Raw genomic sequence first — 113,019 nt, forward strand, 5'->3', positions numbered from 1 at the left:
GCGGGCGGTAGCACGGCTGCGGTGCAAGAAGCGGATTATTCTGGGTTGCTTCAAAGAGACTGGCTTGTATTAGCTAACCATGCAGAGCTCAGTAAATAGATTTGCAATCTTCTCGGATATTTCTAGTGCCAATGTGTCTCCGGGAAGATATGGCAATCCACCAACCACGGTTAGAAACTCATTCGCCGCACTCTTTCGGTCGATTTCGCCGTTTGCGGCGAAACTTGCATAACGGAAGCCGCACTCGTGTTTTGCATCTTCTGGCGATAGTGTCCAGCATTTCTGCGCAACAAGCTTGATGTTTGATTTGATCTGTACCGCTGCATTTGCGGCTGTGTACATTCCGAATAGCGTGCGCAGTAGCGACTTTATAATGTCTGCGGGGAGATATTCGATTCCTGCATTGATGTGCTGTGCATCGCCAGCGGTTAGATTGGTGTTGCGAATGCTGTTTAAGAACCGTTTTACCTCTATAGCCGGACCTTCCGGATCTTTCGCAATCACCTCTTTAATGCAGGTTTCCAACCACGACACTAATTGAAACCCTGTTAGCTCGTTCTGATTTGGATGGGCCGCACTTGCCCAGTTGCGCATATCTCTAATGTAGTCAAGATGCTTATAACCAATATCAGAGAGGATGCCCGTCAAGTGACAACCCCGCACGAGTTCCCATTCTTCAATTTTTGATAAATCAGACTCGCCTTTTAGTTTTGTCCGCCTAGCTGGGTCAGTAACAACACTATCGTAAAAATATTCGAGATCAAATCTTGCAACCTTGGTTCTTAGGTTTACAACTGTTTCATCCCAAATGAAATTCAGGGCTGCATCAAACAAACCAGCGCCGCAGGCTGCAATGAATTTAGATAGGTAAAGAGAGTTTTGCCTACGACTACCATCAATAGCGAAAATTACATCAGGCAGGTTATTGATTACACGCTGTCGTTCCGGAACTGCCACCAGAACTTTGTCCGTAGGGAGCCCAAGTTCATTCAAGTAACTTGTCAGTGCCGTAGTGAAATGATCTACACCAGTGCTGACTTCATTCTTTGTGCTAACTATGAGTTCGTTGGCCAAGGATGGCTCCTATGGGAGTGAGATATAACTACATGTAGGCGGCCGATCGGCCGCATAAACACGCTCGCGGTCGCGGGATATTCACCGAAAAATAGCGGTCGATCAATCGCTTGACAAGACCACGCCCGGTCGTTCGCACACGCATTAGCCGGGCGGATCGCCGCACCATATTTTTAGTACGGCGATCCGTCCGCCTAACACCTATTCCAACACCTCATAAAGCACTTCACATTCAACACGTTATCGACCTGCACGATTTGTTATGCGGACCGCATTTGCCGGCGCTCACCCCGTGATCGTCGCGGCCGGCAGGACGGTCATGCCGACTCCGGATCAACCACCTTCAAGTTGTTGCCTCGATGAGTTATGCCGGAAAGGCACCCTCACCCCTGCCCCTCTCCCAGAGGGAAAGGGGCTTTGTGTCTCCGCGTCGGTGCCGCTCTCCCTCACTCAGCCCCCTCCCCCACCTCTCCGTCAGCAAACGCGAAGCGCACGCCGAGGGCTTCGCGGCGGCCGCGGACCGGGAGTTGTTCGGCGATTGACCAGCGCAGGCCGGCACCGCCGAGCGCCTGCGGGCCGGCCTGCGTGCACACGGCCTCGCTCGCGGCGATCTGCGCGCCGCGCGCCTTGGCGATTTCCATCAGGCGGCTGGCGACGTTGACGGTGTCGCCGCTGGCGGTGATGTGCTCCTGCTGTTCGCTGCCGAGGCGCGAGAACACCACGGTGCCGGCGTGCACGCCGCAGCGCGAGCCGAGCGCGGTGGCGGGCAGTTCGGCCGGGGCGACGGTGGCGAGCCAGCCGCCGAGCGTGCCGATCAGCGCCTGCGCCAGTGCCAGCGCGCGCGCGGCGTCGTCGGGCGCGGGGTCGGGAAAGCCGAACACGATCATCGCGCCGTCGCCCATGAAGGTGGCGACGAAGCCGCCGCGCGCCGAGGCCTCGCGGTGCACCAGGCCGTGGAAGGCGCGCAGCGCAGCATGCGTGCGCGCCGGGCCGAGGCGTTCGCTGAGGCCGGTGAAGCCGGCGAGGTCGACGAACACCACCGCCGCGGGGCGCTCGACCGGCTCGGCGAGGAAGTCCGGGTCGGCGGCGAGGCGTTTGGCGACGAGTTGCGACTGCAGCCGGCCGAGCGCGTCGCGGGTGCGTTCGAGCCGCTGCCGCTCGCGCCGCTCCAGCCACACGCGGCCGGTGGCGTGCAGCGCGAGCGCCGGCAGCGCGCCGGCCAGCGGCAGCGCCACCGCGAGCCACACCCCGGCGCCGGCGAGCGCGAAGTAGGCGGCGAGGCACCAGCCGGCGAGCAGCGCGCCGGCCAGCAGCAGCCCGGCGGCGAAGCCCGGCAGCGCGCTGGCGCCGACCACGAGCACCGGCAGCGCGACCGCGGCGGCGGCGTCGACGCGGCGCACCGCCTGCGTGCGCCGCAGCGCATCGCCGGCGAGCAGGTTGCCGACGCCGGTGGCGAGCACCTCGATGCCCGGCAGCGCGGCGTCGAACGGGGTCGGGAAGCGGTCGCCGCTGCCGATCACCGTGGCGCCGACCAGCACGACGCGCCCGGCCAGGCCCGCCGCCACCGCGGGATCGTGCAGCACCTGCTGCGCGCCGACGGTGCGCACGCTGCCGCGCGGGCCGTAGAAGTGCAGTGCCAGGTGCGCGCCGAGGTCGAGCGGCACCGGCCGGCCGTCGAGGCGCAGGTGGTCGGCGTCGAAGCCGACCGTCGCCGCGCCGCTGCTCGCGGCGGCCAGCACCAGCGAGGGCAGCACGCCGCCCGGCAGCGCCAGCAGCAGCGGTACGTGGCGCGGCGTGCCGCCGGCGTCGGTGGCGAGGTTGACGTGCGCCGGGTGCGCCACCGCCCGCAGCGCCGGCAGCGGCAGCAGCAGGTCGCGCGCCTGCGGCAGCACCGCGGCGGTGGTGGCGGACGGCGCGAAGGTGGTCGCGGCGGCGGCGAGGATGCCCGGCGCGCGGCCGAGTGCCGCGGCGAGCGCGGCATCGTCGGCCTCGGGGCCGGGGTCGACCAGCAGCAGATCGAGCGCGAGCGCGCGCGGGCCGGCGGCGGCGATGCGTTCGACCAGTTGCGCGAGGGTGGCGCGCGGCAGCGGGTAGCGCCCGGCGGCGGCGACGCTCGCCTCGTCGATCGCGACGATGACGAGTTCGTCGGGCGCGGCGTGCGGGCCGGCGAGTTCGCTGCGCAGGTCGAGCGTCAGCGCCTCCAGGCGGTCGAGCGCGCTCGCCGCGCCGGCGAGGTGGCGCGCGCCGAGCCAGCCGCCCCAGGCCGCGCCGGCGCAGGCGCAGACCAGGGCCAGCCGCATGGCCGCGGAAAGGCGCACCGCGGCGCCCGGCTAGCGGCCGAAGCGGCGCAGCAGCGCCTGCACGCGCGCGGCCTTCCACACCCCGGCGGCGAGCGGTGGCTCGCCGGCGCGCACCGTGGTGCCCTCATTGGGGCCGAGTTCGACGCCGGCGTCGGCGCCGCCTTCGCGTGCGCGCACCGCGACGCGCCCGCTGAGCACCAGCACGTCGGTGGCGCCGGCGGCGGCATCGACCGCCCACGCGGTGCCGCGCACCGCGGCGATCGCCTGCGGCGTGCGGATCTCGAACGGCCGCGGCGAGGCCGGCGTGAACTCCAGCAGCACCGCGCCGCGGCTGAGTTCGGCGGCGTCGGCGCGGCCGTCGCCGTCGGCGTCGCGCACCTCGACCTCGGCACCGGCGGCGGTCTCGACGGCGAGGTCCGGCCCGCAGACGAGCCGCGCGTGGCCGGCGCCGGCGTCGCGCCGCTCCAGGCGGCACAGGCCGTCGTCGGCGAGTGCCGCGGTGGCGACGAACGCGGCGGCGAGCAGCAGGCCGCGCGCGGCGGACGGGAGCGATGGGGTGCGGCTGTTCAACGCGGTTCTCCGCGGCCGGCGGGGCGGCCCGCGGCCCCGCGCAGCACGCCGGAGGGGAAAGGAAGGCGGGCGCGCTTCAGCGTAGGCGCTGCCGGCGGCGCTTTCCAAGCCGCCACGCGGGGAGGCTAGTCGATCAGCCCCTCGGCGCGCGCCACGCGGGTCAGGGCCTCTTCCATCAGCGCGCGCGCCTGCGCGGTGGTGGCGTGCAGGTAGGCGTGCAGCACGGCGTCGTCGGGGTTGCGGTGCTCGCACGCGGCGCTGTAGTCCTCGAAGGCGGCGAGGCTGTTGACCAGGTCGACCAGGTGGTGCGGGCACTCGCAGGCGAGGCTCGGGGTGGTGGCGGCGATGCGTTCGAGCGCGTCGGTGTCGTAGCGGCGCGCCGGCACGCCGCCGGCCGGCAGGCCCAGGTCGGGCGCCGGGCGCCCGGCCGGCAGCAGCGGCGCGCGCGCGCCGGCGCGGCAGGCCAGGCGCAGCTCGGCCATGCCGACCGGTGCGCGCAGCGGGGTGATGCTGGCGGTGTCGAGCCCGCGCACCGCGCCGCGGCTGCCGAAGCCGTACACCACCACGGCGTGGTGCGCGCCGCAGTGGCGGCGCAGCGCCTCGACCGCGGCGGCGGTGGCGGCGTCGACCAGCGGGTATTCGAGCACCAGCACCTGCGGCGCGAGCGCCGGCACCTCGGCCGCGAAGCGCGCCGGCTCGCGCAGGTTGGCGACCACGCTGAGCCCGACCAGTTCGGCACCGAGGCGGGCGACGCGCGCCGGCAGCGCGTTGCCGAGCACCGCCACGCGCACCGGCGCGGCCTGCCGCCCGGCCGGCTCGGCGACGGCGGCGTCGGGGCGCTCGACCAGTTCGAGCCGCTCCTGCAGTTGCGCGAGCGTGAGGCCGGCGACGGTGCCGATCGCGTGGCCGGCGTCGACCAGGCGCTTGATGATCGCCAGCCGGGCGATGTCGTCGCGGTCGTAGAGGCGGTTGCGCCCCTCCGAGCGGTTGGGGTCGACCACCGCGTAGCGGCGCTCCCACATGCGCAGGGTGACGGTGGCGATGCCGGTCAGGCGCGACACGGTGCCGATGCGGTAGAGCTGCTCGGCCGCCGGCGGCGCGGACTCGTCGGCAGGGCTGTTCATGGTGGCAGGACCTCGGGGCAGGGAGCGCCGGCCGCGCGGGCGCGGCTCAGCGGCTGAAGCGGTAGTGGCTGACGCCCCACTCGGCGCCGTCGGCGTAGCCGAACAGCTCGGCGCAGGCCATGAAGAACACGCGCCAGCGGTGCAGCCAGCGTCGCGCGTCGGCCGCGCCGTAGACCTCGCGGAACAGCGCGAGGACGGGCTCGCGCGCGGCGTCGAGCCGGGCGAGCCAGGCCTCGGCGGTGCGCCGGTAGTGGTGGCCGTCCACCGACCAGGCCTGCTCCACCTGCAGAGGCCCGCGCAGGCCCGGCAGCAGGTCGGCGGCGGGCATGATGCCACCGGTGAAGAAGTGCCGCGCCATCCAGTCGTCGCTGCCGGCGTCCTCGAACGGGTAGGTGTAGCAGCGGTGGCTGAACACGTGCACGAACAGCTTGCCGCCGGGCGCGAGCCAGCCGCCGATGCGTTCGAGCAGTGCGCGGTGGTTGCGCAGGTGCTCGAACATCTCCACCGACACCACGCGCTCGAAGCGCCGGTCGAGGCTGAAGTCGTTGATGTCGGCGGTGAGCACCTGCACGTTGCGCAGGCCGCGCGCGGCGCAGCGCGCCTCGATGTAGCGCCGCTGCGACGGGGCGTTCGACACCGCGACGATCTGCGCGCGCGGGTAGTGCTCGGCCATCCACAGCGTCAGCGAACCCCAGCCGCAGCCGAGTTCGAGGATGCGCTGGCCGTCGTCGAGCCCGGCGCGCGCGCAGCTCAGCGCGAGCATCGCGGCCTCGGCGGCGGCGAGCGTGTCGACGCCCGCCGGCCAGTGGGCGCACGAGTACTTCAGGTGCGGGCCGAGCACGTGCGCGAAGAACGCCGCCGGCACCTCGTAGTGCTGGGCGTTGGCGGTCGCGGTGGCGATCGCGATCGGGCCTGCGGCGAGCGCGGCGACGAACTGCGCGCGCGCCGGTTGCTGCCGCGCTTCGCTCGCCAGGCGCCCGGCGAGCAGCCGGCGGATGCCGGCGCGGGTGACGACGTCGGGCAGCAGCCCGCGCTCCATCAGTTCGATTGCGGTGGTGTTCACGGTGGCGGCTCCGGTGGCAGGGGCGGCGTCAGGCGTCGCGGCGGGGGGTGGATCGCGGAAACCACGGGACGAAGCGGCTGGTTTCGCGCTGGTAGGCGCGGTAGTCCTCGCCGCGGCTGGCGAGCGCCTGGCGCTCGGTGTGCGGGATGCCGGTCACGCCGAGCAGCGTGGCGAGCATCAGCGCCGGGCCGAGCAGTGCGAGCCAGACGCCCGGCCCGCCCCAGGCGAGCAGCGGGTAGGTGAACCAGTGCAGCCATTCGCAGAAGTAGTTGGGATGGCGCGAGTAGCGCCACAGCCCGGCGCGGCAGCTGCGCCCGCGCTGGGCCGGGTCGGCGCGCCAGGCGGCGAGCTGGCGGTCGGCGAGGCTCTCGCCGGTGACCGCGAGCGCCCACAGCGCGACCGCGGCGGCGAGTGCGGCGGCCGGCGGCCGGCCGGGGCTCTGCGCCACCGCCAGGAACGGCAGCGCGAACACCGCGGCGGCGAGCGCCTGCGCCTGGAAGTAGGCGAAGAAGCCGAGGCCTGCGCGCGCGCCGAACCACGCGCGCAGGCGCCGGTAGCGGCCGTCCTCGGGCTTGCCGAGCACGCGGTCGCGCAGCAGGTGCAGCGCGAGCCGCGCCGCCCAGGCACCGCCGAGCAGCGCCAGCGCGAGCCGGCGCGCCCCATCGCCGCTGCCGAGCGCGGCGTGGAGCAGCGCGAGCGCGCCCATCACCGCGGCCCAGACGGCATCGACCGCGCTCGCGTCGTGCGTGCGCTGCTGCCACGCCCAGGCGAGCAGCAGCGCCAGCGCCGCGAGCCCCCAGCCGAGCAGGAACAACGCGCCGTCGCTCACCCGTCCCTCCCCGCGCGCGCCGCGGCGCACTTCCGGCCGCGGCGGCGGTCGGTATGGCAGACCACGTCGGGAGAGCTCGCCATGCGCATCGTCATCATCGTCTGCGGAGTCCTGCTCGGGCTGCTCATGGCCGGCATCATCAGCGCCGCCGGCCAGGCCAACGTGCTGACGTCGCTGGTGGCGATGGCGCGCGACCCGTGGGGGCTGGTGACGCTGCTCGACCTCGGCGTCGGCCTGATGTTCGTCGCGGCGTGGATCGCGCTCGTCGAACCGAGCCCCCTGCGCGCGGCGGCGTGGATCGCCGCGCTGTTCGTGCTCGGCAACGTCGTCACGCTGCTGTACCTGATCTGCCACACGCCGCGGGCGCGCTCGCTGCGCGAGCTGGTGCTGCCGGCCGCCGCCAGCCGGCGCTGAACGCCCGCGGGGGCGGCGGGCCGCGCGGCGCGCATGCTCAGAGCCTCAGCTCGCGGCGGTTGTCGGGCTTGCCGAGCAGCAGCTGCACCACGCCGATGTAGCGCTCGGCGAAGCCGCCCTCGCAGTAGGCGAGGTAGAACTCCCACATCCGCGTGAAGCTGTCGGGGAAGCCGAGCGCACGCACCCGCTCGATGTTGGCGTCGAAGCGGCCGCGCCAGTGGCGCAGCGTGGTGGCGTAGTGCGGGCCGAAGTCCTCGAGGTGCAGCGCGCGCAGGTCGGTGACGCGCGCGACGGTGTCGGCGATGGCCCGCACCGAGGGCAGGAAGCCGCCGGGGAAGATGTAGCGCTGGATGAAGTCCACCGAGCGCCGCGCGCGCTCGTACTCCTGGTCGCGGATGGTGATGGCCTGCAGCAGCATCAGGCCGTCGGGCGCGAGCAGCTTCGAGCAGGCGCGGAAGTAGGTGTCGAGGTAGCGGTGGCCGACCGCCTCGATCATCTCGATCGACACCAGCTTGTCGAAGCGCCCGCGCAGGTCGCGGTAGTCCTCGCAGAGCACCGTCACGCGGTCGTCGAGCCCGGCCGCGTGCACGCGTTCGCGGGCGAGCGCGTACTGCTCGCGCGAGATCGTCGTGGTGGTGACGCGGCAGCCGTGGCGCGCCGCGGCGTGCAGCGCGAAGCCGCCCCAGCCGCTGCCGATCTCCAGCACGTGGTCGGCCGGCGTCAGCGCGAGCTTGCGGCAGATGCGCTCGTTCTTGGCGGTGGAGGCCTCGGCAAGCGTCATCTGCGGGTGCTCGAACACCGCGCACGAGTACATCATCGTCTCGTCGAGGAACAGCCGGTAGAAGTCGTTGCCGAGGTCGTAGTGCGCGGCGACGTTGGCGCGCGCGCCGTCGCGGCTGTTGGGCCTGAGCGCGTGCCAGGCCTTCAGCGCCGGCAGCGCCACCCGCGCCAGGCCGCGCTCCAGGCCGTCGAGCACCGCCTTGTTGAGCACGAACAGGCGCACCACCGCGACCAGGTCGTCGGTGCTCCAGTAGCCGGCCATGTACGCCTCGCCGACGCCGACCGTGCCGCGCAGCGCGACCAGCGTGTACAGGCGCGGGTCGTGCACCCGCACCGTGGCGTGCGGCCCCTCCCCGTCCGGATCGCCGAAGACGTGCCGCCCGGCGTGGTCGAGCACCGTCAGGCCGCCGCGCGCGAGGCCGCGGATGCGGCCGAACACGGCGTGGCGCAGCAGGCGGTCGACCAGTGCCGGGGTGGCCGGCGAGCGGGGTTCGGGCAGCACGGTGTGGTTCATCGCGGCGGCTCCTCGACGGGGGTGGAACGGGCGGGGTGATCGAACAGCGGCACGCGCTTCAGCCACAGCCGCAGCGCCTGCCAGTGGATGGCGGCGACCACCGTCAGCGTCATCAGCGGAAAGCGCAGCAGCGCGCGGGCCAGGCTGCGCGAGCCGATCGGCTCGCGCAGCAGGTTCAGCGTGGCGTCGAAGAGCTTGTCGGCACCGCGGTGGACGTCCATGTGCACGCCGAGGCGCGCACCGGGCTCATGGCAACGCCAGGCGTAGTCGAGGTCCATCGGCAGGAACGGCGACACGTGCAGGCGCTTGGCGAAGCGCTGCGGCGCCCGCGCGAGTGGACGCCCGCCGGGGTCGAGCACGTAGCAGTGGCGCTCGCCCCAGGGGAGGTTGGTGACCTCGGCCACCAGTGCCTCGACGCGCTCGCCGGCGGCGTCGAAGCAGTAATAGATGCTGATCGGGTTGAAGCAGTGGCCGGCGTAGCGCAGGTGCGTCAGCAGCCGCACCGGGCCGGCGGGGCGGCGCCCGGTCTCGCGCTCGACCAGCTCGCGCACGCAGGCGTCGAGCGGGCGCGCCGGGTCGCCGAAGTGATCGGCGCGGCTGAACCACGCCGGCGCCGGCCGCCGCGCCGACCACAGCCAGCGCCCGGCGAACACGCGGTCGAGCTCGCCGAGGTCGAGGTAGACCATGAACAGGCGGTAGCGGAAGGCGTGCGCGCGCGGCGCGAAGCGGCGGTGGCGCACCGTGCCGACGTACAGCGCGCTCGCCAGCGGGGCCGTGGCCGGCGCGTTCATGCCGCCACCCGCGTGCGGGTGAAGTCGGCGACCACGTCGAGCGCGCTGCGCACGCCGTCCTCGTGGAAGCCGTAGCCCCAGTAGGCGCCGCAGTACCAGGTGCGCTGGCGGCCGCTGATCTCGTGCCGGCGCGCCTGCGCGGCGATCGCCGCCGGGGTGAACACCGGGTGGTGGTAGGTGTAGCGCGCGATCACCTCGCGCGGGTCGATGTGCCGCGTGCGGTTCAGGGTGACGCAGAAGCGCCTGGGCGCGTCGAGCCCCTGCAGGGCGTTCATGTCATAGGTGACCGGCACGCCGTCCTGGGGTTCGGCGAGCAGGTGGTAATTCCACGCCGCCTGCGCGCGCGGCCGGCTCGGCAGCAGGCGCGCATCGGTGTGCAGCACCACGTCGTTCGCCTGGTAGGGGATCGCGCCGAGGATCTCGCGCTCGGCCGCGCTGGCGTCGCCGAGCAGGCGCAGCGCCTGGTCGCTGTGGCAGGCGAAGACCACCGCGTCGAAGGTCTCGGCCGGCGCGCCGAGCGGCTTGACCTCCACCCCGCCGCTGCGCCGGGTGACCCGCGCCACCGGGCAGCCGAGGCGGATGCGCCCGGCGAACGGCGCGACCAGCCGGCGCACGTACTCGCGCGAGCCGCCGGTCACGGTGCGCCACTGCGGCCGCCGGCTCACCGACAGCAGGCCGTGGTTGCGGAAGAAGCTGACGAAGTTGCGCGCCGGCATGCGTTCGAGCGTCGCGGTGCCGGCCGACCAGATCGCCGCCGCCATCGGCAGCAGGTAGTGCTCGCGCAGGCCGCGCCCGTAGCCGCCGGCGGCGAGCAGTTCGCCGAGCGTGGGGCCGGGCGCCGGGCCGTCGAGCACCGCCGGCGCCTCGCGGTTGAAGCGCAGGATGTCGAGCAGCATGCGGTAGAAGGCCGGGCGCAAGAGGTTGCGCCGCTGCGCGAACAACGTGTTGAGGTTGCTGCCGCCGTACTCGAGCCCGGTGCGCTCGCAGCTCACGCTGAAGCTCATCGTGGTCGGCCGCGAGGCCACGCCCAGTTCATCCAGCAGCGCGATGAAGTGCGGGTAGGTCCGGTCGTTGAAGACGATGAAGCCGGTGTCGACGGCGTAGTCGCGCCCACCGCAGCGCACGTCGACGGTGTGGGTGTGGCCGCCGATCCAGTCGGCGGCCTCGAACACCGTCAGCGCATGCTCGCGGTGCAGGCGGTGGGCGACGGTGAGGCCGGAGATGCCGCTGCCGATGATGGCGATGTTCATGGCGCCCCCTTCACAGCCCCGACTTGATGCGGCGGATCACGGCGCCGAGCACGGGCACGCGCTCGTAGATGAAGGCGCCCATGTCGAAGTAGTCGTGGTGGCGATACACGCGCTCGCCGAAGCCGAGGTGGCTCGCGCCGTCGAGCACGAGCGTCTCGCCGGGGCGAAAGCGCCGGTGGCGCAGGTGCATGGTCCACAGCACCACCGCCGTGCCGCCCTGCACCACGGTGTCGGTGTAGTCGAAGCGGCAGGCCTCGACGCCGGCGTAGAGCCGCCGGTAGTAGGCGCGCAGCGCGTCGAACCCGCGCAGCGCGTGCACCGGATCGCGGAAGTCGACGTCGGCGGCGTAGACCGCGTCGAGCCGGTCGAGGTTGTCGGCGTTCAGTTCGTTGAACGTCGCCTTGAAGCGTTCGAGGGTCGGATTCATCGCGCATCCCGTTACCGCGACGGCGCCCATGGCCGGCCGTCATGGGTACAAATATAATACGCAATGATAAATTTATCTACACAAAAACTATACGTCGACCTAGACTGAGGCTCACCACCCCGCTATGGAGACCGCCACCGTGACCGCCATCGCCCTGATCACCGGTGCCTCGGGCGGCCTCGGCCGTGCCGTGGCGCAACGCCTGCGCAGCGAGGGCTGGCGCCTCGCACTGGTCGGCCGCGACGCCCGGCGGCTCGCCGGCAGCGCGGCCGGCGACCACCTGATCGTCGCCGACGTCTCCACCGCCAGCGGCGCCCGCGAGGCCCTCGCGCGCTGCCGCGACGAGCTCGGCGTGCCGACCGCGCTCGCGCACTGCGCGGGCTCGATCCTGCTGGCACCGGCGCACCGCACCCATGCCGAGCAGTACCGCGCGGTGATGGCCGCGAACCTCGACAGCGCCTTCTTCACGCTCGCCGCCTGGGCCGAGGCACTGCGCGAGGCGCGCACGCCGGGCGCGGCAGTGCTGGTGTCGTCGGTCGTCGCACGCACCGGCGTCGGCAACCACGCGGCGGTCGCCGCTGCCAAGGCCGGAATCGAGGGGCTGGTGCGTGCCGCGGCGGCCGACTACGCCAGCGCCGGCCTGCGCATCAACGCGGTCGCCCCGGGCCTGATGGACACCCCGGCGACCGCGGCGATCGTCGGCAACGAGGTCACGCGCGCCGCCGCGGCGCGGCAGTACCCCTTCCCGCGCGTCGGTGCGGCGGATGAACTTGCCGAACTGATGGCCTGGCTGCTGTCGCCGCGTGCCGCCTGGATCACCGGGCAGGTCTGGGCCTACGACGGCGGCTTCACGGCGATCCGCCCGGTCGTGCGCTGACGCCGGGCCGGCGTTTCAGTAGGTGCGGTTCGGCGCCGCAGCACCCGCGATGCGCCAGACGCGCTCCTCCGCCGGGTACTCGTCGGACCCGGCCGGATAGGCGCGCGACAGGAGCCCCACGCCCGCGGACTGGACGGTGCGGCGGTGGTGCCACGCCAGTTCGGCGAGGAACTCGCGCGCCGTCCCTGCGGCGTACCCGTCCACCATGAGCTGCGGCGCCACGCGATCCGGTACACAGTCGCGCTCCGCGCCGGCCGCGGCAGCGGCGGACATCACCAGCACGGCCCCCAGCACCCACGCCATCGTCGACTTGATTTCACGGTTCATCGTGCCCCCCACTTTCTGCATCAACCGCGTTCGACCACTCCACTTTAACCTTTACAAAATATGTACATCAAACTTGTACAGGACAGTAAGACGAAAAATCACTGTAAATCCCCCTTTGTCATCGCTACGAAATCTATATAGCACTTCATCGGTCCCGATTACAGGCAGCCCTGTCCCCGCACCCTGTGACCCACCCTCCCGGAGGGCGCAAGGCTTGGGCATGCCAGCGAAAACCGCTACCTTTGCCGGTGCTTCACCGTGGCCGTCACCGAGGAAACCGCATGAGCCTCCGGTCCCCCCTTCCCGTCGCCCGACTGCTCGGCTGCGCGCTGCTGTGCGCAGCCGTCGTGGCGAGGGCCGACGTCACGCTGCTGCTGAACACGCGCAGCGCCGGCATCGACGGTACCGAGACCATCTTCGTGGCCGGTGAACGGCTGCGCCTCGAAACCCGCCAGGGCGACGAGCACTCGGCGATGATCTTCGACGCCACCAGCGACACGCTGACCATGCTCGATGACGAGGAGCGCGTGTACCTCGACTTCAACCGCGAGTCGGCCGAGCAGCTCGACCGCGTCCGCGACCAGCAGGTCGCGGCGCTGCAGAAGCAGTTCGAGGCGCAGCTCGCGACCCTGCCGGCCGAGGAGCGCGCCGCGCTGGAGCGCAGCCTGCACGCCGACGCGCGCCCCGGCAGCGCGCAGCGCCGCGTCGAGCGCCAGAGGCAGACGCGCACCGTCGCCGGCTTCGGCTGCCAGGTGATCGAGGTCTACGTCGAGGACGACCGCGAGCAGACGCACTGCGTCAGCGGCCGCGAGACGCTCGGGCTGTCCGAGGCCGAGTACGGCACGCTGATGCGCATGCTCGCCGCGCTCGAACGCATGGCCGGGCAGGACGCCGACGCCACGCTCGACCTCGGTGGCTTTCCGGTGCAGACGCTCGAATTCGCCGAGGGCGACGAGATCCTCACGCAGCTCAAGAGCATCCAGCGCGGCCCGGTGGCGCCGGATCGCTTCCGCGTGCCCGCCGGCTACCGCAGGCAGGAACCGCTGCCGATCCACTGAACTGCGCCGGCACCCGGAAGCCGGCGCCGGACCACACCCACGCGATGTACATCAACTACTTCGGCTTCACGCGCCCGCCCTTCGGCGACCCCGAACCCGGCGACTTCGAACCGGTGGGCGCGCAGGCCACGGCGCTCGAAACGCTGCGCGTGAGCCTCGACGACCAGGTGCGCCTGCTGGTGCTCACCGGCCCCTCGGGCACCGGCAAGACCAGCCTGCTGCGCCGGCTGATCGCCGAACAGGCCGGGCGGCGCCACTGCATCCTGTTCTGGAACGCGCACCTCGGCTTCGACGACCTGCTCAACTACCTGTGCGACGACCTCGACCTGCGCGCCCCCGGCACCTCGCGTGCCGAGCGGCTGAAGGCCCTGCGGATCGCGCTGGTGCGCGAGATCGCCGCCGGCAAGAGCCTGCTGCTGCTGCTCGACGACGCCCAGAACCTCCCCGACGAGACCCTCGAGGGCCTCGCCACGCTGCTCGACATCACCGAGGTCGGCCGCCATCCGGTGCAGGTGGTGCTGTGCGGCCAGCCGACGCTGGGCGAACGGCTCGAAGCCACGCCGCTCGGCGTCGCCCCGCGCCACCTGCGCCTGCGCACGCTGGCGCCGGACGAATGCCGCACCTTCATCGAGCGGCGCGTGCTCGCCGCCGGCCACCCCGGTGGCGTGTTCGACGCCGGCGCGATCGCCAAGATCACCGAACTCGCCCACGGCGTGCCGCGCCTGCTCAACCGCATCTGCAACCAGTCGCTGCTGCTCGCCTACCTCGGCTCGGAGCACGTGGTCACCGCCGCGCTGGTACGCGACGTCGCCGCCGACACGCCGGCCACCGAGGCGCCACGCTTCGGCGCGCCGCCACCGCCGATCGAGCCGATGCCGGCGCGGCCGGCGCTGGAAGCCGCCGAACTGCCGGCGATGCACGCCCCCGAGCACGCCGGGCACGTCGCGCACGCGGCGGTCGACGAGCCACCACCCGCGCCGCTCCCCGAGGTGCACGCCGATCCGGCCGAGATCGGCCACCGTCCGCTGCCGGTGCGCCGGCGCACCGGCGTGTACCTGAGCTTCGGCATCGGCCTGCTCGCCGCGGCGACGCTCGCGGCGTTCCGCCTCGGCTGGCTGCCGCCGGCGCTCGACGCGCCGCTGCGCGAACTGCTCGCCGCCGTCGGCGGCCCGGCACGCGGCGTGCCCGCGGCCGCGCCCGCTCACGGTGCGGCCACGGCGGGCAGCGCGCCAACGCCGGCCCCCGCAGCGGCTCCCGCGCGGCCCGTGGCCGCTGCAGCCATCGCGCCGCCGGCGAACGCCACGGCCGCCGCGTCTGCGGTCACCGCGACCCCACCGGCACCACCGGCTGCATCGCCCCACGTGCCGGCCGGACAACCCGCCGTCGTCGCGGACACCGCTCCGACCGCCCCCCCCGCCGGTACCGAGACGACCGCCGAGCGGCCCGCCGCCGCTGTGGCCACACCGGCTGCAGCCACCGCCGAAACCGCACCTGCACGACCTGCCACGGCGCCGCCGCCGGTCGCAGCGCCCGCGGTCACCGCGACCGACACGCCGGCGCCGACCGCCGCACCCGCGGCCACCCCGACGATCACGGTGATCGCGACGGCACCGGCCGCCGCCGCGACGCCGGACACCCCCGAGACCTCGCCCGCGCTCGCCAGCGCGGTGCGCGCGCTGCTCGCGCAGGCACGCAACCAGATGGCCACGCTGCGCTACACCCAGCCGCCGGGGGACAACGCGATGCAGACCTACCGCGAGGTGCTCGCGCTCGCCCCCGGCAACGACGAGGCCGAGGCCGGGCTCGCGCAGATCCGCGGCAAGTTCCAGCAGTGGGCGGCAAGCGCGCGCGCCCGCGGCGAGACCGAACGGGCGATCCGCTACCTCGGCATCGCCGCGTCGATCGCCCCCGAGGACGCCGCGCTGCGCCAGCAGCTCGACGAACTGCGCGCGCGCGGCGGCGAGGCCGCACGCCCCTGAGCGCCCCCACCCGGCGCGGCGTGCCCATCGCGGTTGACGCCGCTGCCGCGGGCGGGTAGCGTCCCCTCGCCCCGGGCAGCCGCCCGTCATCCCCGACCCGACGCCATCCCGATGCTCCGCCTGCTGCGTGTGTGCCTCGCCCTGGTGCTGACGCTCGCCGTGCCGCTGCACGCGATCGCCGCGCTCGCGCCGGTGCTGCAGCCGCACGCGCACGCCGCAGGCATGCCGGAGCACGCCCACCTCGCCCACCTGCACGCGGACGGCGTCAAGCTCCACTCGATCGCCGGCGAGGCCGACGGCGTGCCCCCCGGCACCGTGCTCGACGAGCACGACACCGGCCTCTGTGCCGCACCCGCGGCCCCCCTCGCCGCCGGCCCCGAGCTCGCCCACGACCTCGGCAACGAAGCCCCTGCCGCGCGCCCGGTGCACGCGAGCACCCACGTCCCCGAGCAACCCGTCCGCCCACCGCGGGCCTGACCCCTCGCACGCCGCAGACCGTCGCGCCGGCCCCCGGCCGCCGCGCCTGCGCGCGCCCGCCGCGCGCCTCATCCGATTCCCTGCGAGGGTGTCATGCCATTCCGAATCGCCATCGCCCTGGTGGCCGGCCTCGTCGTGCCGCGTGCCGACGCCGCCGACCTCGGGGCCCTGCTGGAGCGCGCCTGGACGCGCGATCCGCAAGCCCGCGCACTGGATGCGCGCCGCGAAGCCGCCGCCGCGCGCGGCGAACTCGCTGCCGGCTGGCTGGCCGGCCCGCCCAGCCTCGACCTCACCTTGCAAAGCGACCAGCCGACCGGTGACCGCGGTGCCCGCGAACTCGACCTCGGCGTCGAACTGCCGTTGTGGTGGTCCGGCGAACGCGCCGCGCGCGCGGCACTCGCCGAGCGCGAAGGCGACGGCGTCGAGCGCCGCGAGCGGGCGCTGCGCCTGGCCCTCGCCGGGCGGCTGCGCGAGGCCGCGTGGGCGCTGGCGCTCGCCGAGGCCGAGTTGGCGCTCGCCGAGCGCCAGGCGCGCGCCGCCGCGCAACTCACCGGCGAGGTCGAGCGCCGCGTCGCGGTCGGCGAACTCGCCGAGACCGACGCCCTGCTCGCCCGCGACGAGGCGCTGGCCGCGCGGCAGACGGTGCTGGAGCGCCAGGCGACGCGCCGCGAGGCCCTCGACGCCTGGCGCGCGCTGACCGGGGCCGACGCGTTGCCCGCGCGGCTCGACGAGCCGCCGGCCACCGCCGTCGTCGAGGACCACCCCGAGCGCCTCGCCGCACGCGCCGCCGCCGACCTCGCCGAGGCCAGGGTGCGCGTTGCCGGGCGCACGCCCGACGAGCGCCCCAGGCTCGTGATCGGCGGCAAGCGCGAGCGCGGCGCGCACGGCGAGGACTGGGACGACAGCGTCAGCATCGGCGTGTCGATCCCGCTCGGCGGCGAGCGCCTGCGCCGCGCCGAGGTCGCCGACGCCCGCGCCGAACTGCTCGATGCCGCCGCCGGCCAGGCACTCGCCGAGGAGCGCATCCCGCGCGAGGCCGATGCCGCGCGCGCCGCGCTCACGCTCGAGGAGACCCGCCTCGCCCAGGCCCGCGAGCGCCACGCGCTCGTCGGTCGCCGCCTCGCGCTGACGCAGAAGAGCTTCACGCTGGGCCAGACCGACCTGCCGACGCTGCTGCGCGTACGCGCCGACGCCGCCGCGGCCGAGGCCGCCGCCGCCCAGCAGAAACTGCGTGCCGGCCGCGCCCGCGCGCGCCTGAACCAGGCCCTGGGGGTGCTGCCATGATCCGCCTCCTCGCCTGTCTCCTCGCGCTGCTGCCGGCGCCCGCCTTCGCCCACGGCGGCGAAGACCACGGCGACGGCAAGGCCAGCGCCGCCGCGGCGGTCGTCGCCGCGCCGCGCTTCGAGACCGCCAGCGGCGACTTCCAGCTCGTCGGCATCCTCGACGCCGACGGCCACGGGCTGACGCTGTATCTCGACCGCTACGCCAGCAACGAGCCGGTCGCCGGCGCCCGCCTGGCGCTCGAAGCCGACGGCCGGCCGCTCGCCGTGGTCGACACCGGCGACGGCGTCTACCGCGTCGACGACGCCAACCTGGCCGCGCCGGGCAGCCGCGAGATCATCGCGAGCATCGACGCCGATGGCGTGCAGGACGTGCTGCTCGGCAAGCTCGCGGTCGTCGCTCCCGCGGCTACCGCACCGGCCGCCGGCGCCGGTGCGGTAGCCGGCTGGTGGTCGGTGCTCGGCGCCGCTGCCGCGGGGCTCGTCGTCGGGCTGCTGCTCGGCCGCCTGCGCGCGCCCGGGGGCGCCGCGGCGCTGGCCGGTGCCGCGCTCGTCGCCACGGCCGCATGGCAAGCGGCGCCCGCCTTCGCCCACGGCGGCGAGGACCACGGCGACGGCCAGGCCGTCGCCGCGCCCGCCGGCGCCGGCGATGCCCCGAGCCGCCTGGCCGACGCCAGCCTGTTCGTGCCGAAGCCGGCGCAGCGCCTGCTCGGCCTGCGCACGCGGCTCACTGCGAGTGGCGACACGCCGCGCACGCAGGTGCTGCCCGGCCACCTGCTCGCCGATCCCAACCGCAGCGGCCGCGTGCAGGCGACGCAGGAAGGCCGCATCGAACCGGTCGACGGCGCCTTCCCGCACATCGGCCAGCACGTCGAAGCCGGCGAGGTGCTGGCCTGGCTGGTGCCGCTGGCCGCGCGCCTCGAAACCAGCGAGCGCCAGGCCCAGCTCGCCGAACTCGACAGCCAGATCCGCCTTGCCGAACGCCGCCTCGCCCGGCTGCAGCCGCTCGCCGGCAGCGTCGCCGCCGGCGAGATCGACGCCGCGCGCACCGAGCTCGCCGGCCTGCGCGAGCGGCGCACGGCGATGGGCAGCGGGCTCGCCGCGCGCGAGGCGCTGCGCGCACCGGTCGCCGGCGTGATCAGCCACACCGCACTGGTCGCCGGGCAGCTCGCCGAGGCGCGCGAGACGCTGGTCGAGATCGTCGACCCGGCGGCGTGGTGGGCCGAGGCACGGGTGTTCGACGCCACGCTGCCGACGCGCATCGAGCGCGCCTTCGCCGAGACGCAGGACGGCCGGGCGTTCGCGCTCGAGCTGCGCGGCGTCGGCTTCCAGCGCCGTTCGCAGGGCCTGCCGATGCAGTTCCGCGTGGTCGATGCGCTCGCCGCGCCCGCGGCTGCCGACGCCCGGGGGACGGCGCAGCGGCTCGCCGGCCTCAGCGCCGGCGAGCCGCTGCGCATCCTGGTGCAGAGCCGCGAGCAGGTGCGTGGCGTGCGGCTGCCGCGCGACGCGGTGACGCGCGGCGCCAACGGCGAGCCGGTGGTGTTCGTGCAGACGGCGGCCGAGCGCTTCGTGCCGGTGCGGGTGCGCTTCGAGGCGGTCGACGGCGTCGACGTCGTCGTCACCTCCGGGCTCGCCGGCGGCGAGCGCGTGGTCACCGTGGGCGCGGCGCTGCTCGCGCAAGTGCGTTGAGGGTCGCGGCATGTTCGAACGCCTGATCAACGCCAGCCTCGCGCACCGCCTGATCGCGCTCGCGGCGGCGCTGCTGCTGCTCGTCTACGGCGCGCTGAGCGCACGCCAACTGCCGGTCGACGTGTTCCCCGACCTCAACCGCCCCACCGTGACGCTGATGACCGAAGCCGAGGGCATGGCGCCCGAGGAGGTCGAGCAACTGATCACCTTCCCGCTGGAGACGGCGATGAACGGGCTGCCCGGTGTCGGCCGGGTGCGCTCGGTGTCGGGGGTGGGGCTGTCGATCCTCTACGTCGAGTTCGCCTGGGGCACCGACCTCTACCGCAACCGCCAGCAGGTCGCCGAGCGCATGGCGGCGGTGGCGGCGCAACTGCCCGCGGGGGTGACCCCGCAGATGGGCCCGGTGACCTCGATCATGGGCGAGATCATGCTGATCGCGCTGCGCGCCGAGGGCGACGCGGTCACGCCGATGCAACTGCGCGAGACCGCCGACTGGGTGCTGCGGCCGCGGCTGCTGACCATCCCCGGCGTCGCGCAGGTGATCCCGATCGGCGGCGAGGTGCGCCAGTTCCAGGTCACCCCCGACGTCACCGCGATGGAAGACCTGGAGGTGTCGCTCGAAGCCCTCGAAGGCGCGCTGAAGGGCTTCGGCACCAACCTCAGCGGCGGCTTCATCGACCAGGGCAGCCGCGAGTACCTGATCCGCGCGCTCGGCCGTACCACCCGGCTCGAAGACCTGGCCGGGCTGGTGGTGGCGGTGCGCGACGGCCGGCCGGTGTACCTGCAGCAGCTCGCGCGGGTCGAGCTCGCCGCGCGCGTCAAGCGCGGCGATGCCGGCTTCGGCGGCCAGCCCGCGGTGATCCTGTCGGTGCAGAAGCAGCCCGCGGCCGACACCGTCAGGCTCACCGCCGCGATCGAGAGCGCGCTCGCCGAGCTCACGCGCACGCTGCCCGCGGGCGTGAAACCCGAGCGGCTGTTCCGCCAGGCGAACTTCATCGACGCCTCGGTCGGCAACGTGGTCGAGGCGCTGCGCGACGGCGCGATCATGGTCGCGGTGGTGCTGTTCGCCTTCCTGCTCAACCTGCGCACGACGCTGATCTCGCTGACGGCGATCCCGCTGTCGCTGCTGATGGCGGTGCTGGTGTTCGAGGCCTTCGGGCTTTCGATCAACACGATGACGCTCGGCGGGCTCGCGATCGCGATCGGCGAGCTGGTCGACGACGCCGTGGTCGGCGTCGAGAACGTGCTGCGGCGCCTGCGCGAGAACGCGCAGCACGCGCACCCGCGCCCGCCGCTCGCGGTGATCGCGCAGGCGACGCTGGAGGTGCGCTCGGCGATCTTCTACGCGACGCTGATCATCGTGCTGGTGTTCGTGCCGCTGTTCGCGCTGTCGGGCATCGAGGGGCGGCTGTTCACCCCGCTCGGCATCGCCTACATGGTGTCGATGCTGGCGAGCATGGTCGTCTCGGTCACCGTGACGCCGGTGCTGTGCTTCTACCTGCTGCCCGGCGCGAAGCTGATGGCGCACGGCGACAGCCCCCTGGTCACCTGGCTCAAGCGCATCGATGCGCGGCTGCTGGCGTGGTCGTTCCGCCACGCGCGCGGGCTGCTCGCCAGCGCCGTGCTGCTGGTCGCGCTCGCCGGCGGGCTGCTGCTGGCGCTGCCGCGCGCCTTCCTGCCCGCCTTCAACGAGGGCACGCTGACCGTCAGCCTGCTGCTCAATCCCGGCACCTCGCTCGCCGAGTCCAACCGCGTCGGCGCCCTCGCCGAGCGGCTGCTCCTGGCGGTGCCCGAGGTCACCGGGGTCGGCCGCCGCACCGGCCGCGCCGAACTCGACGAGCACGCCGAGGGCGTGCATTCGAGCGAGATCGACGTCGACCTCGAACCCTCGGCGCGCCCGCGCGAGGCGGTGATCGCCGACATCCGCGGCCGCCTCGCACTGCTGCCGGCGGCGGTCAACGTCGGCCAGCCGATCTCGCATCGCCTCGACCACCTGCTGTCGGGGGTGCGCGCGCAGATCGCGCTGAAGGTGTTCGGCGACGATCTCGACACCCTGCGCGACCTGGCCAGCGGGCTGGAGGCGAAGCTCAAGGCCATCCCCGGGCTGGTCGACGTGCAGATCGAGAAGCAGGTGCTGATCCCGCAGGTGCAGGTGCGGCTCGACTACGAGCGAGCGCGCGCCTACGGCGTGACCCCGGCCGCGGTCGGCGAGGCGCTGGAGACGCTCGCCAACGGCCGCGTGGTGACGCAACTGATCGAACGCGACCGGCGCTTCGACGTGGTGCTGCGCCTGGCCGAGGCCGAGCGCAGCGTCGAGCGCCTGGCCGAGCTGCTGGTGGAGACGCCGGGCGGCTGGATCCCGCTGCGGCTGGTCGCCGACGTCGCCGAGGACCTCGGGCCCAACCAGGTCAGCCGCGACGACGGCCGCCGCCGCATCGTGATCTCGGCCAACGGCGACGGCCGCGACATGGCGGCGATCGTCGCCGACATCCGCGCGCTGCTGGCGGCGACGCCGCTGCCCGAGGGTTACTTCACCGCGCTCGAAGGCCAGTTCCAGGCACAGGAGGAGGCCGCGGCGCTGATCGCACTGCTGGCGCTGGTGTCGTGCGCGCTGATCTTCCTGGTGCTGTACAGCCGCTACCGCTCGGTGACCTTCTCGGTGCTGATCATGGTCAACATCCCGCTGGCGATGATCGGCGGCGTCGCCGGGCTGTGGCTCGCCGGGCAGGTGCTGTCGGTGGCGAGCCTGGTCGGCTTCATCACGCTGGCCGGCATCAGCACGCGCAACGGCATCCTCAAGGTCAGTCACTACCTGAACCTGATGCTGCACGAGAACGAGGACTTCTCCACCGCGATGATCGTGCGCGGCAGCCTCGAACGGCTGACGCCGGTGCTGATGACGGCGCTGGTCGCCGCCTTCGGCCTGGTGCCGCTGCTGCTCGCCGCCGACGCCCCCGGCAAGGAGATCCTGCACCCGGTGGCGGTGGTGATCTTCGGCGGCCTGATCAGCTCGACGCTGCTCGACACCCTGCTGACCCCGGTGCTGTTCTGGCTGTTCGGCGAAAAACCGGCGCGGCGGCTGATCGCGCAGGCCGGCGACGAAAGCTTCTGAATCCCCCCTCGACCACGGGAGACACCCCGACCATGCGCAAGACCCTGCCAGCCCTCGCCCTGCTGCTCGCGGCCGCCGCCGCCCACGCCGATGCCGACCTGAAAGCCGTGTCGAAGCACGGCGGCACGATGATCGAAACGGCGGACGGCACGATCCTCGAAGTCACCGGCGACACCGTGTACCTCTACGAGCACGGCGGCACGCCGCTCGCCGCCACCGGCGCCAGCGGCCGCATCGTCGCCAGCGGCGGCGCGGCGATCGCCCTCGAAGCCGCCGGCGACAACCGCCTGAAGCTCGCGCAGGCGCTGCCGCCGGGCGCCCGCGCCGTGATCTCGATCAAGCTGCCGGGCCGCGCGCCGATCCAGACTCGTCTGGAAGGCCATTGAGTGTTCGCCATCCCACGCCCCCACACCTGCGCCCCCGCGGCGCAGGCCCGTCCCGGCCCCGCACCCGAGGTGACGATGAAACCCCGCCCGTCTTCGCTCACAGCCTTCGCCGCAGCCGCGCTCGGCGCGGCCTGCGCGCTCCCCGCCGGCGCCGCGCCGGACATGGCCGAGCATTGCCGGCAGATGCCCGGGATGGCCGGCTGCGAAGCCTTCCGCCTGCCCGCCGCGGCGGCGCCGGCCGCCGCGGATGCCCCGGCGATGCAGTTGCCGGGCGCCGGGCTGCCGGCGAAGCCGGCACAGCCGACGCCGGTGGTCGAGCTCAAGGACGGCGACACCTACCGGCTGCGCGCCGAGGTGGTGACGCGCACGGTCGCCGGCGCGCCGCTGCGCCTGTACGCCTACAACGGTTCGGTGCCGGGGCCGCTCCTCAAGGTGCGCCAAGGCAGCCGCGTGGCGATCGAGTTCGAGAACGCGATCGACCAGGACACCACGGTGCACTGGCACGGCCTGCGCATCGACTACCGGATGGACGGCGTGCCCGGCGTCGGCCAGCCGCCGGTGCCGCCGGGGGGACGCTTCCGCTACGAGCTGAGCTTCCCCGACGAAGGCATGTACTGGTACCACCCGCACATCCGCGAGGACTTCCAGCAGGACGCCGGACTCTACGGCAACCTCTGGGTGCTGCCCGCCGACGCGCGCGCCTACGGCCCGGTCGACCGCGAGCTCGCGCTGATCGTCGACGACGTGCTGATCGAGGACGGCCGCCAGGTGCCGTTCGGCCGCGACGCCGCCACGCATGCGCTGATGGGCCGCTTCGGCAACGTCATGCTGGTCAACGGCGACACCGACGTCCGCCTGCAGGCGCGGGTCGGCGAGACGCTGCGCCTGTACCTGACCAACGCCGCCAACGCGCGCACCTTCGCGCTGAGCTTCCCCGGCGCGCGGATGAAGCGCGTCGGTGGCGACGGCGGCCGCTACGAGCGCGACGCCGTCGTCGACACGGTGACGCTCGCCCCCAGCGAACGCGCGATCGTCGAACTCGGCTTCGACCACGCCGGCCGCGTGCCGCTGCTGCACACCACCCCCGCGCGGCGCTACGAGCTCGGCCGCATCGAGGTCGCCGCCGCCGATGCCGCACCCGGCGCCACCGAACTGCGCGAGAACGCCGACGTGCAGGCGGCGATCGCCGCGCTGGTCGAGCGCTTCGGCGACGCGCCACCCGCGCACGTGCTGTCGATGCACGTCGAGCGCGCCGGCGCCGCGGCCGGCCACGCCATGGACCACGCGGCGATGGGCCACGGCGGCCCGGCGCCGATCGAGTGGGAGGACGCGATGGGTGCGGCCAACGCCGCCGCGACCTCGGCCGACACCCGCTGGGTGCTGCGCGACGAGGCCGGCGGCGCCGAGAACATGGACGTGCGCTGGACCTTCAGGCGCGGCGAGCCGGTGAAGATCCGCCTGCGCAACCCGGCCGGCGGGCTGCACCCGATGCAGCACCCGATCCATTTCCACGGCCAGCGCTTCGTCGTGCTCGCGGTCGACGGCAAGCCCGTCGACAACCACGTGTGGAAGGACACGGTGCTGGTGCCGGCGGGTTCGGCGGTCGACATCGTGCTCGACCCGAGCAACCCGGGCGAATGGATGGCGCACTGCCACATCGCCGAACACCTGAGCTCGGGGATGATGATCGGCTTCCGCGTCGAGTAGCCGACAGCCCCGCGCGTCCGGCAGGGATGCCGGACGGTACTGCCACAGGAGACATCCGAACCCACCGCCCGGGAAAGCGGGCGGCCCCGAACCGCCCGAACGCTACGAGAGGTCTCGCTCATGAACGCAGTCACCCGGTTTTCCCACGCGCTCCTCGTCGTCGGCCTGGCCGCGAGCCTGAACGCCGGCGCGCAGCAGGCGCCGCAGGACCCGCATCACCCCGATCAGGCCGCGACGCCGGCGGCACCCGCCACCCCCGCACCGGCCCCGGACCCGCTGCTCCAGCAGATGCAGCAGCGCATGGAGAAGATGCAGGTCCTGATCGACCAGCTCGAAAAAACCCAGGACCCGGCCGAACGCCGCCGCCTGCTGGACGAGCACCGGCGGGAGATGCGCGAAGGCATGCGCACGATGCGCGAGCTGGCGGGCCGGCCCGGCATGCCGATGGGGGGTATGGGCATGATGGGCCCCGGCGGGATGGCGCCGCCGCCCGCCGCAGCACCGGGCGGTGCCCAGGCCCCCGCTGGCGCTCAGGCGCCGGGCGCCGGCTCGGGCGGCATGATGGGAGGCGGCATGATGGGCGGTGGCATGGGCGGCGGGATGATGATGGACCCGTGCGGGATGATGGGCGGCGCCATGCTGCAGCGCCAGCAATGGATGGAGCAGCGCATGGACATGATGCAGCGCATGCTGGAGCAGGTGATCGAGCGCGAGCCGACACAGCCGGGCCCGCCCAAGCCGTGAGCCGGCCCGCGATGCGCCCGCTCGCCGCGCTCGCGGCGGCGGCGGCCTTGCTCGGGCTCGCCGACGCGACGGCCGGCACGGTCTACACCGCCGACGAGCGCGGCGCCTCGATCAGCGCGATCGACACCGGCAGCGGTGAGGTGCGCACCGCCCCGCTGCCGGTCGCACCGCACAACGTGCAGATCGCTCCCGACGGCAGGCGTCTGTTGCTGACCGGCATGCCGACCGCCCCCCACGGCGGCCACGCCGGGCACGCCGCGGGCGGTCGCCTGCTGCTGCTCGACGCGGACTCGCTCGCGGTCGGCGCGGACATCGTCCTGGGCGGCCATCCGGGCCACGTCGTCACCGATGCGGTCGGCGGCACCGCGTATGTCACCGACGCCGCCGCCGACCGCGTGCTGCTGGTCGACCTCGCGGCGCGGCGGGTGGACGGCGCGATCCCGACCGGTGCCTACCCGCACGGCCTGCGCGTGAGCCCCGACGGCCGCGAGCTGTACGTCGCCGACGTCAAGGGCGGCACGGTCACGGTGATCGATCTCGCGACCCGGACGCGCGTCGCCAGCATCCCGGTCGGCAAGGCGCCGGTGCAGGTCGGCTTCGCGCCCGATGGCCGCAAGGCCTACGTGTCGCTGCGCGACGACGATGCGGTCGCCGAGATCGACACCGCCACGCGCGCGGTCACCGCCAGGATCGGGGTCGGCCGCAAGCCGATCCAGGTCCACGCCACGCCCGACGGACGCAAGCTGTACGTGGCCAATCAGGGCACCGCGGCGCAGCCCGACGACCGCGTTTCGGTGATCGACCTCGGCGCGTGGCGGGTCGTCGCGACGCTGAACTCGGGCCGCGGCGCGCACGGCGTGGTCGCCGCCGCCGGGCGCGCCTGGATCAGCAACGTCGAAGACAGCAGCGTCGCCGAGATCGACACCGCGAGCGATCGCGTGCTGAAGCGCTACCCGGTCGGCCGGGGGCCGAACGGCATCACCTACCGGCCCTGAAACCCCACGCGGCGCTGCCCCCGGTGCCCCGTCGGCACCGGGGGCAGCGCCCCATCCATCGAGCCCCCGTGCGCGGCTCGTCGCAGGAGTCCGATCATGAATCCACAACGTACCGATCCCCCCATACGCCCCCCGTCACCCTCACGCTCGAACGCGGTGCTGCTCGGTTTTCTGGTGATCATCGGCTTCTTCCTGATCGCCGAGCACCGCGCCCACCTGCTCGGCATCCTGCCCTGGCTGCTGCTGCTCGCCTGCCCCCTGATGCACCTGTTCATGCACCACGGCCACGGCGGTGCGCATGCATCGCACCATGACGCGGTGCACGACAAGGCGAAGACGCCGGAGACGGAGGACAAGCCATGAACCACGCCGACGCGCCGGCCTACGGGCTGTGGACCCTGGTCGTCATCAACTCGCTGGTGTTCATCCTGTTCGCCTTCAGTTTCACCAAGCCGAAGACGGCGCGCGACTGGCGCTCGCTGGGAGCCTTCTCGGCCTTCATCGTCGCGCTGTTCACCGAGATGTACGGCTTCCCACTGACGATCTACCTGCTGTCGGGCTGGCTCACCAGCCGCTTTCCCGGCGTCGATTTCAGCTCGCACGATGGCGGGCACCTGCTGGAGATGGCGTTCGGCTGGCGCGGCAACCCGCACTTCGGCCCCTTCCACCTGCTGAGCGCGGTGTTCATCGCCGGCGGCTTCTGGCTGCTGGCGGCGGCCTGGCAGGTGCTGTACGCGGCCCAGCGCCAGCACCGGCTCGCGACGACGGGGCCGTACCGTCACCTGCGCCACCCGCAGTACGCCGGCTTCGTGCTGATCATGTCCGGCTTCCTGCTGCAGTGGCCGACGCTGCCGACGTTGGTGATGTTCCCGATCCTGGTGTTCGTCTACGTGCGCCTGGCGCGGCGCGAGGAAGCCGATGCCCTGGCCGCCTTCGGCGCCGACTACACCGCCTACGCCGCCAGGACGCCGGCCTTCATCCCCGACGCTGCGGCGCTGTGGAACGCCCGCAAAACACCGCGACGGCCCTGAGTCCGGATGACGATGTTCCGTCGACCCCGATGAGCGGGGCGGAACGCCCGCCCTTCCCGATGGCCCCCTCGCGCCAGGAGACCGACATGGTCCGCGATCCCGTCTGTGGCATGAACGTCGATCCCGAGCAGAGCCCGCACCGCCTGGAGTGGAACGGTCGCACCTGGCACTTCTGCTCCGCCGGCTGTCGCGCGACATTTGCGGCCGAACCGGAGCGCTACGCACCGGCGGTGCCGGGCAGCGACGCGCCTCCGCCGGCCGGCGATGCGGCGGCGCACCCCCACGCCGCACCCGCGGACATGTCGTCGCCTGCCGCCCAGCCCGTGCAGCACCGTCCGGTTGCGCCGCCAGCGGGGGTCGATCCGATGGCGCTCGAATACACCTGCCCGATGCATCCCGAAGTGGTGCAGCTCGGCCCGGGTACCTGCCCGATCTGCGGCATGGCGCTGGAGCCACGCCACGCGTCGCTCGCCGGCGAGGAGCCGGAGAACCCCGAGCTGCGGGACATGACGCGGCGCTTTCGCGGCTCGCTACCGCTCGCTGCCGTGCTGGTGCTCGGCGTGATGTCCGAACTGCTCCCCGGTGCGTCAGTGGCGACGCTGCTCGGCATGCAGCGCTGGACCTGGCTGCAGGGCCTGCTGGCGACGCCGGTGGTGCTGTGGGGCGGCTGGCCGTTCTTCGTGCGCGGCGTGCAGTCGGTGAAACGCCGCGCGCTGAACATGTTCACGCTGATCGGGCTCGGCGTCGCCGTGGCCTACGGCTACAGCGTGATCGCGACCGTCCTGCCGCAGCACTTCCCGGCCGGCATGCGCGTGCACGACGGCATGGTGCCGGTGTACTTCGAGGCGGCCGCCGTGATCACCGTGCTGGTGCTGCTCGGCCAGGTGCTCGAACTGCGCGCACGCAGCCAGACCGGCGCGGCGATCCGCGCGCTGCTCGGGCTGGCGCCGAAGACCGCGCGGCGGATCGCGGCCGACGGCAGCGAGGCCGACGTGCCGCTCGAACACATCGCCGTCGGCGACCGCCTGCGCGTGCGCCCGGGCGAGAAGATCCCGGTCGACGGCGTGGTGCTCGACGGCGCGAGCGCCGTCGACGAAGCGATGATCACCGGCGAGCCGATCCCGGTCGAGAAGACCGCCGGCAGCGCCGTCACCGGCGCCACGCTGAACGGCACCGGCGGTCTGGTGATCGAGGCCCGCCGCGTCGGTGCCGACACGCTGCTCGCGCAGATCGTGCGGCTGGTCGGCGAGGCGCAGCGCTCGCGCGCGCCGATCCAGCGCCTGGCCGACCAGGTCTCGGCCTGGTTCGTGCCAGCGGTGGTGGCGATCGCGGTGCTCACCGCGCTCGTCTGGGGCCTGTTCGGGCCGCAGCCGCGCCTCGCGCACGCGGTGATCAACGCCGTCGCGGTGCTGATCATCGCCTGCCCCTGCGCGCTCGGGCTGGCGACGCCGATGTCGATCATGGTCGGCACCGGGCGCGGCGCGCTGGCCGGCGTGCTGATCCGCAACGCCGAGGCGCTGGAGACGCTGGAGCGGGTCGATACCCTGGTCGTCGACAAGACCGGCACGCTGACCGAGGGCAGACCGCGGCTGAGCTCGGTGATTCCCTTCGGGGACGTCGGCGAGGGCGAACTGCTGCGCCTGGCAGCATCGCTCGAGCGCGGCAGCGAGCACCCGCTGGCGGCGGCGATCGTCGCCGGCGCCGAGGCGCGGGGCCTGCCGCTCGAGGCCGCGAGCGACTTCCGCTCCATCACCGGCCAGGGGGTGACGGGCAAGGTCGCCGGCCGGCACGTCGCGCTCGGCAATCGCGCCCTGTTCGAGGCCCGGGGCGTGGCGCTCGCCGATCTGCCGCCGCGGGCCGAACAACTGCGCATCGACGGCCAGACCGTGATGTTCGTCGCGCTCGACGGCGCGCCCGCCGGCCTGATCGGCGTCGCCGATCCGATCAAGGACTCCACCCCGGACGCCATCGGCCAGCTACACGCCGCCGGCATCCGCGTGGTGATGCTGACCGGCGACAGCCACACGACCGCGCAGGCGGTGGCCGGCAGGCTCGGCATCGACGAGGTGATCGCCGAGGTGCTGCCCGCGCAGAAGGCCGCGGCCGTGAAGCAGTTGCAGGCCGCCGGGCGCGTCGTCGCGATGGCCGGCGACGGGGTCAACGACGCGCCGGCGCTGGCCCAGGCCCAGGTCGGCATCGCGATGGGTACGGGCACCGACGTGGCGATGGAGTCCGCCGGCGTGACGCTGGTCAAGGGCGACCTGCGCGGCATCGTGCGTGCGCGCCGGCTGTCGCACGCGACGATGCGCAACATCCGCCAGAACCTCTTCTTCGCCTTCGTCTACAACGCGCTCGGCGTCCCCCTCGCCGCGGGCGTGCTGTACCCGGCCTTCGGCCTGCTGCTGTCGCCGATGATCGCGAGCGCCGCGATGGCGCTCAGCTCGGTGTCGGTGATCGGCAACGCGGGACGGCTGCGGCGCCTGCAACTGCCGTGAACGCCGCCACGGCCGGGCAGCGGGACGCGGATGGCGCCCGTCGACCGGTACGGGCGAGGTGTGCGGGCCGGCGCGCCGCCGCCGCTCAGGACGCCGGCGTCTCGCGCAGCAGCCGGCGCAGCAGCGCGAGCCCGGGCTTGCGCGGGCTCGCCAGCAGGCTGCGCTCGAGTGCGTCGAGCGTCGCGAACAGGCGGCGCAGGTCGTGGCCGCAGCTGTCGAGCAGGTGCGCGGCGACCGTCTCGGGCAGGCGCAGGCCGCGCCGCTCGGCGCGTGCCAGCAGCATCGCGCGGCGCAGCGCCGCATCGGCCGGGCGCAGTTCGAACACGTGGGCCGCGGCGAAGCGTTCGCCGAGCGCGGGTGCCGCCGCGACGAGTGCGGCGGGCGGCACGCCGGCGCTGACGACGAGGCCGCCGCCGAGCGCCTGCACGCCCGCGCACAGCGTCGCGAGCGCACGCTCCCAGCGCCGCTCGCCGAGGATCGCGTCGAGGTCGTCGATGCAGACGATGCCGAGGCGCTCCATCCCCTCCAGCGCCTGCGGCGGCAGGCCCGGCTCGCCGCGCATCGACAGGCACACGGCGGCCTGCTGGCGCTCGCCGGCCGCCTGGCACACCGCCTGCAGGAGGTGCGTCCTGCCGCTGCCCGCGGGGCCCCACAGGTACACCGCCGGTGCGCCGGCGACGCCGCGCAGGCGCCGCAGGTGTTCGCGCGCGGCGGCGTTGTCGTCGTCCGCCGCGGCGGTGATGAAGTTGTCGAACGAGGCGCGATCGCGCACCCCGAGCGTCAGCCGCAACTGGTCGTTCATCGTGGCGTGCCGTCGCCCTCGTCCGCCGCGGGCGCGGCCGGGCGGTCGTCGTAGAGTTCGCTGTCGAGGTAGAAGTCGTGCGTGTGGCGCAGCAGCACCATCACCACCGCGGCGACCGGCAGCGCCAGCAGCACGCCGAAGAAGCCGAACAGGTGACCGCCGGCGAGCACCGCGAAGATCACCGCGACCGGGTGCAGGCCGATGCGGTCGCCGACCAGCCGCGGCGTCAGCACGCTGCCTTCGAGTACCTGGCCGACACCGAACACCGCCGCGGCCAGCAGCACGTGCAGCGCGTCGTGGAACTGCACCAGCGCCGCCACCCCGGCGACGACGATGCCGACGATGAAGCCGAGGTAGGGCACGAAGCTGACCATGCCCGCCAGCAGGCCGATCAGCAGCGCGAGGTCGAGGCCGATCGCGGCGAGCCCGACGGCGTAGATCGTCGACAGCGCCAGCATCACCGTGAACTGCCCGCGCAGGAAGGCGCCGAGGACCGTGTCGGCCTCGGCGGCGAGGCGCGCCACCGCCGGCTCGACCGCGCGCGGCAGCAGCGCGTGCACGCGCGCGACCAGCACGTCCCAGTCGCGCAGCAGGTAGAAGGTCACCACCGGCACCAGCATCAGGTTGGCGAACCAGCCGAGCAGCGCCGCGCCGGAGCGCGTCACCGTGGCGACCACGGCCGCGACCAGGCCGCCGACGGTGTCGAGCGACTCCTTGAAGCGCGCGCGCAGCAGGTCCATGTCGATCAGGCTGCCGAGGTCGATGTCGAGCGTGCGCGCGAGCCAGGGCTGCAACTGGTGCTTGAGCCAGTCGAACAGCGTCGGCGCGGTGGTGAGCAGGCGTTCGACCTGCTGCTGCAAGAGCGGGATCAGCACCAGCGAGGTCAGCAGCAGCGCGAGCGTCAGCGTGACGAACACGCTGGTCACCGCCGCGGTGCGCGAGAAGCGCCAGCGCTCCAGCCGGTCGACCAGCGGGTCGCCGAGGTAGGCGAGGATCGCCGAGACCAGGAACGGCGTCAGCACCGGCGCGAGCAGGTAGAGCAGCGCACCGGCCGCGCCGAGCACGGCGAACCAGATGCCGATGCGGACCTCAGTCACGCCGCGGCCCCCGGTAGGCCCGCGCCCGCGCGCTCCAGGCCAGCACGTAGTCGAGGCCGCTCCACAGCGTGGTGAAGGCGGTGGCGAGCACCAGCGCGCGCAGCAGCGCCGGCGGCACGCTCCAGATCCCGTGGCTGACCAGCACCGCGAACACCATCACCAGCTGCATCAGCGTGTTGACCTTGCTGATGCGGCTCGGCGTCGGCTGCAGCGCCTCGATCAGCCAATGGTAGGCGAGCGCGCCGGCGACGATGACGACGTCGCGCAGCAGCACCAGCGCGACCAGCCAGCGCGGCAGCTCGTGGTTCCAGCCGAGCACCAGGTAGCAGCCGACCAGCAGCAGCTTGTCGGCGATCGGATCGAGGATGCCGCCGAGCCGGCTGGTCCAGCCGAAGCCCTTGGCGAGCGCGCCGTCGAGCGCGTCGGACACGCCGGCGACGACGAAGCACGCGAGGGCAGCGCCGAAGTCGCCGACGGCGATCAACCACAGCGTCGGGGGGACCAGCAGGATGCGGCAGACGGTGATCAGGTTGGGGAGGTGGCGCAGCTCGGGACGCATGCCGATGGGTACGAGCGGCGGGGATGCAGCCCCGGAGACGGCGCGCAGTATTCGGTTCGCTTCGCCGGGGTGTCAATCGCGCCGGGTCCGGGCGCCGGAATCGGCGTGTAGAATGCCGACCCGCTGGCGCGCCGGCCGCCGAGCCGTGCGCGCCCCCCGCAACCGCAGGTGAGCGTCGTGACCCAACCCAACCCTCCGCAGGCCCCGTCCCTGAGCTACCGCGATGCCGGCGTCGACATCGATGCCGGCGAGGCCCTGGTCGAGCGCATCAAGCCGCACGCGCGGCGCACCCAACGGCCGGGCGTGCTCGGCGGACTCGGCGGCTTCGGCGCGCTGTTCGAGCTGCCGCTCGAGCGCTACCGCCAGCCGGTGCTGGTGTCGGGCACCGACGGCGTCGGCACCAAGCTCAGGCTCGCGCTCGACACCGGCATCCACGACACCATCGGCATCGACCTGGTGGCGATGTGCGCCAACGACATCGTCGTCGCCGGCGCCGAACCGCTGTTCTTCCTCGACTACTACGCCACCGGGCACCTCAGCGTCGACACCGCGGCCAGGGTCATCAAGGGCATCGCCGACGGCTGCGAGCTCGCCGGCTGCGCGCTGGTCGGCGGCGAGACCGCCGAGATGCCGGGCATGTACGAAGGCGCGGACTACGACCTCGCCGGCTTCTGCGTCGGCGTGGTCGAGAAGGACCGCATCCTCGACGGCTCGCGCGTGGCGCCGGGCGACGTGCTGATCGGGCTCGCCTCCAGCGGCGCGCATTCCAACGGCTACTCGCTGATCCGCCGCATCGTCGCGGTGAGCGGCGCGCGCCTCGACCAGCCCTTCGAAGGCACCACGCTCGGCCGGGCACTGCTGACGCCGACCCGCATCTACGTGAAGTCGCTGCTGGCGCTGCTCGCCGAGGTGCCGGTGCACGCGTTCGCGCACATCACCGGCGGCGGCCTGCCCGACAACCTGCCGCGGGTGCTCGCCGACGGCACCCGCGCGGTGATCGAGGCCGCGAGCTGGGAGCGCCCGGCGCTGTTCCGCTGGCTGCAGGCGCAGGGCGGCGTGGTCGAGACCGAGATGCTGCGCACCTTCAACTGCGGCGTCGGCATGGTGGTGTGCGTGGCGGCGGGCGACGTCGACACCGCCCTCGCCCGCCTGCGCGCGAGCGGCGAGACCGCCTGGGTGATGGGCCACGTCGAAGCGGGCGACGCGATCCCGCGCGTGGTGGTGCGCTGATGGGCGCTCCCCGCCTGCGCGTGGTGGTGCTGATCTCGGGGCGCGGCAGCAACCTGCAGAGCCTGCTCGACGCCGCCGCGGGCGGCGGGCTGCCGGTCGACATCCGCGCGGTGATCAGCAACCGCCCCGGCGTGCAGGGGCTCGAGCGCGCGCGCGCCGCGGGCGTCGAGGCGGTCACGCTCGACCACCGCGCCTACGCCGGGCGCGAGGACTTCGACGCCGCGCTGATCGCCGCGATCGACCGCCACGAACCCGGCCTGGTGGTGCTCGCCGGCTTCATGCGCATCCTCACGCCGGCGTTCTGCGCGCACTACGCCGGGCGCCTGCTCAACATCCACCCGTCGCTGCTGCCGAAGTTCCGCGGCGTCCACACCCACGAGCGCGCGCTCGCCGAGGGCGAGACCGAGCACGGCGCGAGCATCCACTTCGTCACCGCCGAGCTCGACGGCGGCCCGGTGTTCCTGCAGGCGCGGGTGCCGGTGCTGCCCGGCGACGATGCCGGAACGCTCGCCGCGCGCGTGCTGGAGCAGGAACACCGCCTCTACCCGCTGGCGATCCGCTGGTTCGCCGAGGGCCGCGTGCGCCAGGACGGCGACCGCGTGCGCTTCGACGGCGCGCTGCTCGACGCGCCGCTGCCGCTGCCGCCATGCCCGGCCTGAGCCGCGCCGCGCTGGCGCTGCTGGCGCTGCTCGCCAGCGGCCTCGCCGTGGCCGAACCGGCGCTGCAGCCGTTTCGCGCGCGCTACGCGCTGGCGCTGCGCGGGGTGCCGGTCGGCGAGGCGCTGGTGCAGCTCGACATCGACGCCGACGGCCGCTACCGGATGCGCGCGCGCTCGCAGGCCGACGCCGCGCTCAAGCTCCTGCTGCCGGACCGCCTCGCCGACAGCGCCGAAGGGCACGTCGGCGCCGACGGCGTGGCGCCGCTGCACTACACCCACGAGCGCAGTGGCGGCAGCAAGCGCGAGTTCACCGAGATCACGTTCGACCACGGCGCCGGCGAGGTGCGGGTGCAGAGCGACGAGGGCGCCGCGCGCCTGCCGCTGCGGCCGGGGATGTTCGATCCGCTGTCGCTGCAGCTCCACGCGATGTGGTCGCTGCGCGCGCAGCGACCGCTCGGCACGGTGACGCTGGTCGACGACGCGAGCCCCGATGCCTACGCGGTCACCGAGCAGGGACACGAGACGGTCGACACCGGCCTCGGCCGGCTCGACGCGGTGAAGCTGCTGCGCGGGCAGCCGGGCGATCGCAAGCTCGCGGCGTTCTGGTTCGCGCCGGCGCACGGCTACCTGCCGGTGCAGGTGCAGCAGTGGCGCAAGGGGCGCGAGACGCTGCGCATGACGCTGCTCGGCGTGTCTCCGGGGACGCCGTGAAGACCCTGCGCGCGCTCGCCGCCGGCGTGCTGCTGGTGCTGGGCGCGGCGGCGCAGGCGGCACCGCAGGCGCCGTTCGCGGCGCACTACGTGCTTTCGACGCTCGGCTTCGACGTCGGCACCGCCGAGGTGATCGGCACCCCGCGCGCCGACGGCGGCCTGCGGGTCGTCGCCCGCGCGGCCGGCCTCGGCATCGTCCACGCGCTGTTCGGCGAGCTCGGCGAGGCCCGCTTCGAGATCGGCCGGCGCGGCGACGAGTCCCGCGTGGAGCGCTTCGCGATCCGCGTCGAGCCGCCGTTCGACTCGCACGCCGAACTCGACTACGGCTGGGACAGCGGCGTGCTGCAGGTGCTGTACAACGGCAGCCGGCGACGCGACCCGCTCGACGCCGCCACCGGCGACCCGTTCGCGCTGATGCTCGCGATCGGCGACGCACGCCGCGCCGGACGGCTGCCGCCACAGCACTGGCGGGTGCCCGACGACGAGGCGCTGCGCGACTACGCGGTGCAGATGCTCGGCGAGGAGACCGTCAGCACGCCGTTCGGCAGCCTGCGCGCCGAGCGCTACGAGTCGGTGCGCAGCGACAAGGGCCGCGTGCGCATCGTCGTCTGGCTCGCGCCCGGGCTCGACTGGCTGCCGGTGCTCGGCACGCGCGTGCGCGACGGCAGGGAGAAGGCGCGCTTCACGCTGACCGCGTACTCGCGCGGCTAGCCGCCCGGCGGCGGCGGGCGGAAGCCGTGGCCCTGCCGCAGGCAGTAGCCCAGCCACTTGAACAGGAAGCGGTTCACCCGCCAGCGCTCGCAGACCCGACCGCCGGCGGCGTCACCCTCGAGGTCGAACGCCGGCGCGTGGCGCGGGTGGGCGGTCATCACCTCGGCGAGCCGCGCGTCATGGTAGACGCGCACCCGCAGGTCGGGCTCGCAGACGATCTCTCCGTCGCGCTCGAAGCGGTAGGTGAGCATGACCTCGCTGGTGAAGCGGAAACGTTCGCTGACACGCAGGTGCAGGTCGGTCGCCCCGTCCATCCGCGATACCCCGTCGAAGCCCGTCACCGGCATCACCGGTACCAGGCAGCGCATCATCATGTAGTTGCGCTCATACAGGTCCATCAGGCCCGCAAAGGTGCGGGGTGCGGCCTCCAGACCGGCACGCGGCCGTGTGAGTACGTGGGCGTTCACGAATGTGGCTACCGGGGCTCGGGGTGGACGCACACCGCGTGCTGCTGCAGCACGCGCGGGCAAGGAAACGGTGCAGGGTCTGCGACACAAGGATCGTTGTCATTACAGCGCAACAACAATCAAGTTCCCGGACTTAGGTCGCAACATTATAATTGCGGCCTTCACGAAGTCATGGCCCCCCGCGCCTGCCGCGGTGTCCGCCCGGGTGCCGGCCTGCTCCGGGCGAACGGCGGAGCCATGGCTGCCCACCGCCACCAGTCGATCGTTAAGGGGAACTACGTTGGCAGACTACGTACTTTGGTTCGACACCCTCGGGATGGGCGACGTCGATCGCGTCGGCGGCAAGAACGCCTCCCTCGGCGAGATGATCAGCCACCTCGCCGCGAGTGGCGTCCAGGTCCCGGGGGGCTTCGCGACCACCGCTGCGGCCTTCTGGGAGTTCCTCACCGTCAACGAGCTGACCGACCGGATCAACGCCGAACTGGCGAAGCTCGACATCGAGGACGTCAACGCCCTGGCGCAGACCGGCGCGCGGGTGCGCCAGTGGGTCGTCGACGCGCCGTTCCAGCCGGCGCTGCTCGACGCCATCACCACCGCCTACCGCCGCCTCGAAGGCGACGCCGGCACCGGGATCTCGGTCGCGGTGCGCTCCTCGGCCACCGCCGAGGACCTGCCCGACGCCTCCTTCGCCGGCCAGCAGGAAACCTTCCTCAACGTGCGCGGCCTCGACGCCGTGATGGTCGCGATCAAGCACGTGTTCGCCTCGCTTTACAACGACCGCGCCATCGCCTACCGCGTGCACCACGGCTTCGAGCACAGCGAGGTCGCGCTGTCGGCCGGCATCCAGCGCATGTGCCGCTCCGACCTCGGCGCCGCCGGCGTGATGTTCACGCTCGACACCGAGTCGGGCTTCAACGACGCCGTGTTCATCACCGCGAGCTACGGCCTCGGCGAGACCGTGGTGCAGGGCGCGGTGAACCCCGACGAGTTCTACGTGCACAAGCCCACGCTGCAGGCCGGGCGCCCGGCGGTGCTGCGCCGCAACCTCGGCGGCAAAGCGATCAAGATGGTCTACAGCGACGAGCGCGGCCACGGCCGCAGCGTCAAGACCGTCGACGTCGACCCCGCCGACCGCCGCCGCTTCTCGCTGACCGACGCCGAGGTCGAGGCGCTGGCGCACCAGGCGCTGATCATCGAGCAGCACTACGGCCGGCCGATGGACATCGAGTGGGGCAAGGACGGCACCGACGGCAAGCTCTACATCCTGCAGGCGCGCCCGGAGACGGTGAAGAGCCGCGCCGACTCGCAGGTGATGCAGCGCTACCACCTCGGCAAGCGCACCGAGGTGCTCGCCACCGGCCGCTCGATCGGCCAGCGCATCGGCTCGGGCGCGGTGCGCATCATCCACGACATCAAGGAGATGGCGCGGGTGCAGCCGGGTGACGTGCTGGTCACCGACATGACCGACCCCGACTGGGAGCCGATCATGAAGCGCGCCTCGGCGATCGTCACCAACCGCGGCGGACGCACCTGCCACGCGGCGATCATCGCCCGCGAACTCGGCATCCCGGCGGTGGTCGGCTGCGGCAACGCCACCGAGCGCGTGGCCGACGGCGACGCGGTCACCGTGTCCTGCGCCGAGGGCGACACCGGCTTCATCTACAAGGGCCTGATCGACTTCGACGTGCGCGAGGTCAGCCTCGACGCGATGCCGAAGCTGCCGTTCAAGATCATGATGAACGTCGGCAACCCCGACCGCGCCTTCGACTTCTCGCGCCTGCCGAACGCCGGCGTCGGCCTCGCGCGGCTGGAGTTCATCATCAACCGCATGATCGGCGTGCACCCGAAGGCACTGCTGAACTACGCGCAGCTGCCGCCCGACATCAAGCCGCGGGTCGACGCGCAGATCGCCGGCTACGCCTCGCCGGTGGACTTCTACATCGACAAGCTCGCCGAGGGCATCGCCACGCTCGGCGCGGCGTTCGCGCCGAAGCCGGTGATCGTGCGCATGTCGGACTTCAAGTCCAACGAGTACGCGAACCTGATCGGCGGCCCGCTGTACGAGCCGCACGAGGAAAACCCGATGATCGGCTACCGCGGTGCCGCGCGGTACGTGTCGGCGGACTTCCGCGACTGCTTCGAGCTCGAGTGCCGGGCGATGCGCAAGGCGCGCGACGTCATGGGGCTCACCAACATCCAGGTGATGATCCCGTTCGTGCGCACGCTCGAGGAGGCCCGCGGCGTGGTCGAGATCCTGCGCGACAACGGCCTCGAACGCGGCAAGAACGGCCTCAAGCTGATCATGATGTGCGAGCTGCCGTCGAACGCCCTGCTCGCCGACGAATTCCTCGAATACTTCGACGGCTTCTCGATCGGCTCGAACGACCTGACCCAGCTGACGCTCGGCCTGGATCGCGACTCGGGCCTGATCGCGCACCTGTTCGACGAGCGCAACCCGGCGGTCAAGAAGCTGCTGAGCCTCGCGATCCAGGCCTGCCGCCGTCACGGCAAGTACATCGGCATCTGCGGCCAGGGCCCCTCGGACCACCCCGACCTCGCCCGCTGGCTGATGGACGAGGGCATCGAGAGCGTCTCGCTGAACCCCGACTCGGTCGTCGAGACCTGGCTGTACCTGGCCGGCGAAGACGTCTGAGGGCGGGTCGCACTGCAGCGCCGTGCACCACCGGAGGGTGCAGCCGCCCCGGCTGCACCCTCTTCGTTCTTCAGCACCACACCTTCCAACAGAAGCGCGGCGAACCGCGCCCGCCGGGCCCATGCGCCGGCGAAGGCGCTTCGACCGGGCCCACACCGCCCCACCGAGGGAGCACCATGCGACAAGCACCATCCCATCGATACCGCGGCCTGTCCCTGCTGGTCGGACTCGTCGTCAGCGCCATCAGCCTGCCCGCCTTCGCCGCCGGCGACGCCTCGACCGCCAACGTCTTCCTGTGGACCGGCGTGATGCTGCTGGTCGGCAAGATCGGCGGCCTGGTCGAACGCTGGAAGCAGCCCGCCGTGCTCGGCGAACTGCTCGCCGGCGTGCTGCTCGGCAACCTGACGCTGCTCGGCATCGAGGCCGTCGAGGCGATCAAGCACGACCCGATCGAAAGCTTCCTGGCGCAGCTCGGGGTGGTGATCCTGCTGTTCCAGGTCGGCCTGGAGTCTGACATCTCGACGATGCGCAAGGTCGGCAAGGCCGCCTTCATCGTCGCCTGCGTCGGCGTCGTGGCGCCGTTCGCGCTCGGCACGCTGGCGGCCGGCCCGCTGCTGTTCCCGGACCTGTCGTGGAACGGCTACCTGTTCCTCGGTGCCACCCTCACCGCGACCTCGGTCGGCATCACCGGCCGCGTGTTCAAGGACATGGGCCGGCTGCAGACGCCCGAGGCGCAGATCATCCTCGGCGCTGCGGTGATCGACGACGTCATCGGCCTGGTGATCCTCGCCGTGGTCTCGGCGATCGTCACCACCGGTGCCGTCGACGTGCTGTCGACGCTGTGGATCATCGTCAAGGCGGTGCTGTTCCTCGCCGGCGCGATCGTCATCGGCCAGTACTCGGCGCGCTTCCTCGGCCGGCAGCTGTCGCGCATCCACACCGGCTCGGGGATGAAGCTCACGCTGGCGCTGAGCTTCTGCCTGATCCTGTCGTGGCTCGCCTTCCTGATCGGCCTGGCGCCGATCGTCGGCGCCTTCGCGGCGGGGCTCGTGCTCGACAGCGTCGTGCTGAAGAACTTCGCCGACCCCGAGATCAACGATGCCGTGCGCGCCGCCGTCACCGACTCCGACGACGCCACCCGCGCGCGCATCGATGACGTGCTGAAGCGCCACAGCAAGCACCACCTCGACGAGCTGATCGCCCCCATCGGCCACCTCGTGGTGCCGCTGTTCTTCGTCTACACCGGCATGCAGGTCGACGTCAGCGTGCTCGCCGACCCGCACGCGATCATGGTCGCGCTGGTGATCACCGCGGTCGCCTTCGCCGGCAAGCTGATCTCGGGCTACTTCGCCGGCCCGGTCGACAAATGGCTGGTGGGCTGGGGCATGGCGCCGCGCGGCGAGGTCGGCCTGATCTTCGCCGTGGTCGGCAAGCAGCTCGGCGTGGTCGGCGACGAGGAATTCTCGGTGATCGTGATCATGGTGATGCTGACCACGCTGCTGACGCCGGTCGTGCTGGCGAAGCTGATCGCGCGCAAGACGGCGGCGACCGCCACCGCCTGAGCGCGATGCCCGCGGCGACCCGCGCCCCGTTCACGCCGGTCGGGCGCTTCGCGCCCTCGCCGACCGGGCCGCTGCACTTCGGTTCGCTGGTCGCCGCGCTCGGCAGTTGGCTCGACGCGCGCAGCGTCGGCGGCCGCTGGTGGCTGCGCATCGAGGACATCGACGCGCCGCGCAGCGTGCCCGGCGCCGCCGACGACATCCTGCGCACGCTGGAAGCCTGCGCGCTGCACTGGGACGGGCCGGTGTGGCGACAGTCCGCGCGCCTGGCGCGCTACGACGCCGAACTCGAGCGCCTGCGGGCGGCCGGCGCGCTCTACGCCTGCACCTGCTCGCGCCGCCAGCTGCTCGGCGCCGTCGGCGGCGTCTACCCCGGCACCTGCCGCGCCGCCGCGCACCCGTTCGGCCCGCGCACGGCGCTCAGGGTGCGCACCGACGACACGCCCATCGCCTTCGACGACCGCATCCGCGGGCACCAGCAGCAGCGCCTGGCGAGCGAGGTCGGCGACTTCATCGTGCGCCGCGCCGACGGCTTCCACGCCTACCAGCTCGTGGTGGTGATCGACGATGCCGAGCAGGGCGTCACCGACGTCGTGCGCGGCGCCGACCTGCTCGACTCCACCGCCCGCCAGATCCACCTGCAGCGCCTGCTCGGCTACCCGACGCCGCGCTACGCCCACCTGCCGCTCGCGGTCGACGCCCACGGCGCCAAGCTCGCCAAGAGCTCGTCCGCCCCGCCCGTCGACCGCTGCCGGCCCGGCCCGGCGCTGTGGGCCGCGCTCGGCTTCCTGCACCAGGCGCCGCCGCCCGCGCTGCGCGGCGCGAGCCCGGCCGAGCTGCTCGCCTGGGCGGTGCCGGCGTGGCGGCCGGAGCGCATCCCGGCGACGGCGGCGCTGCGCGCCCCGGCGCCGTGACGGCCCGGCTTCAGGCCTCGTCCGGCGGAACCGCACCGGCCGCGCGCGCGGCGCGGGCGGCGTCCCGGCGGGCGCGGAAGAAGCCGCGCAGGAGTTCGGCCGCAGCCTCGGCGCAGACGCCGCTGTCCACCACCGCGCGGTGGTTCAGGTGCGGGTCCCGCAGCAGGTCGAAGACACTGCCGGCGGCACCGCTGCGCGGGTCGGGCGTCGCGTACACCACCCGCGCCACGCGCGCATGGACCAGCGCGCCGGCGCACATCGGGCAGGGTTCGAGGGTGACGTAGAGGGTGCTGCCGGGCAGGCGGTAGTTGCCGACGCGCGCGCTCGCCGCGCGCAGCGCGAGGATCTCGGCGTGCGCGGTGGGGTCGGCGGCCGCGATCGGGCGGTTCGCCCCCTCGCCGAGCACCTCGCCGTCGCGCACCAGCACCGCGCCGACCGGCACCTCGCCCGCTGCTGCCGCCGCTTCGGCCAGCGCCAGCGCACGCCGCATCCAGCGCTCGTCGTCGGCGGCATCCGCCCCGGCTGCGCTCAGGCCGGCCCCCACATCAGGTAGGAACGCGTCGCCACGATCTCGCGCAGCAGCGCCACCAGCGGCGCCGCGCGCACGCCGAGCGCGGTGGCGCGCTCCGGTACGTCGCGCCCCTCGGCCTTCGCCTCCTCGGCCGCCGCCTCCGCGGCACGGGCGGCCGCAGCCTCGCTCTCCTGCATCGCGGCGAGCGCCCGTTCGAGGCTCTCCAGCGCCGCCGGAACGTCCTCGGCCAGCAGCGCCCCCTTCTCGTGCCCGCTGGTACCCATCAGCTTCAACAACTCGGTGGCGGCCCCGCCGAACATCATGATGCTGCCGGTGTGCTCGCCCTGGAAACGGATCAGCATGGTTGCTCTCCTGTGTCGGGTGGGTGGGTGTGCTCGCGTCCGATCATCAATCAATAGGCCACCCAAGCCCGCGTAGTTTAAAGGGGGTTGGTGTTGACCGGTTCCCATCTCGACCCGGTGCGGATCTACCGCTTCAACTGAGCCTTGCCGATCAACGTCGAGGAGCAACACCGCGCGAACAGCGATCGCGCGCCAAGCACCGGGTTACCCACCGCGCCGGTCGGTTCGTCGCAAGCGCCGACCGCCACCGTGGATAACTCCGCATGCCAGAGCGCTTGAGAATCAAGCGGATACCTGTCCGTGGAAACGAGTCAAGGTTATACAGATCGACCGTACGGGGCTTGGTCTTGCGCCGCGCCTGCTCCAACAGCGGCCGCACAGGCTCGAACAGCTCGCGACTGATGTCGCTGGGATATCTCTTGGTACGCACCACGCCATTCTCCCAGTCAGACGAGAGATCGTGAACACGTTCTAAGCAGCTTCTGGCGCAGGCGCGGCAGGAGCTGGAAGCAGTGCTGAAGAAAAGCGACACCCCTGTAGCGCGCATGGGTGCTTGCCTAACCGATCCGGCGCAAGCCGGTTCGGTGGTCTTGAAGGGGTGCCAGGCGGAGATGGGCCTTGCACCGATCCCCAGAGGCAAGCGAAGCGCGCAGCGCCACAGGCGCGAAGACATGAGGGATTGAAGCCGGATGGCCGTGACGGCAAAGACGGCGCGGGGCGCAGCCCGAAAGCCCGGCGGCGCATCGCCTAGCATTCCGTCGCAGGGCACCCGGCGACCCTCGTTTGGAGCGCCAAACCACCAACCCGCAGGATGGCCTCATTTACAGGGATGCGGCAAAAGACACATCTTGAAACCTCGTCAACCCTCCCCATCTATCCCGTCGGGTGCAGCCCTGCTCCGGATCGATGATCGAAGCGGATTACCGCCAGACTGGATCGAGACAAGCTGCGGCATCGGGGCGCGCAGTCGCATGCTGTTTTAGAACGAAAGCGCTGAGTGCGGCCCTTTGCTGCACTCGGCAGCAGGAGGAAAACTTGTCACTGAGCAACACCGAGATTCGCTATTACGACAGCGCCGTGCTGCGCCTTCCCGCGGACAAACGTAAGGAGTATCACGAGCAGGTGGATCGACTGATCAGCGCACTGACCAAGCGTGTGCACGAGCAGAGCGATATCAAGATCACCAAGGTGGTGAAGGCCGGCTCGTTCGCCAAGTACACGATCCTGCGCAAGACATCCGAAGACCCCGTCGACGTTGATGTCGTCTTCTACATCTCCGGCCGCAGTGTCGACAACGAAAGCCTAGCCAGCCTGAATCAGCTCATCTACGACGCGCTGATCAAGTTGTATCCCAACAAAACGGTCGAGGACTTCGAGATCCAGCGCAAGGCCGCGACGGTGACCTTCGTCGGCACGGGCCTCTCCGTGGACATCGTGCCGGTCATCGAGGACCCGGCGCGCGCCGGATACGGCTGGCAATTCGACATCCATGACGGCACCAAGGTGCAGACTTGCGCGCCGTGCCAGATCAAGTTCGTGCGTGATCGCAAAGACAAGGACCCCGACTTTCGCACCCTGGTGCGCCTGGCCAAGAAGTGGCGCAACCGGGTCGAGCTAAAGCCGTTCAAGTCATTCGCCATCGAACTGATCATGGCGCACGTGCTCGCGAAGAATGGCAAGGACGGTTCCATTGAGAAGCGCTTCCGGGACTTCCTGCTTTACATCGCGCAGTCGGGCCTGAAGGAGGTCATCACTTTCCCCGAGAACGGTCTGGTGTTCCCGAGCTTCACCGATCCGGTTGTGATCCTCGACCCGGTATGCAACACCAACAACGTCACCAGCCGCATTTCCGAGGATGAGCGCAAGGGAATCGCCGCCGCCGCCTTGGAGGCCTGGGAGACGGCGAACTTCGCCTCGATGGAAGACGACATCGAGATCTGGAAAGAGCTGTTCGGCCCGCGCTTCAAGGTCGAGGAAGAAGAATGAGTTACACGTATGCCGCGACGGAGACCTACTCGGTCGCCGACATCGAAGTGGTCATGCGCCGGGTGACGGCCGACCTGGTCATGATCGCCGCCAGCACGAAGGCCATCACCGAGGCGGCGGCTCGCGACTACGGCCACGACATCGAGTTGTTGGCCAAGAGCGGCTACCTGCGGAAGGTGGACGTGACCTTGCTCAGCTACGGCGTAGAACAGAAGGCGACCTGCTTCGCGGTGAACATGGCATCCGGCGATCTGACCATGAGCCGCCCCGGCGGCGTTCTGTGGCCGAAGGTGCCGAATCCGACGCTGCGCATCGTGCTGTCGTATACCGAGGCCTACGGCAGTGCCGCCAGGGCCAAGATGACGCCGAAGCTCAACATCAACTGGGTGCCGTCGACGGCGGACCTCAGCCACCCGACCCTCACCGCCAGCGCAAGCCGTGACTATGTCAGCCACGGCTACGGTATGCAGCGCAAGGACTTCAGCCTGTGACCCAGCCCAGCATCTTCGACGCCAAGACTCCCCTCCCTGATGCCCCGCTTGCCGCACGCGAGAAGACGCTGCTCGGCTTCGACGAGCGGTATCGCAAGATCCACGATCAACTGCGGCTGCTGCTCAACCTCGGCGAGCTGGGCGCCTGGAGCAAGGCCTAGCACCAGAAGAAGCTGCTGCTGTGCGACTTGGTCGCCGAGCAGTACCCGCTGGTGATTTTTCATGGCGATGTGGGCACGGGGAAGACCGCAATGGCCGAATGCATCGCCAACCGGCTGGCCAAGGAGTCGCGCACCGAGGACACACTGCTCTTCAGACTGAGCAACCGGGTCCGCGGCAGCGGCAAGGTGGGCGAGATGGGGACCCTTCTGACCCAGGCCTTTCACGAAGTCACCCAGGCTGCCGGCAAGGGGCGCCGCGCCTTCCTGATCATCGACGAGGGCGACTCGCTGGCCGCTTCGCGCAACCAGGAACATAGCCATCATGAGGACAAGGTAGCCGTGAACACGCTGATCCAGGGCGTCGATGACCTGCGCCGCTTCGGCGGTCGCGTCGTGGTCTTCCTTTGCACCAACCGCCTGTCCGTGCTCGATCCCGCGCTGCAGCGCCGCGCCGCCATCGTCGAGGAGTTCACGCGCCCCGACGACGGTGAACGCCAAGCCTTGCTGACGATGGATCTGGAGGGTGTCGGCCTGACCGACCGCGAGATCAAGGAACTGGTCGCCGCCACCGGCCCGCGCAACAAACAGCCGGGCTGGACCTTCTCCGACATCCGCACGCGGCTGTACCCGGCAGCGCTCGCCCAGGCCTTTCCGGACCGCGCGTTGACGCACAAGGATCTTCTCGAGGTGGCTAATGGGTTGCGGCCGTCGCCGGTCATGGAGGACAAGTGATGCCGCGTTCTGCTTTGTTCGGCCGTCGCATCCACATCACCGGCAGCATCGTCGAGGACGCCAACGTCGCGACGGCGGCCGAGGTCACTCGGGCCCGCGAGTTCGTGAAGGTGCTGGTGCTAAACCTGCTCTCCAAGGGCGCCAACTTTGTCATCCCTGTCGACGCTGAGAAGACTCGAGGCGACGGCCAACCCATCTGTTTCGACTGGCTGGTGTGGGAGACCGTCCACAGCAACCTATCGCGCCGGCCGGCAGACGCGCCGGGCCCGCTGGTCATCGCCATCAAGCACCACAAGAACGAAGGCCAGATCCCGGCCGAGCACCGCTCGGTGTGGGATGCCATGCGGGTGTCGCCGCTAGTGCAGATCGAGAGCGCAGCGCACTGGAACATGGCCAGCAAGCGCATGGAGCTCCAGGCGCAGCATGGCGATATCCTGATCGCCGTCGGCGGCGGTGAAGGTGTCTTGTTCCTTGCCAACTTGTACCACGATGCCGGCAAGCCCTTGATTCCGCTGAATTTCACCCTCGGGCCGGCGACCACTGGGGCGTCGCGCATCTTTGACTTCGGCATGTCCGGCAGCAACGCGCAGCGCCTGTTCCAAACCGAAGGCGCGGCGACGTCGCAAAGCTGGCTCAACCGCATCGAGATGTACACGGGCAAGACGGCGACCGATGGCGTGGGGGACGTGCTCGACCTGCTCGAAGACTTGGTGTCTCCCAAGGCGTTCGTGGTCAGACTGCTGAATCCGACGCACGCGGACTACAATGATGTCCAGTCTTTCTTTGACAACGTGGTCCAGCCTGTGATGGAAGGCGAACTGGGCTACAAGCTCACCGTGGTCGATGGCAACCAGTCCTACGAGCATGCCCGCATTGATGACGAAATCTTCAAGAAACTTCACCGCAGCAGCGTCGTCATTGCCGACATCACGGGTGCGCGGCCGAACTGCTTCATAGAACTGGGCTACGCCCTTGGTCGTGCGCTCCCGACCATGCTGACAGCGAAGGCTGGGACCGAGCATCCGTTCGACATCTACTCGCTGTCAGGTCACCGCTGGAATACCACCGGCAGTGCAGCTGAGCGGCGTGATGAGTTCCGCAAGCACTGGAACGCCATCAAGAACCGCCCCCCGATCGTCCCGGCAGACCCGCTGATTCCATGAGCCAGAGACGCGAAATCTTCCTGTCGGTGGACGTCGAGACGTCAGGCCCCATCCCAGGCGAGTACAGCATGCTCACCATAGGGGCGTGCAACGTCGACAATCCCGAGCAGGTGTTTTCGTGCGAGCTGAAGCCGATCTCGGCCAACGCGGACCCGGAGGCCATGAAGGTGACAGGGCTCTCCCTTGAGAAGCTTGCGGCAGTGGGGCTGCCCCCCGAGGTCGCAATGAAGCGGTTTCAGAACTGGGTGGTCGAGGTCGCCGACGACGGCACGCCGGTGTTCGTCGGGCTTAATGCGCCGTTCGACTGGTCGTTCATCAACTACTACTTCCACCGCTATTTGAAGTCAAACCCCTTCGGCTTTGCCGCGCTGGATATCAAGGCGCTCTACATGGGCGCGACGGGCTCAAGCTGGGCAGACACCCGCTCCAGCCAGATGGCTGCTCGACTGCACCCCCAGTCCACGGGCAACCATCAGGCACTGCACGACGCCCAATACCAAGCTGAGCTGTTCCGCTTGGTCCGAAGTATCTCACTGCGGCAGCACGGCTGTGGACTGCCCCTAGTCGGGTAGATCGCAATGGAGTCCAATTGCTGGAACGCCAGCCGGATCTCGGCCGGTGACAGCGCCCGGCCCTTCGGCACGAAGGTCGCAATCGACGCAGCACCCACGTCGGCGGCTGGGTTGCCCACCTTCTCGCCGTGCAGGATGGCAAAGGCATAGACCTGCTTCACGATGTCGCGGATGTGGACCGCGGTGGCGGGCGCACCGCGCGCCTTCACCTTGTTGCAGAGGGCGCGTAGGTCATCGGCGGTGATTTCGTTGAGTTGCCGGTTCTGGAAGGCCGGCAGAATGTCCCGATCGACGATACTCTTGCGCATCGCCTTGGTGCTGTCGGCCACCCGGGCGCCGGCCAGCCATTTCTCGGTTACGTCGCCAAAGGTCTTAGCGGCGGTCAACCGGCGCTTCTCGCGCTGCTTCTCCAGCGCGGGGGACTTGCCCTCGGCGACGGCCTTCTTGGCGTCGATCAGCTTTTCGCGGGCTATCGCCAGCGAAATGCCCGACGGCCCGTAGCGGCCAATGGTCAGGGTCTCACGGCGGCCGTTGAGACAGTAATCGTAGCGGAAGGTGACGATACCGGTGGGCGATACCGTCACGTACACCTCATCCCGGAATTAATTATTATAAGTCGATGACTTAGTATTTAAATTACGCAGTGCGGTATCGGTAAGCATCGAGGTTTTCCTCCTGTTCGTGACGGCTTTTACCGTCAGGGGCCAGGAGACCCGCTGATGCCCGGAAAGCCACATGAAATCATGCTTTCCAGAGGAGACTTTCAAAGACCGGTTCGGTCTCAATAGTGAACGGGAAGGTCTTGATCCGGCCTCCGGTTCTTACCGCCACTTTTATCGCCAACCTATTCTGCTGGCCGGCAATAGCCACCGATAACTTCCGTAACGTATTTATTTATAAATCAATACGTTACTGAATTTTTTCGATAACTGGCGATAGTCCCCGAAGGACGCCAATTCACTCCCACTCGATTGTCGCCGGCGGCTTGCCGGAGACGTCGTAGACGACCCGCGAGATGCCGTCGATCTCGTTGATGATGCGTCGTGAGACGAGGTCGAGGAATTCGTAGGGCAGGTGCGCCCAGCGGGCGGTCATGAAGTCGACGGTCTCGACCGCGCGCAGCGCGATCACCCAGTCGTAGCGGCGGCCGTCGCCCATCACGCCGACCGACTTCACCGGCAGGAACACCGCGAAGGCCTGCGAGACCTGGTCGTAGAGCTCGTGGCGGCGCAGCTCCTCGATGAAGATGTGGTCGGCGCGGCGCAGCGGTTCGGCGAACTCGGGGCGCACCTCGCCGAGGATGCGCACGCCCAGCCCCGGCCCCGGGAAGGGGTGGCGGTAGACCATCTCCGAGGGCAGGCCGAGTTCGACGCCGAGCCTGCGGACCTCGTCCTTGAACAGCTCGCGCAGCGGCTCCAGCAGGCGCAGGCGCATGTGCGCGGGCAGCCCGCCGACGTTGTGGTGCGACTTGATCACGTGGGCCTTGCCGGTCCTGGCGCCGGCCGACTCGATCACGTCGGGGTAGATCGTGCCCTGGGCGAGCCAGCGGGCGCTGCCGAGCTTGCCCGCCTCCTCCTCGAAGATCTCGACGAACAGCGCGCCGATGATCTTGCGCTTGGCCTCGGGGTCGATGACGCCGGCCAGCGCGGCGAGGAAGCGCTCGCCGGCGTCGACGCGGACCACGCGCACGCCCATGTGGGTGGCGAAGGTGGCCATTACCTGGTCGCCCTCGTGCAGGCGCAGCAGGCCGGTGTCGACGAACACGCAGATCAACTGGTCGCCGATCGCGCGGTGCAGCAGCGCGGCGACCACCGAGGAGTCGACGCCACCGGACAGGCCGAGGATGACCTCGTCGTCGCCGACCTCGTCGCGGATCGCGCTGATGCCGTCCTCGATGATGTTGCCGGTGGTCCACAGCGTCTCGCAGCCGCAGATGCCGATGACGAAGCGCTCGAGGATGCGCCCGCCCTGGCGCGTGTGGGTGACCTCGGGGTGGAACTGCACCGCGTAGAAGCCGCGCTCCTCGTCGGCCATGCCGGCGTAGGGTGCGCTCGGCGTGCTGGCGATGCAGATGAAGCCCGGCGGCAGCGCGGTGACGCGGTCGCCGTGGCTCATCCACACGTCGAGCAGGCCGAAGCCCTCGGCCGTGGTGTGGTCCTCGATGTCCTTCAGCAGCCTGGAGTGGCCGCGGGCGCGCACCTGGGCGTAGCCGAACTCGCGGTGATCGGCGCTCTCGACCCGCCCGCCGAGCTGTGCCGCCATCGTCTGCATGCCGTAGCAGATGCCGAGCACCGGCACGCCGAGCTCGAACACCACCTGCGGCGCACGCGGGCCGTCGACCGCGGTGACCGACTCCGGCCCGCCGGAGAGGATGATCCCGGTCGGCAGGAACTCGCGGACGTCGTCATCGTCGATGTCCCACGGGTGGATCTCGCAGTAGACGCCGATCTCGCGCACGCGGCGGGCGATCAGCTGGGTGTACTGCGCGCCGAAGTCGAGGATCAGGATGCGGCTGGAATGGATGTCGCGGGTGGTCATGGGCCTGCCTTCAGTCCACACGGTAGTTCGGTGCTTCCTTGGTGATCTGCACGTCGTGGACGTGGCTCTCGCGGATGCCCGCGCCGGTGATGCGCACGAACTGCGGTTGCGTGCGCATGGCGTCGAGGGTGGCGCAGCCGACGTAGCCCATGCTCGAACGCAGCCCGCCCATCAGCTGGTGCACGATCGCCGCCATCGGCCCCTTGTACGGCACGCGCCCCTCGATGCCTTCGGGCACCAGTTTCTCGACGCTGCTCTCGTCCTGGAAGTAGCGGTCGCTCGACCCCTGCGCGCCGGCCATCGCGCTGAGCGAGCCCATGCCGCGGTAGGCCTTGTAGGAGCGCCCCTGGTAGAGCTCGACCTCGCCGGGCGCCTCGTCGGTGCCGGCGAGCAGGCCGCCGACCATCACCGCGTGCGCCCCGGCGACGATCGCCTTGGAGAGGTCGCCGGAGTAGCGGATGCCGCCGTCGGCGATCAGCGGGACGTCGGTGCCGGCGAGCGCCGCGGCGACGTTGGCGACGGCGGTGATCTGCGGCACGCCGACGCCGGCGACGATGCGCGTGGTGCAGATCGAGCCCGGACCGATGCCGACCTTGACCGCGTCGGCACCGGCCTCGACCAGTGCGATCGCGGCGGCGGCCGTGGCGATGTTGCCGCCGATCACCTGCACCTGCGGGAAGTGCGACTTGACCCAGCGCACGCGGTCGAGCACGCCCTGCGAGTGGCCGTGCGCGGTGTCGACGACGACCACGTCGACGCCGGCCCCGACCAGGGCCTCGACGCGCTCCTCGGTACCGGCGCCGGTGCCGACCGCGGCGCCGACGCGCAGGCGCCCGTGCTCGTCCTTGCAGGCGTTGGGGTAGTCGCTCGACTTCTGGATGTCCTTCACGGTGATCATGCCGCGCAGCTGGAAGCGGTCGTTGACCACCAGCACCTTCTCGATGCGGTGGCGGTGCAGCAGCGCGACGACTTCCTCGCGGCTGGCGCCCTCGCGCACCGTCACCAGGCGCTCCTTCGGCGTCATGATCTGCGACACCGGGGCGTCGAAGTTGGTCTCGAAGCGCAGGTCGCGGCTGGTGACGATGCCCACCAGGGCCTCGCCGTCGACCACCGGCACGCCCGAGATGCCGTTGCCGCGGGTGAGCTTGAGCACCTCGCGGATGCTCAGCGCCGGCGGTACGGTGATCGGGTCGTTGATCACGCCGCTCTCGAACTTCTTGACGCGGCGCACCTGCGCGGCCTGCTGCTCGGCCGTCATGTTCTTGTGGATGATGCCGATGCCACCTTCCTGCGCCATCGCGATGGCGAGCCGGCCCTCGGTGACGGTGTCCATCGCGGCTGACACCAGGGGCAGGTTCAGCGCGATGCCGCGGGTGAGCCGGGTTCGGAGTTCGACATCCTTGGGGAGTACGACGGAATGCGCGGGCAGCAGCAGAACGTCGTCGAAAGTGAGCGCTTCTTGCACGATACGCAGCATGGAGAGGGCCCCCGGGCCGGCAAAAGAAGCACTTAAGTATACGAATTGACGCCCTGCAGCGAAAGCGCTTAGCTACCGGCCCTTCCGCCGTCCGCCGCCCGCCAATGTCGACCGTCACCGCGCCCGAACGCGACATCTACAGCGTCACGCGCCTCAACCGCAGCGTGCGCAGCGTCCTCGAAAGCGAATTCACGCTGCTCTGGGTGGAAGGCGAGGTTTCCAACCTGTCGCGGCCCGCCTCCGGGCACCTGTACTTCTCGCTGAAGGATGCCGACGCCCAGGTGCGCTGCGCGATGTTCCGCACCCGCGTGCAGCTGCTGCGCGAGCCCCTCGCGAACGGCCAGAAGGTGGTGGCGCGCGCGCGCGTGACGCTCTACGAGCCGCGCGGCGACTTCCAGTTGGTGGTCGAGCACGTCGAGGCCGCCGGTGCCGGCGACCTGCGCCGGCGCTTCGACGAACTGCGCCTGCGCCTCGCCGCCGAGGGCCTGTTCGACGCCGCCGCCAAGCGCCCGCTGCCGCGCTTTCCGCGGCGCATCGGCGTGATCACCTCGGCCTCGGGTGCCGCGCTGCACGACGTGCTGACCGCGCTCGGGCGCCGCCACCCCGGCCTGCCGGTCTGCGTCTACCCGACGCCGGTGCAGGGCGAGGGGGCGGCGGCGCGCATCGCCGCGGCGCTGGCGACGGCTTCGCGCCGGCGCGACTGCGACGTGCTGCTGCTGGTGCGCGGCGGCGGCTCGCTCGAAGACCTCTGGGCCTTCAACGAAGAGATCGTCGCCCGCGCCATCCGCGCCTGCGCGCTCCCGGTGGTGAGCGGCGTCGGCCACGAGACCGACGTCACCATCGCCGACTTCGCCGCCGACCTGCGCGCGGCCACGCCGACGGCGGCGGCTGAACTCGCGAGCCCCGCCGCCGCCGAGTGGCGCGCGCGGGTGAGCGGCCTGCGCGAGCGCCTCGCCCGCGCCGTGCAGCGCCGCCTCGCCCTGCTGCGGCGGCAGTTCGACAGCCTCGGCGCACGGCTCGACCGCCAGGCACCGACGCGGCGCCTGCAGGCCCGCGCGCAGCGGCTCGACGAGCTCGAAAGCCGCCTGCGCCGCGCCCTGCGGCGCTGCCTGGAGCGCCGCCACGCCCGCCTCGCGCTGCTGCGCCAGCGCCTCGCCGCGCAGTCGCCGGGCGCGCGGCTGCACGCCATCCGCCAGCGCCTCGCACGCGCCGAAGCCGGCCTGGGTGCCACGCTGCGGCGCGTGCTGGAGCGGCGGCGCCAGCGGCTCCTGACGGCCGAGCGCGCGCTGCAGGCGCTGAGCCCGCTGGCCACCCTCGGCCGCGGCTACGCGATCGTGCGCGATCCCGCCAGCGGGCGCGTGCTGCGCCGGGCGGGCGACACCGCCCCCGACGCACGGCTCGAAGCCCTGCTCGGCCACGGCAGCCTGCAGGTGCGGGTGTCATCGGTACACGAGGACTGAGCCCCGGCCGCCGGCCGCTGTGCCGGGCCGGTGAGTTCAGGCGCCGCAGCGCACCGTGCGGGCGCTGCGCGGGATGGGCTTGAGCACCACGGGCGGCGCCTCGGCCGCCTCTGCGGACGGCGATGCCAGCGCGCCGAGCAGGCGGGCCAGGCTCGCGGCGATGCGGCTCTCGATGCCGGGGTCGAGCACCAGCAGGCCGTCGTCGCGCACCCGCAGGTGCTTGTCGCCCACGTAGAGGCTGCTTAGCACCGTCCGCACGCCGGCAGCGTCGAGCACCGGCTTCAGCGCGTAGTGCAGCGTGAGTTGGTGCGCGGGATTGCCGCCGACGGCGAGCGGCAGCACCACCTTGTCGTGCAGGGTGTCGTCGGGGAGCAGGTCGATCAGGGCCTTGAGCGCGCCCGAATAGGCCGCCTTGTACACCGGGGTGGCGACGATCACGCCACGCGCCGCCGCCACCGTGGCCACGGCCGCGGCGATGGCGCCGGCCTCGGCACGGCCGCGCAGCAGGTCTTCCGCCGGCAGATCGCTCACCGCGAGCGACTGCACCGCATGGCCGTTGTAGCCCAGCCACTCACCGACGTAGGCGAGGAGATTGCCGGCGGGTGTCCCCGGAACCGGGCTCCCGCACAAGGTCACGATGGTCATGGCAAGGTCCCGCAGTCTGTTCCCTGACAGCACGCTGTCGATGCCCGGACTCTACAAGGTCGATAAAATTCAATTAAATAATATAAGAAATATGTTTTATTCCATTTAGGACATATGCCGCGCCGATGGATACCGGCTCCACACGGCACTCATCGGCCGCGCCCGGTCGCCCGCCCTGCACGCGAACGCGGCAAACCGCACCCCTCCCCCACACCCGCCGCCACGGCGACCGGACCGCCGGCACCGACGCCCTGCGTCGACGTCCCCGCACGGTCGCGCCGCGTGCAGCAGCTGCGCCACTCGCCTACACCTTGAGTCGATACCGTCCCGCACCGGGCCGCCGGCTGCCGCGCCGCCGGAGCGGCGTGGCACTTCAGCTTTCGTGGAGCATGCCTGCCGAACGATTACAAAGCAGACGTGTCACATTGAACAGATCCTGGCAGCTTTCGACGCATCGCACAAAAACACATGAAATAATTGAATTTTTTATCAAAAAACCCGCCTTCCAGCGCAGCCACAACGCGCCATGGCGGACCACTGCGAGCACGTTGTGATACGTAAAATTCATGTTGCGTGAATTGATATGTGTCATTTAAACTGTGTTCATCATGTGAGGAGGAGAAGCACCATGTACGCACAGATGGTCGATACCGGAGCGAACAAGGTCCGTGGGCTCGAAGAAATGAGCGCACAGGAACGCGCCTTCCAGGAGCGCATCGACGCCGGCATCAAGATCGAACCGAAGGACTGGATGCCCGAGGCCTACCGCAAGACGCTGATCCGCCAGATCTCGCAGCACGCGCATTCGGAAATCGTCGGCATGCTGCCCGAGGGCAACTGGATCAGCCGCGCGCCGAGCCTGAAGCGCAAGGCGATCCTGCTCGCCAAGGTGCAGGACGAGGCCGGCCACGGCCTGTACCTGTACAGCGCGGCGGAAACGCTGGGCGTGTCGCGCGACCAGCTGGTCGACGAGCTGCACGCCGGCCGCGCCAAGTATTCGAGCATCTTCAACTACCCGACGCTGACCTGGGCCGACATCGGCACCATCGGCTGGCTGGTCGACGGCGCGGCGATCATGAACCAGATCCCGCTGTGCCGCTGCTCGTTCGGGCCGTACTCGCGGGCGATGATCCGCGTGTGCAAGGAGGAGAGCTTCCACCAGCGCCAGGGCTACGACCTGCTGATCTCGCTGTGCCGCGACGGCACCGCCGAGCAGAAGGCGATGGCGCAGGACGCGCTCAACCGCTGGTGGTGGCCGGCGCTGATGATGTTCGGGCCGTCCGACGCCGAATCGGTGCACAGCGCGCAGTCGCAGGCGTGGCGCATCAAGATCTTCAGCAACGACGAACTGCGCCAGCGCTTCGTCGACCAGACCGTGCCGCAGGCCGAGTACCTGGGCCTGACCATCCCCGACCCCGACCTGAAGTGGAACGCCGAGCGCGGCCACTACGACTTCGGCGCGATCGACTGGGACGAGTTCTACAACGTGCTCAAGGGCAACGGCCCCTGCAACCGCGAGCGCCTGCGCGCCCGCCGCCAGGCCTGGGAAGACGGGGCCTGGGTGCGTGACGCCGCCATCGCCCATGCCGAGAAGCGCGCCGCGCGTACCGCGCAGGCCGCCTGACCCATCACCGAGGAGAGACACCGATGAAGAAAGAATGGCCGCTGTGGGAAGTGTTCATCCGCAGCCAGCACGGGCTGGCGCACAAGCACGTGGGCAGCACCCACGCGCCCGATGCGGAGATGGCGATCAAGAACGCGCGTGACGTCTACACGCGGCGCAACGAGGGCGTGAGCATCTGGGTGGTGAAGTCCGCCGACGTCGTCGCCAGCTCGCCGGGCGACAAGGAAGCCCTGTTCGAACCCGCGCAGGACAAGATCTACCGCCACCCGACCTTCTTCCCGGTGCCGGAAGAAGTGAAGCACATGTGAGGGCGCGCACCGTGAGCGAAGCCAAGATCGAATACCTGCTGCGGCTCGGCGATTCGGCGCTGATCCTCGGCCAGCGCGTCTCGGAATGGATCGGCCACGCCCCGATCATGGAAGAGGACGTCGCCCTCGCCAACGTCGCCCTCGACCTCATCGGCCAGGCGCGGCTGTGGTTCGGCTACGCCGGCGAGCTCGAAGGCCGCGGCCGCGACGAGGATGCGCTCGCCTTCCTGCGCGAGGCCCACGAGTACCGCAACGTGCTGCTGGTGGAGCAGCCCAACGGCAACTTCGCCGACACGCTGGTGCGCCAGTTCCTGTTCGACGCCTGGCACCACGCCCTGCTCGAAGGCCTGAGCCAGTCCCACGACCCGCGCATCGCCGAGATCGCGGTGAAGGCGCTGAAGGAAGTCACCTACCACCTCGAACGCTCCAGCGACTGGGTGGTGCGGCTCGGCGACGGCACCGAGGAGAGCCACCGCAAGGCGCAGGCCGCGCTCGACGAGCTGTGGACCTACACCGGCGAGCTGTTCGCCGCCGACGCGATCGACGCGGAACTCGTCGCGCAGGGCGTGGCGGTCGATCCGGCGAGCCTGCGCGAGGCGTGGCTGCACACCGTGCAGGCGGTGTGCGAGGCGGCGACGCTGACCGCGCCGCCCGCCGACGCCTGGATGCAGTCGGGCGGCAAGCAGGGCCGGCACACCGAGCACCTGGGCTACATCCTCGCCGAGATGCAGTCGCTGCCGCGCGCGCATCCGGGCGCCCGCTGGTAGGCCGCCGCGATGAACGCCCGCCCGACCACACGCCCCGAGCGCGACACGGTACTGGCCTGGCTCGCCGAGGTCGCCGACCCGGAGATACCGGTGATCTCGGTGCTCGACCTCGGCATCGTCCGCGACGTGCGCTGGGATGCCGACACGCTGGTCGTCACCGTCACGCCGACCTACTCCGGCTGCCCGGCGACCGAGGTGATCAGCGCCGACATCACCCACGCCCTCGAACAGCGCGGGGTGGCGCAGGTGCGCGTCGAGACGCAGCTGTCGCCGGCCTGGACCACCGACTGGCTCACCGACAGCGGCCGCGACAAGCTGCGCCGCTACGGCATCGCCCCGCCGGTCGGCCGGGCGGGCGGGCACGAGGTGGCGATCCCGGTGTCGGCGATCGGCCGGCGCCCGGCACCGGTGCGCGGCGTGGAGTGCCCGCACTGCGGCTCGCTCAACACCCGCGAGACCAGCCGCTTCGGGTCGACCCCGTGCAAGGCCCTGTGGCGCTGCGACGATTGCCTCGAACCATTCGACTATTTCAAGTGCCACTGACGACGACGGGCAGGCCGCCAGCGCCGTGAGCCCGCAGCCGCCGCCCGCCGCCGGGCACGCGGCCCGAACGAGGAGTTAGCGAGGATGAACAAGTTCCACAGCCTGCCGGTCGCGACGGTCAAGCGCGAGACGCGCGACGCCATCGCCGTGACGTTCGCGGTGCCCGACGACCTGCGCGAGAAGTTCCACTACACCCAGGGCCAGCACCTGACGCTGCGCACGACGGTCGACGGCGAGGAGATCCGCCGCTCCTACTCGATCTGCTCGGCGGTGCAGGACGACACGCTGCGCATCGCGATCAAGCGCATCCCCGGCGGGCGCTTCTCGAACTGGGCCGCCGAGCACATCGTGCCGGGCGCACGGCTCGAGGTGATGCCGCCGAGCGGGCACTTCCAGCTGCCGCTGTCGCCGGAGCACGCGTACCACTACGTCGCCTTCGCCGCCGGCAGCGGCATCACGCCGATCCTGTCGATCATCAAGACCACGCTGATCGCCGAGCCGCAGAGCCGCTTCACGCTGTTCTACGGCAACCGCGCATCGTCCTCGGTGATCTTCAAGGAGGAGCTCGAAGACCTGAAGGACGTCTACCTCGACCGCTTCAACCTGGTGTTCATCCTCAGCCGCGAGCAGCAGGACATCGACCTGTTCAACGGCCGCATCGACCGCGTCAAGACCGAGGAGCTGCTGCGCCACTGGGTCGATCCGGCCGACATCGACGGCGCCTTCATCTGCGGCCCGCACGCGATGATGGACGGCGTCTACTCGGCGCTGGCCGATGCCGGCGTGCCCAGGGAGCGCATCAAGCGCGAACTCTTCGCCACCAGCATCCCGGCGGTCACCCCGCAGCCGCACGCACACAAGGTGGTCGGCCTGCAGGAATGCGAGGTCACGGTGATCCAGGACGGCCGCGTGCGCAGCTTCGCGCTCGAAAAGAACAAGGAGACGCTCCTCGACGCCGCGCTCGCCCAGGGCGTCGAACTGCCGTTCTCGTGCAAGGGCGGCGTGTGCTCGACCTGCCGCTGCAAGCTCGTCGAAGGCGAGGTCGACATGGACGCCAACTTCGCGCTGGAGGACTACGAGGTCGCGCGCGGCTTCATCCTCACCTGCCAGAGCTTCCCGGTCACCGACAAGCTGGTGATCGACTTCGACCAGGAAACCTGATCCGTCCCCGGCCGGCGCGCCCCCCGCGGGCGCGCCCCTCCCCGCCCCCGGCGGCGTATCTCCCGCTTCCGCGTCCGCAACCCACGCGGCGCCTGCGACGCCAGCGCCTAGACTTCGTGCGTGCCGACCGAACTCGACGGAGAGGACGCCATGACCGAAGACGATCTCGAGCTGATCGCCCGCACGCTCAACGATTTCGAAGCGCTGATCGACAAGCTCCCGACCCCCGCCCTGCGTTCGCAGGCGATTGCCGTCGTGCTCGTCGGCGGCATCACCCTGCTGCGCGACATCGAGGGCGACGCGTTCACGCATGGCTGGCTGCAGACCGCCCTGCAGGACCTCGAAGGCAAGCTGACCGCCAGGCCGGGAGTGACGCGGCACTGAACGCGACGCGCGGGTCCGCCGCCGGAGATCGCGCCGCCAGCGCACGGGCCGGGCTGCGCGCGCCCATGCGCGGTGCAGGAGGCCGGGCCGCCGGATGGTCCGCGGCGCCTGCTCACGGCCGCTTCACCCAGTCCAGGTTGACACCGGTCTTCAATGCGTATGAGCCGGAGCCCCCGGTCGCCGAACCCTTGATCGTCTCGATGAAGGTGATGATCTCCTCGATCTCGTCGTTCGTGATCTCGTCATCGGTGCCGTAGGCGTTGACCTGGCACTGGAAGAGATTCGCCAGCGCTGCCGCGGCCACGTGCGTGAGGTGCTTGTAGCTCTTCTCGCTCTTGTTGCCGGTGCTGCAGCCGGCGAACACCACGTGGAACGTGTCATCGCCGCGGCTCGGCGCAAAGCAGGCCCGGTGCTCATCGAACAGGCCGAGCCAGGTATCGCTGTTCGCGACGTTGATCATGCGATTGTCGAGCTTGAGGCCGTCGAACGTCTCCTGCGCCTTCCTGCCCTTGACGCTCTGCAATTGGTCGAGCGGCATGCAGCCGATTCCGACCGTCATCACGCCGGTGTTGCCGTGGCCGACGAACATCAGCGTGTCGAACGTGGTCCGCGCATTCTGCGCCTCGAACGCAGCACGCTTGAGCAGGCTCTTGAGCGACCCCGCCACGCCGTAACGGCAGGTGTCCTTGCGCTTTTCCGCCAGCAGCTTCGCCGCGAAGAGGAAATTGCCTTCGGACGGATCGAACCTGGGATCGAACCCCGCCGACTTCGCCAAAGCGCGACGCTCCTCGTACAGTTTCTCCTTGGCGGTGGCATGCCGCTGTAGCTGGGTTTTGTTCTGGCCTTTGACCTCGGGCTTGTTCCTGGTGTTCGAATCCTTGTGACCAAACGCGCTGCCCATGTTCTCGATGGCGATGAACATCATGTCGGCGACTCCTTGCATGCGATGGATATGCTCGGGACGGGCGGCCGATACCCGCGAACAAGGCGGGCGCGGGTCGCGTCGTGGCGCCGTTTACCCTGCCGCCGTGCGGCATACCGTGCGATGCGCGATTCCGGCACCCGACGGCTCCAAAAACCTCGCGATCCGTTTACCTGAACCCGGCCACGCAGCCACCCGGTATGCGGCGTAGCCGAGGCCCGCGGTGGTGCGCCGTCCGTGCGGCGCACCACCGCGGGTGCGGACGTCACGCGCTCAGTCGATGCGCGCCTGCCAGCGTCCGCGAACGGCCGCGCAGGACACCCAACGCGGCGAGACCGGCCAGCGCCAGCGCGTAGCTGCCGGGCTCGGGGATCGTCAGCAGCGTGGCGGTGAAGTTCACCGGCAGTTCGCTGTCCTCGGGGCCGAGGTTGCTGGCGCCGGGGATGAACGGCGGCGCGGAGAAGACCTCGAGGTAGCCCGGCGTCGGCAGGAAGCTCGCGAAGAACGGCGTGGCGTAGTTGCCGCCGGAGGTGGAGTAGCCGAAGCCGTCGCCGGTCAGTTGCTCGGTGCCGAGGCGGACGAGGTTGTCGACGTGGAAGGGCTCGTTGCCGGGCACCGACGTCCCGCTCGGCTGCAGGCCGGTGATGGTTTCGCCGTTGCGCGTGCCGGCGATGCCGGTGATCAGGTAGTAGCCCAGGGCATCGGGCGTGTCCTCGGTGACGAAGGTACCGCTCGCGGTGATGCCGGCCCCGGCATAACTCCAGGTCCACGACAGGCTGGCGGCGTGTGCGGGCGCGCCGGTGGCCACGGCGGCCAGCGCGAGCAGGGCGGTGCACATGGAGCGGCGCACGCGGAAGGACGGTCGGATACGCATCGGAAATTCCCTGGATCGATGGTTGGCGGATGGCACGCGGGCCGCCTCGCCCCGGGCATGATCGGCCCGCCCGACGCGAGGCCACCCGCGCTGCGCCGTGCCGGCGGCCCCGGGCCGCCGCGCACGCCGGGACAAGGTTAGCCGTCGGCACGCCGGGATGCATGGGCGCTCGCCGCGGCACGGCTGGCGCCACAGGGCGGGTGTGCCCGTGTCGATGCGCCGCCGCGCGGCGAACTTTTCGCCACGCGTGCCGTCTGCGGATAGGCGTGTCCCGCCAGACGCGCGTCCTAACTCTAATGAGGCTAGCCATGGATCAAAACGAGAAGTCGCTGATCGACAACCTGTTCTCTCGACTGAGGGATGCCGAGCAACAGAGCGGCCCGCGCGATGCGCAGGCCGATGCCGCCATCCGCGAAGCGCTCGCGCGCCAGCCTGCCGCCCCCTACTACATGTCGCAGGCCATCCTCGTTCAGGAACATGCCCTGAAGGCGCTCAACGAGCGCGTACGCCAGCTCGAGGAATCCCTCGCCAGCCGCCCCGCGGGCGGTGGCGGCTTCCTCTCCAGCCTGTTCGGCGGCGGCAGCCAGCCGGCACCGGCGCCGCGCGCCTACGCCGCGCAGCCGACGCCGTTCAGCAACGCCCCGCAGGGCAGCTTCCTCGGCGGTGCGATGCAGACCGCGATGGGCGTGGCCGGCGGCATGCTGCTCGCCAACGCGCTCGGCGACCTGTTCTCCGGTGGCGAGGAAGCGGTGACCGAAGCGGTGTCCGAACCGCTGTCGAGCGTCGAAGACTCGGTCTTCGGCGGCGGCGGCTTCTTCGGCGACGATTCGGACGACGAGTCGAACGTCTGAGCCCGCGCGCCGTCGCCCGCCCCGGGGCGGCGGCGCCAACCTCACGGTCGCGGGCAGCGCCCGCGACCGCTCCCCGCCCCCGGACATTCCCCCGCACGGCCCGCGCCGTCCCCTCAGAGCAGCGCCGTGAAGCTCGCCGTCGCGTTGCGCGACAGGATGATGCGCTCGCCCGGGCGCAGCACGTGCTCGGTGATGCGGCCGCTGCCGACGCTGTCGATGAAGGTGCCGTTGGTCGAGCGCTCGTCGCGGATCAGCCACTGCCCGCCCTGCCGGCCGACCCACAGGTGGCGGCCGGAGATCATCGGATCGTCGATGACGACCTCGGCGCGGCTGGCATCGCGCCCGATCCACAGGCCGGCTTCCGGCACCGTCACCGCCTGCCCCGACAGCGGGCCGCCGTCGAAGCGCAGCGTCAGCCCCGCGGCGGCGAGTGCCGGCGACACGGTGGTCGCCGCCACCGTCGGGCCGCCCAGCACCCGCCCGCGACGCGGCGGCGCAGCGCCCGCGGCCGCCGCGACGGGCGGCGCGGCGCGCGTCGCCGTGCCCTGCGCGCGCCGCCGCAGCACGAACGCCGCGACACCGCCGCAGGCGCTGAGCAGCAGCAGCGCACCGCCGACCAGCGTCGCGATCGAGCTGGACTCGGCCGGCGCCGGCGTGGGCGCAGGCGCCGGCGGTGCGACCGGGGCGGCCAGCACCACCGGCTGCGGGGCCGGCTGCGGCGGCGTCGGGGGGGGCGGCGGTGGCGTGTCGGGCACGTCCTCGCCGCGGAGGATGCGCTCCTGGCTGTCGACCAGGAGCCGCCGTGCCTCCGAATGCTGCGGTGACAGCGTCGCCACTTCGTCGAAGAACTGCTTGGCCTTGCGATAGTGCCGCTGCTCGTACTCGGCGAGCCCGGCGATCCAGCGCTGGTCGACCAGCCCCGGCGCGTTGCTCGCGCCGGCGGGCGCCAGGTACTCGCGCGCGGTGTTCGACGGCACGATGAAGTTGAAGCCCTGCACCTCCTGGCCGTTGACGGTATCGCCGCGGAAGGTCAGCAGCCCGATCACCTCGGCCTGGCGGTTCAGCACCGGACCGCCGGAATTGCCGTGGGTCGCGCTGGTGTTGGTCTGCAGCACCGGGATGCCGTCGACGGTGGTCTTGATCGCCGAGATCGCGCCCTCGTTGATGGTCGGCTCGACCTTGGAGCGCTCGTCGAGCACGTCGGAATCGGCCGCGCCGGGATAGCCGACGACGTGCACGCGGTCGCCGACGCGCACCCGGCTGGAGTCGCCGAGCTGCAGCGTGGGAGCGTTGCGGGTCTCGACCTTGAGGATCGCCACGTCCTTGCCGGTGAGCTGGTCGCCGCGGCTGCCGACCGGCACGCCGTAGGCCTTGATCTCGTAGCGCAGCGCGCTGCCGTCCTGCAGCAGCACCAGGTTGAGGTGGTCGCTGATCACCAGCTTCACGCCGTTGCGCCGCGCCCACTGGTTGACCTTGTCGATGTTCTCGCGGGTCGGCTGCAGGTTGTTGGCCTGCAGCATGCGGCTGACGAACTGCGCGTAGAGGGTCTCGCGCGCGGCGCTCTCGCCGTCGCGGGTCGCCGACACCACGTGGGCGTTGGTCATGATGTAGCCGTCGGACGAGATGAAGAAGCCCGAGCCGCTGCCGACGCTGCCGAGCGACTGCCGGCTGCCGTCGCTGTACTGCACGTAGCCCTTGTAGCCGTCGAGGATGCGCACCACCGCCGGCTTGCTGCGCAGGTGCAGGCGGTAGGTTTCGGTGAAGCCCGCGCCGTCGTCGGGGGCCGCCGCACCTGCCGGCGATGGCAGCGACAGCAGCGTCAGCAGGAGCAGCGACAGTGACAGGCGGGGCGACATGAACGGGGCTCCTCCACGGTGACGATGGACATCATCCCAATAGCGTAGCCCGCGCTCCGCGGCGATCGCCGGGGCCGGAAGCGTCGACGATCGATACCCAGGTCTGCTACAAGGGCGACGAGCGGTGGTCCCGGAAATTCCCGGAACGCCGCCCGCGATGCCGCAGGGCCGCCCCGTCGCCTCGCGGGCCCTACTCTAGTGCGAGGAACGGCGCCCGTTCAGAGCGGTGCGCCGGAAGGGCGGTTCAGGAACAGTGGAATGGACAATCACCTCACGGATACGCGCTCAGTCATCCTGATCGTCGAGGATCAGCCGGCCGATCTGCTCATCCTCGGCGAGGCCGTCGGCGACCTCGCCGAGGTGCACCTTGCCAAGGACGGACGTTCGGCGCTCGGCATCGCGCGCGCCTGCCGCCCCGACCTCGTCCTGCTCGACATCGAGATGCCGGGCGCGAGCGGATTCGACATCTGCCGGGCGATGAAGGCGGACCCCGAGCTGTGCAACGCCTCCATCCTGTTCGTCACCTGCCACACCCGTACCGAGATCGAGATCAAGGCCCTGGAGCACGGCGGCGTGGATTTCATCCAGAAGCCGCTGAACATACCGGTGGTCCGCGCCCACGTACGTGCGCATCTGAGTCTGCGCACGGAAGCGAAGAAGCTCGCGTATTACGACGCGCTGACCGGGCTGCCCAATCGCACCCTGCTGAAGGACCGCACCGAGCAGGCCCTGTGGAAGGCACGGCGCGACGGCACCCAGGTGGCGATGCTGCTGCTCGACCTGGACAACTTCAAGGGCATCAACGAATCGGTGGGCCATACGATCGGCGACGCCGTGCTGAAGGAGGTCGCGGCGCGCCTGCGCCGATCGTCGCGGGCGATCGACACGGTCAGTCGCCCGGGCGGCGACGAGTTCGTCATCCTGCTGCCGGACGTCAAACGCATCGACGCCATCGGCGACTGCGTGGAGCGCCTGCTGGCGGCCATCGCCAGTCCCATCCGGATCGAAGGCAACCGGTACGACCTGTCGGCCAGTGCCGGGATCGGCGTGTACCCCGACGACAGCGACGACCTCGAGTCGCTCTACCGGCATGCCGACGCCGCGATGTACCAGGCCAAGCAGGACGGGCGGCACCGCTACCGCTTCTTCTCCCACAACATCGAAGCCAGCTCCCGCGCCCGCCTCCTGCTCGAGCGCCGGATGCGCGACGCCCTGGAGCGGGATGCGTTCGAGGTGTTCTACCAGGCCAAGTTCGATGCCCGCAGCGGGATCACCCGCGGCATGGAGGCGCTGATCCGCTGGCGCGATGAAAGCGGCACCTTCATACCGCCGGCCGAGTTCATCCCGCTGGCGGAAAAGAACGGGCTCATCGTGCCGATCGGCCGTTACGTGCTCCTGCAGGCGTGCCGCGACGCCCGCCGGCTCCTGCAGAGGGGGCTGCCGGTGTGCGTGAGCGTGAACATCTCCGCCGTGCAGTTCCGCGAGGAACCGTTCCTCGCCATGGTCGAGCGCATCCTGGATGAAACGACCCTGCCCCCCGCGCTGCTCGAACTGGAGATCACCGAAGGCGTGCTGGCGCACGACATCGACGCCGCCGGCGGGATCCTCGGCGCGCTGAAGGCGCTGGGAGTGCGCGTCTCGATCGACGATTTCGGCACCGGCTACTCCAGCCTGACCTACCTGAAGCGACTACCGATCGACGTTCTCAAGATCGACCGCAGCTTCGTCCGCGACATGCTCACCGACAGCAGCGACGCCGCCATCATCGAGGCCATCATCCGCCTGGGACAGGCCCTGGGCCTGGAGCTGGTCGCGGAAGGCGTGGAGACGGAGGCGCAGGCCGAGAAGCTGCTCGCGCGGGGCTGCGCGGTCATGCAGGGCTACCACTTCTGCATGCCCATGCCGTTCGAACAGATCTGTCAGCGCCTGCAGACGGCGATGGCCGGCGCGGCGGTCGAACCGCAACGCGACGACGCTCGATGAGCGCCCGCACGCGCCTGTGGTCGACCCTCCTCCGCTCGCCGCGGCTGAACGCGGCCTTCGTCATGCTGGCGGGCCTCCTGGCGACCGCGCTGGCGACCGGGCTGACCCAGTTGAACAATCACCAGAATGCCCGCGAGGCACTGGCGAAGGTCACGGCGGCGGCGGCCGACGCCGTCGTCGAGCGCATCAGGCTTTACCAATACGGGCTGCGCGGCGTTCGCGGCGCCGTGTTCGCCGTCGGTCCGGCCCGGATCGACCGGGAAACCTTCGCGCGCTACAGCCGCAGCCTCGACCTCGACGCGGAGTTCCCCGGCGCCGGCGGCTTCGGCTTCATCCGCCGGGTCCCCCGCGAGGACGAGGAGCACTTCCTGCAGCAGGCACGCGCCGACGGCGACCCCGATTTCGCCATCCGCCAGTTCGCGCCGCACGCGCGCGAGCACTTCGTGATCCAGTACATCGAGCCGCTCGAGCGCAATCGCGCCGCCGTCGGCCTGGACATCGCCTCGGAAGCCAACCGGCTGCAGGCGGCGAACGCCTCGCTGCGCAGCGGCGAGGTCCGCCTCACCGGGCCGATCACGCTGGTGCAGGCCACCGGCAAGCCGCTGCAGTCGTTCCTGATCCTGCTGCCCGTCTACGACAGCCCGGAAACGCCGGCGACCGAGGCGGAGCGGGAGCGCCGGGGCCTCGGCTGGAGCTACGCGCCGCTGATCACCGAAGACGTGCTGCGCGGGCTGACCCTGCCGAGCGACGCCGTGCGCCTGAGCCTGCGCGACGTCACCGATGCGCAGCGGCACGACGAGCCGTTCTACGAGCGCGGGATCGCCGCTGCCGCGCCCGCCGAGGTGATGCACGACGCCGTCGAGCGCGCGATCTTCGGCCGGCGCTGGCAGTTCGAACTGGCCGCGTACCCGGCCTTCATCGACAGCCTGCGGCAACCGTCGGCGGTCCAGGTCGCGCTTGCCGGCACGTGTCTGAGCCTGCTGCTGGCGGGGCTGGCCGAACTGGCCAGCGTCAACCGCCGCCGTCGCCTGCAGGTCCTGGCCACGCAGGCGCGCCTGGCTGCGATCGTCGAGAGTTCGGCCGACGCCATTATCGGCAAGACCCTGGACGGCGCCGTCACGAGTTGGAACCGCGGGGCCGAAACCATCTTCGGTTACCGCGCCGACGAGGCCATCGGCCGTACCCTGCTCGAACTGATCGTGCCCGCCGACCGGGCGACCGAGGAGACCGACCTCCTGCACCGCCTGCGCTCCGGCGAGTGCATCCTCCCCTTCGACACCCTGAGGCGCCGCAAGGACGGTGGCCTGGTTCACGTATCGGTCGCCGTCTCCCCCGTCTACGACGAGCACGGCGTGCTCATCGGCATCTCGAAGACCGCGCGTGACGTCTCGGCGCAGAAACTCGCCGAGGCCCGGCTGCAGGAACTCAACGCCCGCCTGGAACGGGAGGTCGCCGAACGCACGGCGGAACTCCGGGAACTCAACGCGCTGCTCGGCAACGTGCTGAATTCGGCATCGGAGGTCTCGATCATCGCCACCGATACCCGGGGCACCATCAAGGTGTTCAACCGCGGCGCCGAGCGGCTGCTGGGCTATGCCGCGGACGAGGTGGTCGACCTCCGGACCCCCGCGCTGATCCACCTGCCCGAGGAGGTGGCGGCGCGCGGCCGCGAACTGAGCCGCCGCTACGGCCAGGCCATCGAAGGCTTCCGGGTGTTCGTGCACGAACCCGAACGCCAGGGCTCGGAAACGCGCGAATGGACCTACGTCCGCAAGGACGGCTCGCGCTTCCCGGTCACCCTGGTGGTCACCGCCATGCGCAATGCCGACGGCGCGCACGTCGGCTACCTCGGCGTCGCGCTCGACATCACCCAGCGCAAGGCGGCCGAGCAGCGCCTGGCCGTCAGCCTGGAAACCACGCGCGCGGTCCTGGATACGGCGGTCAACCCGGTCATCACCTTCGATGGCGACGGCCGCGTGCACACGCTCAACCCGGCGGCGCAGCAGAGCTTCGGCTACCGTATCGCCGATCTCGACGGCCGTCGCGTCGACGAACTGATCGGCGCGCGGTCGCGGGCGCGCTTCGCCGACCTGATCACCCGCCGCAGGGACGGCTGCGGCACGGACGCGGATTGCGTGGAGGAACTCTGGGGCCTGCGCCGCGACGGTTCCGAATTCCCGATCCAGCTGTCGATCGGCACGATGCGTGCGCCCGGGCAGCCGATGCTGGTCTGCGTGGTCACCGACCTGACCCAGCAACTGCGCCTGCGCCAGGAGGTATCGGCCGCACGCGACCAGTTGCTGCTCGCCGCCGACGTCGCCGAACTCGGCATCTGGTCGTGGACCCCGGACGACAATCGCCTGCAGTGGAACGCGCGGATGTTCGAGCTCTACGGCCAGCCCCGGGAGCCCGGCGCCGACGACACCTTCGACCACCTGCGCTGGCTGTCGCTGGTGCACCCGGACGACGTCGGCGATCTCCTGGGCAACCTGGATGCCGTGGTGGCGGGCCGGGACGTCGCCAATCCGGTCTTTCGCATCGTGCGCCCCGACGGCCAGGTGCTGTACCTCCAGGCCGGTGCCAAAGCCGAACGCAGCGCCGAAGGCAAGGTGGTCAAGGTCACCGGCATCAACCGTGACATCACGGCCCAGCGCGAACTGGAAGCGCGCCTGCGCGAGGCCAAGGAGAAGGCCGACGCGGCGAACGCGGCCAAGAGCAGCTTCCTCGCCAACATGAGCCACGAGATCCGCACGCCGCTGAACGCCGTGCTGGGCATGCTCCAACTGGCGCAGGGCACCGCCCTCGACGCGCACCAGCTCGGCTACGTGCAGAACGCGGACAGCGCGGCGCGCTCCCTGCTCGCGCTGCTCGACGACATCCTCGACTACTCGAAGATCGAGGCCGGCAAGCTGCAGCTCGACCTGCAGCCGTTCGAACCCGAGCGCCTGATGCGCGATCTGGCCGTCGTGCTCGCCGGCGTCCAGGAGGACAAGGGCGTCGAGGTGCTGTACGACATGGAGGCCGACCTGCCCGGGCTCATGGTCGGCGACAGCCTGCGTCTGCGGCAGGTGCTGATCAACCTGGCCGGCAACGCGCTGAAATTCACCCTGCAGGGCCGCGTGCTCGTCAGCGTGCACCGGCTGGCGCAGCGGGGCACGACCGTGCGCCTGCAGATGGCCGTGGCCGACACCGGCATCGGCATCCATCCGGAGCACCTGGTGCGGATCTTCGACGGCTTCACCCAGGCCGAGGCATCGACCACGCGCCGCTTCGGCGGTACCGGCCTGGGCCTGGCGATCTCCCGGCGCCTGCTCGAGGCGATGGGGAGCCGGCTGTGCGTCGAAAGCCACGTCGGGACGGGCAGCCGCTTCTGGTTCGACCTCGAACTCGACGTGGCCGACGCGACGCCGCCGCCCGTCGCCGGCCCTGCCGACCACCGGCCGCTCAGCCTGCTCGTCGCCGCCGACGACGCGGCCACCGCGGAACTGCTGTGCCGGACCGCGCAGTCCCTGGGCTGGCAGCCCGAGCCCGTGAGCGCCGAGCGGGAAGCCGTGACCGAGCGGATCGAGGCGGCGCTGCGCCGCGGGCGGCCGTTCGACCTGATGCTGCTGAGCCGGCACGCGACGACCCCCGGGGCACTGGCCACGATGCCGGCGCTCGACCCGCGGCTCGGCGCCGCCGCACCACCGGTCCTGCTGCTGGCGTCCGCCGCGGGCTGCCGGATGCTCGACGACTGCGGCCGCGACGCCGCGACACCCTTCGCCGCCTGTCTCACCCAACCCGCGACGCCGCGGCAACTCGCCGCTGCCGCCTACCGCGTGCTGTACGCAAGCATGGACGACGCTGCCGAAATGCCTCGCTACCAACCCTCCGGACGCCTGCAGGGGCTCAAGCTCCTGGTGGTGGAAGACAACGCGCTCAACCGCAAGGTGGCGTCGAAGCTGCTCGCGGCCGAGGGGGCCGAGGTCAAGCTCGCCGAAGGCGGGCAGCAGGGCATCGACGCGGTGTTCGCCGAGGAGCCGCCGTTCGACGCCGTGCTGATGGACATCCAGATGCCCGACATCGACGGCCTGGAAGCCACGCGGCGCATTCGCATGCACGCGGACCGCGGGCACCTGCCGATCATCGCGATGACCGCCAACGCCTTGCGCTCGGACCGCAGCATGTGCCTGGCGGCCGGCATGAACGACCACATCGGCAAGCCCATCGACATGCAGGTGCTGGTGTCGACCCTGCAGCAGTGGACCGGGCGACCGATGGCGGCCGCCGGCACCCCGGACAGCGCACCGACCGCAGCGGGCATCATCGAGCCTGCGCACGCCATCGCGGCACGCCTCGGCGGCAATCTGCCCCTGATCCGCCTGATGCTGGACAGCGCGGAAGCCGAACTGGGCCGGGAACTGGAACGCCTGGACGCGCTGGCCGGACGCGGGGACCTCCGCGGCACGCTGGCACTGCTGCACGGCCTCAAGGGCAGCGCCGGTACCGCCGGTGCCAGCCGCTTCGCCGCCACGGCGGCCGCCCTCGAACAGCGCCTGAAGCACGCCGATGCCGCGGAAGTCGCGGTCGTGCTGGCGGACCGGGCCGGCTGGCTGGCGGACTGGCAGGCGCTGCTGCAGCAGAGCATCGCCGCGTTGCGCCGCGCGTTCCCGGACGCATCCCCGGGCCCGGACGCCGACGCCGCGGCGCTCGGCACCGAGCGCTGGGGCGCGGCGCTGCAGGACATCCTCGATCTGCTGGCAGGCAACAACCTGCGCGCCGTCGAACTGGCCCGGACCCTGGAGCGACAGACGCCGGCAGCGTCGAGCGCGGGATTCGCGGAGTTCCGCCGCGCGGTCGACGCGCTGGACTTTCCGCGCGCGCTGCAGCTCGGCCGTGACCTGCTCGGTGCCGCCCGCGGAGCCTGACGTGAGATCCGCGCACACACCCTTCCGGCAGCCCCCCGACGCTGATCCGCGGACGGTCCGGCCGCGGCAGTCCCGGCATGCGCCGTGCGCCGCATGCCGGCCCGACCGGCGACCTCGCCGCGCCTCCGGCCTTCGGGCCCGCAACGAAAGGGACGTCGTGCGTTGAACCCCCTCGGCTGGAAACCCTTTCGCCTCCATCACCACGCCTTCCTGACCGAGTGGCTGCTGCTGCTCGGCAGCCTGCTGATCCTGGGGAGCATCGCGGGCCTGGACCTCTACGGCGAACACCGGGACATCGCCGAACGCGAGCGCGATCGCCTGTCGATGCTGGCGCGGGTGCTGCACGACAACCTCCGCGGCCAGCTCAGCGTGATCGATCGCGCCCTGCTCAGCATCCGCGACGATCTGCCCGCGTGGCAGCAGGAGAACGACGGCCTGGCGCAGGCCAGCCACCGGCTGCGCGCCTTCGCCGATGCGATGAGCGGCGTCCGCACGATGTCGATCCTCGACGCCCGCGGCGTGATCGTCGCGGCGAGCCGCCCCGAGCTGATCGGCCGCAGCTTCCGGGAGCGCGCCTACTTCCAGACGGCCCTCGACTCGCCGCAGGCGAGGACGCTGTACGTCGGCCCGCCGTTCACCACCACGCTCGGCGTCTGGACACTGACCGTCGCGCGGATGATCCCCGCTGCCGACGGCGGATTCGCCGGCCTCGTCGTCGCCACGCTGGACCCGGACAGCCTGATGCCGATCCTCGACTCGGCACTCTACGCCGATGACGTGTCGGTGACCGTGGTGCACGGCAATGGCAGGCTGTTCCTGAGCGCGCCGCAACGGCGGGAATGGCTCGGCGCCGACCTCGGCCAGGCCGGCTCGCCGTTCGCCCGCCAGCGCGACGGCGGGCAGGCGGCGAGCTTCATGATCGATACGATCTGGCCGAGCGGCCGGCCGGGCATGATCGCGCAGCACACCCTCGCCCCGTCGGAACTCGGCACCGACCAGCCCCTGGTGATCGGCGTCGGGCGCACGCTGGAGGCCGTGTACGCGTCCTGGCGTGCGCAGGCACGCCTGCTCGGCGCGGGCTGCGCCATCCTCGCCGTCACCGCGCTGTTCGGCCTGTACCGTTTCCAGCGCAAACGCCGTGAGGTCGACCGGCAGGTTGCCGCGGCCCATGCGGCGCTGGAGGACCGGGAGCGCTTCCTGCGCTCGCTGGTCGACATCCTGCCGGGCATGGTCGGTTACTGGGATGCCGGGCTGCGCTGCGGCTTCGCCAACGGCGCGTACCTCGAATGGTTCGGCAAGACCGCCGAACAGATGCGCGGCATCCGCATGCAGGATCTGCTGGGCGAGCCCCTGTTCAGCAGGAACGAGCCCTTCATCCGCGCGGCGCTGCGCGGCGAGCGGCAGCGCTTCGAACGCACCCTGGTCAAGGCCGACGGCAGCACCGGCTACACCTGGGCGCACTACATCCCCGACACTGTCGACGGGCAGGTGCGCGGTTTCTTCGTGCTGGTGTCGGACATCACCGCGCTGAAGCAGGCGCAGCTGGAACTGGAGGCGGTCAATGCGGCGCTCGAAAAGCGCAGCATCGAGGCCGAAGCCGCCAGTCGCGCCAAGAGCAGCTTCGTGGCCAACATGAGCCACGAGATCCGCACGCCGATGAACGCCGTGCTCGGCCTGCTGGGCCTGCTGCAGCGCACGCCGCTGGACGATCGCCAGCGCGACTACACGCTGAAGGCACAGGCCGCGGCCCGATCACTGCTGGAGATCCTCGATGACATCCTCGATTTCTCGAAGATCGAGGCCGGCAAGCTGATGCTCGACGACACCCGCATCCGCCTCGACGAACTGCTGCGCAACCTCGCGGTGGTGCTGTCGACGGCGCTCGGCGGCAAGCCGGTGGAAGTCCTGTTCGACATCGACCCGGCGCTGCCGCGCGCCCTGCGCGGCGACCCGCTGCGCCTGCAGCAGGTGCTGCTCAACCTCGCCGGCAACGCGGTCAAGTTCACCGAGCGCGGCGAGGTGGTGGTGAGCGTGCGGCGGCTCGCCGCCGACCCGGTCCGGCTCGAATTTGCGGTGCGCGACACCGGCATCGGCATTCCGCCCGAGCGCATCGCGGCGATCTTCGAAGGCTTCACCCAGGCCGAAGCCTCCACCACGCGCCGCTATGGCGGCACCGGCCTGGGTCTCGCCATCAGCCAGCGACTGGTGCGCCTGATGGGCGGCGAACTCGTCGTGGAAAGCCGGCCGGGGGTCGGCAGCCGCTTCCGGTTCACGGTCGACTTCCGGCCCGATGCGGAAAGCCGGCCCGGCGCCACGCCCCCGCCGCGGGCGCTGCACGTCCTGCTCGTCGCCGACAACCCTACCGCCCGCGAGGTGCTGATCCGCACGACGCAGTCCTTCGGCTGGCGGACGGAGACCGTCGCCGGCGCCGCCGAGGCCGTCGACGCCATCCGCCGGGCCATCGAGGACGACCTGGCCTTCGACATCGTCTGCGTGGACTGGATCACGGCCGGCACCGACGGCTGGGAAACCGTGCAGCACATCCGCGCCAGCGAGTCCGGCCGGCACCTGCCGGTGATGCTGATGCTCAGCGCGCACGACCGCGAACGGCTCGCCGAGCGTCCGACGGGCGGCCCCTCCTTTGCGGCCGGCGCTGTCGTGATCAAGCCGCTCACGCCTTCCATGCTGTTCGACGCCGTCGCCCAGGCCACCGGGGGCATGTCGGTCCACACCGAACGCCACGCCGACGATCTCCTCGACACGCGCCCGCTGGCCGGCCTGCGCCTGCTGCTGGTCGAGGACAATCCGCTCAACCAGCAGGTCGCGCGGGAACTGCTGACGTACGCCGGCGCCGTGGTCGACGTGGCGGACAATGGCCGCGAAGGGATCGTCGCGACCCGGAATGCCAGCCCCCCCTTCGATGCCGTGCTGATGGACCTCCAGATGCCGGACATGGACGGCTACGAGGCGACCCGCGCGTTGCGCGCGGCCGGCGAACGGCTCCCGATCATCGCCATGACGGCCAACGTCCTGCCCGCGGACCGCGACGCCTGTCTCGCCGCCGGCATGAACGACCACATCGGCAAGCCCATCGACATGGGCGAACTGATAAGCACCGTGCTCAGGCACTGCGGCCTCGAACCGGCGCGGCCGGACGGCCCGCCGCCGGTCACCGCCGTCGCCGCGCCGCTGCCGGCCGTGCCCGCGGGCATCGAGCTCGCCGCCGCCCTCGCCCGGCTGGGCGGCAACCGCAGCCTCTACACCGCGCTGGTGCGACGCTTCGTCGCCGAACAGTCGACGTTCGCGGCCCGCCTGGACCAGCACGTCGCCCGTGGCGAACTGACGCTCGCCGCGCGTGAACTGCATACGCTCAAGGGGCTCGCCGCCACGCTGGGGGCCACGCGCCTGGCGCTGACGGCGGCGCAGGTCGAGGACAGCGTCGCCGCCGGCATCTCCACCTACACGGTGGGAAGCCGGCTCGCCGAGCTGCGGGACGCCCTCGACGACGCCACCCATGCCCTGAACGCGATCGGCGACGCCTTCGGCCCGCCGGCCGAAATGCCCGCCGCGCCGGCGCTGGATGCCGACGGCGTGAGCGCGCGACTCGACGAACTCGCCGCGCTGCTCGCCGAACACAACATGCGTGCGCTCGACGCCTATGCGCTGCTCAGGCGCAATACCGAACACCTGCCGGAGGATGGCCTGCCGGCGCTCGACGACGCGATGCACCGGCTCGACTTCGCCGCGGCACGCGAGCTTATCGAAGAGCTGCGCCAACGCATCCGCTGTTGATCCTGCCCGTTCCACTCACGCCATGACCCCCGAAGATGACGCCACCGAAACGCTTCCGTCTGCTGATCGTGGATGACCAACCGATCAACATTCACGCACTGCACCAGGTCTTCCATGCCGATCACGAGATCTTCATGGCCACCAGCGGCCGGCAGGCGCTCGATTTCTGCCTCGGCAATCCCCTGCCCGACCTGATCCTGCTCGACGTCATGATGCCGGACATGGACGGCCTCGACGTCTGCCGGAAGCTCAAGGCCGAGCCGCTGACCGAGGCCATCCCGATCATCTTCGTCACCGCCCAGACGGAACCTGAAGAGCAGACCGCCGCGCTGGAGGCGGGGGGCGTCGATTTCATCACCAAGCCCATCAACCCGGCCGTGGTGCGCGCGCGCGTGCGCACGCATCTCACGCTGAAGATGCAGAGCGACCTGCTGCGCGCACAGGCGCTCACCGACGGCCTGACCGGCGTGGCCAACCGGCGGCGCTTCGACGACGCCCTGCAGCTCGAATGGCGTCACTGCCAGCGCCGCAGGTCGCCGCTTGCGGTGCTGATGATCGACATCGACCACTTCAAGCTGTTCAACGACTGCTACGGCCACCAGGCCGGCGACCGCTGCCTGCGGGCCGTCGGCGAGGCGCTGCAGGCAGCGTTCCGGCGCCCGTACGACCTGGTCGCGCGTTACGGGGGGGAGGAATTCGTCTGCCTGATGCCGGAATGCGGCCTGAGCGATGCCCGCACCATGGCCGAGGAAGCGGTGCTGGCCGTGCGCGGGCTGGCGATCCCCCATGAACGCTCGCCCACGGCCCCGGTCGCGACCATCAGCGCCGGCATCGCCGCCTGCGTGCCCGGTGAGCCCGGCGAGGCGCCGGAGCACCTCATGCAGCGGGCCGATGCGGCGCTGTACGAGGCCAAGCGCCAGGGGCGCAACCGCGTCGCGGTGTGACCCCCGAACGTGCGGCGCGGGGCCTAGCCGGCGCCGGGTTCGAGGTCGAGGCGGAAGCTGTAGCCGTGGCGCTCGAAACCGAGCCCATCGTAGAAGGCGTGCGCGCGGCTGCGCCCGAGGTTCGACGACAGCATCGCCTTGTAGCAGCCGCGCGCGCGGCACAGCGCGAGCGCATGGCGCATCATCGCGGTGCCGACGCCGCGCCCCTGCACCGCGGGGTCGACGGCGACGTCCTCGATGATCGCGGACGGCGCCCCGCGGTGGCCGAGGTTGTCCATCACCAGCAGCGCGTAGGTGCCGACGATGCGCGCGCCGTCGCTGGCGACGTAGACGTGGTAGTCGGGGTAGCGCGCCATGCGCGCGAAGAGGCGCTCGGCCTCGGCGAGCGGCAGCACCGCGTCGCCGTCGAGCTCGAGCTGCGCGTACAGGCGCAGCACCGCGGGCAGGTCGTCGCGCGTGGCCGCGCGGCAGCTGATCGCTTCGGTCATCGCGTACCCCGGCGCCGGCGGCGCTCACCAGATCGTGTAGACCATCACGAAGCCGGCGGCGACCATGCCGGTCAGCGCGAGCAGGAACAGCGCGTCGGCGATCTTCTCCAGCATGATCGCGAGCACGCGCTCGCGCGTGCGCAGCGCGAAGAAGATCGCGTAGGTGCAGATCAGGAACAGCAGCGCCGAGATCGCCAGCACGTCGTCGGCGATGGTGCCGGTCGTCGAGTGCTTGCCGACGGTGTGCAGCAGCGTGACGCCGGTGATGCACAGCCCCGCCAGCGTCCCCGACAGCGACAGCAGTTGCAGCAGCTCCTCGCGCAGCCAGGTGTTCGGCGACCGGTGCGAGGCACTCATCGCGTGCCCGCCCCCGTCATTGCGGCGTGGCGCGCGTGGTGTCGGGCTCCGCCCGCCAGATGCGGTAGCGCAGCTCGACGCCGTCCGGCACGTAGACCACCAGCGGCAGGCGGCTGTTGTAGCGCACGAGCCGCGGCTCGCCGCCGAGGGTGATGAAGCGCTCCACCTTCGGTGCGTCGGGGTCGACCGCCATCAGCGTGCCGGCCAGCGGGCCGAGCGTGCGCAGGACGTGGCGCTCGTAGCCCCAGCCGGCGAGGGTCTCGGTTTCGAGCGTGCCGCCGAAGAAATAGCGGTTGTGCGCATCGGTGGCGACGGTTTTGCCGACCAAGAGCTCGACCCTGGCGGCCGCTTCGTCGGGCTGCGGCGGCAGCCGCACGACGTAGCGCGTCATGCCGGGGTCCGCCGGCGGGAAGGCCCGCAGTTCGTCGGCGTGGGCGGGGGCGATGCACAGCAGGGTGCAGAACGCGAGCGAGGCGATCGTCTTCATGGCTGGAGCGTGTCGACTCCCGTGCGGCGGGTGGTGGATGGGCGTCAGTGCTCGGGCTGGTAGTAGAGCAGGACGCTGCCCGAGCGCAGCGGGCGGATCCGGCACAGCCGCAGGCTCAGGCGGTTGCGGATGTCGCTGAACAGCGGCCGCCCCCGGCCCAGGATCACCGGGTTGACGATGATGCGGAACTCGTCGATCAGCTCGGCGGCGATCAGGCTCGACGCCAGCCGCGAGCTGCCGAACATCGCCAGCGCGCCGCCCGGCTCGCGCTTCAGCCGCTCGACCTCGGCCACCGCGTCGCCCGTGCACAGCTGCGCGGCGTGCCAGTCGACCCGCTGCCGCGTGCGCGAGAACACGAACTTCGGCAGCCGGTTCATCCGCTCGGCGACCTCCGGGGCATCGTGCGCCGCCGCCGGCGTCGACCAGTACGCGGCCAGGCACGCGTAGGTCGCCCCCCCGAACAGCAGCCCGTCCACCGCGTCGAGCAGTTCGCACGCGTAGTCGTTGAGTTCGGCGTCCACGACGTGCCAGTCCAGCTTGCCGTCCGGACTGGCAAAGTAGCCGTCGAGGGTGACCATCGACTGCAGGATCAGTTTCCTCACGCGCCCCCCGCGGCGGGTCCGGGCCCCAAACGATGGCGGAGGCCGGCCCGCCGTGCGGCGCCGTCACCCCCGGGCGAAGAACCGCGCCAGGCGTTCGCGCACCTCGGCGAAGTCACCGACGCTCGAATAGCCGTTGATGGATTCCAGGCGCAGGGCGTCGTCCAGCGGCCGGCCGATGATGTCCAGCACCGTCTCCTTGGCGGAGCGCAGCGCCTGCTGGCTGTTGCCGAGGATCATGTTGGCATAGCTTTGCGCCGTTGCCAGAACTTCCCCGGCGGGAACCACGCGGTTCACCAGCCCCAGGCGCAGCGCCTCGTCGGCCGCCACCGCGCGCCCGGTCAGCGTCAGCTCCAGCGCCACCGCGACGCCGGCGATCGCGACCAGCCGCACCAGCCCGCCGTCGCCCTGGTGCAGCCCCTGGCGCACCTCGAACACGCCGAAGCTCGCGCTGTCGGCGGCGATGCGGATGTCGCACGCCAGCGCCAGCTCGAAGCCGGCGCCGACCGCGTGGCCGTTGATCGCGGCGATGATCGGCTTGGTGATGCGGTGCTGGCCGCGGGTGATGCCGCCGCCGAGGCCGCGCGCGGCGTTGCGGCGGGGGTCGAGCAGCGTCGCGTGCTCCCACTTCGGGATGAAGCTCTTCAGGTCGGCACCGGCGCAGAAGGCGCGCCCGGCGCCGGTGAGGATGGCGACGTCGAGCGCCGGGTCGGCGGCGAAGTCGCGCCACACCTCCCAGAGCTCGTCGTTCAGCTCGTCGTCGAGCGCGTTCAGCGCCTCGGGACGGTTCAGCGTGATCAGGGCGATGCGGTCCTGCCTGTCGTAGACGAGCTTGCTCATCGCGTGCCTCCGGGAAACCGCCGGGCGCGGCAGCCCGTCCGCGCCCGGCGCGCGTCAGTAGGGCGTGCCGTCCTTGTGCACGAAGCGCCAGTGCCCGGCCTCGTCGAGCAGCGCCTGCAGGTCGTCGTCGGGGTAGGTGGCGACGTCGCCGGCGCTGCGGTCGCCGATCTCGAGGTAGACGACGTCCTCGGCGCTGCGGTTGACCAGGCAGTGGCCGTCGCCGGTGCCCGCCTTCGAGCCGGCGCACATGCCGGGGGCGAGCGGGGTCTCGCCGGCGTCGGTGATCCAGGTCGGGTGGCCGCTCAGCACATAGATGAACTCGTCCTGGCGCGAGTGCGCGTGGCGCAGCGCCGAGACCGCGCCCGGCGCGAGCCGCGTCAGGTTGACGCCGAAGTGGGTCAGTCCGAACAGGTCGCCAAGCGGGCGCTTGTCGCGGCCCTGCATGCGCGAGGCGAAGGGTTCGGGGTAGTTCGACGGCCTGCTGCGCAGCGGCGCTTCGGCGGCGACGATCGCGATCGGTCGGGTGGGTTCGGTCATGCGGGCGACATCCACGGAACGGCTGGACGGAAGCGCCGGCAAGCGGCGCGCGGGTGGCACCACCAGCGGTGCCGCCTCCAGCTTAGCCCCGCGCCGCCGCGCCCCGTACGGTGGCCCTGCGCACAGCCGGCATGCGTTCGGCGCAGGGCTCGCCGGCATGCCGCGCGCATGCCGGGCGGGCAGCCTCAGCCGTCGACGGCCAGCGTGCGCCGCTCGGCGTTGCTCGCGAGCGCGAGTTCGATCAGGCGGATGGTGTCGCGGGCCTGCTCCGGGCGCACCGCCAGCGCCTCGCGCCCGGCGATCGCGGCGGCGACGTTGCGGTAGAACTCCGGGTAGGCGCCGGCGAGCGTCTCCACCTGCCCGGCCACGTGCAGGCCGCCGATCTCGGTGTCGAGGCGGCCCCACTGCGCCGCGGGCTCCACGCCCCAGTCCGCTGCCGGCGGCACGAGCCCGCGCCGCAGCGCGTCCTCCTGCGGGTCGAGCCCGTACTTGACGAAGGAACCCGCGGTGCCGTGCAGGATGAAGCGCGGGCTCGGCCCGCGCACCAGCATCCCGGCCTTCAGCATCACCTTCAGCCCGTCGTAGTGCAGCAGCAGGTCGAAGCTGTCGTCCGCGCTGGCGTCGTCGCGCTGCGTGCGGATGTCGGCGCCGATCATCCGCGGCCTGCCGAACAGCACCTGCGCCTGGTCGATCAGGTGCGAGCCGAGGTCGTAGAGCATGCCGGTGCCCTCGCCCGCCTGCTCGCGCCACGAGCCCGGCCGCGGCCGCGCGCGGAAGCGGTCGAAATGCGACTCGTACTCCACCAGCCGGCCCAGCTGCCCGCCGGCGAGCAGCCGCTGCACGGTCAGGAAGTCACCGTCCCAGCGGCGGTTGTGGTAGACGCTGAGCACGCGGTTGCGCGCCTGCGCCAGGTCGATCAGCTGCTGCGCCTGCGTCGACGTGACGGTGAACGGCTTCTCGACCACCACGTGCTTGTCGGCGAGCAGCGCCTTCTGCGCCAGCTCGAAATGCGAGCCGTTCGGCGTGGTGATCACCACCAGCCCGATCGCCGCATCGCGCAGCAGTTCGTCGACCTCGCGCACCACGCCGAGCGCCGGGTAGAGCCGGCGGATCTCGTCGCCGCGCCGCTCGACCACCGTCCTCAGGCGCAGTGCGGGCACCGCGCCGATGACCGGCAGGTGGAACACCCGCGCGGACAGGCCGCTGCCGATCACGCCTACGTCGATCTGCTCCATCGTGGGGGCTCCCGTGTCGTGTGGCTGGCGTGCCGGGGTTCGACACGCCGTTTCATGGGCTGCGGCCGCGGGGCCGCCGGGGATGATTGTAGTGATGCCGCCGGCAGGCGCGGTGGCGGCGGCGCCCACGCGAAGGGGACGCGCGGGCCGGGTGGCTCATCCGGCTCCGCGCCCGTCCCCGCCTCCCGCCTTCACCGGTGGGCGCGGGGCTACGCGTTCATGCGCGCAAGCGCGACGGCCTGGTCGCGCAGCCGGGCGACGTCCCGGGAGGGCGCATCGCCGAACAGCCGCGAATAATCCCGGCTGAATTGCGACGCGCTGAGGTAGCCGACGGAGCGGCCCGCCAGGCTGGCCTCCTGGTTGGCGACCAGCATCAGCCGGCGGGCCTCCTGCAGGCGCAGGTTCTTCTGATACTGCACGGGGGTCATGGACGTCACCGCCTTGAAATGGTGGTGGAAGGTCGACGGGCTCATGTGCACCAGCGCCGCGAGTTCCTCGATGCTCAGCGCCCGGGCGTAATGCTCCTTGATCCACGCCACCGCCCTGGCGATGCGCCTCAGGGCGGAGTCCGCGAGGCCGATCTGGGCGACGCGCCGGCCCAGCGGGCCGAGCAGCAGCCGGACCAGGATCTCGTCGATGATGATGGGCGCGAGCAGCCCGATGTCGTCACGCCGCTCCAGCAGCCGGATCAGGCGCACGGCGGCGTCGATGATCGCCTGGTCCGCCTCGCCGACCTGGATGGCGCCGTTGTCCCTGGTCTTCGGCACGCCGCCGGGAAACGCCTTCAGGGTCAGCGCCGCGATCCGCTGGGGGTCCAGGTCCAGCCTGAAGCACAGGTGCGGCCGGGATGTGCTGGCGTGGGTCACCTGCCCCACGACCGGCACGTCGATGGCGTAGATGAGCATCCGCGATTCGTCGTACTCGTGAATCTCCTGGCCCAGCAGGACGGACTTGGTCCCCTGGGCCACGATGCCCAGGCACGGGGTGTGCCGGCCGTGGAACCACTCCCTGAACGGGCGATGGATGCGGGCCAGGTGCACCCCCGGCACCTCCAGCTCGAACAGCCCCTCATGCGGGACGTGTCCGGCAATCAGTCGGGCCAGTTCGGCGACGCCCGGCAGCGCCGCGTCGCCGCGCCGGGGGCCATGGAGGTGCGATGGGAGCAGCGATGGCATGGCGTGTTCCTGCGAATCATGGGCGCGGTGATCCGGCAGGTGGCGGTCGCGGGTCCGTACCGCCTCCCGGTGTGCAAGCACGTCGACCCGCCGCTGCGGGCGGTGCCAAGCGCGAGCGCAATCTAGCAAGGGGCCGGAGAACACTCCGTAACGCTGCGCTACCGCACCTTGCGGAAATGTTTCAACGCCTTGCAGGCGGCGTTCCGGGCCGGCGGGCTTGGCGCGCCAGCCCGGCACACCCACAATCCGCGCCATGAAACGATGGCTGCGTACGCGAGGTGCCTGGTGGCTGGCGTGGCTGGGGCTCACGCTGGCCGGCGCGGCCTGGCTGGCGCAGGGCGAGCTGCTGCGGCTGCGCGACGCATTCGACACCGAGGCGCGCATCGCCCACCGGCTGCTGAGCCAGCAGGTGGTGCAGCACGACGCGGTGCTGGTCACGCTGGCGCTGCTGGACAGCGGCGCCACGAACGCCCGGCCCGAGCAGCGCCTGTCCTCCGTCTACCCCTCGATCCTCGCCGTGCAGCGGCGCGAGCACGGCGCGGACTGGAGCGACGCCGCGCATGCCGCGGCCCTGGCGGCGGCCGAAACCCGCTCCCGCGCCAGCCACCACCCCGCGCTGGCCACGCTGGACCTGCCGGCCGGGCGCTATCAACTGGTCATCGGCGCCGAGCCCACCAGCTACGCGCTGGACATCGACCTCGCCGCCACCGTGCCCTGGCGCGACTGGCCGATGGACCCGGCGCAGAGCCCGGTGCGCGTGGCGCTGGAACACGGCGACCAGCGCTTCGTCATCCAGCCGGGGCGCGCGGCCGAAGGCCGCTGGCGCTTCGGCATGCGCAAGACCCTAGCCTCGGAGAGCCAGAACCTCGACCTGGTCGCCTCCCGCGGCATCACCGTCGCCGACCTGCCCTGGGGCCGCATCGCCGCCTGGGCGCTGGCCGTGGCCGCGCTGCTGGGGGGCGGCCGCGCGCTGCAGCGCCAGCGCACCGCGCGCCGGCGCGCCGAGGAGCTGCTGCGCCTGGGCCAGGTCGCGCGCCTCAATGCGCTGGGCGAGCTGGCCGCGGGCATGGCGCACGAGCTCAACCAGCCGCTGACCGCGGTGCTCGCCAACACCCAGGCCGCGAGGCGCCTGCTCGACGACGACGAACCCGACCTCGACACCGCGCGCAGCGCGATGGGGCAGGCGGTCACGCAGGCGCGCCGGGCCGCCGAGGTGGTGGGCCGGCTGCGTCGCGCCGTCGAGCGTCCCGGTGGCGGCGTGCAGCCGGTGGTGCTGCAGGAGGCCGTGCACGCCGCGCTGCACCTGCTCGAGCCCGAGTGCGCGAAGCGCGGCGTCGCGGTGCGCTTCGACGCGGCCGCGCAGGCACCGGTGCGCGTGCTGGCCGACCCGGTGGCGCTGGAGCAGATCGTCCACAACCTGCTGATGAACGCGCTGCAGGCGCTGGAGGAGGTGCCGCCGCCGCAGCGGCGCATCGCCATCGACGCCAGCGCCGGCGCGGACACCGGCACGCTGCGCCTGAGCGACAGCGGCGTCGGCATCGCGCCCGAGCTGCTGCCGAAACTCTTCGAGCCCTTCTTCAGCACGCGCGCGGGTGGCCTCGGCCTGGGCCTGAGCCTGTGCGAGACGCTGGCCGGCGAGATGGGCGGCGCGCTGCGCGCCCGTCCCGGCCAGGCGCACGGCGCCTGCTTCGAACTGGAATTGCCGCTGGCCGGGAGGAATGCCACGCCATGAGCGAACCGCTGTCGCCGCTGGTGCACTTGGTCGACGACGACGAGGCGGTGCGCGCGAGCCTGGCGCTGCTGATCGGCACCGTCGGCCTGCGCGTGCAGACCTGGGCCGACCCGCAGGCCTTCCTGGACGGCTTCGACCGTCGCACCATCGGCGCCATCGTGCTCGACGTGCGCATGCCGGGCCTGAGCGGCCTGACGGTGCTCGACACGCTGGTCGCGCAGGGCGTGGACCAGCCGGTCATCATGCTCACCGGCCACGGCACCGTGGAGATGTGCCGGCGCGCCTTCAAGGCCGGCGCGGCGGAGTTCCTGGAAAAGCCGGTCGAGGACGAACAGCTGCTCGAAGCCCTGCAGCACGCGGTGCGCCAGCACGTGCGCTCGCGCGAGCGCACGCAGGCCGACCAGGCGGCGCGCGAGCGCCATGCGCAGCTCTCCGAGCGCGAGCGCGAGGTGCTCGGCTACATCGTCGGCGGCTTCACCAACAAGGAGATCGCACGGGCGCTGGCGCTGTCGCCGCGCACCGTCGAATCGCACCGGGCCAGCCTGTTCGCCAAGCTCGGCTGCGACTCGCTGGCACAGTTGATCCGCCGCTACGCGGCGCTGGTGGACGAGGCCGCTCCGTAGTTCTACGGAAGCGCGCGCGTAGCCGTACGAATGGCCCGCACCGGCGGCCCTTTCCTACAGTGGGGACGCCGTCGGCCAGGGGCCGGCGCCACCGATCAACCACCGGAGAACCCCATGCACCCGACCCTCCGTGCCGGCGGCCTCGCCGTCGTGCTCGCCGCTGCCGCCGTCACCGCCCAGGCCGAGAACGCGGCCGTGCGCACCGAGAAGAACATCTCGCTCGAACTCGCCAACCAGATCGCCGCGGGCGCCGTCGCGGCCTGCGCCGCCAACGGCTATGCGGTGGCGGCCACGGTGGTCGACCGCGCCGGCGTCGTGCGCGCGGTGCAGCGCGCCGACAACGCCGGCCCGCACACGCTGGCGTCGAGCGAGCGCAAGGCCTGGACCTCGGCCTCGGCCAAGGCCCCGACGCAGGCCATGATGGAAAGCGCGCAGAAGAACCCGGGCGCGGCCAACCTCGTGTACCTGCCGGGCTTCCTGCTGCTCGGCGGCGGCGTGCCGATCAAGGCCGGCAACGAGGTGATCGGCGCGGTCGGCGTCGGCGGCGCGCCGGGCGGCCACCTCGACGACCAGTGCGCCAACGCCGCGATCGACAAGGCCAAGGGCCAGCTGGGCGGCTGAGCGCGATGACGCCGCGTACCGCCTGGGCGCTCGCGTGGCTGCCCGGCACCGCGGCGGTCGGCAGCGCCACCGCACGGGTGGCGCCGCAGGCGGCCGGGCTGCGGGCCCGCCAGGGCCTGCGCCTGGCGGCCCGGCGCGGCGACCTGCCGCAGCAACAGGCGGGCGCACGCTGAGCCGCTGCACTCCACCGCCGCGAGGAGTGCGGCACATCACCGCACGACCCGCCCGTGCACCCGCCGCATCGCGAACCCCCTTCCAGCGCCGAGCCCCCCGCGAACAAATATTCAACCAGATGGTTGACTACATCGCGTCACGCGCTTATGCTTAACCACATGGTTGAACATGAGATGCCGCAGATGGATGCCGTCTTCCACGCCCTCGGCGACGCGACGCGCCGGCGGATGCTGCGCGAACTCGCCGGTGGCGAACGCACGGTCGGCCAGCTGGCCGAACCCTTCGCGATGTCGCTCGCGGCCGCCTCCAAGCACATCAAGGTGCTGGAGAAGGCCGGGCTGATCCGGCGCGAAGTGCGCGGCCGCACCCATGTCTGCCGCCTCGATCCCGGACCGCTCGCCAGCGCTCACGAGTGGCTGAGTTTCTACGAGCGCTTCTGGACCGCGCGCCTGGATACGCTGGAGCGGCTGCTCCGCGAGGAAGACGCCGGCCCTTCACCCGCCCCGCCAGCAGGAGACGCCCCATGAACGACCTCGCGACGCCCAATGCCTATGGCGTGCTGACCGAACCGGCCACGCTGACGATCCAGCGCCTGCTGCCCGGCCCCATCGAGCGCATCTGGGCCTATCTCACCGATGGTGAACTGCGTCGCCAATGGCTGGCGGCGGGGAGGATGGAGATGAAGGTCGGCGCGCCCGTCGAATTCATCTGGCGCAACGACGAGCTGACCGACCCGCCGGGTGAGCGGCCGGCCGGCTTCTCTGTCGAGCACCGGATGCAGAGCCGGATCACCGAGTGCGATCCGCCACGCAGGCTCTCCTTCACCTGGGAAGGCAGCGGCGACGTCACCTTCGAGCTGGAACGGCAGGACGACGAGGTGCTGCTCACCGTCACCCATCGCCGCCTGCCCGATCGCGCGACCCAGCTCGGCGTTGCGGCCGGCTGGCACGTGCATCTCGACCTCCTGGTCGCACGCGCCACCGGCGAGGAACCCGAACCCTTCTGGGACGGCTGGAACCACCTCAGGCAGGTGTACGAGCGGCGGCTGCCGGAATAACGCGCCAGTAAAGGCCCCGCCCGGACCGACGGGCGGGGCCTGCGTCGACCTCCCGGCACGCGGAGGATGAAAGCCATGCGAGCCTTACGGGCCCCGCCGAAACCAGGCTATCGGCTTTCCCGACAGGGAACGGGGAGCGTGGCGTACTCTTGAAGCCGTGATGAAGCCCGACCGGTCCGCCCGCCTCCGCCCGCTCGTCGCCTGCATCGCGCTGATGCTCGGTGCCTGCCATGCGACGGAGCGGCTCCCCTTCGCGTGCGCCGGGAACGCGATCGACGACACGCAGCAGGTCTCCGCCGGGGATGCCAGCCTTTACCTGCTGGTCCGCGGCCGGCGCTGCGACGCGCCGCTGCTGCTCTGGCTCCACGGCGGCCCCGGCGGTGCGCAGACGCCGCTGTTCCGGCTCTATGACGCGGCGCTCGAGGACGGGTTTCTCGTCGCCTACTGGGACCAGCGCGGCGCGGGGCTGTCGTACGACCCCGAGGCCGATCCGACGCAACTGAGCATCGAGCGCCATCTCGGCGACCTCGACCGCATCGTCGACCGGCTGCGCGCCCGCTACGGCAAGCGCCGGCTCGCGCTCGTCGGCCATTCCTGGGGCTCCGCGCTCGGCCTGCTCTACGCGCAGCGGCATCCCGGCAAGGTTGCCGTCGTCGTCGGAGTGAATCCGCTCGTCTCCGGTCTGCGCGCGCAGCAGGGCCAGTACGCCTTCGCGCGCGCCAGGGCCGCCGAACGCGGCGACCACGAGGCGCTCGAACGCCTGCGCGCGATCGGTGAACCGCCCCTTGCCGCAGCGGACGAATTGCGCCTCCAGGCCCTCGTCGACCGCTATGGCGGCTACTTCCATCGGCGGCCGAGTTTCACCTGGGCCGTGATCGCCGGCATCGCCAGCGGCTATATCGCGCCGTGGGACATCCCGTCCTACATCCGCGCCAATGAAGTCTCGCTCGCCGCCATGCAGGACGAACTCAACGCGCTCGATCTCGGCAGGCAGCTGACGTCGATCGCGGTCCCCGTCGTGTTCATGCTCGGCCGCTACGACAGGCAGCTCGACGCGCAACAGGCGGCCGATTACGTCGAAGGCCTTTCAGCGCCGGCGAAACGGCTGATCTGGTTCGAGCACTCGGCACACCACATTCCCTTCGAAGAGCCCGAGCGTTTCGTAACGGCCCTCGGGGCCGTTCTGAAGGCGTTCGACGAGTGATGCCGGGACGGCGAGAATCCGGGCGAGGACAACGCTGCCGCCGAGGCGGCCGGCCGGCCCGGCCGAGCCGCCGGATGACACGAGCGGCGGCATTCGCCGGGTCAGTCACCCGTTTCGCGGAACTGCGCCAGCAGGTAGCGCGAATTCAATTTGTCCACCGCTGCATTGCCCGGCACGATCTTGAAGCGGTCATTGCCGTAGAGCGGCAGCCCCACCCCGGCCAGCACGCCGCCCTCGCGGCCGATGCTCTCGTACGGCTTGCCGACGACGCCGCCGATGAATTTCGTATCGATCCAGTCCCGCTTGATGGTGCTGGCGACGCCCTTGTAGCCCTTGACCCAGCCCACGCGCAGCTTCTGCGCCGAATGCCTGACGAAATCCTCGAGGAAATGGCCGGCGCCGACGTAGCAGCACTTGAACGAAATCAGGCCGACCTCGGTAATCCCCCAGCGCACCAGCCAGTCCACCAGTTCATGCGCATCGAAGCCCTGGCCGCCCGGCGTTTCCAGGGCACTGCTCTCCACGCCGACGTGCGTCGTCGAGCCGTGGGCGATGATCATCAGCTTGTCGGCCAGCGTCGGCCGCGGAATGCCCGACTGGTTGAAGCAGCCGCGGTAGAGCTCCTGCCACCCGTCCGCAGCCGGGTCCGACCATTTCCGCGCATCGGGCACCTGTTCCCACTCCCGGTACACCTCCGCGGACTCGTTGATCACCTTGTCCGGGCAAAGCTTGATCAGGAACAGGTTCCCCCATTTCATGACTGACCCTCGTTCGCATGGCGCGATGCAGCGTTGTTGCAGGGAGCCGCAAGCGTAGCGCAGGGCGGCGCTGGGCACATCTTCATAGCGTGCCGGCTTACGATTTACCGGCGTGGTGCGGTAAAGAGCCAACCCCCCATCGGCCAAGTGGAACGGGGCATTGCGAAGCTCCGGAAGGGGTGCCAATTATGCCGGAGGCATTGGGTCCAACGAGGTGGGCAGGGGCTTTTTATAGCCTCAATGTGCGAATTCAACGGACAGCAAAAAGCGCAGCTTTTTGACGGTCCGCTGGAACAGCGATTGACGCCGATAACTCTTCCGGCTCTCCAGCAGCCGCTTGTAACGATTGGCGCATCGCGGGCAGATTCCATGTCGGCACGGGTCATTCAGAACCCACCACAGATGCCGGACATACGACTGCAGGTGATGCGCCCCGGAAAGTCAAAAACACGATCTGTCTTGATTTACGGAGGAGTCCATATACGAATTGTTAGCCGTCAACTCAACGCGCATAGTGAGCCACATAGTCTTGCTCCTTCTCGTTCCAATGGAAACTCATTTCAGTGACTGCCGAGGAGTCATTGGCAAAAGTGCTAAAGAGGCTTACAAGGTCGTCAATCAAGAACTCATATGCCCACTTGTGGCGCATGAAATCGGAGAAGACAAGCATACCTTTGAAGGCCGTACCTTCAGACCATGTTTGCATCCAGTAATAGTGGATGAGCTGGTTGCAAACATCGAGGACGCCAAGTTCTGAAGGCTCAGGATTTGCAAGATCGAATCGATCTTCTGGGAATCCTGGGCCAACATACGTGAAAGGTTTAAGCCCGATTTTCTTGTATCGGATTACCGGCATTCGTGCGTTCCGAACACGATCGTTCACTTTCGGTCGCTCAAGTAAGGAGCGCACCTGGAACGCCACTAGCATCAGGCGACGCTCGTAGAGCACAAGCTGCTTTTCCGACCATCTGCGGTATTTGCGATGCCTCTTGAGCCACGCCAACTCTGCGCGCAGCTCCTGACGCCAATACGTTGATTCGATCATCCGCTCAGCTCTTGGGTGACGCGCGGCAAAACTTCATCTGACGGCTAACTATAAGTAGGCGACCTGTCGGCCGCCTAAACACGTCCGCGGTCGCGGGAGATTCACCGAAAAGTAGCGACTGATCAGTCGCTTGGCAAGGCTGAGTCCGGGAATTTTTCGTGCGTTAGGCAGACGGATCGCCGCGCTATTTTTTATTGTGACGATCCATCTGCTCCCATACCCACGTCCTGCAACGCGGTGCAGGGGGGGCGCAACCCGATCGACGCATTGCTGTGACGTCCAGGGGACGAAGCACGCCATCGGCATGTGCCGGCGAGCGGTCAGCGGAACAGGACCGCGCCGGCGCACCACGTCCCTACCGTCACCGGTGACGGCGCATCCGTATTGGAGACCGATGCAAGACCCCATACCTGCCATGCCCACCCCTCCCCTTCCCCCTCCGCGCCCGCCGGAGTAGCATCCGCGGCGTACCGAGGAGCGCTGCAACGGGCACCCGCCCGCCAGGCTCGGAATCGTTTCGAACGGCGCTCACCTCCATCCCCGTGCCGGGCACGGGATGCGGCGGGTGAGCGGCATCCCTCCCGGCCACACGCTTTAGGAGCGATCCATGAACGCTGTGGCTGCCAAGACTTTCATCGATTTCCACGTCGCCGACATCGGCCTTGCCGGCTGGGGCCGCAAGGAGATCGCCATCGCCGAGACCGAGATGCCCGGCCTGATGGCGATCCGCGCCGAGTACGCCGCCGCGCAGCCGCTGAAGGGCGCGCGCATCGCCGGCTCGCTGCACATGACGATCCAGACCGCGGTGCTGATCGAGACGCTGACCGCGCTCGGCGCCGAGGTGCGCTGGGCCTCGTGCAACATCTTCTCGACCCAGGACCACGCCGCCGCGGCGATCGCCGCCGACGGCGTGCCGGTGTTCGCGTTCAAGGGCGAGTCGCTGGAGGAGTACTGGGCGTTCACCCACCGCATCCTCGAATGGCACGACGGCGGCACGCCGAACATGATCCTCGACGACGGCGGCGACGCGACGCTGCTGGTGATCCTGGGCGCGAAGGCCGAGCGCGATCCGTCGGTGATCGCGACGCCGACCTGCGAGGAGGAGACGGTGCTGTTCGGTGCAATCCGCGCGCGGCTGGCGCAGGACCCGACCTTCTACTCGCGCGTGAAGGCGAACATCCGCGGCGTCACCGAGGAGACCACCACCGGCGTGCACCGCCTGTACCAGATGGCGGCGCGCGGCGAGCTGCCGTTCCCGGCGATCAACGTCAACGATTCGGTGACCAAGTCGAAGTTCGACAACCTCTACGGTTGCCGCGAGTCGCTGGTGGACGGCATCAAGCGCGGCACCGACGTGATGATCGCCGGCAAGATCGCCGTGATCGCCGGCTACGGCGATGTCGGCAAGGGCTGTGCGCAGAGCCTGCGCGGGCTGGGCGCGACGGTGTGGGTGACCGAGATCGACCCGATCTGCGCGCTGCAGGCGGCGATGGAAGGCTACCGCGTGGTGACGATGGACGAGGCCGCGCCGCTCGCCGACATCTTCGTGACCGCGACCGGCAACGTCGACGTGATCACGCACGAGCACATGGCGGCGATGAAGCACCAGGCGATCGTGTGCAACATCGGCCACTTCGACTCCGAGATCGACGTGGCCGGCCTGAAGCAGCACCGCTGGGAGAACATCAAGCCGCAGGTCGACCATGTCGTGTTCCCGGACGGCAAGCGCATCATCCTGCTCGCCGAGGGCCGGCTGGTGAACCTGGGCTGCGCGACCGGCCACCCGAGCTTCGTGATGAGCAACTCCTTCACCAACCAGACGCTGGCGCAGATCGAGCTGTTCACCCGCGGCGGGCAGTACGCCAACCAGGTCTACGTGCTGCCCAAGCACCTCGACGAGAAGGTCGCGCGCCTGCACCTCGGGCGCATCGGCGCGAAGCTGACGCGGCTCACCGAGAAGCAGGCGGCGTACATCAACGTCGCGGCCGACGGCCCGTTCAAGCCCGAGAACTACCGCTACTGAGGACGCCCGACCGCCCGGCGGCGGTGACTCCGGCGCGCGTGCCGGGGTCACCGCCGGGCCGGCGTACGCGTTCGTGCGCGTGCTCTCCGCATCGATCGGAGCCGATGCCCGCCGTCGTACCGCCGACCGTCGCCGCCAGCTCCCGACCCGACACAGCGTCGCCATGCAGGGCCGACGTATCCAAACCCACGGAACACGACCGATGAACTTCGAACTGAGCTGTGAGTTCTTCCCGCCCAACACTGACGAGGGCGCGGAGAAGCTGTGCGAGGTGCGCCAGGCGCTGCGGGCGCTGCGCCCGGCGTTCTTCTCGGTGACCTACGGCGCCGGCGGCTCGACGCGCAACCGCACCTTCGAGGCGGTGATCAAGATGCAGGAGGAAGGTGGCTGCGACGCCGCGCCACACCTGACCTGCGTGGCCTCGACCCGCGACGGCGTGCGCGCGATCCTCGAGCTCTACCGCGGGCACGGCATCCACCGCATCGTCGCGCTGCGCGGCGACATGCCCTCGGGGATGCTCGACCCCGGCGAGTTCAGCCACGCCAACGAACTGGTCGCGTTCATCCGCGCCGAGACCGGTTCGCACTTCCACATCGAGGTGGCGGCCTACCCGGAATACCATCCGCAGGCGACCAACCCGGCGAAGGACCTCGAGCATTTCAGGCGCAAGGTCGAGGCCGGCGCCGACGGCGCGATCACGCAGTACTTCTACAACGCCGACGCCTACTTCCGCTTCCTCGACGACTGCGCGCGCATCGGCATCGGCGTGCCGGTGGTGCCGGGCATCATGCCGATCACCAACTTCGTGCAGCTCGCGCGCTTCTCGGATGCCTGCGGCGCCGAGATCCCGCGCTGGGTGCGGCGGCGGCTGGAGAGCTTCGGCGACGACCGCGACGCAATCCGCGCCTTCGGGCTCGACGTGGTCACCGCGCTGTGCGAGCGGCTGCTTGCCGGCGGGGCGCCGGGACTACACTTCTACACGATGAACCAGAGCGCCGCGGTGCTCGCGATCTGCGACCGCCTGGGCCTGGTCCACTGATCCGGCGGGGCGCCGGCCACGGCCGGCGCACGGGCCGCGGCGCCGCCCCGCCCGCGCGCCGCCGTCGCCGCGGCGGCTCCACCCAGGCCGAGACCATGCGCAGCCCGATCGTCCTGCTCGCCACCGCCCTCCTCGCCCTGCTGCTCGCCGCCTGCGCAAGCAACCCGGTGATCCGGGCCGACTACGATCGCGCCGCCGACTTCTCACGCTACCGCAGCTACGGCTTCCTGGCACCGCTCGGCACCGACAAGCCGGGCTACCGCAGCCTGCTGACCGAACGCCTGAGCCGCGCGACGCGCGCGCAACTCGACGCCCGCGGCTATGTCTACGCTGCCAGCGCCCCCGACCTGCTGGTGAACTTCATCGCCCGGCTCGACGAACGCATCGAGGTGATGCCGGCAGCGCCGTACTACGGCTACGGCAGCTATTACCGCATGTGGCCGGGCTACGGCTGGGGCAGCGACGTCTACCAGTACACCGAGGGCACGCTCAACGTCGACCTGATCGATGCGCGCACCCGGCAGGTGGTGTGGGAAGGTGTCAGCGTCGGCGAGGTGCGCTCGGTGCCCGAGTCGACCAGCCAGGAGGCGATCGACCACGTGGTCGGCGAGATGTTCGCGCGCTACCCGTTCCGCGCCGGTTCGGCGGCGGTGGCGCAGTAGCCGGGCTGCCGGCGCCCGGCGTGGCCGTTCGAACGGCGCGGCGCCGAGGCCGCGCGTCGCGGCGGTGCCGGCCGGCAACCGCCCACCCCATCCGGGAGGAATTCCATGCGTGCCCGTAGCCTGCCCGCCCTCGCGCTGCTCGCGCTGCTCGCCGCCTGCGCCACGCCGCAGACGGCGCCGATGCAGCCCACGGCCTACATCCCGCCGCCCGGCTGCGGCGGTTTTTCGAGCACCCCGGAGTTCGCGCCGCTGCGCGGCAAGGTCGCGCTCGACAACCTCGCCGAGCAGACCCCGGCGATGCAGAAGCTCGGCAGCCGCCCGGGCAAGCGCGAGCGTGCATTGCTGCAGAACTGGTCGGCGCAGCGCCTGGACTGCTTGGCCGCCGAGCAGCAGGCGGCGAAGAACTGGTCGACCGAGGCGATGAGCGAGCTCGACACGCGCTACCTGGCCGCCAACCGCGGGCTCGACGGCGAACTGATCGCGGCGCGCATCAGCTACGGCGAGTACGCGCGGCGCCGGCAGAGCACCGCCGACGCCTACAACGACGCCTGGCAGGGGCGCTGGAGCGAGCAGCAGGCGCGCATCCAGGCCGAGCGCCGCGCGCAGGCGGAGCGCTACTGGCAGGATCGCTACTACTACGACGACTACTACGGCGGTTACTGGCCGTACTACCGCCCGGGCTACTGGCCGTACTACTACGGCCGGCCGTGGGGAAGCGCGGGCTACTACCACTACCCCGGCCACTCGGGTACCGCGGTGTCGATCGGCGTCGGCTACGGCTTCTGAGGCGCGCGGCGCGGGTGGCATGCACACCGCCCCGCGCCGGCTGCCCGCGCTTACTTCTTCGCGGTGCGCTCGACTTCGATCGCGAGCGACTCGGTGTAGGTCACGTTGACCATGTCGCCGACCTTGACGTTGTCGAGAGTGGACGGGTCACGCACCTTGACGTCGACGAGGTTGCCGCGCGGGCCCTTCAGCGTTGCCAGCGCACGGCTGCGGTCGAGCGCGGTGACCTGCGCGGTCACGTCGACGTAGTTGGTGACGACGCCGGCCGGCATCTCGCCGAGCGGGGCGCGGGCGGTGTCGCTGGTGACCTTCTCGCTCGGCTTGGCGCCGGGGGCGGCCTTCTCGACACGCACCGCGAGCGACTCGTAGTACGAGGTGCGCACGGTGTCACCCTTGCGCACCTGCGCCAGGTTGCGCACTTCGGGGCCAGCCTTGAAGGTCGTGCTGTGGCCGTCCTCGAACTTCAGCGTGACCATGCGCTTCTTCTGGTCGATCGCGGTCACCGTGGCCTCGGTCTGCACGGCGTTGACCTTGGTCATCTCGGGCTTCGGCGGCGGCTCGGTGCTGGCGCAGCCGGCGAGGGCGAGCAGCAGCACGGCCGAGGCGCAGAGCGTGGCGTTACGCTTGAGCATGATGAATTCCTTGCTTTCGGATAGTTGTCTGGAAAGGTGCAGCCCGCGGGGGCCGCGCGCACGATACGCGTCCGCGCCCGCCGCCGCCATTGAGCCAGCGCAGCTTCGCCCCTCACGCCGGAGACCCGCATGACCAACGCCGAACTGATCGCCCGTGACCTCGCCGTGCTCTGGCACCCGTGCACGCAGATGAAGGACCACGAATGGCTGCCGCTGGTGCCGATCGCGCGCGGCGAGGGCGTGTGGCTGTACGACTGCGACGGCAAGCGCTACCTCGACGCCATCAGCTCGTGGTGGACCAACCTGTTCGGCCATGCCCACCCGCGCATCAACGCCGCGCTGAAGGACCAGCTCGACCGCCTCGAGCACGTGATCCTCGCCGGCTTCTCGCACGAGCCGATCGTCGCGCTGTCGGAAAAGCTCGTCGCCCGCGCACCGCACGGGCTGGCGCGCGCGTTCTGGTGCGACAACGGCTCGAGCGCGATCGAGGCGGCGCTGAAGATGAGCTTCCACTACTGGCTGAACGTCAGCGGCCGGCCCGACAAGCGCCGCTTCGTCACCCTCGCCAACAGCTACCACGGCGAGACCCTGGGCGCGCTCGCGGTCGGCGACGTGCGCCTGTTCAAGGAGACCTACGCGCCGCTGATCCACGACGCGATCACCGTGCCCTCGCCCGACGCCTACCTCGCGGCCCCCGGCGAGAGTGCCGTCGACGTCGCCCGCCGTGCCGCCGCCGCGCTCGAAGCCGTGCTCGCCACGCACAGCGAGGACATCGCCGCGCTGATCGTCGAGCCGCTGGTGCAGTGCGCCGGCGGCATGCGCATGCACCACCCCGAGTACCTGCGCCTCGCCCGCGCCGCCTGCGACCGCTTCGGCGTGCACCTGATCGCCGACGAGATCGCGGTCGGCTTCGGCCGCACCGGCACGCTGTTCGCGTGCGAGCAGGCCGGGATCACGCCCGACTTCCTGTGCCTGTCGAAGGGCCTGACCGGCGGCTACCTGCCGATGAGCGTGGTGCTGACGCGCGAGGACGTGTACCAGGCCTTCTACGACGACTACGAGACGCTCAAGGCCTTCCTGCACTCGCACAGCTACACCGGCAACGCGCTCGCCGCGCGCGCCGCGCTCGCCACGCTGGCGCTGTTCGACGACGACGAGGTGCTCGCCCGCAACCGCCGCCTCGCCACGCACATGGGCCGCGCCGCCGCGCCGCTGCGCGAGCACCCGCACGTCGCCGACGTGCGCCAGACCGGCATGATCCTGGCGATCGAGATGGTGCGCGACAAGGCCACGCGCGAGCCCTACCCGTGGCAGGAGCGGCGCGGCCTCGCCGTCTACCGCCACGCGCTCATGCGCGGCGCGCTGCTGCGCCCGCTCGGCAACGTGATCTACTTCATGCCGCCGTACGTGATCACCGAGGAGCAGATCGACTTCATGGTCGAGGTCGCGCGCGAGGGCATCGAGATCGCCACGCTCGACCCCGCCCCGTTCGGCGACGTGCCGGCGGCGGGGCGGATCGGCTGGATGGCGTGAGCGCCGCGGCACGCGCCGGCGCCACGGTCTAGCCTGATGGGTATGGATCGGGCAGGGGGGGACGCGATGATGCGCCGGACGGCAGTGGTGTGGTGGCTCTGGTGTTTCGTCCTCGTGCTGCTGGGGCTCGCGGGCTGCGCCTCGTCGGGGCCGGCCCGGGGGCGGCCCAGCGTGATGACGCAGCGCCCCGGCAGCAAGCTCGCGGACAGCTTCGCGGTCGGCGGCAAGCTCGTGTACCTGCCCCCCGGCGACTGGACGCTGGTCGCCGCCGAGCAGCACAGCACCGAGTACGTCGCCTACGGCGGCGAGTCCGGGCCATCGTTCGACCTGGTCCACGTCGCCGAGGTCACAGCCGGGCGCCTGAACCGCGGTGTGCGGGTCGCCGCCACCGAGGCCACCGGAACCGGCATCAACTGGCTCGACGAGCCGTGCAAGGGCGACGAGGGCCTGTTCCGGCTCGACCACCGCCGCTCCTTCCGCAACCAGTCCTGTATCGACATCCGCAGCCACAGCAGCGGTGCCGGCGCGCGCGCGGGCGGCGTGCACATCCCCAGCGACATGATCACGGTGGCGTTCACCCGCTACGGCATGTCGGACCTGCTGGTGGTGAACTACGACTTCAACCCGGAAGCCTACGGCTTCGCCGACGCCGCGGGCGCCGCGTGGACGCCCGAGCAGGTCCGTCGCGACCCGCGCAAGGCGGCGTTCATCGAGGCGCTGAAGGCCTGGGCGACGGCGGCACTGCCGTGGGTCGAGTACGGCTATGACGGCGAATCCGAACCGACGACGCCGTTCCCGCCGGCACCGCAGCCGGCGCACTCCTGAGCGCCGCGCCAGCGCAGTCCGCCGAGCGAACGTGGCGAGGAGGTTCGAACATGCACCGGACGGTGGCGGTCGGGCTCGGCGGCGCGCTCGGCGTGCTGCTGGGGCTTGCGGGCTGCACCGCGCCGGGGCCGGGGGCCGGGCGGCCGAGCCTGCACACGCTGCCGCTCGCCAGCCGCATCAGCGGCAGCTTCGCGCTCGGCGAGCGGCGCGTCTACCTGCCGCCCGGCGACTGGCGGCTGCTCGCCAGCCGTGAGACCACCCTCACCTTCATCGCCGACGCCCTCGAACCGGGGCCGTCGCTCGGCGCGGTCTACGTCGGCGAGTTCACCGCGGGGCGCCTGAGCCGCGGCGTCAAGGCGGTCGCCTCGCTGTACGGCGAGCCGGGCATCCAGTGGAACGACGAACCGTGCCGCGGCGACGACGGCCTGTTCAAGCTCGACCGGCGCCGCTCCTTCCGCAACCAGTCCTGCCTCGAGATCCGCAGCCGCGCGCCGGCGCTCACCGAGCTCAGCGGCCCGCGCGCACCCGCCGCGGTGCTCGCGGTGACCTTCACGCGCTACGACACCACCGCGCTGCTGGTCGCGCGCTACGAGTTCAACCCCGAAGCCTTCGGCTTCCCCGACGCCGCGGGCGCCGCGTGGACCCCCGGGCAGGTCCGCCGCGACCCGCGCAAGGCGGCCTTCGTCGAGGCGCTGACGGCCTGGGCGACGGCGGCACTGCCGTGGTTCGAGTACGGCTACGACGGCGCCGCGGTGCCGACGACGCCGTTCCCGCCGCCGCCGCGCCCCGGCCGCGCGCCGGCGGCGGCCGGTGCCTGAGCGGCACCGCGCTCACTGCGCGGCGACCGCCGGCGGCTGGTAGTCGGGCACGCGGTTGCGCACCGGCGGCTGCGACTGCAGGAAGGCGTAGATCGCCTTCAGGTCGTCGTCGCTCATCTTGCCGATCAGCTCCCACGGCATCGGCGGCATGATCGGGCGGCCCACGCCCATGTGCCGGCCGCTGCGCAGCGCGGCGACGAAGTCCTCCTCGCGCCAGTTGCCGATGCCGGTCTCCTTGTCCGGCGTGAGGTTGGCGGCGTAGCTCACCCCCCACGGCCCGGCGAAGGCGGTCACGGTGCCCGCGCCGACCCACACCCAGTTGCCGGACAGCGCCGGCGGCGTGCCCATCACCAGGCTTTCCGGGTGCCCGGAGAGGCCGAGGCTCAGCGCCTTCTCGGGCCCCTTCGGCCCCATCACCGTCGGCATGTGGCAGTCAACGCAGCCGGAGGTGGTGGCAATGTAGGCGCCGCGGGCGCTCGCCGCGGCATCGCCGGCGGCGAGCGCCGCGGCGGGCGGCAGGGTGGTGGCGAGCACGGCCGCGGCGAGCGCGGCGCGGACGGAACTGGTGTGGCGAGTGGTCATGACGGGGCTCCCGTGGAAGGTGAAAACGCGGCGCGGCATCAGCCGAGCAGCCGCTGCACCGCGGCGACGATGGCGTCGGCCTGCGGGGTGAAGGCCTGTTCGAGCACGAAGCTCGCGGGGGCCGGGGCGTCGGGGCCGGTGACGCGCACGATCGGCGCCTTCAGCGCGTCGTGCGCCTGCTCGGCCACCAGCGCGGCGATCTCGGCGCCGACGCCGCAGGGGCGGCTCGCCTCGTGCACCAGCACCAGGCGCCCGGTCTTGCGCACCGAGGCGAGGATCGTCGCCTCGTCGAGCGGCTTCAGCGTGCGCAGGTCGATCACCTCCGCCGCGCGGCCCTGCTCGGCGAGGGTGCGCGCGGCCTGCTGGCACGCGGCCACGCTCTTGCCGTAGGCGACCAGGGTCACGTCGTCGCCTTCGCGGCGCACCGCGGCCTGGCCGAGCGGCACGGTGAACTCGCCGGCGGGCACCTCGCCGGGGGTGTGCAGCAGGCCGAGGTCGACGAAGAACAGCACCGGGTTGTCGTCGCGGATCGCCGTCTTCAGCAGGCCCTTGAAGTCGGCCGCGTCGCTCGGCATCACCACCTTCAGGCCGGGGCTGTGCACGAACCAGGCCTCGACGTTGTGGTTGTGCTGCGCGCCGACGCCCCAGCCGCCGCCGGTCATCGCCAGCGTCACCAGCGGGAAGGCGAACTGCCCGCCCGACACGTAGCGCAGCTTGCCGGCGCTGTTGACGATCGCGTCCATCGCGTAGCACAGGAACGGCGCGAACAGCAGGTCGACGACCGGGCGCAGCCCGGTGGCCGCGGCGCCGACCGCGGTGCCGGCGATGATCGCCTCGGCGAGCGGGGTGTTGCGCACGCGCTGGCCGCCGAACTCGTCGCTCAGCGCGCGGCGCTTGGTCGCCACGCCCTCGCCGAACATCAGCACGGTGGGGTCGCGGCGCATTTCCTCGGCGAGGGCCTGGTCGATCGCCTCATAGGGGGTCAGGGTCAACATGGTGGGCGGGCCTCAGGCGTAGACGTTGGCGAGCAATTCCGCCGGATCGGGGTACGGGGACTGGACGGCGAACTCGACGGCCGCGTCGATGCGCGCACGCGCCTCGGCACCGAGCCGCGCGAAGCCGTCCAGGTCGAGCTGCCCGGCGGCGATCAGCCGCTCGCGGGCGAGCGCGATCGGATCGCGGGCCTGCCAGTGGGCGAGTTCGCCGGCGTCGACGTGGCTCTGGTCGTCGGGCTCCAGGTGACCGCGGGCACGGTAGGTGCGGGCTTCGAGCAGGAACGGCCGCCCGCTCGCGCGCACCTGCGCCGCCGCCGCAAGCGCGGCCGCGTGCACCGCCGCCACGTCGTTGCCGTCGACGCTGCGCCCCTCGACGCCGTAGGCGGCGGCGTGCGCGGCGATGCTGTCGGTCAGCATGGTCTCGCGACGGTGCACGTAGGCCTGCCACTCGTTGTTCTCGCAGACGAAGAGCACCGGCAGGTTCCACACCGAGGCGAGGTTGATCGACTCGTGGAAGATGCCCTCGCAGGCCGCGCCGTCGCCGAAGAAGCAGGTGACGATGCCGGGGCGCCCGAGCAGGCTGCGCGCCAGCGCCACGCCCGGGGCGAGCGAGAGTTCGCCGCCGACGATGGTCGAGGTCAGCACCACCCCGAGCTCCTTCGCCGAGATGTGCAGCGAGCCGCTGCGGCCGCGGCAGTAGCCGGTCTCGCGGCCCATCACCTCGGCCAGCAGGCGGCCGGGATCGGCGCCGCGCGCCAGCAGGTGACCGGCGCTGCGGTGGTTGGTGAGGATCAGGTCATCGGCGCCGAGGGCGCTGACGACACCGACCGCCGCGGCCTCCTGGCCGGCGCTCGGGCACGAGGCCGGGAACGGACCGGCGGCGGCGAGGGCCGCGATGCGGTCCTCGTAGGCGCGCACGAGCAGCATGCGCGCCAGTTGGTCGACAGGGTCGGAGTAGGGATGCGTCGGTTTCATCGGGGCCTCGGCGATGTGGGGGCGTTGCCGGGCCGACTCTGCCGAATTCAGCGAACACTTGTAAGCCTTTTTCGGGGGCTTACGAATCTCTTAAGAAATGCTGAGGGAAGATTTAAGAAAGCCGCCGGCGGCGGGCGCGCCTTACAGGTCGAGCAGCCGCAGCGGGCGCGTCACGCACAAGCGCAGGCAGCCGCGGCCGGTCTTGAGCAGGCGGATGCAGGCGTCGCGCTCGTCGAGCCGGCGCTGCAGCAGCACCAGTCGGGCTTCGAGGTTGTCGCTCAGGTCGGGCAGGCCGATGCGCGGGTCGAGCCGCAGTTCCTTGTTGGTGAAGTCGGTGCGGCCGTGCTCGACGTACTCGCCGAGCAGCGTGCGCAGGATAGCCCCGGCCACGCCCTTGATCAGGTAGTGGCCGTCGAGGAACACGCTGCCGTTCTCGGCGTAGTAGCGCACGCTCACCACGCCGCCGCCGGTCGCCGGCGCCGCCGCGGCCGGCGGCGGCGGCTCCTCGGCCTCGACGGCCTGCTGCTGCAGCAGGTGGATCGCCGCGCCGAGCTGCGCGGCGAGCGTGACCAGCGCGTCCTCGTCGTCGTAGCCGAAGCGCGAGTCCTCGGTGCTCTCGACGTAGAGCACGCCGAGCAGTTGCTGCAGCGCGACGATCGGCACCGCGAGCTGGCTGCGCGCCTGCGGCAGCCCCGGCAGCGGGATCTCGGTCTCCAGCCCGTCGGGCACGCCGCTGCGGCTCGCGCTGGCGCGCACCCCCTCGCGGATCGTGCGGCCGTAGGCGTACTCGGTGGTCATGTGGCCGATGCGGATCGCCGTGCGCTCGCGCGCCGCCACGCCGATCACCCCCTGCCCCACCGGGATCTCCGAGCCCACCCCCGACGGCGCGTAGCCGCGGCTCGCCAGCGTGTACAGCTGCCCGCGCGGCGCATCGAGCAGCAGCAGCATGCTGTGGTGGATGTCGAACTCGGCTTCGAGCGCGTCGAGCACCGCCTGCAGCAGCGCGTCGAGCCCGCTGCAGCGGTCGAGGCGCTCGGCGCAGCGGCGCAGCGCGGTCAGCGCGTTGCGCGGCGGTGGCGGGGCCGGCACCGTGTTGCCGGGCTGCGCCTCGATGTCGAGAATGCGGTAGACGTCGGCGCCGAGCAGGCGGAACACCCCGCTCATGCCGGTGTGCGAGGCGATGCCGGCGAGCTTGGCCTTCATCTGCTCGAACAGCGGCCCGGCCGACTCGGTGCGCAGGTAGCGCAGGTGCAGCAGGTAGTTCTCGAGCGTCAGGTGGCTGGTCACCAGCACCTTGGCGTCGGGGTTGGCGAGCACGTTGCGGCGCGTCTTGTTGAAGAACTGGTACGACAGCGCCACGTGCTCGTGGTCGACGAACTGCACCTGCGACAGGAAGGCGGCGTTCGGCATGCCCTCGGCGTCGAAGGTGGCGATGGTGCACGGGATCACCCCGTCCAGGCACTCGCGGATCGAATCGATGCGGATCGCCATGGCTCACAGCGCCAGCGGCGCGCCGGCGTCGGGGCCGGGCGTCTGCGTATAGGCCTCGCACGGGGTGAACGCGAGCGTCACCACCTGCTCGGGCGGGTAATCGAAACGCGGCCGGACCATGGCTTCGGGGAAACCTTCCGGTTCCACCTCGAGCACGAAGGCATCGAGCTGGCGCGCGCGGATCGCGGCATCGATCGGCGCGGCCGCGATCGTGCACGCGTCGCGGCCCTTCAGCTGCAGCGTGCGGTTGGTCGAGGGCTGGCAGAACACCACGGCGATGCGGCCGTTGGCGGCGACGTCGGCGAGCAGCCCGGTCGAGGCCGGCACCGGCACGAACACCGCCACGCGCTCGCCGACCAGCTTGCAGCCGATCCCGCGCACCACGTGGCAGACGCGCGCCGGGCCGCAGGTCGCCACGCTGATCGCGACCCCGCTCTGGATGAAGGTGGCGTGCGCGGCTTCGATCATCGCCGGATGCCTCGACGGTAGCCCGGTACCCGCCGCGAGTGTGGCAAGAAACGCCCGCCGCCGCACCGGGTGTTCATTCGGCGCCGGGCGGCGCGTCGGCGAGGCGCGCCAGCGCCGCGTACAGCTCGGCGCGGCGATCGGCGAGGTGGGTGTTGCCGCGGCGCGACTCGTCCAGGAAGGCGCGGTCGAGGTCGGCGAACAGCAGCGTCTCGTCGCGGCCGGCGCGCGCGCGATCGGCGCCGTCGGGGCCGACGATCACGCTGCGCCCGCCGTAGCGGATCTCGCCTTCGCGGCCGCAGTAGTTGGCGTAGGCGACGTAGAGCTGGTTCTCGTAGGCGCGCGCCGGCACCAGGATGTCGGGCACCACGTCGTAGGGCAGCATGTTCGCGGTCGGCACCAGCACCGCGTCGGCGCCGGCGAGGGCGAGCCGGCGCACCGTCTCCGGGAACTCCACGTCGTAGCAGATCAGCAGGCCGAAGCGCCAGCCGCCGAGCTCGAACAGCGGGAAGTCACCGGCGCCGGCGACGAACATGCCGCGGTCGAGCGCACCGTAGAGGTGGGTCTTGCGGTAGTGGGCGTGCACCGTGCCGTCGGCGCCGATCAGCTGCACGGCGTTGAACACCGTGGCGTCGGCGCGCTCCGGGTAGCCGTAGAGGATCGCCAGCCCGTGCTCGCGGGCGATCGCCGCCACCGCCTGCGCGCCGGCGCCGTCACGGGGTTCGGCCAGGCGCCGCGCCGCCGCCGCGCCGATCGCGTAGCCCGACAGGTACATCTCCGGGCACACCAGCAGCGCGGCGCCGCCCGCCGCCGCCGCGTGCGCCGCCCGGCGCAGACGTTCGAGATTGCCGGGCACGTCCTCCGGGCCCGGCGGGCACTGCCAGACGGCGAGTCGCATCGCTGATCTCCTCGGGTGGGCGCGGGCCGGGCCCGCGGCGGGGTTCGCGGCCGGCGCGCGCACCGGCCGGCGTCACCGCCATCATAGGCCCATTGCGGAGCAGCGCCGCCGCGCTAGACCTCTTCACTGGCGACGACCGTCCGCGCGAGCGGCGGCGCAGGCTCATCGCCCCGCACCACCACCACGGCGTCAACGACCGGCAGCGCGGCGCCCGCCGGCGCGTACGGATCGCCGTTGCTCGCCAGGAAATGGCGGATCAGCCGGCGCACCTCGCGCGAGGCGGTGGTGTCGAGCGCCTGGCAGCGTTCGAGGAAGGCGTTGTGCAGGTCCGCCTCCAGGCGCACGACGAGCTTCGCTTCCTTGGACTTATCCTTGTCCTTGCCTTTCTTCTTGGGCATGTGCGTTCTCCGGTTTATCGCCACGTCGCGTGGCGGCCGCGCGCGTAAGTAATACGCGCCGCGGCGCTTGTCGAGAGCCGCGAGCGGAGCGGCCGCGCTGCGCCGCAGCGGGAACCGCCCGGCGCGAGCCCGTCCCGCAGCGCTCAACCCCACTCGCCCTGCGGGGAAGAGGCCGGAGACGGGGCTCCATCGAAGTCCAAGCGACTGAAAGACAAGTGGATCCGTACCGCCCCCCGCCCCCGCTGGGCGCGGGAAACCGGCCCGCCCGCGGCGCCCCGCCAGCGCCCCGTCGCCTGCCGAAGCCGCGGCGATATACTCCGCGCGCCCTCCACTGCCGGTGCCGCCATGACCGATCAGATCGACGCCAAACCGCACATGCTGCGCCACTTCCGGGAGATCCTGCTGTGGCCGCTGCAGTTGATGCCGCTGCGCGAAGACAGCCAGATCCAGAATCACTGGGAGATCCTGGACCGTCCGGCGCCGGACAATCCATGGAGCGAGGTGGACGACGAATTCACCGGCGATCCCGGCCAGTTCCAGTCGCGCCATTACAGCGAGTTCGTGACCTTCCTGCCGCACGTGCGACAGTTCCTCTACGGCGACGGCAAGGGCCGCGCCTCGATGCCGGCGGAATCGCCGATCCACGTCTACCGGCGCAACGACATCCGCCAGGTACGCTGCACCTTCCCCGACCCGGCGATGCCGCCGGTGGTGCTCGAAGTGATGCACGTGGAGCTGTATTTCTTCTACGACATCGACATCACGATGCTCACCATCGAACTCCACGCCTCCGACATCCCGCTGGCGGTGGCGCAGGAGATCATGTTCCGCTTCGGCCGCGCCTATCCGATCTACTGGGAAAACGACGGCAGCGGCGGCCACTGCCTGAAGACCGTCGAGTGGCTGTCGGCCTCCGGCGAGGTGCTGGCGACCTCGGATTACGAGCGGCGCGACAAATTCCTGCGCCACGTCGGCGAGTTCCGCGCACCGACCGAATCCGCACACTGGGATTTCATCCTGCGCCCGCTGGTACAGCATCATTCGGACGCCGTCGGCCCGCTGCGCTACCGCCAGCTCGAATACCACCGCATGCCGGTGATGGGCTACTTCGCGCTCGAAGACGACCCGCGCCGACTCAGCCGCAGCGACTTCCTGCGGCTCACCTTCGTCACCCCGCCCGGCGATTCCGGCCGCACGCCGTTCGGCGGCTCCATGGCGCAGAATTTCGAGTCGAAGTACTGCTTCGACCACTACTGGAACGACCACCCCGACGGCCCGCCCGGCACCCGCTACATGTGCTGCGGCGAGGCGCTGATGATCGTGGGCAGCGCGCAGCAGAAATTCTTCTACACACCGAGCGGCGGCCTGCTGCAGCAGTTCCGCCACCAGTACTTCCTGCTGTTCCTGATCTCGCACATGCACAAGGCGACGCTGTTCATGATGGCCGACCGCCTCGTGTACTGGCTGAAGCGGCTCGACATCCAGGACCCGGAATCGGTCAAGCGCTTCAAGCGCGAGATCCGCAAACTCAAGGAGATCTTCCTGCGCTTCACCCACCGCTACTGGTTCCACCACATCTCGGACCAGTGGCAGATGCGCGCGCTGTACCAGATGCAGCGTGGCTTTCTCGGCACCACCGAGCTTTACGACGAAGTGCGCGAGCGCATCGAGGACATGGATACCTACCTCGATTCGGATTCGCTGCGCCGGCAGGCCAATACTGTGGTGCGGCTCACCGTGGTCACCGCCTTCGGCCTGATCGGCACCACGGTGACCGGTTATTTCGGCATGAACCTGCTGTCGCTCGGTGAACTCGACGACTTCACCAAGGCCGTCTACTTCCTCGGCATCCTGGCCGCCACCACCTGGATCACCTTCTTCACCGTGATGAAATCCAAGCGGCTGTCGGATTTCCTCGACCTGCTGTCCGACGAGCGCGAACCGGCGCGGCGCAAGCTCACCGCGTTCTTCAAGGTCTGGCGCAGGAAGCCGCCGACCGCCGGCGACAAGCCCGGCGCGTCGCGCTGACGCCCGCCCCCGCGCAGGAGCACGCCCGATGCCCCGTTCCGCCTGGCTGTTGTTGCCGCTGCTGCTCACCGTGGCCGTCCCGAATCCCGCCGTCGGCCAGTCGAACCTCAGCGAATGGGTGAAGCTCGCCGAGCACGCCCGCGACCTCGAACACCTGCAGCAGGCCAACGCCAGGCTGAGCGGCGACGTCGACGCCCTCGGCACGCAGGTGCGCGAACTGCAGCTCAAGCTCGCCGAAGCCACCAAGGACGCCGCCGCGCTCAAGGACAAGGTCGACTGGCAGGACAAGCGCGTCGCCGACCTGTCGACCTACGCCGGCCTGCTCGGCGCGATGATCGCCCTGCTCGCGCTGATCGCGGCGTTCGCCGGCTTCGTGTCGGTCAAGAGTCTCGCCAGGCGCACCGCCGAGGACTGGCTGAGCCAGGAGGCGGCGAAACTGCGCCTGCAGCTCGCGGCACTGGAGCAGCAGGCGGAAGCCTTGCGCCAGCGCCAGGCCGACGCGCACGTCGACCTCGACAAGACGCAGCAGGAGGTCGAGGAACACCGCCGGGCGCTCATCCGCAGCGTGACGGAGTTCAGCAGGCTGACAGCGGAGCAGCGCGACGCCGTCCTGCAGCAGGCCGCCGCGGCCCGCGCCAAGCCCGAAACCGCCTACACCGCCACCGACTGGATCGCCCGCGCCAGCAAGGCCATCGCCGAAGGCAAGCTGGAAGTCGCGCGCGAGCTGCTCGACGAGGCACTCGCCGCCGAGGGCCACGCGGACGCCGACCGGGCCCAGATGATGGTGATGCGCGGCTACGTCCTCGGCGAACTCGGGCAGGGGCAGGACGCGATCGCCGTCTACGACGAGATCGACCACCGCTTCGGTGCGCACAGCGAACCGGCCCTGCTGGAGCACGCAGCGAAGGCGATCGTCAACAAGGGCATCATGCTCGGCCGGCTCGGCCGGCCGCAGGAGGAAATCGCCGTCTACGAGGAGGCCGATCGGCGCTTCGCTGCACACGGCGACCCCGCGGTGCTGCAGCAACTGGCGAAGGCACTCGTCAACAAGGGCGTCACGCTCAACGAGGTCGGCCGGTCACAGGAGGAAATCGCCGCCTACGAGGAGGTCGAACGTCGCTTCGGCGCACGCAGCGAAGCGACGCTGCTGGCGCAGGTGGCGAAGGCGCTCGTCAACAAGGCCATCACGCTGGGCGAACTCGGCAAACCGCAGGAGGAAATCGCCGTCTACGACGAGGTGCTCGAGCGCTTCGGTACACGCAGCGAAGCCGTACTGCTGGAAGAGGTGGCGCGGGCGTTCGTCAACAAGGGCATCACCCTCGGCCAGCTCGACCGGCCGCAGGAGGAAATCGCCCTCTACGACGAGGTGCTCAGCCGCTTCGGCGCACGCGGCGAAGCGGCGCTGCTGGAGCAGGTGGCGCGGGCGCTCGTCAGCAAGGGCAGCAGGCTCGGCCGGCTCGACCGGCTGCAGGAGGCGATCGCGGTCTACGACGAGGTGCTCGGCCGCTTCGGCGCGCGCGAGGAAAAGCCCCTGCAGGCGCTGGTCGAACGCGCGCGGACCTCGCGCGCCGAACTGCTCGACGCCAAGGATTAGGGCCGGCGCAGGCGGTGAACCCGGCGCGGCGATGCGCGCCGCCGGCCGCTGACGACACGTGCCCCACCTGCTTCACCATGGCTTAGCTTTTCTCATCGCTGCAGATAAAAACCGTACGTTGCCACGATGCGGGACGATCGCTATTGTGCATCGCAACATCTTCGGATGTTTCTCCTCTCCTCTGGTGGTTTGGCCGGGATTCCCATCCCGGCCATTTTTTTTGCGCGCCATTCCGCGGGCGTTTCCGGCTTACAGGCGTAAGCCTTTGTGCCGACGAATTTTGTTGCGTCGCAGCATGAAATGGGTATACTCATCCCTACACACTTACCCAAAGCCGACCGAGGATCCCACCATGTCCGACTTCACCCTGCCGAACGTCGACGCCGTCGTTGCCCCCGTGGTCAAGGCCAACAAGCTGTTCGTCGCCCACCTGGAGAAGCTGACCGACTTCCAGTTCGGCGTGCTGCGCGCCTACAGCGACGTGGGCCTGTCGCGCCTGAAGGCGGCGGTCGAGATCACCGACGTGGACGGCCTGACGGCCTACGCCGAGGCCTCGCTGGCGGTCGCCGAAAACCTCGGCACGCAGGTGCAGGCCGACGCCCAGGCGCTGGCCGAGCTGCTGAGCGGCTTCAAGGCCGAGGTCGAGGCGCTGGTCGCCGCGAGCGGCGCGGAAGTGGCCGCGAGCGTGCCGGCGCCGCAAGCCCCGGTCGCGGAAGCGCCCGTCACGGAGGCGCCGGCCGAGGTCGTCGACGAAGCGGCGTGAGCCGCCGCCGCGCATGACGCGGCAGGCCCCTCCCCCAACCGCCCGGCGCTGCCGGGCGGTTGCGTTTCAGGGTGCGATCATGCCGCTCGCCAGGTACGCCTCGTCGTAGGCGAACACCACCTGCGGGTCGGGACGGATCAGGCCCTCGTCCTTGTCCGCATAGTCCAGACGGGTGAGCAGGTCCCGCATCACGCCGAGACGCGCCTGCCGCTTGCCGTCGGCGCGCACGATGTTCCACGGGGTCAGGAAGCTGTGGGTGCGGGCGAGCATCACGTTGCGCGCCTGGCTGTATTCGTCCCAGTACTTGATGGCCTCGTCGTCAATCGCGCTCATCTTCCACTGCTTCAGCGGGTCGGCCTTGCGGTCCTGCAGGCGGCGCTTCTGCTCGGCCTTGCTGATGTCGAGGTAGTACTTGATCAGGCGGATGCCGGAATGCACGAGCATGTGCTCGAAGTGCAGCACCGAGGACATGAACTCCTCGTACTCGGCGTCGCTGCAGAAGCCCATGACGCGCTCGACGCCGGCGCGGTTGTACCAGCTGCGGTTGAACAGCACGAACTCCGCGGCCGCCGGCAGGTACGGCACGTAGCGCTGGAAGTACCACGACATGCGGTCGCGGTCGGACGGCTTGCCGAGCGCGACCACGCGCGTCTCGCGCGGGCTCAGGTGCTCGATGATGCGCTTGATCGTCCCGTCCTTGCCCGAGGCGTCGCGGCCTTCGAAGATCACCAGGATCTTCTCCCCGGACTTGATGAAGTGCTTCTGCAGCTTCACCAGCTCCACCTGCAACTGGCGCAGCGTGTGCTCGTACTCCTGGCGCGACAGCCCGGCGCCGTTGTCGTCGTGTTCCTTGTGGTCGTTCTTGCTCATGGCCGACCCTCCGCCGCCGCGGCCCCCGCGTCCGCCGGTGCCTGCCGCGCCGCCTCGGCGGCCATCAGCCCGTCGAGCGTCGCGCGGTCGATGACCTCCTTCTCCAGCAGCAGCTTCGCCAGCGCCTCCAGGCCGTGGCGGTTGGTCACCAGCGTGCGCTCGACGCGCGCGTGCGCCTCGGCCAGCAGCCGGCGGATCTCGTCGTCGATCACCTGCGCGGTGCGCTCGCTGTAGACGCCCTGCCGCGCCGCCACCGGCACGTCGAGGAACATCGGCGTGCCGGGGTATTCGAAGGCGGCGAGCCCGAGCTCTTCGCTCATGCCGTAGTGGGTGACCATGTGGCGCGCCATGTCGGTGGCGCGCTGCAGGTCGTTCTGCGCCCCGGTGGAGACGTCGCCGTAGACGATCTCCTCGGCGACGCGCCCGCCGAGGAGCACGTCGATGCGGTCGAGCAGTTCACTCTTCTTCATCAGGTAGCGGTCCTCGGTCGGAATCTGCTGGGTGTAGCCCAGCGCCGCGATGCCGCGCGGGATGATCGAGATCTTCGCCACGCGGTCGGCGTGCGGTCGCATCTCGGCGACCAGCGCGTGGCCGGCTTCATGATAGGCCACGGTCTCCTTCTCCATCGGGTTCATGACCCGGTTCTTCTTCTCCAGGCCGCCGATGACGCGGTCGATGGCCTCGTCGAAGTCCGCGGTGTCGACCGCGCCCTTGCCGGCGCGCGCGGCATGCAGCGCCGCCTCGTTGACCAGGTTGGCGAGATCGGCGCCGACGAAGCCGGGCGTGCGCGCGGCGATCGCGGTGAGGTCGACGTCGGTCGCGAGCTTCACCGGGCGGCTGTGCACGCGCAGGATCTTCTCGCGGCCCCTGAGGTCGGGGCGGTCGATCGCCACGTGGCGGTCGAAGCGTCCGGGGCGCAGCAGCGCCGGGTCGAGGATCTCCGGGCGGTTGGTGGCCGCCATGATGATCACGCCCTTGGTGGTGTCGAAGCCGTCCATCTGCACCAGCAACTGGTTGAGCGTCTGCTCGCGCTCGTCGTGGCCGCCGACGACGCTGATGCCGCGCGCCTTGCCGAGCGCGTCGAGTTCGTCGATGAAGATGATGCAGGGGGCTCGCTGTTCGGCCTGGGCGAACAGGTCGCGCACCCGCGCGGCGCCGACGCCGACGAACATCTCGACGAACTCCGAGCCGCTCATCGAGAAGAACGGCACCCCCGCCTCGCCGGCCACGGCCTTGGCGAGCAGGGTCTTGCCGGTGCCCGGCGCGCCGACGATCAGCACGCCCTTGGGGATCTTGCCGCCGAGCCGGCGGTAGCGTTCCGGGGTCTTCAGGAACTCCACCACCTGCATCAGTTCGTCCTTGGCCTCGTCGATCCCGGCCACGTCGTCGAAGGTGACGCCGGTCTGCCGCTCCATGTAGACCCGCGCCTTGCTCTTGCCGATCTCCATCAGCCCGCCGGCGCCGCCGCCCATGCGCCTCAGGGCGAAGCTCCAGATGCCGACGAAGATGATCGCCGGCAGCACCCACGACAGCACCGTGGCGAGCCACTTGCTCTCGACGTGACCGAAGAAGCGCACCTTGGCCGCTTCCATCTCCTGCACCAGGTTCGGGTCCTCGACGCGCACCGTCACGAAGGGGTGCTCGCCCTTGCCGAGCCGGGCGAGGCTCTCCGCCGTCTCGCGGGTGACCAGCCCCTCCACGCCGTCGTTGCGCAGCGTCCCGGAGATCACCGTCTCCTGCAGCGTCAGCTCGTCCACCTTGCCGGCCTTCAGCAGCGCCTTGAAATCGCTGTAGGGCACGCTGTGCGCCTGTTCCTGGCTCAGGTAGCTCTGGATCGTCAGCAGCACCATGAAGACGAGGAGGAAGTACGCGATCGACAACTGCTGTCGCTTGTTGTTGTTGCCCACGGCGGTCGGGTCCCGGAGGTTGGTGCGTCGGAGTCGACGCCGGACGGCAAGGCGAAGGACCCCTTCGCCCGCAGGCGCGAACCACTGCCGCCAGGTGCGGGGCGACCCGCGGCGACGCCCGGCCAGGGCACCGCCGCGGCGCCCGCCGCTGCCCGGCGCGGTGCGCGCTACCCATTGTTATGGCCCGTCGGCCGGGATTCGTCAGCAGTCCGTCGTCGAACGCCGGCCGCGCCCGGACGGTCGCCCGGCGAGCACGCCGAGTGCGAGCGCGCTGAACAGCGCGCCGGCGAGGAAGGTGGCGGCGGCGCCGAAGCGGTCCCAGAGCAGCCCGGCGATCACGCTCGCCAGCAGCATCGCCACCCCGGCGACGAGGTTGAACACGCCGAACGCGGTGCCGCGCAGTTCGGGCGGCGCGGTGGCCGCCACCATGGTCGCCAGCAGGCCCTGGGTGATGCCCATGTGCACGCCCCACAGCGCCACCCCCGCGAGCACCACCGCCCAGTGCCGGTCGACGGCGAGCACCAGGTCGGCGGCGATCAGCACGACGAGCCCGAGCGCGAGCAGGCGCCCGTGGTCGACGCGGTCGGAGAGGCGGCCGAACGGATAGGCGGTCGCGGCGTAGACCACGTTCATCGCCACCATCACCAGCGGCACCAGCGCGACCGGCACCCCGCCCTGCTGCGCACGCAGCACCAGGAAGGCCTCGCTGAAGCGCGCCAGCGTGAACACCGCGCCGAGGCCGACCACCCACCAGTACGCCCCGCCGAAGCGCCGCAGGCTCTCCCGCCGCAGCGGGTGCGCGCGCCGCGGCGCCTCCACCGGCCCGGGCTCGTGCAGGCCGAACAGCAGCAGCGCGACGGCCAGCCCGCCCGGCACCACCGCGACCCAGAACACCGCACGGAAATCGCCGTCCCACAGCAGCATCAGGCCGACCGCGAGCAGCGGCCCGAGGAAGGCGCCGACGGTGTCGAGCGACTGGCGCAGGCCGAAGGCGGCGCCGCGCATCGGCGCCGGCGCCAGGTCGGCGATCAGCGCGTCGCGCGGCGCCCCGCGCACGCCCTTGCCGACGCGATCGAGCAGCCGCGCGGCCAGCACCAGCCCGGTCGAACCGGCCAGCGCGAACAGCGGCTTGCTCAGCGCGCCCAGCGCGTAGCCGGCCAGCGCGAGCGCCTTGCGCCGGCCGAGCCAGTCGCTGAGCGCACCGGAAAACACCTTGACGATCAGCGCCGTGGCCTCGGCCAGCCCCTCGATCAAACCGACCGCGAAGGCGCCGGCGCCCAGCACCGTGACCATGAACAGCGGCAGCAGGCTGTGGATCATCTCCGAGGAAACGTCCATCAGCAGGCTGACGCCGCCGAGCACCCACACGCCGGCCGGCATCGCACGCAAGGGGGTTGGGCTCGGCATCGTCATCACCGTCGGCGTGGCTGCAACGGCTGCCGATGGTAGGGGCCGCGGCGGCCCGGTGCACGCCGGCCGTGCGTGCGAGAAAGCGGCACTACCGGAACACCTGCTGCCGTTCTTCCGTCGCCAGTCCATGAGCCCGCAGCAGCAATGCGACCCGGCCGCGCGCTTCGGCGCGCTGCATGTCCCCTCCGATCTACCCCGACGTGGCGGACGTGCCCGAGATCCCCGTGCTCGACACCGCCGCCGCCCCATCCGACAACGACAACTGGCACACCCCCGTCACTCCCCCGCCGCCGCCCCCGGCAGGGTCAGCTTCCACGGGCGCGGCGGCTGCGGGCGGGCGGCGAGCCAGTCGCCGAGCCATGCCCCCGCCGCCCCCGGCAGCGCCTCGTCGAAGCGCTCGAGCGGTGCGGCGCCGAAGGCGATCCGCGGTGCGGCCGTCGCGGCGAGCCGGTCGACGGCGGCCGCCGCGGGGTCGGCGGTCGGGGGTGACGGCCACCCGTCGGCGTCGAGCGCCTGCCAGCGCAGCGTGATGCGCAGCGCCATCGTGCCGGGCGTGCCGACGCGGAAGTCGAGCAGCAGCCGCCCGGCGGCGTGGGTCACGCCGCTGCGGATGAGGTCGAGGCGCAGCCGCCCGGCGCCGGTGGCCTCGTGCGGGCGCCAGCGCACGCCGTCGTCCGCGGGGTTGCGCACGTCGAGCAGCGTCAGCGCCGGCGCGGGGTAGTCGACGATCAGCGCGAGCGGCTGCGCGGGGTCGAGGGCGCCGAGGTCGAGCGGCAGCGTCAGGGTGTCGCCGGCGCTGACCGGCACCCGCGCCGGTGCCGCGAGCGGGGCCGCGGCGTCGACGACGATCACGTGCGCCGGTGCGGCGCTGGCGGTGAGCACAGCTGGCGTCGGGCGCAGCGGAATCGGCGGGATCTCGGGGCGGTCGACGCCGGACTGTTCCTGGTTGACGCGCGCGGCGTCGATGCTGGTGAGCACGCCGTTGCCGTCGATGTCGGCGACGATCAGCGGGTCGAGCGCGCCCCAGGCGGCGAAGCCGGTGTCCAGGCGCAGCGCCATGCGCTGGATCAGCGTGACGTCGTCCTTGTCGTAGGCCTCGCTGGCGTTGGTGTCGCCGAGGTAGCCGACCACGTGCAGCGCGGCGTCGCCGACGAAGGCGGTGTCCTGGCCGTTGACGTTGACCGCGCCGATCTCGATCGCGTGCAGGCGCTTGTACTCGGCGCCGAACGGGACCTGCGCGACCAGGCTGACGAGTTCGACGCTGCCGGCGGCGAAGGGCGTGGGGCTGTCGACGGTGACGCGGGTGCGCCCGGGCTCGCTCGTGTCGAGGCTCAGGACGGCGCCAGGGGGCAGGCCGGTGCCGGCGTGCACGTCGGTGATCGCGAGCAGCGCGGCGTCGTGGCGGATCTCGAAGCTCACGCGGTGCACGTCGCCGGCGCTGACCAGCGTCACCGGCAGGCCGCCGAAGCGCGCCGCCGGGACGTCGACCGCCTGGCCGGGGCCGCGCATGAAGTCGGGCAGCGTCAGGCGCAGCGGCGGCGGCGGGGCGACCGTGAAGTCGATGTGGTAGTCGTCGCCGGCGATGCCGTCGGCATTGCCGTCGAGCGCGCCGCCGGCGCCGGTGAAGGCCGTCGGCCCGCTCTTCAGCGTGACGCTGAAGCGGTCACCGGGCAGCAGCGCGCTGCCGGTCTTGACGAAGCGCAGGCCGCGCCCGTCGGCGTCGATGAGCAGCGTGCCGGCGACCGGCCCGCTGGCCGCGCCCTGCACGCTCACGTCGGCGGGCCCGCCAGCGCCGTCGCGCAGCTCGATGACACCGGCATCGAAGGCCTGGTTGAAGCGCACCGCGAAGCCGCTGGCGTCGGGCGTGAAGCCCGTCACCTGCAGCGGCGGCGCCGGCGGCGGCTGCACGTCGAGCGTGAGCGCCGGTGCCGTCCAGGTGCCGTCCTCGTCGACCGCCTGGGCCTGGATCAGCACCCCCGCCTGCGGGCCGGCATAGACGTGGCTGAGCGTCGGGGTGTCGCCGAGCACGACGGTCTGCGTGCCGTCGCCCCAGTCGACCTGCCACAGCCCGACCGTATCGGCGCCGGGGTCGCTGTGCGCGAGCGCCAGCGTGTAGGGCTCGCCGCTGCGCGCGACGGCCGGGCCGGTGATGGCGAGCGTCGGGGCGACGTTGGCGACGTGCGCGACGAAGCTCTGCGTCGCGCGGGCGCCGCCGGCGTCGCTGACCTCGACCGTGAACGCCACGTCGGCGTCGCCGTCGGCGGCGCGCCAGCCAAGCTGCCCGCTGGCGTCGAGCGTCGCGCCGTCCGGCGCATCGAGCAGCGTGAAGCTCAGCGCATCGCCGTCGGCGTCGGCGGCGGCGAGCGTCAGCGCGAACACCTCGCCTTCGTGCAGCGCGACGTCGGCGAGCGGCGCGAGCGTCGGGGTGTCGTTGACCGGCGTCAGCGTCAGCGTGAAGGACTGCGGCGCCGAGGTGTCGACGCCGCCGTCGGCGCTGCCGCCGTCGTCGTGCAGCGCGAGCGTGATCAGCGCGCTGCCGTGGGCGTCGGGCGCCGGCGTGAAGCGCAGCGTGCCGTCGGCGTCGACGCTCGGCGCCACCGCGAACAGCGCCGGGTCGCCGACCGCGGTGACGACGAAGCCGAGCGCCTGGCCGCCCTCGTCGGCCGGGCCCGCGCTGATCGCGCCCGCCCAGCCCGGCAGCGTCACCGCACCGGCGTCCTCGGCGACCGTCACGTCGCCCCCCGCCACGAAAGCGGGCGCGTCGTTGACCGGCGTCACCGTCAGCGACACCGTCGCGACGTTGCTGTCGAGCGTGCCGTTGCCGACCCGGTAGGTGAACGCGTCGGCGCCGTTGAAGTCCTGCTCCGGCGTGAAGGTGAGGCTGCCGTCGGGGCCGAGCACCAGCGTGCCGTGCTGCGGCGCATCGACGAGCGTCACCGTCAGCGGCCGGCCGGCCGGGTCGCTGTCGTTGCCGCGCACGTCGAAGGTGACGCTGCCGTCCTCGGCCAGCGTGACCTGGTCGTCCTGCGCCTGCGGCGGCGGCTCGTCGTCGGCGAGCGTGAAGTGCACGTCGTCGATCACGACGCGGCTGCCGCGCGCGCCGAAGCCGACCAGGTCGAAGTACAGCACCGCCGCCTGGCCGGCGGGCAGCGCGCTGACGTCGATCGACACCCGCCGCGTGCCGTCGGCCTGCGCCAGCGCGCTGACGCCGGCGGCGTGGTAGACGGTGCCGTCGGCCTGCAGGTTGAAGAGCGCGTCGGTACCGGGCAGTTCGAGGCCGCCGGCGAGCGAGGCGTGGGTCTGCGCGTCGAGCAGCGCGACCTCGAAGGCATCCTGCGGGCCGCTGCCGGGAGCATCGAACGCGGCGCCGACCAGCGTGAAGCGCAACTGGCGCGCCCCGGCCGGAATCGCCAGCGACTGCGTGAAGCGCGACGCCAGCGTCGAGTCCTCGTCGAGCACGCCCTGCCCGTCGTGCACGCCGGCGGCACCCGCGGTGGTCCAGCCGTAGCCGCCGGCCGCCGGGTCCGCGACGTCGAAGCCGCCGTTGCGCACGCCCGGCGCCGCGAGCGCGGTCGGGCCGATCGCCACCGCCGCGGGCGCGCCGGCCGCGGCAGCGGTGCGTGCGGCGAGGATGATCTGCGCGGCGATCACCGACGGCAGCCGCCGCTCCCCCACGCCGAGCCGGTCGGCCATCAGGTCGTCGGCGTGCGCACCGGCGAGGTGGTT

General features: G+C 71.2%; 100 protein-coding genes, 3 pseudogenes and 1 riboswitch (1 of these 104 only partly in view). Of the genes and pseudogenes, 56 read left to right on the forward strand and 47 right to left on the reverse strand.

The features are described 5' to 3' along the window. Nucleotides 1-69: 69 nt before the first annotated feature. From EV699_RS11565 to EV699_RS11590, 6 genes are all read right to left on the reverse strand, one after another. Complete coding sequence (locus EV699_RS11565) at nt 70-1,074, reverse strand: hypothetical protein (protein ID WP_243662644.1); 1,005 nt, start codon at nt 1,072-1,074, stop codon at nt 70-72. 446 nt (nt 1,075-1,520) lie between these two features. Beyond that, nucleotides 1,521-3,374: a CHASE2 domain-containing protein gene (locus EV699_RS11570; RefSeq protein ID WP_132542839.1), complete on the reverse strand. Its 1,854-nt coding sequence runs from the start codon at nt 3,372-3,374 to the stop codon at nt 1,521-1,523. A 30-nt stretch (nt 3,375-3,404) separates the two neighbouring features. After that, a complete protein-coding gene (locus EV699_RS11575; protein WP_165904111.1) occupies nt 3,405-3,944 on the reverse strand; it encodes a FecR family protein in 540 nt (179 codons plus the stop codon). Between the two features lie 125 nt (nt 3,945-4,069). Beyond that, nucleotides 4,070-5,068, reverse strand: a complete 999-nt coding sequence (locus tag EV699_RS11580; protein WP_132542843.1) for a MerR family transcriptional regulator — start codon at nt 5,066-5,068, stop codon at nt 4,070-4,072. A gap of 46 nt (nt 5,069-5,114) precedes the next feature. Beyond that, nucleotides 5,115-6,107 (reverse strand): SAM-dependent methyltransferase, encoded by a 993-nt coding sequence (locus EV699_RS11585; RefSeq protein ID WP_132543085.1) that lies wholly within the window; start codon nt 6,105-6,107, stop codon nt 5,115-5,117. A 52-nt stretch (nt 6,108-6,159) separates the two neighbouring features. Beyond that, on the reverse strand, nt 6,160-6,945 hold the full coding sequence (locus EV699_RS11590) for a DUF1295 domain-containing protein (RefSeq protein ID WP_132543087.1): 786 nt from the start codon (nt 6,943-6,945) through the stop codon (nt 6,160-6,162). 96 nt (nt 6,946-7,041) lie between these two features. Here EV699_RS11590 and EV699_RS11595 point away from each other — a divergent pair, with 96 nt between their 5' ends. Further along, the gene (locus EV699_RS11595) at nt 7,042-7,374 is read left to right on the forward strand and encodes a DUF1475 family protein (RefSeq protein ID WP_132542845.1); all 333 of its coding nucleotides are present in this window, start codon (nt 7,042-7,044) and stop codon (nt 7,372-7,374) included. 37 nt (nt 7,375-7,411) lie between these two features. Here EV699_RS11595 and EV699_RS11600 read toward each other — a convergent pair whose 3' ends face one another. Genes EV699_RS11600 through EV699_RS11615 form a run of 4 tightly spaced genes read right to left on the reverse strand, consistent with a single transcriptional unit; the run spans nt 7,412 to nt 11,136 of the window. Continuing rightward, nucleotides 7,412-8,668, reverse strand: coding sequence for an SAM-dependent methyltransferase (locus EV699_RS11600; RefSeq protein WP_132542847.1), 1,257 nt, complete (start codon nt 8,666-8,668; stop codon nt 7,412-7,414). Then, a complete protein-coding gene (locus tag EV699_RS11605; protein ID WP_132542849.1) occupies nt 8,665-9,459 on the reverse strand; it encodes a DUF1365 domain-containing protein in 795 nt (264 codons plus the stop codon). The genes EV699_RS11600 and EV699_RS11605 overlap by 4 nt, the downstream gene beginning before the upstream one ends. After that, nucleotides 9,456-10,709 (reverse strand): NAD(P)/FAD-dependent oxidoreductase, encoded by a 1,254-nt coding sequence (locus EV699_RS11610; RefSeq protein WP_132542851.1) that lies wholly within the window; start codon nt 10,707-10,709, stop codon nt 9,456-9,458. The genes EV699_RS11605 and EV699_RS11610 overlap by 4 nt, the downstream gene beginning before the upstream one ends. A 10-nt stretch (nt 10,710-10,719) precedes the next feature. Next, on the reverse strand, nt 10,720-11,136 hold the full coding sequence (locus EV699_RS11615) for a nuclear transport factor 2 family protein (protein ID WP_132542853.1): 417 nt from the start codon (nt 11,134-11,136) through the stop codon (nt 10,720-10,722). A gap of 139 nt (nt 11,137-11,275) precedes the next feature. Here EV699_RS11615 and EV699_RS11620 point away from each other — a divergent pair, with 139 nt between their 5' ends. Beyond that, on the forward strand, nt 11,276-12,013 hold the full coding sequence (locus tag EV699_RS11620; protein ID WP_243662645.1) for an SDR family NAD(P)-dependent oxidoreductase: 738 nt from the start codon (nt 11,276-11,278) through the stop codon (nt 12,011-12,013). A gap of 15 nt (nt 12,014-12,028) precedes the next feature. Here the strand turns inward: EV699_RS11620 and EV699_RS11625 are convergent, their stop codons facing one another. After that, entirely contained in the window at nt 12,029-12,340 is a 312-nt protein-coding gene (locus EV699_RS11625; protein WP_132542857.1) for a hypothetical protein, read from the reverse strand. Nucleotides 12,341-12,621: 281 nt separating this feature from the next. Between EV699_RS11625 and EV699_RS11630 the strand changes: the two genes are divergently transcribed. From EV699_RS11630 to EV699_RS11690, 13 genes are all read left to right on the forward strand, one after another. Continuing rightward, the gene (locus tag EV699_RS11630; RefSeq protein ID WP_132542859.1) at nt 12,622-13,398 is read left to right on the forward strand and encodes a DUF4412 domain-containing protein; all 777 of its coding nucleotides are present in this window, start codon (nt 12,622-12,624) and stop codon (nt 13,396-13,398) included. 44 nt (nt 13,399-13,442) lie between these two features. Beyond that, nucleotides 13,443-15,377: an AAA family ATPase gene (locus EV699_RS11635; protein ID WP_132542861.1), complete on the forward strand. Its 1,935-nt coding sequence runs from the start codon at nt 13,443-13,445 to the stop codon at nt 15,375-15,377. Nucleotides 15,378-15,488: 111 nt separating this feature from the next. Continuing rightward, nucleotides 15,489-15,854 carry a hypothetical protein gene (locus tag EV699_RS11640; protein ID WP_132542863.1) on the forward strand — a complete coding sequence of 122 codons (366 nt, stop codon included), beginning with the start codon at nt 15,489-15,491 and terminating at the stop codon, nt 15,852-15,854. Between the two features lie 93 nt (nt 15,855-15,947). Further along, nucleotides 15,948-17,138, forward strand: a complete 1,191-nt coding sequence (locus EV699_RS11645; RefSeq protein WP_132542865.1) for a TolC family protein — start codon at nt 15,948-15,950, stop codon at nt 17,136-17,138. Then, nucleotides 17,135-18,823: an efflux RND transporter periplasmic adaptor subunit gene (locus EV699_RS11650; protein ID WP_132542867.1), complete on the forward strand. Its 1,689-nt coding sequence runs from the start codon at nt 17,135-17,137 to the stop codon at nt 18,821-18,823. The genes EV699_RS11645 and EV699_RS11650 overlap by 4 nt, the downstream gene beginning before the upstream one ends. Before the next feature lie 10 nt (nt 18,824-18,833). Beyond that, nucleotides 18,834-21,935, forward strand: a complete 3,102-nt coding sequence (locus EV699_RS11655) for an efflux RND transporter permease subunit (RefSeq protein WP_132542869.1) — start codon at nt 18,834-18,836, stop codon at nt 21,933-21,935. Between the two features lie 32 nt (nt 21,936-21,967). After that, nucleotides 21,968-22,321: a hypothetical protein gene (locus EV699_RS11660; protein WP_132542871.1), complete on the forward strand. Its 354-nt coding sequence runs from the start codon at nt 21,968-21,970 to the stop codon at nt 22,319-22,321. A gap of 75 nt (nt 22,322-22,396) precedes the next feature. Continuing rightward, entirely contained in the window at nt 22,397-24,028 is a 1,632-nt protein-coding gene (locus EV699_RS11665) for a multicopper oxidase family protein (RefSeq protein ID WP_132542873.1), read from the forward strand. A 120-nt stretch (nt 24,029-24,148) separates the two neighbouring features. Next, a complete protein-coding gene (locus EV699_RS11670; RefSeq protein ID WP_132542875.1) occupies nt 24,149-24,772 on the forward strand; it encodes a hypothetical protein in 624 nt (207 codons plus the stop codon). Nucleotides 24,773-24,783: 11 nt separating this feature from the next. Further along, entirely contained in the window at nt 24,784-25,767 is a 984-nt protein-coding gene (locus EV699_RS11675; protein ID WP_132542877.1) for a YncE family protein, read from the forward strand. Between the two features lie 96 nt (nt 25,768-25,863). After that, the gene (locus tag EV699_RS11680) at nt 25,864-26,130 is read left to right on the forward strand and encodes a DUF2933 domain-containing protein (protein ID WP_132542879.1); all 267 of its coding nucleotides are present in this window, start codon (nt 25,864-25,866) and stop codon (nt 26,128-26,130) included. Next, entirely contained in the window at nt 26,127-26,798 is a 672-nt protein-coding gene (locus EV699_RS11685) for a methyltransferase family protein (RefSeq protein ID WP_132542881.1), read from the forward strand. Before EV699_RS11680 ends, EV699_RS11685 begins: the two co-directional genes overlap by 4 nt. A gap of 86 nt (nt 26,799-26,884) precedes the next feature. Then, nucleotides 26,885-29,293: a heavy metal translocating P-type ATPase gene (locus EV699_RS11690; protein ID WP_132542883.1), complete on the forward strand. Its 2,409-nt coding sequence runs from the start codon at nt 26,885-26,887 to the stop codon at nt 29,291-29,293. Nucleotides 29,294-29,378: 85 nt separating this feature from the next. Here EV699_RS11690 and EV699_RS11695 read toward each other — a convergent pair whose 3' ends face one another. From EV699_RS11695 to EV699_RS11705, 3 genes are read right to left on the reverse strand one after another with little or no spacing between them, the layout of a single operon-like run. Further along, nucleotides 29,379-30,095, reverse strand: coding sequence for an HdaA/DnaA family protein (locus EV699_RS11695; RefSeq protein WP_132542885.1), 717 nt, complete (start codon nt 30,093-30,095; stop codon nt 29,379-29,381). Then, nucleotides 30,092-31,192, reverse strand: a complete 1,101-nt coding sequence (locus EV699_RS11700; RefSeq protein ID WP_132542887.1) for an AI-2E family transporter — start codon at nt 31,190-31,192, stop codon at nt 30,092-30,094. Before EV699_RS11700 ends, EV699_RS11695 begins: the two co-directional genes overlap by 4 nt. Next, nucleotides 31,185-31,751: a CDP-alcohol phosphatidyltransferase family protein gene (locus tag EV699_RS11705; protein ID WP_132542889.1), complete on the reverse strand. Its 567-nt coding sequence runs from the start codon at nt 31,749-31,751 to the stop codon at nt 31,185-31,187. Before EV699_RS11705 ends, EV699_RS11700 begins: the two co-directional genes overlap by 8 nt. Nucleotides 31,752-31,928: 177 nt before the next feature. On the opposite strand from EV699_RS11705, the gene purM reads away from it, so the two are divergent. The 4 genes from purM to EV699_RS11725 are packed head-to-tail and all read left to right on the forward strand — an operon-like array spanning nt 31,929 to nt 35,060. Then, nucleotides 31,929-32,981, forward strand: coding sequence for a phosphoribosylformylglycinamidine cyclo-ligase (gene purM / locus EV699_RS11710; RefSeq protein ID WP_132542891.1), 1,053 nt, complete (start codon nt 31,929-31,931; stop codon nt 32,979-32,981). Further along, nucleotides 32,981-33,640 (forward strand): phosphoribosylglycinamide formyltransferase, encoded by a 660-nt coding sequence (gene purN, locus EV699_RS11715; protein WP_132542893.1) that lies wholly within the window; start codon nt 32,981-32,983, stop codon nt 33,638-33,640. Before purM ends, purN begins: the two co-directional genes overlap by 1 nt. Next, nucleotides 33,628-34,350, forward strand: a complete 723-nt coding sequence (locus tag EV699_RS11720) for a DUF3108 domain-containing protein (RefSeq protein ID WP_132542895.1) — start codon at nt 33,628-33,630, stop codon at nt 34,348-34,350. The genes purN and EV699_RS11720 overlap by 13 nt, the downstream gene beginning before the upstream one ends. Continuing rightward, nucleotides 34,347-35,060 carry a DUF3108 domain-containing protein gene (locus EV699_RS11725; protein ID WP_165904112.1) on the forward strand — a complete coding sequence of 238 codons (714 nt, stop codon included), beginning with the start codon at nt 34,347-34,349 and terminating at the stop codon, nt 35,058-35,060. Before EV699_RS11720 ends, EV699_RS11725 begins: the two co-directional genes overlap by 4 nt. Here the strand turns inward: EV699_RS11725 and EV699_RS11730 are convergent. Further along, nucleotides 35,057-35,458 (reverse strand): DUF1249 domain-containing protein, encoded by a 402-nt coding sequence (locus tag EV699_RS11730; RefSeq protein ID WP_132542899.1) that lies wholly within the window; start codon nt 35,456-35,458, stop codon nt 35,057-35,059. The genes EV699_RS11725 and EV699_RS11730 overlap by 4 nt on opposite strands. A 385-nt stretch (nt 35,459-35,843) precedes the next feature. On the opposite strand from EV699_RS11730, the gene ppsA reads away from it, so the two are divergent. The 3 genes from ppsA (at nt 35,844) to gluQRS (ending at nt 40,653) form a co-directional block, all read left to right on the forward strand. Further along, on the forward strand, nt 35,844-38,180 hold the full coding sequence (gene ppsA, locus EV699_RS11735) for a phosphoenolpyruvate synthase (protein WP_424450032.1): 2,337 nt from the start codon (nt 35,844-35,846) through the stop codon (nt 38,178-38,180). 176 nt (nt 38,181-38,356) lie between these two features. Further along, nucleotides 38,357-39,742, forward strand: coding sequence for a cation:proton antiporter (locus EV699_RS11740; RefSeq protein WP_132542903.1), 1,386 nt, complete (start codon nt 38,357-38,359; stop codon nt 39,740-39,742). Nucleotides 39,743-39,747: 5 nt separating this feature from the next. Continuing rightward, nucleotides 39,748-40,653: a tRNA glutamyl-Q(34) synthetase GluQRS gene (gluQRS, locus tag EV699_RS11745; RefSeq protein ID WP_132542905.1), complete on the forward strand. Its 906-nt coding sequence runs from the start codon at nt 39,748-39,750 to the stop codon at nt 40,651-40,653. 10 nt (nt 40,654-40,663) lie between these two features. Here gluQRS and tadA read toward each other — a convergent pair whose 3' ends face one another. The 3 genes and pseudogenes from tadA to EV699_RS11760 all read right to left on the reverse strand — a co-directional run. Continuing rightward, entirely contained in the window at nt 40,664-41,185 is a 522-nt protein-coding gene (gene tadA / locus EV699_RS11750) for a tRNA adenosine(34) deaminase TadA (RefSeq protein WP_132543089.1), read from the reverse strand. Continuing rightward, nucleotides 41,182-41,526, reverse strand: a complete 345-nt coding sequence (locus EV699_RS11755) for a DUF1840 family protein (RefSeq protein ID WP_165904113.1) — start codon at nt 41,524-41,526, stop codon at nt 41,182-41,184. The genes tadA and EV699_RS11755 overlap by 4 nt, the downstream gene beginning before the upstream one ends. Before the next feature lie 318 nt (nt 41,527-41,844). Then, nucleotides 41,845-41,956 (reverse strand): annotated as a pseudogene (locus EV699_RS11760) (IS5/IS1182 family transposase); the annotation flags it as partial. Nucleotides 41,957-42,561: 605 nt separating this feature from the next. Here EV699_RS11760 and EV699_RS11770 point away from each other — a divergent pair. The 5 genes and pseudogenes from EV699_RS11770 to EV699_RS11790 all read left to right on the forward strand — a co-directional run bounded on the left by EV699_RS11770 (nt 42,562) and on the right by EV699_RS11790 (nt 46,631). After that, a complete protein-coding gene (locus EV699_RS11770; protein ID WP_132542911.1) occupies nt 42,562-43,512 on the forward strand; it encodes a CBASS oligonucleotide cyclase in 951 nt (316 codons plus the stop codon). Then, entirely contained in the window at nt 43,509-44,003 is a 495-nt protein-coding gene (locus tag EV699_RS11775) for an HORMA-1 domain-containing protein (RefSeq protein WP_132542913.1), read from the forward strand. Before EV699_RS11770 ends, EV699_RS11775 begins: the two co-directional genes overlap by 4 nt. Next, nucleotides 44,000-44,896 (forward strand): annotated as a pseudogene (locus tag EV699_RS11780) (AAA family ATPase). Before EV699_RS11775 ends, EV699_RS11780 begins: the two are co-directional and overlap by 4 nt. After that, complete coding sequence (locus EV699_RS11785; RefSeq protein ID WP_132542915.1) at nt 44,896-46,059, forward strand: hypothetical protein; 1,164 nt, start codon at nt 44,896-44,898, stop codon at nt 46,057-46,059. The pseudogene EV699_RS11780 and the gene EV699_RS11785 overlap by 1 nt, the downstream one beginning before the upstream one ends. Continuing rightward, a complete protein-coding gene (locus tag EV699_RS11790; protein WP_132542917.1) occupies nt 46,056-46,631 on the forward strand; it encodes a 3'-5' exonuclease in 576 nt (191 codons plus the stop codon). Before EV699_RS11785 ends, EV699_RS11790 begins: the two co-directional genes overlap by 4 nt. Here EV699_RS11790 and EV699_RS11795 read toward each other — a convergent pair. The 3 genes and pseudogenes from EV699_RS11795 to guaB all read right to left on the reverse strand — a co-directional run. Beyond that, a pseudogene (locus EV699_RS11795) lies at nt 46,622-47,293 on the reverse strand (tyrosine-type recombinase/integrase); the annotation flags it as partial. The gene EV699_RS11790 and the pseudogene EV699_RS11795 sit on opposite strands and share 10 nt — an antisense overlap. Nucleotides 47,294-47,588: 295 nt before the next feature. Continuing rightward, nucleotides 47,589-49,169 (reverse strand): glutamine-hydrolyzing GMP synthase, encoded by a 1,581-nt coding sequence (guaA, locus tag EV699_RS11800; RefSeq protein ID WP_132542919.1) that lies wholly within the window; start codon nt 49,167-49,169, stop codon nt 47,589-47,591. A gap of 10 nt (nt 49,170-49,179) precedes the next feature. After that, nucleotides 49,180-50,643: an IMP dehydrogenase gene (gene guaB, locus EV699_RS11805; protein WP_132543090.1), complete on the reverse strand. Its 1,464-nt coding sequence runs from the start codon at nt 50,641-50,643 to the stop codon at nt 49,180-49,182. Between the two features lie 107 nt (nt 50,644-50,750). Between guaB and xseA the strand changes: the two genes are divergently transcribed. After that, nucleotides 50,751-52,106, forward strand: a complete 1,356-nt coding sequence (gene xseA / locus EV699_RS11810; protein ID WP_132542921.1) for an exodeoxyribonuclease VII large subunit — start codon at nt 50,751-50,753, stop codon at nt 52,104-52,106. 36 nt (nt 52,107-52,142) lie between these two features. Here the strand turns inward: xseA and ssuE are convergent, their stop codons facing one another. After that, nucleotides 52,143-52,751 carry an NADPH-dependent FMN reductase gene (gene ssuE, locus EV699_RS11815; protein WP_132542923.1) on the reverse strand — a complete coding sequence of 203 codons (609 nt, stop codon included), beginning with the start codon at nt 52,749-52,751 and terminating at the stop codon, nt 52,143-52,145. A 628-nt stretch (nt 52,752-53,379) separates the two neighbouring features. Between ssuE and paaA the strand changes: the two genes are divergently transcribed. From paaA to EV699_RS11845, 6 genes are all read left to right on the forward strand, one after another. After that, the gene (paaA, locus tag EV699_RS11820) at nt 53,380-54,375 is read left to right on the forward strand and encodes a 1,2-phenylacetyl-CoA epoxidase subunit PaaA (RefSeq protein WP_132542925.1); all 996 of its coding nucleotides are present in this window, start codon (nt 53,380-53,382) and stop codon (nt 54,373-54,375) included. Between the two features lie 23 nt (nt 54,376-54,398). Then, entirely contained in the window at nt 54,399-54,683 is a 285-nt protein-coding gene (gene paaB / locus EV699_RS11825; protein WP_132542927.1) for a 1,2-phenylacetyl-CoA epoxidase subunit PaaB, read from the forward strand. An 11-nt stretch (nt 54,684-54,694) separates the two neighbouring features. Continuing rightward, the gene (gene paaC, locus EV699_RS11830) at nt 54,695-55,450 is read left to right on the forward strand and encodes a 1,2-phenylacetyl-CoA epoxidase subunit PaaC (RefSeq protein WP_132542930.1); all 756 of its coding nucleotides are present in this window, start codon (nt 54,695-54,697) and stop codon (nt 55,448-55,450) included. A gap of 9 nt (nt 55,451-55,459) precedes the next feature. After that, entirely contained in the window at nt 55,460-55,993 is a 534-nt protein-coding gene (gene paaD / locus EV699_RS11835; protein ID WP_132542932.1) for a 1,2-phenylacetyl-CoA epoxidase subunit PaaD, read from the forward strand. An 84-nt stretch (nt 55,994-56,077) separates the two neighbouring features. Then, nucleotides 56,078-57,154 carry a 1,2-phenylacetyl-CoA epoxidase subunit PaaE gene (gene paaE, locus EV699_RS11840; RefSeq protein WP_132542934.1) on the forward strand — a complete coding sequence of 359 codons (1,077 nt, stop codon included), beginning with the start codon at nt 56,078-56,080 and terminating at the stop codon, nt 57,152-57,154. Between the two features lie 150 nt (nt 57,155-57,304). Beyond that, nucleotides 57,305-57,538: a hypothetical protein gene (locus EV699_RS11845; protein ID WP_132542936.1), complete on the forward strand. Its 234-nt coding sequence runs from the start codon at nt 57,305-57,307 to the stop codon at nt 57,536-57,538. A gap of 112 nt (nt 57,539-57,650) precedes the next feature. Here the strand turns inward: EV699_RS11845 and EV699_RS11850 are convergent, their stop codons facing one another. After that, nucleotides 57,651-58,463, reverse strand: coding sequence for a hypothetical protein (locus EV699_RS11850; protein ID WP_132542938.1), 813 nt, complete (start codon nt 58,461-58,463; stop codon nt 57,651-57,653). 262 nt (nt 58,464-58,725) lie between these two features. Further along, nucleotides 58,726-59,334: a PEP-CTERM sorting domain-containing protein gene (locus EV699_RS11855; protein ID WP_341540222.1), complete on the reverse strand. Its 609-nt coding sequence runs from the start codon at nt 59,332-59,334 to the stop codon at nt 58,726-58,728. A gap of 308 nt (nt 59,335-59,642) precedes the next feature. Between EV699_RS11855 and EV699_RS11860 the strand changes: the two genes are divergently transcribed. Next, a complete protein-coding gene (locus EV699_RS11860) occupies nt 59,643-60,185 on the forward strand; it encodes a DUF2076 domain-containing protein (protein WP_165904114.1) in 543 nt (180 codons plus the stop codon). Nucleotides 60,186-60,298: 113 nt separating this feature from the next. On the opposite strand, the gene EV699_RS11865 is transcribed toward EV699_RS11860, so the two are convergent. Then, nucleotides 60,299-62,041 carry a trypsin-like peptidase domain-containing protein gene (locus EV699_RS11865; protein ID WP_132542942.1) on the reverse strand — a complete coding sequence of 581 codons (1,743 nt, stop codon included), beginning with the start codon at nt 62,039-62,041 and terminating at the stop codon, nt 60,299-60,301. 258 nt (nt 62,042-62,299) lie between these two features. Between EV699_RS11865 and EV699_RS11870 the strand changes: the two genes are divergently transcribed. The 4 genes from EV699_RS11870 (at nt 62,300) to EV699_RS11885 (ending at nt 73,667) form a co-directional block, all read left to right on the forward strand. Further along, entirely contained in the window at nt 62,300-64,024 is a 1,725-nt protein-coding gene (locus EV699_RS11870) for a putative bifunctional diguanylate cyclase/phosphodiesterase (protein ID WP_132542944.1), read from the forward strand. After that, nucleotides 64,021-68,931: a PAS domain S-box protein gene (locus EV699_RS11875; RefSeq protein WP_243662648.1), complete on the forward strand. Its 4,911-nt coding sequence runs from the start codon at nt 64,021-64,023 to the stop codon at nt 68,929-68,931. Before EV699_RS11870 ends, EV699_RS11875 begins: the two co-directional genes overlap by 4 nt. 162 nt (nt 68,932-69,093) lie before the next feature. Next, complete coding sequence (locus tag EV699_RS11880; RefSeq protein WP_165904115.1) at nt 69,094-72,723, forward strand: response regulator; 3,630 nt, start codon at nt 69,094-69,096, stop codon at nt 72,721-72,723. Nucleotides 72,724-72,758: 35 nt separating this feature from the next. Then, complete coding sequence (locus EV699_RS11885) at nt 72,759-73,667, forward strand: diguanylate cyclase domain-containing protein (RefSeq protein ID WP_132542949.1); 909 nt, start codon at nt 72,759-72,761, stop codon at nt 73,665-73,667. A 23-nt stretch (nt 73,668-73,690) separates the two neighbouring features. Here the strand turns inward: EV699_RS11885 and EV699_RS11890 are convergent, their stop codons facing one another. From EV699_RS11890 to EV699_RS11925, 8 genes are all read right to left on the reverse strand, one after another. After that, nucleotides 73,691-74,155 (reverse strand): GNAT family N-acetyltransferase, encoded by a 465-nt coding sequence (locus EV699_RS11890; RefSeq protein ID WP_132542951.1) that lies wholly within the window; start codon nt 74,153-74,155, stop codon nt 73,691-73,693. Between the two features lie 24 nt (nt 74,156-74,179). Next, entirely contained in the window at nt 74,180-74,512 is a 333-nt protein-coding gene (locus EV699_RS11895) for a hypothetical protein (RefSeq protein ID WP_132542953.1), read from the reverse strand. Between the two features lie 16 nt (nt 74,513-74,528). Continuing rightward, nucleotides 74,529-74,999 carry an ecotin gene (locus EV699_RS11900; protein WP_132542955.1) on the reverse strand — a complete coding sequence of 157 codons (471 nt, stop codon included), beginning with the start codon at nt 74,997-74,999 and terminating at the stop codon, nt 74,529-74,531. A gap of 44 nt (nt 75,000-75,043) precedes the next feature. After that, nucleotides 75,044-75,601, reverse strand: a complete 558-nt coding sequence (locus tag EV699_RS11905; RefSeq protein ID WP_243662649.1) for a dihydrofolate reductase family protein — start codon at nt 75,599-75,601, stop codon at nt 75,044-75,046. Nucleotides 75,602-75,664: 63 nt separating this feature from the next. Beyond that, a complete protein-coding gene (locus tag EV699_RS11910; protein WP_132542957.1) occupies nt 75,665-76,438 on the reverse strand; it encodes an enoyl-CoA hydratase/isomerase family protein in 774 nt (257 codons plus the stop codon). Nucleotides 76,439-76,492: 54 nt separating this feature from the next. Beyond that, nucleotides 76,493-76,975 carry a cupin domain-containing protein gene (locus EV699_RS11915; protein ID WP_132542959.1) on the reverse strand — a complete coding sequence of 161 codons (483 nt, stop codon included), beginning with the start codon at nt 76,973-76,975 and terminating at the stop codon, nt 76,493-76,495. Between the two features lie 185 nt (nt 76,976-77,160). Continuing rightward, a complete protein-coding gene (locus tag EV699_RS11920) occupies nt 77,161-78,210 on the reverse strand; it encodes an oxidoreductase (RefSeq protein WP_132542961.1) in 1,050 nt (349 codons plus the stop codon). A gap of 209 nt (nt 78,211-78,419) precedes the next feature. Further along, nucleotides 78,420-79,385, reverse strand: coding sequence for an AraC family transcriptional regulator (locus tag EV699_RS11925; RefSeq protein WP_132542963.1), 966 nt, complete (start codon nt 79,383-79,385; stop codon nt 78,420-78,422). 253 nt (nt 79,386-79,638) lie between these two features. On the opposite strand from EV699_RS11925, the gene EV699_RS11930 reads away from it, so the two are divergent. The 7 genes from EV699_RS11930 (at nt 79,639) to EV699_RS11955 (ending at nt 84,796) form a co-directional block, all read left to right on the forward strand. Continuing rightward, nucleotides 79,639-81,117 carry a sensor histidine kinase gene (locus EV699_RS11930; RefSeq protein ID WP_132542965.1) on the forward strand — a complete coding sequence of 493 codons (1,479 nt, stop codon included), beginning with the start codon at nt 79,639-79,641 and terminating at the stop codon, nt 81,115-81,117. Further along, nucleotides 81,114-81,740, forward strand: a complete 627-nt coding sequence (locus EV699_RS11935; protein ID WP_132542967.1) for a response regulator transcription factor — start codon at nt 81,114-81,116, stop codon at nt 81,738-81,740. Before EV699_RS11930 ends, EV699_RS11935 begins: the two co-directional genes overlap by 4 nt. A 114-nt stretch (nt 81,741-81,854) precedes the next feature. Continuing rightward, the gene (locus EV699_RS11940; RefSeq protein WP_132542969.1) at nt 81,855-82,361 is read left to right on the forward strand and encodes a GlcG/HbpS family heme-binding protein; all 507 of its coding nucleotides are present in this window, start codon (nt 81,855-81,857) and stop codon (nt 82,359-82,361) included. A 5-nt stretch (nt 82,362-82,366) separates the two neighbouring features. Next, complete coding sequence (locus tag EV699_RS19960; protein WP_165904116.1) at nt 82,367-82,534, forward strand: hypothetical protein; 168 nt, start codon at nt 82,367-82,369, stop codon at nt 82,532-82,534. 159 nt (nt 82,535-82,693) lie between these two features. Continuing rightward, nucleotides 82,694-83,062, forward strand: coding sequence for an ArsR/SmtB family transcription factor (locus tag EV699_RS11945; protein ID WP_132543098.1), 369 nt, complete (start codon nt 82,694-82,696; stop codon nt 83,060-83,062). Continuing rightward, on the forward strand, nt 83,059-83,592 hold the full coding sequence (locus EV699_RS11950) for an SRPBCC family protein (protein WP_132542971.1): 534 nt from the start codon (nt 83,059-83,061) through the stop codon (nt 83,590-83,592). The genes EV699_RS11945 and EV699_RS11950 overlap by 4 nt, the downstream gene beginning before the upstream one ends. Before the next feature lie 160 nt (nt 83,593-83,752). After that, a complete protein-coding gene (locus EV699_RS11955) occupies nt 83,753-84,796 on the forward strand; it encodes an alpha/beta fold hydrolase (protein ID WP_132542973.1) in 1,044 nt (347 codons plus the stop codon). Nucleotides 84,797-84,897: 101 nt separating this feature from the next. Here EV699_RS11955 and EV699_RS11960 read toward each other — a convergent pair whose 3' ends face one another. Both EV699_RS11960 and EV699_RS20225 read right to left on the reverse strand, forming a co-directional pair. Then, entirely contained in the window at nt 84,898-85,554 is a 657-nt protein-coding gene (locus tag EV699_RS11960; RefSeq protein ID WP_132542975.1) for a hypothetical protein, read from the reverse strand. 502 nt (nt 85,555-86,056) lie between these two features. Continuing rightward, complete coding sequence (locus EV699_RS20225; protein ID WP_243662650.1) at nt 86,057-86,599, reverse strand: hypothetical protein; 543 nt, start codon at nt 86,597-86,599, stop codon at nt 86,057-86,059. Between the two features lie 466 nt (nt 86,600-87,065). Continuing rightward, a riboswitch (S-adenosyl-L-homocysteine riboswitch) is annotated at nt 87,066-87,136 on the forward strand. Nucleotides 87,137-87,206: 70 nt separating this feature from the next. Between EV699_RS20225 and ahcY the strand changes: the two genes are divergently transcribed. The 4 genes from ahcY to EV699_RS11985 all read left to right on the forward strand — a co-directional run bounded on the left by ahcY (nt 87,207) and on the right by EV699_RS11985 (nt 91,109). Next, complete coding sequence (gene ahcY, locus EV699_RS11970; protein ID WP_132542977.1) at nt 87,207-88,622, forward strand: adenosylhomocysteinase; 1,416 nt, start codon at nt 87,207-87,209, stop codon at nt 88,620-88,622. Nucleotides 88,623-88,824: 202 nt separating this feature from the next. Further along, nucleotides 88,825-89,661 (forward strand): methylenetetrahydrofolate reductase [NAD(P)H], encoded by an 837-nt coding sequence (metF, locus tag EV699_RS11975; protein WP_132542979.1) that lies wholly within the window; start codon nt 88,825-88,827, stop codon nt 89,659-89,661. Nucleotides 89,662-89,756: 95 nt separating this feature from the next. Next, nucleotides 89,757-90,323, forward strand: coding sequence for a DUF4136 domain-containing protein (locus EV699_RS11980; protein ID WP_132542981.1), 567 nt, complete (start codon nt 89,757-89,759; stop codon nt 90,321-90,323). Between the two features lie 105 nt (nt 90,324-90,428). Continuing rightward, complete coding sequence (locus tag EV699_RS11985; protein WP_132542983.1) at nt 90,429-91,109, forward strand: hypothetical protein; 681 nt, start codon at nt 90,429-90,431, stop codon at nt 91,107-91,109. A gap of 50 nt (nt 91,110-91,159) precedes the next feature. Here the strand turns inward: EV699_RS11985 and EV699_RS11990 are convergent, their stop codons facing one another. After that, entirely contained in the window at nt 91,160-91,741 is a 582-nt protein-coding gene (locus EV699_RS11990) for a hypothetical protein (RefSeq protein WP_132542985.1), read from the reverse strand. A gap of 129 nt (nt 91,742-91,870) precedes the next feature. Between EV699_RS11990 and EV699_RS11995 the strand changes: the two genes are divergently transcribed. The 3 genes from EV699_RS11995 to EV699_RS12005 all read left to right on the forward strand — a co-directional run bounded on the left by EV699_RS11995 (nt 91,871) and on the right by EV699_RS12005 (nt 94,917). Next, a complete protein-coding gene (locus tag EV699_RS11995; RefSeq protein WP_132542987.1) occupies nt 91,871-93,274 on the forward strand; it encodes an adenosylmethionine--8-amino-7-oxononanoate transaminase in 1,404 nt (467 codons plus the stop codon). A gap of 66 nt (nt 93,275-93,340) precedes the next feature. Beyond that, complete coding sequence (locus tag EV699_RS12000) at nt 93,341-94,099, forward strand: hypothetical protein (protein WP_132542989.1); 759 nt, start codon at nt 93,341-93,343, stop codon at nt 94,097-94,099. Between the two features lie 50 nt (nt 94,100-94,149). Then, nucleotides 94,150-94,917, forward strand: coding sequence for a hypothetical protein (locus EV699_RS12005; RefSeq protein WP_132542991.1), 768 nt, complete (start codon nt 94,150-94,152; stop codon nt 94,915-94,917). 12 nt (nt 94,918-94,929) lie between these two features. Here EV699_RS12005 and EV699_RS12010 read toward each other — a convergent pair whose 3' ends face one another. From EV699_RS12010 to EV699_RS12040, 7 genes are all read right to left on the reverse strand, one after another. Continuing rightward, nucleotides 94,930-95,499 carry a c-type cytochrome gene (locus EV699_RS12010; RefSeq protein WP_132542994.1) on the reverse strand — a complete coding sequence of 190 codons (570 nt, stop codon included), beginning with the start codon at nt 95,497-95,499 and terminating at the stop codon, nt 94,930-94,932. A 38-nt stretch (nt 95,500-95,537) separates the two neighbouring features. Next, nucleotides 95,538-96,494 carry an alpha-ketoacid dehydrogenase subunit beta gene (locus tag EV699_RS12015; protein ID WP_132542996.1) on the reverse strand — a complete coding sequence of 319 codons (957 nt, stop codon included), beginning with the start codon at nt 96,492-96,494 and terminating at the stop codon, nt 95,538-95,540. Between the two features lie 12 nt (nt 96,495-96,506). Further along, nucleotides 96,507-97,469 carry a thiamine pyrophosphate-dependent dehydrogenase E1 component subunit alpha gene (locus tag EV699_RS12020; protein ID WP_132542998.1) on the reverse strand — a complete coding sequence of 321 codons (963 nt, stop codon included), beginning with the start codon at nt 97,467-97,469 and terminating at the stop codon, nt 96,507-96,509. A gap of 141 nt (nt 97,470-97,610) precedes the next feature. After that, on the reverse strand, nt 97,611-98,960 hold the full coding sequence (locus tag EV699_RS12025; RefSeq protein WP_132543000.1) for a GAF domain-containing protein: 1,350 nt from the start codon (nt 98,958-98,960) through the stop codon (nt 97,611-97,613). A 3-nt stretch (nt 98,961-98,963) separates the two neighbouring features. Beyond that, nucleotides 98,964-99,428, reverse strand: a complete 465-nt coding sequence (locus EV699_RS12030; RefSeq protein ID WP_132543002.1) for a pyridoxamine 5'-phosphate oxidase family protein — start codon at nt 99,426-99,428, stop codon at nt 98,964-98,966. Between the two features lie 73 nt (nt 99,429-99,501). Continuing rightward, nucleotides 99,502-100,323 carry a carbon-nitrogen hydrolase family protein gene (locus EV699_RS12035; protein WP_132543004.1) on the reverse strand — a complete coding sequence of 274 codons (822 nt, stop codon included), beginning with the start codon at nt 100,321-100,323 and terminating at the stop codon, nt 99,502-99,504. Nucleotides 100,324-100,436: 113 nt separating this feature from the next. Further along, nucleotides 100,437-100,721 carry a hypothetical protein gene (locus EV699_RS12040; protein WP_132543006.1) on the reverse strand — a complete coding sequence of 95 codons (285 nt, stop codon included), beginning with the start codon at nt 100,719-100,721 and terminating at the stop codon, nt 100,437-100,439. Nucleotides 100,722-101,066: 345 nt separating this feature from the next. Here EV699_RS12040 and EV699_RS12045 point away from each other — a divergent pair, with 345 nt between their 5' ends. From EV699_RS12045 to EV699_RS12055, 3 genes are all read left to right on the forward strand, one after another. Next, entirely contained in the window at nt 101,067-102,749 is a 1,683-nt protein-coding gene (locus tag EV699_RS12045; protein WP_132543008.1) for a CorA family divalent cation transporter, read from the forward strand. A gap of 28 nt (nt 102,750-102,777) precedes the next feature. After that, nucleotides 102,778-104,343, forward strand: a complete 1,566-nt coding sequence (locus EV699_RS12050; protein WP_132543010.1) for a coiled-coil domain-containing protein — start codon at nt 102,778-102,780, stop codon at nt 104,341-104,343. A gap of 352 nt (nt 104,344-104,695) precedes the next feature. Then, nucleotides 104,696-105,106 carry a phasin family protein gene (locus EV699_RS12055; protein WP_165904117.1) on the forward strand — a complete coding sequence of 137 codons (411 nt, stop codon included), beginning with the start codon at nt 104,696-104,698 and terminating at the stop codon, nt 105,104-105,106. Between the two features lie 66 nt (nt 105,107-105,172). Here the strand turns inward: EV699_RS12055 and ppk2 are convergent, their stop codons facing one another. From ppk2 to EV699_RS12075, 4 genes are all read right to left on the reverse strand, one after another. Then, entirely contained in the window at nt 105,173-105,976 is an 804-nt protein-coding gene (gene ppk2, locus EV699_RS12060) for a polyphosphate kinase 2 (protein WP_132543014.1), read from the reverse strand. Beyond that, complete coding sequence (gene ftsH, locus EV699_RS12065) at nt 105,973-107,826, reverse strand: ATP-dependent zinc metalloprotease FtsH (protein WP_243662652.1); 1,854 nt, start codon at nt 107,824-107,826, stop codon at nt 105,973-105,975. Before ftsH ends, ppk2 begins: the two co-directional genes overlap by 4 nt. Nucleotides 107,827-108,084: 258 nt before the next feature. Continuing rightward, nucleotides 108,085-109,296 (reverse strand): MFS transporter, encoded by a 1,212-nt coding sequence (locus EV699_RS12070; protein WP_243662651.1) that lies wholly within the window; start codon nt 109,294-109,296, stop codon nt 108,085-108,087. Nucleotides 109,297-109,569: 273 nt separating this feature from the next. Then, nucleotides 109,570-113,019, reverse strand: the 3' portion of a protein-coding gene (locus tag EV699_RS12075; protein WP_165904118.1) for a CARDB domain-containing protein. 38,238 nt of this gene lie beyond the right edge of the window; the window shows 3,450 of its 41,688 coding nt (coding positions 38,239-41,688); its start codon lies beyond the right edge, outside the window — the gene reads right to left on this strand; it ends in the stop codon at nt 109,570-109,572.

Origin of the sequence: Plasticicumulans lactativorans, from assembly GCF_004341245.1 — a bacterium.
GTDB classification, from domain to species: Bacteria; Pseudomonadota; Gammaproteobacteria; order Competibacterales; family Competibacteraceae; genus Plasticicumulans_A; species Plasticicumulans_A lactativorans.

Excerpts from the sequence above, each read along its gene's own strand:
- purN (WP_132542893.1), top strand. The coding sequence starts at position 32,981 with ATGGGCGCTCCCCGCCTGCGCGTGGTGGTGCTGATCTCGGGGCGCGGC.
- EV699_RS11580 (WP_132542843.1), bottom strand. The coding sequence starts at position 5,068 with ATGAACAGCCCTGCCGACGAGTCCGCGCCGCCGGCGGCCGAGCAGCTC.
- EV699_RS11960 (WP_132542975.1), bottom strand. The coding sequence starts at position 85,554 with ATGAAATGGGGGAACCTGTTCCTGATCAAGCTTTGCCCGGACAAGGTG.
- EV699_RS11635 (WP_132542861.1), top strand. The coding sequence starts at position 13,443 with ATGTACATCAACTACTTCGGCTTCACGCGCCCGCCCTTCGGCGACCCC.
- EV699_RS11980 (WP_132542981.1), top strand. The coding sequence starts at position 89,757 with ATGCGCAGCCCGATCGTCCTGCTCGCCACCGCCCTCCTCGCCCTGCTG.
- EV699_RS11940 (WP_132542969.1), top strand. The coding sequence starts at position 81,855 with ATGCACCCGACCCTCCGTGCCGGCGGCCTCGCCGTCGTGCTCGCCGCT.
- EV699_RS19960 (WP_165904116.1), top strand. The coding sequence starts at position 82,367 with ATGACGCCGCGTACCGCCTGGGCGCTCGCGTGGCTGCCCGGCACCGCG.
- EV699_RS11910 (WP_132542957.1), bottom strand. The coding sequence starts at position 76,438 with ATGAGCAAGCTCGTCTACGACAGGCAGGACCGCATCGCCCTGATCACG.
- EV699_RS11655 (WP_132542869.1), top strand. The coding sequence starts at position 18,834 with ATGTTCGAACGCCTGATCAACGCCAGCCTCGCGCACCGCCTGATCGCG.
- EV699_RS12005 (WP_132542991.1), top strand. The coding sequence starts at position 94,150 with ATGCACCGGACGGTGGCGGTCGGGCTCGGCGGCGCGCTCGGCGTGCTG.
- EV699_RS11755 (WP_165904113.1), bottom strand. The coding sequence starts at position 41,526 with ATGCTGATCCGTTTCCAGGGCGAGCACACCGGCAGCATCATGATGTTC.
- EV699_RS11660 (WP_132542871.1), top strand. The coding sequence starts at position 21,968 with ATGCGCAAGACCCTGCCAGCCCTCGCCCTGCTGCTCGCGGCCGCCGCC.
- EV699_RS11740 (WP_132542903.1), top strand. The coding sequence starts at position 38,357 with ATGCGACAAGCACCATCCCATCGATACCGCGGCCTGTCCCTGCTGGTC.
- EV699_RS11860 (WP_165904114.1), top strand. The coding sequence starts at position 59,643 with ATGGATCAAAACGAGAAGTCGCTGATCGACAACCTGTTCTCTCGACTG.
- EV699_RS11955 (WP_132542973.1), top strand. The coding sequence starts at position 83,753 with ATGAAGCCCGACCGGTCCGCCCGCCTCCGCCCGCTCGTCGCCTGCATC.
- xseA (WP_132542921.1), top strand. The coding sequence starts at position 50,751 with ATGTCGACCGTCACCGCGCCCGAACGCGACATCTACAGCGTCACGCGC.
- EV699_RS11920 (WP_132542961.1), bottom strand. The coding sequence starts at position 78,210 with ATGGAGCAGATCGACGTAGGCGTGATCGGCAGCGGCCTGTCCGCGCGG.
- EV699_RS11790 (WP_132542917.1), top strand. The coding sequence starts at position 46,056 with ATGAGCCAGAGACGCGAAATCTTCCTGTCGGTGGACGTCGAGACGTCA.
- EV699_RS11945 (WP_132543098.1), top strand. The coding sequence starts at position 82,694 with ATGGTTGAACATGAGATGCCGCAGATGGATGCCGTCTTCCACGCCCTC.
- EV699_RS11915 (WP_132542959.1), bottom strand. The coding sequence starts at position 76,975 with ATGACCGAACCCACCCGACCGATCGCGATCGTCGCCGCCGAAGCGCCG.
- EV699_RS11775 (WP_132542913.1), top strand. The coding sequence starts at position 43,509 with ATGAGTTACACGTATGCCGCGACGGAGACCTACTCGGTCGCCGACATC.
- ahcY (WP_132542977.1), top strand. The coding sequence starts at position 87,207 with ATGAACGCTGTGGCTGCCAAGACTTTCATCGATTTCCACGTCGCCGAC.
- EV699_RS12000 (WP_132542989.1), top strand. The coding sequence starts at position 93,341 with ATGATGCGCCGGACGGCAGTGGTGTGGTGGCTCTGGTGTTTCGTCCTC.
- EV699_RS12035 (WP_132543004.1), bottom strand. The coding sequence starts at position 100,323 with ATGCGACTCGCCGTCTGGCAGTGCCCGCCGGGCCCGGAGGACGTGCCC.
- EV699_RS11935 (WP_132542967.1), top strand. The coding sequence starts at position 81,114 with ATGAGCGAACCGCTGTCGCCGCTGGTGCACTTGGTCGACGACGACGAG.
- EV699_RS11685 (WP_132542881.1), top strand. The coding sequence starts at position 26,127 with ATGAACCACGCCGACGCGCCGGCCTACGGGCTGTGGACCCTGGTCGTC.
- EV699_RS11875 (WP_243662648.1), top strand. The coding sequence starts at position 64,021 with ATGAGCGCCCGCACGCGCCTGTGGTCGACCCTCCTCCGCTCGCCGCGG.
- EV699_RS11675 (WP_132542877.1), top strand. The coding sequence starts at position 24,784 with ATGCGCCCGCTCGCCGCGCTCGCGGCGGCGGCGGCCTTGCTCGGGCTC.
- EV699_RS11670 (WP_132542875.1), top strand. The coding sequence starts at position 24,149 with ATGAACGCAGTCACCCGGTTTTCCCACGCGCTCCTCGTCGTCGGCCTG.
- EV699_RS11865 (WP_132542942.1), bottom strand. The coding sequence starts at position 62,041 with ATGTCGCCCCGCCTGTCACTGTCGCTGCTCCTGCTGACGCTGCTGTCG.
- EV699_RS11695 (WP_132542885.1), bottom strand. The coding sequence starts at position 30,095 with ATGAACGACCAGTTGCGGCTGACGCTCGGGGTGCGCGATCGCGCCTCG.
- EV699_RS11730 (WP_132542899.1), bottom strand. The coding sequence starts at position 35,458 with ATGGACCTGTATGAGCGCAACTACATGATGATGCGCTGCCTGGTACCG.
- guaA (WP_132542919.1), bottom strand. The coding sequence starts at position 49,169 with ATGACCACCCGCGACATCCATTCCAGCCGCATCCTGATCCTCGACTTC.
- EV699_RS11850 (WP_132542938.1), bottom strand. The coding sequence starts at position 58,463 with ATGATGTTCATCGCCATCGAGAACATGGGCAGCGCGTTTGGTCACAAG.
- EV699_RS11990 (WP_132542985.1), bottom strand. The coding sequence starts at position 91,741 with ATGCTCAAGCGTAACGCCACGCTCTGCGCCTCGGCCGTGCTGCTGCTC.
- EV699_RS11595 (WP_132542845.1), top strand. The coding sequence starts at position 7,042 with ATGCGCATCGTCATCATCGTCTGCGGAGTCCTGCTCGGGCTGCTCATG.
- paaD (WP_132542932.1), top strand. The coding sequence starts at position 55,460 with ATGAACGCCCGCCCGACCACACGCCCCGAGCGCGACACGGTACTGGCC.
- EV699_RS11785 (WP_132542915.1), top strand. The coding sequence starts at position 44,896 with ATGCCGCGTTCTGCTTTGTTCGGCCGTCGCATCCACATCACCGGCAGC.
- paaB (WP_132542927.1), top strand. The coding sequence starts at position 54,399 with ATGAAGAAAGAATGGCCGCTGTGGGAAGTGTTCATCCGCAGCCAGCAC.
- EV699_RS12015 (WP_132542996.1), bottom strand. The coding sequence starts at position 96,494 with ATGTTGACCCTGACCCCCTATGAGGCGATCGACCAGGCCCTCGCCGAG.
- EV699_RS11845 (WP_132542936.1), top strand. The coding sequence starts at position 57,305 with ATGACCGAAGACGATCTCGAGCTGATCGCCCGCACGCTCAACGATTTC.
- EV699_RS11950 (WP_132542971.1), top strand. The coding sequence starts at position 83,059 with ATGAACGACCTCGCGACGCCCAATGCCTATGGCGTGCTGACCGAACCG.
- EV699_RS12010 (WP_132542994.1), bottom strand. The coding sequence starts at position 95,499 with ATGACCACTCGCCACACCAGTTCCGTCCGCGCCGCGCTCGCCGCGGCC.
- EV699_RS11890 (WP_132542951.1), bottom strand. The coding sequence starts at position 74,155 with ATGACCGAAGCGATCAGCTGCCGCGCGGCCACGCGCGACGACCTGCCC.
- EV699_RS12050 (WP_132543010.1), top strand. The coding sequence starts at position 102,778 with ATGCCCCGTTCCGCCTGGCTGTTGTTGCCGCTGCTGCTCACCGTGGCC.
- EV699_RS11925 (WP_132542963.1), bottom strand. The coding sequence starts at position 79,385 with ATGCCATCGCTGCTCCCATCGCACCTCCATGGCCCCCGGCGCGGCGAC.
- EV699_RS11930 (WP_132542965.1), top strand. The coding sequence starts at position 79,639 with ATGAAACGATGGCTGCGTACGCGAGGTGCCTGGTGGCTGGCGTGGCTG.
- EV699_RS11855 (WP_341540222.1), bottom strand. The coding sequence starts at position 59,334 with ATGCGTATCCGACCGTCCTTCCGCGTGCGCCGCTCCATGTGCACCGCC.
- paaA (WP_132542925.1), top strand. The coding sequence starts at position 53,380 with ATGTACGCACAGATGGTCGATACCGGAGCGAACAAGGTCCGTGGGCTC.
- EV699_RS12025 (WP_132543000.1), bottom strand. The coding sequence starts at position 98,960 with ATGGCGATCCGCATCGATTCGATCCGCGAGTGCCTGGACGGGGTGATC.
- EV699_RS11600 (WP_132542847.1), bottom strand. The coding sequence starts at position 8,668 with ATGAACCACACCGTGCTGCCCGAACCCCGCTCGCCGGCCACCCCGGCA.
- EV699_RS12045 (WP_132543008.1), top strand. The coding sequence starts at position 101,067 with ATGACCGATCAGATCGACGCCAAACCGCACATGCTGCGCCACTTCCGG.
- EV699_RS11665 (WP_132542873.1), top strand. The coding sequence starts at position 22,397 with ATGAAACCCCGCCCGTCTTCGCTCACAGCCTTCGCCGCAGCCGCGCTC.
- EV699_RS11585 (WP_132543085.1), bottom strand. The coding sequence starts at position 6,107 with ATGGAGCGCGGGCTGCTGCCCGACGTCGTCACCCGCGCCGGCATCCGC.
- EV699_RS12055 (WP_165904117.1), top strand. The coding sequence starts at position 104,696 with ATGTCCGACTTCACCCTGCCGAACGTCGACGCCGTCGTTGCCCCCGTG.
- ftsH (WP_243662652.1), bottom strand. The coding sequence starts at position 107,826 with ATGGTGCTGCTGACGATCCAGAGCTACCTGAGCCAGGAACAGGCGCAC.
- EV699_RS11615 (WP_132542853.1), bottom strand. The coding sequence starts at position 11,136 with ATGAATCCGACCCTCGAACGCTTCAAGGCGACGTTCAACGAACTGAAC.
- EV699_RS11610 (WP_132542851.1), bottom strand. The coding sequence starts at position 10,709 with ATGAACATCGCCATCATCGGCAGCGGCATCTCCGGCCTCACCGTCGCC.
- ppk2 (WP_132543014.1), bottom strand. The coding sequence starts at position 105,976 with ATGAGCAAGAACGACCACAAGGAACACGACGACAACGGCGCCGGGCTG.
- ppsA (WP_424450032.1), top strand. The coding sequence starts at position 35,844 with ATGGGCGACGTCGATCGCGTCGGCGGCAAGAACGCCTCCCTCGGCGAG.
- EV699_RS12070 (WP_243662651.1), bottom strand. The coding sequence starts at position 109,296 with ATGACGATGCCGAGCCCAACCCCCTTGCGTGCGATGCCGGCCGGCGTG.
- EV699_RS11900 (WP_132542955.1), bottom strand. The coding sequence starts at position 74,999 with ATGAAGACGATCGCCTCGCTCGCGTTCTGCACCCTGCTGTGCATCGCC.
- EV699_RS11995 (WP_132542987.1), top strand. The coding sequence starts at position 91,871 with ATGACCAACGCCGAACTGATCGCCCGTGACCTCGCCGTGCTCTGGCAC.
- paaE (WP_132542934.1), top strand. The coding sequence starts at position 56,078 with ATGAACAAGTTCCACAGCCTGCCGGTCGCGACGGTCAAGCGCGAGACG.
- EV699_RS12030 (WP_132543002.1), bottom strand. The coding sequence starts at position 99,428 with ATGATCGAAGCCGCGCACGCCACCTTCATCCAGAGCGGGGTCGCGATC.
- EV699_RS11885 (WP_132542949.1), top strand. The coding sequence starts at position 72,759 with ATGACGCCACCGAAACGCTTCCGTCTGCTGATCGTGGATGACCAACCG.
- EV699_RS11650 (WP_132542867.1), top strand. The coding sequence starts at position 17,135 with ATGATCCGCCTCCTCGCCTGTCTCCTCGCGCTGCTGCCGGCGCCCGCC.
- EV699_RS11985 (WP_132542983.1), top strand. The coding sequence starts at position 90,429 with ATGCGTGCCCGTAGCCTGCCCGCCCTCGCGCTGCTCGCGCTGCTCGCC.
- EV699_RS20225 (WP_243662650.1), bottom strand. The coding sequence starts at position 86,599 with ATGATCGAATCAACGTATTGGCGTCAGGAGCTGCGCGCAGAGTTGGCG.
- EV699_RS11720 (WP_132542895.1), top strand. The coding sequence starts at position 33,628 with ATGCCCGGCCTGAGCCGCGCCGCGCTGGCGCTGCTGGCGCTGCTCGCC.
- EV699_RS11625 (WP_132542857.1), bottom strand. The coding sequence starts at position 12,340 with ATGAACCGTGAAATCAAGTCGACGATGGCGTGGGTGCTGGGGGCCGTG.
- EV699_RS12020 (WP_132542998.1), bottom strand. The coding sequence starts at position 97,469 with ATGAAACCGACGCATCCCTACTCCGACCCTGTCGACCAACTGGCGCGC.
- EV699_RS11630 (WP_132542859.1), top strand. The coding sequence starts at position 12,622 with ATGAGCCTCCGGTCCCCCCTTCCCGTCGCCCGACTGCTCGGCTGCGCG.
- EV699_RS11570 (WP_132542839.1), bottom strand. The coding sequence starts at position 3,374 with ATGCGGCTGGCCCTGGTCTGCGCCTGCGCCGGCGCGGCCTGGGGCGGC.
- EV699_RS11690 (WP_132542883.1), top strand. The coding sequence starts at position 26,885 with ATGGTCCGCGATCCCGTCTGTGGCATGAACGTCGATCCCGAGCAGAGC.
- EV699_RS11605 (WP_132542849.1), bottom strand. The coding sequence starts at position 9,459 with ATGAACGCGCCGGCCACGGCCCCGCTGGCGAGCGCGCTGTACGTCGGC.
- EV699_RS11680 (WP_132542879.1), top strand. The coding sequence starts at position 25,864 with ATGAATCCACAACGTACCGATCCCCCCATACGCCCCCCGTCACCCTCA.
- metF (WP_132542979.1), top strand. The coding sequence starts at position 88,825 with ATGAACTTCGAACTGAGCTGTGAGTTCTTCCCGCCCAACACTGACGAG.
- EV699_RS11870 (WP_132542944.1), top strand. The coding sequence starts at position 62,300 with ATGGACAATCACCTCACGGATACGCGCTCAGTCATCCTGATCGTCGAG.
- EV699_RS11705 (WP_132542889.1), bottom strand. The coding sequence starts at position 31,751 with ATGCGTCCCGAGCTGCGCCACCTCCCCAACCTGATCACCGTCTGCCGC.
- ssuE (WP_132542923.1), bottom strand. The coding sequence starts at position 52,751 with ATGACCATCGTGACCTTGTGCGGGAGCCCGGTTCCGGGGACACCCGCC.
- EV699_RS11645 (WP_132542865.1), top strand. The coding sequence starts at position 15,948 with ATGCCATTCCGAATCGCCATCGCCCTGGTGGCCGGCCTCGTCGTGCCG.
- EV699_RS11895 (WP_132542953.1), bottom strand. The coding sequence starts at position 74,512 with ATGAGTGCCTCGCACCGGTCGCCGAACACCTGGCTGCGCGAGGAGCTG.
- EV699_RS12040 (WP_132543006.1), bottom strand. The coding sequence starts at position 100,721 with ATGCCCAAGAAGAAAGGCAAGGACAAGGATAAGTCCAAGGAAGCGAAG.
- gluQRS (WP_132542905.1), top strand. The coding sequence starts at position 39,748 with ATGCCCGCGGCGACCCGCGCCCCGTTCACGCCGGTCGGGCGCTTCGCG.
- EV699_RS11640 (WP_132542863.1), top strand. The coding sequence starts at position 15,489 with ATGCTCCGCCTGCTGCGTGTGTGCCTCGCCCTGGTGCTGACGCTCGCC.